The sequence below is a fragment of the Bacteroides sp. 11BF genome (genome assembly GCF_019633765.1).
Lineage (GTDB): Bacteria > Bacteroidota > Bacteroidia > Bacteroidales > Bacteroidaceae > Bacteroides > Bacteroides hominis.
This window is the reverse complement of the sequence record NZ_JAFKPJ010000007.1, coordinates 115,343-230,685: the sequence shown is the minus strand read 5'-3', so window position 1 is coordinate 230,685 and position 115,343 is coordinate 115,343. Positions and strand designations below refer to the sequence as shown.

At 42.1% G+C, this 115,343-nt stretch carries 88 protein-coding genes, 6 pseudogenes and 1 riboswitch (2 of these 95 running past the window's edge); of the genes and pseudogenes, 37 read left to right on the top strand and 57 right to left on the bottom strand.

What is annotated here, in order from left to right; translation table 11 throughout:
- Positions 1 to 808: pseudogene (locus JZY04_RS09695) on the top strand (TolC family protein); it begins 366 nt to the left of the window's first position.
- A gap of 489 nt (positions 809 to 1,297) precedes the next feature.
- On the opposite strand, the gene JZY04_RS09690 reads toward JZY04_RS09695, so the two are convergent.
- From JZY04_RS09690 to JZY04_RS09620, 15 genes are all read right to left on the bottom strand, one after another.
- On the bottom strand, positions 1,298 to 2,347 hold the full coding sequence (locus JZY04_RS09690) for a ribonucleotide-diphosphate reductase subunit beta (protein ID WP_005808712.1): 1,050 nt from the start codon (positions 2,345 to 2,347) through the stop codon (positions 1,298 to 1,300).
- A gap of 19 nt (positions 2,348 to 2,366) precedes the next feature.
- Positions 2,367 to 4,883 (bottom strand): ribonucleoside-diphosphate reductase subunit alpha, encoded by a 2,517-nt coding sequence (locus tag JZY04_RS09685; protein ID WP_122141982.1) that lies wholly within the window; start codon positions 4,881 to 4,883, stop codon positions 2,367 to 2,369.
- Positions 4,884 to 4,943: 60 nt separating this feature from the next.
- Positions 4,944 to 5,164, bottom strand: a riboswitch (cobalamin riboswitch).
- 340 nt (positions 5,165 to 5,504) lie between these two features.
- Entirely contained in the window at positions 5,505 to 7,781 is a 2,277-nt protein-coding gene (locus tag JZY04_RS09680) for an SLBB domain-containing protein (protein ID WP_122141981.1), read from the bottom strand.
- A gap of 80 nt (positions 7,782 to 7,861) precedes the next feature.
- Complete coding sequence (locus tag JZY04_RS09675; protein WP_122141980.1) at positions 7,862 to 8,785, bottom strand: hypothetical protein; 924 nt, start codon at positions 8,783 to 8,785, stop codon at positions 7,862 to 7,864.
- 27 nt (positions 8,786 to 8,812) lie between these two features.
- Positions 8,813 to 9,916 (bottom strand): chitinase, encoded by a 1,104-nt coding sequence (locus JZY04_RS09670; protein ID WP_044299400.1) that lies wholly within the window; start codon positions 9,914 to 9,916, stop codon positions 8,813 to 8,815.
- An 8-nt stretch (positions 9,917 to 9,924) separates the two neighbouring features.
- Positions 9,925 to 11,112, bottom strand: a complete 1,188-nt coding sequence (locus JZY04_RS09665; protein WP_122141979.1) for a DUF4856 domain-containing protein — start codon at positions 11,110 to 11,112, stop codon at positions 9,925 to 9,927.
- 17 nt (positions 11,113 to 11,129) lie between these two features.
- Positions 11,130 to 11,765: a hypothetical protein gene (locus tag JZY04_RS09660; RefSeq protein WP_122142022.1), complete on the bottom strand. Its 636-nt coding sequence runs from the start codon at positions 11,763 to 11,765 to the stop codon at positions 11,130 to 11,132.
- A 21-nt stretch (positions 11,766 to 11,786) separates the two neighbouring features.
- Positions 11,787 to 12,812, bottom strand: a complete 1,026-nt coding sequence (locus tag JZY04_RS09655) for a DUF4302 domain-containing protein (protein WP_122141978.1) — start codon at positions 12,810 to 12,812, stop codon at positions 11,787 to 11,789.
- A 5-nt stretch (positions 12,813 to 12,817) separates the two neighbouring features.
- Entirely contained in the window at positions 12,818 to 13,822 is a 1,005-nt protein-coding gene (locus tag JZY04_RS09650) for a putative zinc-binding metallopeptidase (protein ID WP_122141977.1), read from the bottom strand.
- A gap of 38 nt (positions 13,823 to 13,860) precedes the next feature.
- Complete coding sequence (locus JZY04_RS09645; protein ID WP_122142021.1) at positions 13,861 to 15,366, bottom strand: RagB/SusD family nutrient uptake outer membrane protein; 1,506 nt, start codon at positions 15,364 to 15,366, stop codon at positions 13,861 to 13,863.
- Positions 15,367 to 15,376: 10 nt separating this feature from the next.
- Complete coding sequence (locus tag JZY04_RS09640; RefSeq protein ID WP_122141976.1) at positions 15,377 to 18,754, bottom strand: SusC/RagA family TonB-linked outer membrane protein; 3,378 nt, start codon at positions 18,752 to 18,754, stop codon at positions 15,377 to 15,379.
- A 44-nt stretch (positions 18,755 to 18,798) separates the two neighbouring features.
- A complete protein-coding gene (locus JZY04_RS09635; RefSeq protein ID WP_122141975.1) occupies positions 18,799 to 21,030 on the bottom strand; it encodes a TonB-dependent receptor domain-containing protein in 2,232 nt (743 codons plus the stop codon).
- A gap of 816 nt (positions 21,031 to 21,846) precedes the next feature.
- Positions 21,847 to 22,716 carry an AraC family transcriptional regulator gene (locus JZY04_RS09630; RefSeq protein WP_005776728.1) on the bottom strand — a complete coding sequence of 290 codons (870 nt, stop codon included), beginning with the start codon at positions 22,714 to 22,716 and terminating at the stop codon, positions 21,847 to 21,849.
- Between the two features lie 298 nt (positions 22,717 to 23,014).
- Positions 23,015 to 24,211: an OmpA family protein gene (locus JZY04_RS09625; RefSeq protein ID WP_122141974.1), complete on the bottom strand. Its 1,197-nt coding sequence runs from the start codon at positions 24,209 to 24,211 to the stop codon at positions 23,015 to 23,017.
- 12 nt (positions 24,212 to 24,223) lie between these two features.
- Positions 24,224 to 26,506, bottom strand: coding sequence for a collagen-like protein (locus tag JZY04_RS09620; RefSeq protein WP_122141973.1), 2,283 nt, complete (start codon positions 26,504 to 26,506; stop codon positions 24,224 to 24,226).
- Positions 26,507 to 27,136: 630 nt separating this feature from the next.
- Between JZY04_RS09620 and JZY04_RS09615 the strand changes: the two genes are divergently transcribed.
- From JZY04_RS09615 to hemG, 4 genes are read left to right on the top strand one after another with little or no spacing between them, the layout of a single operon-like run.
- Entirely contained in the window at positions 27,137 to 29,206 is a 2,070-nt protein-coding gene (locus tag JZY04_RS09615) for a TonB-dependent receptor (RefSeq protein ID WP_122141972.1), read from the top strand.
- A gap of 17 nt (positions 29,207 to 29,223) precedes the next feature.
- The gene (locus tag JZY04_RS09610; protein ID WP_022012200.1) at positions 29,224 to 30,453 is read left to right on the top strand and encodes an MFS transporter; all 1,230 of its coding nucleotides are present in this window, start codon (positions 29,224 to 29,226) and stop codon (positions 30,451 to 30,453) included.
- 5 nt (positions 30,454 to 30,458) lie between these two features.
- On the top strand, positions 30,459 to 31,823 hold the full coding sequence (gene hemN, locus JZY04_RS09605) for an oxygen-independent coproporphyrinogen III oxidase (RefSeq protein ID WP_122141971.1): 1,365 nt from the start codon (positions 30,459 to 30,461) through the stop codon (positions 31,821 to 31,823).
- 2 nt (positions 31,824 to 31,825) lie between these two features.
- Positions 31,826 to 33,214 (top strand): protoporphyrinogen oxidase, encoded by a 1,389-nt coding sequence (hemG, locus tag JZY04_RS09600; protein WP_122141970.1) that lies wholly within the window; start codon positions 31,826 to 31,828, stop codon positions 33,212 to 33,214.
- A 180-nt stretch (positions 33,215 to 33,394) separates the two neighbouring features.
- Here the strand turns inward: hemG and JZY04_RS09595 are convergent, their stop codons facing one another.
- Positions 33,395 to 34,168 carry a class I SAM-dependent methyltransferase gene (locus JZY04_RS09595; RefSeq protein ID WP_122141969.1) on the bottom strand — a complete coding sequence of 258 codons (774 nt, stop codon included), beginning with the start codon at positions 34,166 to 34,168 and terminating at the stop codon, positions 33,395 to 33,397.
- A 404-nt stretch (positions 34,169 to 34,572) separates the two neighbouring features.
- On the opposite strand from JZY04_RS09595, the gene JZY04_RS09590 reads away from it, so the two are divergent.
- Positions 34,573 to 35,415, top strand: a complete 843-nt coding sequence (locus JZY04_RS09590) for an aldo/keto reductase (RefSeq protein WP_122141968.1) — start codon at positions 34,573 to 34,575, stop codon at positions 35,413 to 35,415.
- 600 nt (positions 35,416 to 36,015) lie between these two features.
- Here JZY04_RS09590 and JZY04_RS09585 read toward each other — a convergent pair.
- Positions 36,016 to 37,386 carry a S41 family peptidase gene (locus tag JZY04_RS09585; protein WP_122141967.1) on the bottom strand — a complete coding sequence of 457 codons (1,371 nt, stop codon included), beginning with the start codon at positions 37,384 to 37,386 and terminating at the stop codon, positions 36,016 to 36,018.
- Positions 37,387 to 37,515: 129 nt separating this feature from the next.
- Here JZY04_RS09585 and JZY04_RS09580 point away from each other — a divergent pair, with 129 nt between their 5' ends.
- The 5 genes from JZY04_RS09580 (at position 37,516) to JZY04_RS09560 (ending at position 42,489) form a co-directional block, all read left to right on the top strand.
- On the top strand, positions 37,516 to 38,058 hold the full coding sequence (locus JZY04_RS09580) for a hypothetical protein (protein WP_122141966.1): 543 nt from the start codon (positions 37,516 to 37,518) through the stop codon (positions 38,056 to 38,058).
- Positions 38,059 to 38,197: 139 nt separating this feature from the next.
- The gene (locus JZY04_RS09575; protein WP_122141965.1) at positions 38,198 to 39,460 is read left to right on the top strand and encodes a carboxypeptidase-like regulatory domain-containing protein; all 1,263 of its coding nucleotides are present in this window, start codon (positions 38,198 to 38,200) and stop codon (positions 39,458 to 39,460) included.
- 49 nt (positions 39,461 to 39,509) lie between these two features.
- Positions 39,510 to 40,061, top strand: coding sequence for an RNA polymerase sigma-70 factor (locus JZY04_RS09570; RefSeq protein ID WP_005808756.1), 552 nt, complete (start codon positions 39,510 to 39,512; stop codon positions 40,059 to 40,061).
- A complete protein-coding gene (locus JZY04_RS09565) occupies positions 40,058 to 40,903 on the top strand; it encodes a FecR family protein (RefSeq protein ID WP_122141964.1) in 846 nt (281 codons plus the stop codon). Before JZY04_RS09570 ends, JZY04_RS09565 begins: the two co-directional genes overlap by 4 nt.
- Before the next feature lie 26 nt (positions 40,904 to 40,929).
- The gene (locus JZY04_RS09560; protein WP_122141963.1) at positions 40,930 to 42,489 is read left to right on the top strand and encodes a carboxypeptidase-like regulatory domain-containing protein; all 1,560 of its coding nucleotides are present in this window, start codon (positions 40,930 to 40,932) and stop codon (positions 42,487 to 42,489) included.
- Positions 42,490 to 42,502: 13 nt separating this feature from the next.
- On the opposite strand, the gene JZY04_RS09555 is transcribed toward JZY04_RS09560, so the two are convergent.
- Complete coding sequence (locus JZY04_RS09555; RefSeq protein ID WP_005776710.1) at positions 42,503 to 43,402, bottom strand: DMT family transporter; 900 nt, start codon at positions 43,400 to 43,402, stop codon at positions 42,503 to 42,505.
- A gap of 98 nt (positions 43,403 to 43,500) precedes the next feature.
- Here JZY04_RS09555 and JZY04_RS09550 point away from each other — a divergent pair, with 98 nt between their 5' ends.
- The 3 genes from JZY04_RS09550 (at position 43,501) to mtgA (ending at position 46,548) form a co-directional block, all read left to right on the top strand.
- The gene (locus JZY04_RS09550) at positions 43,501 to 44,844 is read left to right on the top strand and encodes an MATE family efflux transporter (protein ID WP_005776709.1); all 1,344 of its coding nucleotides are present in this window, start codon (positions 43,501 to 43,503) and stop codon (positions 44,842 to 44,844) included.
- Positions 44,845 to 44,998: 154 nt separating this feature from the next.
- Positions 44,999 to 45,673, top strand: a complete 675-nt coding sequence (locus JZY04_RS09545) for an OmpA family protein (RefSeq protein ID WP_005776708.1) — start codon at positions 44,999 to 45,001, stop codon at positions 45,671 to 45,673.
- A gap of 128 nt (positions 45,674 to 45,801) precedes the next feature.
- Positions 45,802 to 46,548 (top strand): monofunctional biosynthetic peptidoglycan transglycosylase, encoded by a 747-nt coding sequence (gene mtgA, locus JZY04_RS09540; RefSeq protein WP_005776707.1) that lies wholly within the window; start codon positions 45,802 to 45,804, stop codon positions 46,546 to 46,548.
- 176 nt (positions 46,549 to 46,724) lie between these two features.
- Here the strand turns inward: mtgA and JZY04_RS09535 are convergent, their stop codons facing one another.
- From JZY04_RS09535 to JZY04_RS09520, 4 genes are all read right to left on the bottom strand, one after another.
- Positions 46,725 to 48,614, bottom strand: a complete 1,890-nt coding sequence (locus JZY04_RS09535) for a SusD/RagB family nutrient-binding outer membrane lipoprotein (RefSeq protein ID WP_181996294.1) — start codon at positions 48,612 to 48,614, stop codon at positions 46,725 to 46,727.
- A gap of 21 nt (positions 48,615 to 48,635) precedes the next feature.
- The gene (locus JZY04_RS09530; protein ID WP_022012210.1) at positions 48,636 to 52,013 is read right to left on the bottom strand and encodes a SusC/RagA family TonB-linked outer membrane protein; all 3,378 of its coding nucleotides are present in this window, start codon (positions 52,011 to 52,013) and stop codon (positions 48,636 to 48,638) included.
- 769 nt (positions 52,014 to 52,782) lie between these two features.
- Positions 52,783 to 54,558: a pyruvate carboxylase subunit B gene (locus JZY04_RS09525; protein ID WP_022012211.1), complete on the bottom strand. Its 1,776-nt coding sequence runs from the start codon at positions 54,556 to 54,558 to the stop codon at positions 52,783 to 52,785.
- Between the two features lie 251 nt (positions 54,559 to 54,809).
- Positions 54,810 to 55,313, bottom strand: coding sequence for an RNA polymerase sigma factor (locus JZY04_RS09520; RefSeq protein WP_005776700.1), 504 nt, complete (start codon positions 55,311 to 55,313; stop codon positions 54,810 to 54,812).
- 290 nt (positions 55,314 to 55,603) lie between these two features.
- Here JZY04_RS09520 and JZY04_RS09515 point away from each other — a divergent pair, with 290 nt between their 5' ends.
- The 3 genes from JZY04_RS09515 (at position 55,604) to JZY04_RS09505 (ending at position 57,910) form a co-directional block, all read left to right on the top strand.
- Positions 55,604 to 56,164, top strand: a complete 561-nt coding sequence (locus tag JZY04_RS09515; protein ID WP_005776699.1) for a LemA family protein — start codon at positions 55,604 to 55,606, stop codon at positions 56,162 to 56,164.
- Positions 56,165 to 56,185: 21 nt separating this feature from the next.
- The gene (locus JZY04_RS09510) at positions 56,186 to 57,154 is read left to right on the top strand and encodes a M48 family metallopeptidase (RefSeq protein WP_032531373.1); all 969 of its coding nucleotides are present in this window, start codon (positions 56,186 to 56,188) and stop codon (positions 57,152 to 57,154) included.
- Between the two features lie 261 nt (positions 57,155 to 57,415).
- Entirely contained in the window at positions 57,416 to 57,910 is a 495-nt protein-coding gene (locus JZY04_RS09505) for a DUF4251 domain-containing protein (RefSeq protein WP_122141961.1), read from the top strand.
- A 13-nt stretch (positions 57,911 to 57,923) separates the two neighbouring features.
- On the opposite strand, the gene JZY04_RS09500 is transcribed toward JZY04_RS09505, so the two are convergent.
- On the bottom strand, positions 57,924 to 58,550 hold the full coding sequence (locus JZY04_RS09500) for a trimeric intracellular cation channel family protein (RefSeq protein ID WP_005776695.1): 627 nt from the start codon (positions 58,548 to 58,550) through the stop codon (positions 57,924 to 57,926).
- Positions 58,551 to 58,634: 84 nt separating this feature from the next.
- Here JZY04_RS09500 and wecB point away from each other — a divergent pair, with 84 nt between their 5' ends.
- From wecB to JZY04_RS09475, 5 genes are all read left to right on the top strand, one after another.
- Positions 58,635 to 59,720 (top strand): non-hydrolyzing UDP-N-acetylglucosamine 2-epimerase, encoded by a 1,086-nt coding sequence (wecB, locus tag JZY04_RS09495; RefSeq protein WP_181996292.1) that lies wholly within the window; start codon positions 58,635 to 58,637, stop codon positions 59,718 to 59,720.
- A gap of 113 nt (positions 59,721 to 59,833) precedes the next feature.
- Positions 59,834 to 62,395, top strand: a complete 2,562-nt coding sequence (locus JZY04_RS09490; RefSeq protein WP_032541386.1) for a DUF5686 and carboxypeptidase-like regulatory domain-containing protein — start codon at positions 59,834 to 59,836, stop codon at positions 62,393 to 62,395.
- Between the two features lie 39 nt (positions 62,396 to 62,434).
- The gene (locus JZY04_RS09485; RefSeq protein ID WP_122141959.1) at positions 62,435 to 65,029 is read left to right on the top strand and encodes a glycoside hydrolase family 2 TIM barrel-domain containing protein; all 2,595 of its coding nucleotides are present in this window, start codon (positions 62,435 to 62,437) and stop codon (positions 65,027 to 65,029) included.
- 24 nt (positions 65,030 to 65,053) lie between these two features.
- The gene (locus JZY04_RS09480) at positions 65,054 to 66,325 is read left to right on the top strand and encodes a replication-associated recombination protein A (protein WP_005808784.1); all 1,272 of its coding nucleotides are present in this window, start codon (positions 65,054 to 65,056) and stop codon (positions 66,323 to 66,325) included.
- Positions 66,326 to 66,408: 83 nt separating this feature from the next.
- The gene (locus JZY04_RS09475; RefSeq protein ID WP_122141958.1) at positions 66,409 to 67,365 is read left to right on the top strand and encodes a D-2-hydroxyacid dehydrogenase; all 957 of its coding nucleotides are present in this window, start codon (positions 66,409 to 66,411) and stop codon (positions 67,363 to 67,365) included.
- Between the two features lie 2 nt (positions 67,366 to 67,367).
- Here the strand turns inward: JZY04_RS09475 and JZY04_RS09470 are convergent, their stop codons facing one another.
- The 10 genes and pseudogenes from JZY04_RS09470 to JZY04_RS09430 all read right to left on the bottom strand — a co-directional run bounded on the left by JZY04_RS09470 (position 67,368) and on the right by JZY04_RS09430 (position 76,967).
- Entirely contained in the window at positions 67,368 to 68,879 is a 1,512-nt protein-coding gene (locus JZY04_RS09470; RefSeq protein WP_122141957.1) for an STM4011 family radical SAM protein, read from the bottom strand.
- A gap of 13 nt (positions 68,880 to 68,892) precedes the next feature.
- Positions 68,893 to 70,173, bottom strand: a complete 1,281-nt coding sequence (locus JZY04_RS09465) for an STM4012 family radical SAM protein (RefSeq protein ID WP_122141956.1) — start codon at positions 70,171 to 70,173, stop codon at positions 68,893 to 68,895.
- A complete protein-coding gene (locus tag JZY04_RS09460; RefSeq protein WP_044299678.1) occupies positions 70,170 to 71,021 on the bottom strand; it encodes an STM4013/SEN3800 family hydrolase in 852 nt (283 codons plus the stop codon). The genes JZY04_RS09465 and JZY04_RS09460 overlap by 4 nt, the downstream gene beginning before the upstream one ends.
- Positions 71,008 to 72,018 (bottom strand): STM4014 family protein, encoded by a 1,011-nt coding sequence (locus tag JZY04_RS09455; protein ID WP_065739681.1) that lies wholly within the window; start codon positions 72,016 to 72,018, stop codon positions 71,008 to 71,010. The genes JZY04_RS09460 and JZY04_RS09455 overlap by 14 nt, the downstream gene beginning before the upstream one ends.
- Positions 72,019 to 72,022: 4 nt before the next feature.
- Positions 72,023 to 73,087, bottom strand: coding sequence for an STM4015 family protein (locus JZY04_RS09450; protein WP_065739680.1), 1,065 nt, complete (start codon positions 73,085 to 73,087; stop codon positions 72,023 to 72,025).
- Positions 73,088 to 73,209: 122 nt separating this feature from the next.
- Positions 73,210 to 74,358, bottom strand: coding sequence for a cytochrome d ubiquinol oxidase subunit II (cydB, locus tag JZY04_RS09445; protein WP_005776682.1), 1,149 nt, complete (start codon positions 74,356 to 74,358; stop codon positions 73,210 to 73,212).
- A gap of 25 nt (positions 74,359 to 74,383) precedes the next feature.
- Positions 74,384 to 75,937 carry a cytochrome ubiquinol oxidase subunit I gene (locus tag JZY04_RS09440; protein WP_122141955.1) on the bottom strand — a complete coding sequence of 518 codons (1,554 nt, stop codon included), beginning with the start codon at positions 75,935 to 75,937 and terminating at the stop codon, positions 74,384 to 74,386.
- A gap of 32 nt (positions 75,938 to 75,969) precedes the next feature.
- Positions 75,970 to 76,185, bottom strand: coding sequence for a DUF4492 domain-containing protein (locus JZY04_RS09435; RefSeq protein WP_122141954.1), 216 nt, complete (start codon positions 76,183 to 76,185; stop codon positions 75,970 to 75,972).
- Between the two features lie 162 nt (positions 76,186 to 76,347).
- Positions 76,348 to 76,527, bottom strand: a pseudogene (locus JZY04_RS21270) (AAA family ATPase); the annotation flags it as partial.
- A 191-nt stretch (positions 76,528 to 76,718) separates the two neighbouring features.
- Positions 76,719 to 76,967: a hypothetical protein gene (locus JZY04_RS09430; RefSeq protein ID WP_122141953.1), complete on the bottom strand. Its 249-nt coding sequence runs from the start codon at positions 76,965 to 76,967 to the stop codon at positions 76,719 to 76,721.
- Positions 76,968 to 77,427: 460 nt separating this feature from the next.
- Between JZY04_RS09430 and JZY04_RS09425 the strand changes: the two genes are divergently transcribed.
- From JZY04_RS09425 to JZY04_RS09395, 7 genes are all read left to right on the top strand, one after another.
- Positions 77,428 to 78,855, top strand: coding sequence for a TolC family protein (locus JZY04_RS09425; RefSeq protein ID WP_122141952.1), 1,428 nt, complete (start codon positions 77,428 to 77,430; stop codon positions 78,853 to 78,855).
- 14 nt (positions 78,856 to 78,869) lie between these two features.
- A complete protein-coding gene (locus JZY04_RS09420) occupies positions 78,870 to 80,093 on the top strand; it encodes an efflux RND transporter periplasmic adaptor subunit (RefSeq protein ID WP_005808799.1) in 1,224 nt (407 codons plus the stop codon).
- A gap of 2 nt (positions 80,094 to 80,095) precedes the next feature.
- On the top strand, positions 80,096 to 80,839 hold the full coding sequence (locus JZY04_RS09415; RefSeq protein WP_005776674.1) for an ABC transporter ATP-binding protein: 744 nt from the start codon (positions 80,096 to 80,098) through the stop codon (positions 80,837 to 80,839).
- A 136-nt stretch (positions 80,840 to 80,975) separates the two neighbouring features.
- Positions 80,976 to 82,196 (top strand): ABC transporter permease, encoded by a 1,221-nt coding sequence (locus tag JZY04_RS09410; protein WP_005776673.1) that lies wholly within the window; start codon positions 80,976 to 80,978, stop codon positions 82,194 to 82,196.
- Between the two features lie 227 nt (positions 82,197 to 82,423).
- Positions 82,424 to 83,482 carry a sensor histidine kinase gene (locus JZY04_RS09405; RefSeq protein ID WP_122141951.1) on the top strand — a complete coding sequence of 353 codons (1,059 nt, stop codon included), beginning with the start codon at positions 82,424 to 82,426 and terminating at the stop codon, positions 83,480 to 83,482.
- Positions 83,479 to 84,177 (top strand): LytTR family DNA-binding domain-containing protein, encoded by a 699-nt coding sequence (locus tag JZY04_RS09400; protein ID WP_122141950.1) that lies wholly within the window; start codon positions 83,479 to 83,481, stop codon positions 84,175 to 84,177. The genes JZY04_RS09405 and JZY04_RS09400 overlap by 4 nt, the downstream gene beginning before the upstream one ends.
- 370 nt (positions 84,178 to 84,547) lie before the next feature.
- Complete coding sequence (locus JZY04_RS09395) at positions 84,548 to 85,726, top strand: phage integrase SAM-like domain-containing protein (RefSeq protein WP_122141949.1); 1,179 nt, start codon at positions 84,548 to 84,550, stop codon at positions 85,724 to 85,726.
- A 359-nt stretch (positions 85,727 to 86,085) separates the two neighbouring features.
- Here the strand turns inward: JZY04_RS09395 and JZY04_RS09390 are convergent, their stop codons facing one another.
- From JZY04_RS09390 to JZY04_RS09370, 5 genes and pseudogenes are all read right to left on the bottom strand, one after another.
- On the bottom strand, positions 86,086 to 86,649 hold the full coding sequence (locus JZY04_RS09390; RefSeq protein ID WP_122141946.1) for a hypothetical protein: 564 nt from the start codon (positions 86,647 to 86,649) through the stop codon (positions 86,086 to 86,088).
- 2 nt (positions 86,650 to 86,651) lie between these two features.
- Positions 86,652 to 88,202, bottom strand: a complete 1,551-nt coding sequence (locus tag JZY04_RS09385; protein WP_122145979.1) for a hypothetical protein — start codon at positions 88,200 to 88,202, stop codon at positions 86,652 to 86,654.
- A 494-nt stretch (positions 88,203 to 88,696) separates the two neighbouring features.
- The gene (locus JZY04_RS09380; RefSeq protein ID WP_122141943.1) at positions 88,697 to 89,416 is read right to left on the bottom strand and encodes a hypothetical protein; all 720 of its coding nucleotides are present in this window, start codon (positions 89,414 to 89,416) and stop codon (positions 88,697 to 88,699) included.
- Between the two features lie 134 nt (positions 89,417 to 89,550).
- Positions 89,551 to 89,927, bottom strand: a pseudogene (locus JZY04_RS09375) (DUF6808 domain-containing protein).
- Positions 89,924 to 90,417: pseudogene (locus JZY04_RS09370) on the bottom strand (N-acetylmuramoyl-L-alanine amidase). The pseudogenes JZY04_RS09375 and JZY04_RS09370 overlap by 4 nt, the downstream one beginning before the upstream one ends.
- 47 nt (positions 90,418 to 90,464) lie before the next feature.
- Between JZY04_RS09370 and JZY04_RS09365 the strand changes: the two are divergent.
- Complete coding sequence (locus JZY04_RS09365; protein ID WP_122141942.1) at positions 90,465 to 90,899, top strand: hypothetical protein; 435 nt, start codon at positions 90,465 to 90,467, stop codon at positions 90,897 to 90,899.
- 137 nt (positions 90,900 to 91,036) lie between these two features.
- Positions 91,037 to 91,548, top strand: a pseudogene (locus JZY04_RS21490) (SOS mutagenesis and repair protein UmuC); the annotation flags it as partial.
- Between the two features lie 402 nt (positions 91,549 to 91,950).
- Here the strand turns inward: JZY04_RS21490 and JZY04_RS09360 are convergent.
- The 3 genes from JZY04_RS09360 to JZY04_RS09350 form a co-directional block, all read right to left on the bottom strand.
- A complete protein-coding gene (locus JZY04_RS09360) occupies positions 91,951 to 93,186 on the bottom strand; it encodes a hypothetical protein (RefSeq protein WP_005808809.1) in 1,236 nt (411 codons plus the stop codon).
- A gap of 1,202 nt (positions 93,187 to 94,388) precedes the next feature.
- Positions 94,389 to 94,718: a hypothetical protein gene (locus tag JZY04_RS09355; RefSeq protein WP_005808813.1), complete on the bottom strand. Its 330-nt coding sequence runs from the start codon at positions 94,716 to 94,718 to the stop codon at positions 94,389 to 94,391.
- A 403-nt stretch (positions 94,719 to 95,121) separates the two neighbouring features.
- On the bottom strand, positions 95,122 to 95,760 hold the full coding sequence (locus JZY04_RS09350) for a hypothetical protein (protein ID WP_122141940.1): 639 nt from the start codon (positions 95,758 to 95,760) through the stop codon (positions 95,122 to 95,124).
- 630 nt (positions 95,761 to 96,390) lie between these two features.
- Between JZY04_RS09350 and JZY04_RS09345 the strand changes: the two genes are divergently transcribed.
- The 4 genes from JZY04_RS09345 (at position 96,391) to uraH (ending at position 99,867) form a co-directional block, all read left to right on the top strand.
- Positions 96,391 to 97,125 (top strand): outer membrane beta-barrel protein, encoded by a 735-nt coding sequence (locus tag JZY04_RS09345; RefSeq protein WP_050503203.1) that lies wholly within the window; start codon positions 96,391 to 96,393, stop codon positions 97,123 to 97,125.
- Positions 97,126 to 97,136: 11 nt separating this feature from the next.
- The gene (locus tag JZY04_RS09340) at positions 97,137 to 98,810 is read left to right on the top strand and encodes a S41 family peptidase (protein WP_122141939.1); all 1,674 of its coding nucleotides are present in this window, start codon (positions 97,137 to 97,139) and stop codon (positions 98,808 to 98,810) included.
- A gap of 228 nt (positions 98,811 to 99,038) precedes the next feature.
- Entirely contained in the window at positions 99,039 to 99,368 is a 330-nt protein-coding gene (locus JZY04_RS09335; RefSeq protein WP_122141938.1) for a YnfA family protein, read from the top strand.
- Positions 99,369 to 99,444: 76 nt separating this feature from the next.
- On the top strand, positions 99,445 to 99,867 hold the full coding sequence (gene uraH, locus JZY04_RS09330) for a hydroxyisourate hydrolase (protein WP_122141937.1): 423 nt from the start codon (positions 99,445 to 99,447) through the stop codon (positions 99,865 to 99,867).
- A 105-nt stretch (positions 99,868 to 99,972) separates the two neighbouring features.
- Here the strand turns inward: uraH and JZY04_RS09325 are convergent, their stop codons facing one another.
- From JZY04_RS09325 to gnd, 10 genes are all read right to left on the bottom strand, one after another.
- Positions 99,973 to 100,782 carry an RNA methyltransferase gene (locus JZY04_RS09325; RefSeq protein WP_122141936.1) on the bottom strand — a complete coding sequence of 270 codons (810 nt, stop codon included), beginning with the start codon at positions 100,780 to 100,782 and terminating at the stop codon, positions 99,973 to 99,975.
- Positions 100,783 to 100,831: 49 nt separating this feature from the next.
- Positions 100,832 to 102,895 carry a sugar-binding protein gene (locus tag JZY04_RS09320; RefSeq protein WP_122141935.1) on the bottom strand — a complete coding sequence of 688 codons (2,064 nt, stop codon included), beginning with the start codon at positions 102,893 to 102,895 and terminating at the stop codon, positions 100,832 to 100,834.
- 203 nt (positions 102,896 to 103,098) lie between these two features.
- A complete protein-coding gene (locus JZY04_RS09315) occupies positions 103,099 to 103,590 on the bottom strand; it encodes a hypothetical protein (RefSeq protein WP_122141934.1) in 492 nt (163 codons plus the stop codon).
- A gap of 63 nt (positions 103,591 to 103,653) precedes the next feature.
- Positions 103,654 to 104,262, bottom strand: coding sequence for a hypothetical protein (locus JZY04_RS09310; protein ID WP_122141933.1), 609 nt, complete (start codon positions 104,260 to 104,262; stop codon positions 103,654 to 103,656).
- 2 nt (positions 104,263 to 104,264) lie between these two features.
- The gene (locus JZY04_RS09305) at positions 104,265 to 104,432 is read right to left on the bottom strand and encodes a hypothetical protein (RefSeq protein WP_181996290.1); all 168 of its coding nucleotides are present in this window, start codon (positions 104,430 to 104,432) and stop codon (positions 104,265 to 104,267) included.
- Positions 104,433 to 104,680: 248 nt separating this feature from the next.
- On the bottom strand, positions 104,681 to 104,995 hold the full coding sequence (locus JZY04_RS09300) for a hypothetical protein (RefSeq protein WP_005776657.1): 315 nt from the start codon (positions 104,993 to 104,995) through the stop codon (positions 104,681 to 104,683).
- 243 nt (positions 104,996 to 105,238) lie between these two features.
- Positions 105,239 to 105,463: a hypothetical protein gene (locus tag JZY04_RS09295; protein WP_005776656.1), complete on the bottom strand. Its 225-nt coding sequence runs from the start codon at positions 105,461 to 105,463 to the stop codon at positions 105,239 to 105,241.
- Between the two features lie 355 nt (positions 105,464 to 105,818).
- Positions 105,819 to 106,535, bottom strand: a complete 717-nt coding sequence (pgl, locus tag JZY04_RS09290; protein WP_005776655.1) for a 6-phosphogluconolactonase — start codon at positions 106,533 to 106,535, stop codon at positions 105,819 to 105,821.
- Entirely contained in the window at positions 106,532 to 108,028 is a 1,497-nt protein-coding gene (gene zwf, locus JZY04_RS09285; protein WP_122142019.1) for a glucose-6-phosphate dehydrogenase, read from the bottom strand. Before zwf ends, pgl begins: the two co-directional genes overlap by 4 nt.
- 13 nt (positions 108,029 to 108,041) lie before the next feature.
- Entirely contained in the window at positions 108,042 to 109,517 is a 1,476-nt protein-coding gene (gene gnd, locus JZY04_RS09280; protein ID WP_220575409.1) for a decarboxylating NADP(+)-dependent phosphogluconate dehydrogenase, read from the bottom strand.
- 132 nt (positions 109,518 to 109,649) lie between these two features.
- On the opposite strand from gnd, the gene JZY04_RS09275 reads away from it, so the two are divergent.
- Positions 109,650 to 110,828 carry a dicarboxylate/amino acid:cation symporter gene (locus JZY04_RS09275; protein ID WP_022012978.1) on the top strand — a complete coding sequence of 393 codons (1,179 nt, stop codon included), beginning with the start codon at positions 109,650 to 109,652 and terminating at the stop codon, positions 110,826 to 110,828.
- A gap of 41 nt (positions 110,829 to 110,869) precedes the next feature.
- Here the strand turns inward: JZY04_RS09275 and JZY04_RS09270 are convergent, their stop codons facing one another.
- The 4 genes and pseudogenes from JZY04_RS09270 to JZY04_RS21265 form a co-directional block, all read right to left on the bottom strand.
- Positions 110,870 to 110,965 (bottom strand): smalltalk protein, encoded by a 96-nt coding sequence (locus JZY04_RS09270; RefSeq protein WP_005786866.1) that lies wholly within the window; start codon positions 110,963 to 110,965, stop codon positions 110,870 to 110,872.
- Positions 110,966 to 111,019: 54 nt separating this feature from the next.
- The gene (locus tag JZY04_RS09265; RefSeq protein ID WP_005776650.1) at positions 111,020 to 111,499 is read right to left on the bottom strand and encodes an HU family DNA-binding protein; all 480 of its coding nucleotides are present in this window, start codon (positions 111,497 to 111,499) and stop codon (positions 111,020 to 111,022) included.
- 454 nt (positions 111,500 to 111,953) lie between these two features.
- The gene (locus tag JZY04_RS09260; RefSeq protein WP_250706894.1) at positions 111,954 to 112,625 is read right to left on the bottom strand and encodes a virulence RhuM family protein; all 672 of its coding nucleotides are present in this window, start codon (positions 112,623 to 112,625) and stop codon (positions 111,954 to 111,956) included.
- 120 nt (positions 112,626 to 112,745) lie between these two features.
- A pseudogene (locus JZY04_RS21265) lies at positions 112,746 to 112,945 on the bottom strand (site-specific integrase); the annotation flags it as partial.
- Positions 112,946 to 113,417: 472 nt separating this feature from the next.
- Between JZY04_RS21265 and JZY04_RS09250 the strand changes: the two are divergent.
- Positions 113,418 to 114,872: an SIR2 family protein gene (locus tag JZY04_RS09250; RefSeq protein WP_122141930.1), complete on the top strand. Its 1,455-nt coding sequence runs from the start codon at positions 113,418 to 113,420 to the stop codon at positions 114,870 to 114,872.
- Between the two features lie 94 nt (positions 114,873 to 114,966).
- Here the strand turns inward: JZY04_RS09250 and JZY04_RS09245 are convergent, their stop codons facing one another.
- Both JZY04_RS09245 and JZY04_RS09240 read right to left on the bottom strand, forming a co-directional pair.
- Positions 114,967 to 115,245, bottom strand: coding sequence for a DUF3876 domain-containing protein (locus JZY04_RS09245; RefSeq protein ID WP_022012984.1), 279 nt, complete (start codon positions 115,243 to 115,245; stop codon positions 114,967 to 114,969).
- A gap of 5 nt (positions 115,246 to 115,250) precedes the next feature.
- Positions 115,251 to 115,343, bottom strand: the 3' portion of a protein-coding gene (locus JZY04_RS09240) for a helix-turn-helix domain-containing protein (RefSeq protein ID WP_122141929.1). Its footprint extends 144 nt past the window's final position; 93 of the gene's 237 nt are visible here — the last part of the coding sequence; its start codon lies beyond the right edge, outside the window; it ends in the stop codon at positions 115,251 to 115,253.

Genomic DNA, 115,343 nt, shown 5'->3' with positions numbered 1-115,343 from the left:
CGCTATTGACCTGATTTACTACAATGGGCTGAAGAAAGAGCTGGAAATCCGCTTGCGTCATGCACAAACCATAGCAGATGCATACAAGCAGAGGTTGGACCGTGGAGATGCCAGCATATTGGAATACAATAAAGTACAATTGAACCTATCTACTGTACAAGGAGAAATGTCACGGGTAGAGGTGGAAAGAAATACCCTTCTGTCCGAACTCAAACGTCTGAATGGTGGTATAGAGATCCTTTTAGAAGAAAATAATTACAGCCCGGCTTCCCTTCCCGCTGATTTTGAAGAGTGGTATTTATCCGCCGAGCAAAAAAATCCATTGCTGCAGTACGTAAAACAACAGATTGAAGTAAGCAGAAAAGAAGTAAAATTGAATAAAGCTATGAGATTTCCGAAATTCTCCGCGGGGTATTCATTGGAGAAAACCCTTGGACAAAAGTACCAAGGCGCCAACATTGGCATTTCCATTCCTCTATGGGAAAACAAGAATCGTGTGAAACAGGCGAAAGCCGGTGTCATCGCAGCCCAGACCAGAGAGCAGGAAAGCAAACAACAGTTTTACAACAGGCTGCAAAACCTATACATGCGTGCCAACGGACTGCAACAAACGGCCGCCGGGTACAGAAAATCACTACAATCGCTTAATAACACCGATCTCCTGATGAAAGCGCTGGATGTTGGTGAAATAAACCTGTTGAATTATATAGTTGAAATAGGGTTGTATTATGATACCGTAAACCAGACATTGGCTGCCGAACGTGATTTTGAGAAAGCGTTGGCTGATTTGTCGGCAGTCGAACTATAAACATTGAGATATGAAACCTGCAAGAAAAAAATTCTGTATGAGTCAAAACACTTTCCCGCCCAGACAGATGTTTATCATTTTTGCATGTTTGGGAGTCATAGCCGGCGCATGTTACTGGTTTTTCGTTTCACAGTGTGGTGAACAGGATTGTTTTTACAATTACTATCCGTTGCCGGAAATGTTCATAGGAGGACTACTGGGGGCATTTCTATTTTTCATCTTGTGGTACGATAGATTCTGACCATACCCGTAGAACATATTATCCCATATGTTAATACTATAAATAGTAACATACAATTTAAATAAAGAACTTTCCGGGCTATGAATACCGGAAAATTCTTTATTTAAAAACTCTCACTCCCTATACGTCCCAAGAAAAAGAATCAGATATTCAGTACATAATAACAATGACCGATCAGCAATTCATTTACTTTTTCGCTGTAACGGGACAAATGAAATGAAAAATGCCGATTTATTCAAATACATCAATTACAAATCATCTTCCAATGCTGTACTTTTTGCATAAGCAGTACTCTTAGCCTCAAAGAAATCAGTCTTTACCATATTGGCATTGGAATATTGTGATACCCAACGCATGCTTTCGGGTTCTTTTAAATTGTCTTCATACAATGGAGTAAATCCAAGACTGGTCCAGCGGAGGTTTCCTAAATAACGAATGTAGTCTTCTATCATTTTCTTATTCAATCCCTGGATCTCGTCACCTATCACATATTGCCCCCATTCTATTTCCTGTTTCACTCCTTCACGCATCATCGCTTCGTATACTTTCACCCTATCAGAAGTAAACAATTCCGGTTCTTCCTTCTTCAATTCCAGAATGATATTACGAAACAGCCAAAGATGGGTATTTTCATCCCGATTGATATAACGGATTTCCTGAGCAGATCCAGACATCTTTCCGTTACGACTCAGGTTATAGAAAAACATGAAGCCACTGTAAAAATAAATACCCTCCAGTATATAATTGGCTATCAATGTTTTCATCAACGTAAAGCTGTCCTGGCTTTCCTGAAATTCATTATAGCAATTACCTATAAAAGTGTTTCTTTTTAATAGATGCTCATCTGTTTTCCATTGATACAGAATGTCATTGCGCTCCTCCGGACTACATATAGAGTCCAGCATATAACTGTAACTTTGGCTATGGACGCACTCTTGAAAGGCTTGAATATGCAGGCAGAGATTGACTTCATTTGCTGTAATGTATTCACTGATAGTAGGCAGATTGTTACTTTGCAGGGAGTCAAGGAAAACAAGGAAGCTCAATATCTTGTCATAAGCTGTCCGTTCTGCCTTATCCAGATGTGGATAATCCTTTGTATCCTGAGTAAGATTGATTTCTTCGGGTATCCAGAAATTATTCATGGCCTGACGATACCAGTCACTCACCCATTTGTAATGCATATTGTTGAAATCATTCAAATTAGTTGTATTCCCGCCAATCATTTTTCTGAGACGGAGTTCGGTATCACCCTCGGGATTGAAGAGGGCATTCTTCTTTAATTTCTTTATTTCCATATTTATTATTTAATGTTAGTCAGGATGCACAACTTTCACATTCTTCCACTTCCAGCGATTTACTGCGTACATAGTACACTGTCTTCACTCCGCATTCCCATGCCAACAGATAAAGGTTTAATACCTGTCTCATGGTAAAATCATTGGTGATATACAAATTCAAGCTTTGTGCCTGATCAATATGCAATTGCCGGATACCCGCAGCACGTATGCTCCATGTCTGGTCTATCCGGTAAGCTCCCTTATACAACCAATACGTCTTATCAGACAATGACGGAGCCACTCGTGGAAGCATGGCACCCTTCTTTTCTTCAAGAAAAAAACGTTTCATGACCGGATCTGTTCCGGCAGTTGTTCCGGCAATGATACTAGTGCTGCTGGTAGGAGCAATAGCCAGAAGATAAGCATTTCTCATGCCATCTGCCGCAACTTTGGCCGCCAAATCTTTCCATTGAGGAGAATCATAACCACGTTTCACAAAATAAGCTCCGGTTTGCCAGTCACTTCCTTCGAAATAAACATATCTTCCTTTTTCCTTAGCAAGCCCGGTACTTGCTTCGATGGCGGCATAATTGATACACTCAAATACTTTATCAATGAAATCAAGATGCTCCACGCTTTCCCAACGGATACCGCGCAATGCAAGTGCGTGATGGTAACCGCTCACCCCTAAACCGATGCTACGGTACCGATGGTTTGTTATCCGGGCAAAAGGGATAGGATAGAAATTCAAATCAATCACATTGTCGAGCGCACGTACTACAACAGCTATTTTTTCTTTCATCTGCCGTTCATCCTCCAATGGAAGATGTCCAAGCGACAAGCTGGCAAGGTTACAAACGACAAAGTCACCGGGACGGACGGTATTGACTACAACCGTATCACCACCTTCCGTACGGACCTCAGTGGAAACTGTTTCAATGGATGACATATTCTGAGCTATTTCCGTACATAGGTTAGAACAATAAATAATCCCCCGATGCGAATTAGGATTAGCCCTATTCACTGTATCCCGGTTGAATGTGAAAGGCGTCCCTGTCTCTACGGCAGAGCGTAGTATCAACCGAACAATATCTTTGATGTTCAGAACCCGCTTAGAGAGAAGGGGATCGTTTACACAATCCAAGTATTTTTGCTCCCACTCTTCTCCATAATAATCCTCCAGGCAATACCCTTTGACATTCATAATTTCGTTGGGGCAGAACAAGTACCATTGCTGATTCAGGTCTTCCTTTGCCATACGCCAGAACAAATCAGGATAGCATACGGCAGGAAAGATATCATGTGCCTTCATCCGGTCGTCTCCATTATTGGTGCGGAGTTGCAGGAATTCGGGCAAATCTTTGTGCCAGACATCCAGATATACTGCTACAGCTCCCTGACGCATACCCAGTTGGTCGACAGCTACGGCAGTGTCATTTACCAGTTTCATCCAGCGTATTACTCCGCCTGCCACTCCCTTAAACCCTCGTATATTTCCTCCTGCCGCACGCACCTTACCAAAATACATTCCCATTCCTCCGCCAAACTTACTGACCATGGCAAAATTATCGATACTGCGATAAATTCCCTCCAGGCTATCGGGCACTGTATCAATAAAGCAACTGGATAACTGGTGATAAGGCTTGCGGGCATTGGACAGTGTAGGGGTTGCCATGGTTACTTCTAACCGACTCAGCATATCATAGAACTTCTTTACCCACTGCAATCTATCACACTTTTCGGACATACCCAAATGAAGCGCAATCCCCAAATACATTTCTTGTACCGATTCCATTGGTTCATGTGAGTGCGTACGGATAAGATAACGTTTCGCGAGAAGATCCAATCCCGAATAATTGAAAAGTTTATCACGTTCGGGACACATAAACCCGGCAGCCACTTCTATTTCTCGTGGAGAATAAGCGCTCAGGATATAGTCACCATACAAACCTTCATCCGTCAAATAGCGCAGCTTGTCATAAAAAGAATAAATACCGGCAATTTCTGCCTGTACCTTTAACTTCTGCGTCAACTGAAAATTAAACAAACGGGCAGCAATAAATTCCCAGTCAGGCGCCTCTTGCGTAGTAAGCTCTACGGCAGCCTTAATAAGAGTCGTCAACCTCTCTTCAGCTGTCATATCGGTTTTGCAGAGGTTTACAAACTTCTCTGCCAGGATCACCAAACTATATTCATTGGCAACAAAATCCTTTTGAATATCTTTCAATGTGTCAGCCAACGCTTCAGAACCTATACTACTGACAATATGGTTAAAAGCTTTTCTCCGTTCCGTACGTTGCCAACGATAAAGTATATAGTTTTTAGCTTCGGCATAAAAGCCATGTTCCATCAAACTACGTTCTACCTCATCTTGAATCTGTTCCACGCTACGGTGTACTTCATCACACAAAAAAAGTTCTACTTCATCTACAATTGTGTAAACGGTTTCGTCCGGTACTTCTCTTCCGGTACTGGCAAAACTCTTCCGTATCGCAACGGCTATCTTTTCTCTATTATATGGTTCCGTAGCCCCATTCCTCTTGATTATTTGCATGAAATGTTCTTGAAATGAATTATTTTATCGTTTCGCACTGTTTCCCTACCCCCCGAGTAGAAACAGCCTTTGATGAATGGCAGGTCTTCTGACTGACTCCTCCTTTCCGATGCCTTCCCACACTTCTCCTCATCTACTTGGGCAATGCAGTGGCAATAAGTTTAGTATCGGTAAGTCTACCGGAGTTTCACAGCAGCGGGACTGTCCGGGATTTACACCCGATTCCCTTTTAATCACTGTATGCAGAAAAGCATAAGTGAACCAATTCGCCACAAAATAACGAAAGACTTCAGTAATATACAAATAATTCCGTAGTTAAAAAAAGTTGCCATAAGATGTATTATGCACAGATTATCCATCCTAACTGAGAAGGCAATTAAAGTTCATCTCAGTAGCCGAGATGTATATCTCAGCAGCCAAGATGCACATCTTAGCACGCGAGATATACATCTTAGTGCGCAAGATGGAAAAAATTACGTATACCGTTAATTTGTTTTAGGCTGATTGTCCCTTTTCTTTGTTACTGACTGACATTTTTTCCACTAACTCTGTTATAAGTTGCCTCCTTATTTAATCTTAAGGGTACAAAAAGCTGTCGGATTACTCTTTTTATTATGAACATTACTTTGTCATACCAACCATAGCAGCCACCATTGCGGCAATAGAGGCGATGGAAGTATTCATCCCTGTAACGTCCGCCGCCACAGTTTTTTTCCTGCCCTTTTTGCTTGGCACTATTATTTCACATCCGGGTTCAATTGCATTGCCCATTCTCCTTTTCAGACGAGAAACCATACCATTCATATATATTACATAAACACGCCGCTTCAGTGCCCGGTTTCCAAATCCACCTGCCTGCTCAATGTAATAACTAAGACTGCTCCCCTTCTGATAAAGTATCGTATTAGGATACATCACAGCTCCATTGATTGTTACCGTGCTGACATATTTAGGAACGAAAAGTACATCTCCTTCGCGCAAAACCATATCTTCGTCAGAGCCTGGATTTACCAATGCTTTCTCAAGTTCTATACCTACCGGATAAGTGGAAGAGGCTTCCAGAGTAACCGGAGATACAGAAGCCTTTTCACTTCCTCTGACCGACAAACGTAGCACATCCTTTTTCTGACGCATTTCATCCGCCGTCATTCTGCGTATCAGACGCGCTCCTTTTACATAAGCTTCTTTCGATAGTCCGCCGGCTCTTGCTATCAGACTACTCAGCCTCTCATTGCTTTGGATTAATGTATAATTACCGGTGAAGGCCACTTCGCCTTCAACTGTTACATTGGCCTGTTTACGATATCCCGGACTTCGGCGAATGAAAACGATATCATAGGGTTCCAGTTCAAATCCTTTATCCTCCCCCATCACCAGCCCGTTTTTAAGTTCAACCGCAAAGCTTTTTCCGATAACAGTGGAAGATGATATACTCTTAGGATCTCTAATCCGCCGCGAGACATCGATCCGGACCATAGAAGCAGATTCCAGCAATCCTCCCGCTTTTACAATCAAATCCTGTATGGACGTATTTTTAACATAAGGGAAATCTCCCGGATTCCTTATATCACCATAGATAGATAAAGTACCTTCTTTCTCAATGTCTTTCACACTCGAGATATAAAGAACATCATTTTTCTGTAAACGTAGGTCGGAGACTGCACCAGCCATCATTCTTTTCAAATCGACCGGGATCATTTCATGTGTTAGGTCTTCATGCTCACGTCTCAACAAAGCCCTGTTGAGAAAAGCATCTCCCCGAAGTCCTTCTGCTCTGCTGATCAACTGCCTGACAGTTCCCGTGATACTATCGTCCAATTGATATACGCCGGCACGGTACACAGCACCACGAACTTCAACTTTGTTTGAGAAACGTTGCAATACCGCCTCAACAGACAATTCATCACCGTCTGCCAAAATAAAAGATTGGTAATCATCCTGCCCTACATTGTATATCTGTTTCTCTTTCCCACTCAGACGAAACAGACGTATCGCGTCCCGGTAAGCATCTCCCGTGAAACCTCCCGCATAGCTGAGCAGAGTTGTTATGGTTTCTCCTTTTTTCATTTCATACGCCATCGGACGTTTGACTTTTCCGGAAATACTAACCAAATTCTCATAAGGAGGAATCAAAATGACATCGCCTTCCGATAAACGGATGTCGTCCGTCAACTTTCCTTTCATAATGTAATCATATACATCAATGCAAGTGACCTCTTTTCCACCTCTCACAACACGAATATCACGTAAACTTCCAATACCACTGACCCCACCGGCACGATACAAGGCATGAAATACCGATGCAAATGCCGACAAGCGGTAAGTACCCGGTACCTGTACTTCACCCATGACATTGATCATGATGGTACGGATTCCCCCTAATGATAACTTGATATGAACCGATTTTCCGGAAATAGCGGCATAAATCTTACTGAATTCACGTCTTAAGCTCCGTTCGGCATCCTGTATACTCATTCCATCCAGAAAGATGGGACCTATACCTGCCACGTGAATAGTACCTTCAGGAGAAATAATTTCTCTGACTGTATTTTCGGAAGTGCCCCACACATCGATAATCAATTCGTCTCCGGGTCCTAACACATAATTTTCAGGGGTAGGGATATCCAGGTTAGGTTCAAAAGATAAATTCCGGTCTGTAAATATATTGCGTCCAAAAACTGCAACCTGCTTACCACGGATTATAAAATCCTCTTTTCTATGTTGCTTTGCCCTGCTCCCACCCGCCAATAGAATGAACAGGGCAAATAACAATGCTCCCTTATCATTCACCCTACCGGATATCTTATCAATCAGACAGCCTACTTTTTTTGTGACGCAAAAAAGCGACTGACAAGAAAAACTCGCAGCAACGGTTTGCAACAATATTTCTATACTCATAAAACACAGTTATTAATTAATCATGTAGATTCTAACACAAATAATGAATCCCATAAATTAACACAATCCACATCCATATTTCACTTCTGATAAGGAAGCAGAAACTTGAAACCTCTCCCCCGCAACATGACTTCCGACTCACGCACTTCTTCTACAAACAACCGATGTATCCCTTCTGTTATTTGCGGTTTTTTGGATTCATAACGAAGAATATTCAGATCAACAGAATCACCCTGTATGGGGTTCACAATGGGAGCTAATTTTATATAAGAACTACTATAAGTCACTCCTCCCCCTCCATAAGGACGGGCGCTGTTTGCAATCCACGTACCTACTCCTTTTCTTTTGACCATCATTTTATTATTCAGAATCAAATAATATGAACTTGCATTGGTACTATACCAACCCAAAGTCTCCAGTTCTCCTTCCGGTCTCACTTTAATATGGATGATTTTCTTCTCTTTTGCATCTTCTGAAATAGCGATAACTTGGGCTTCTCCCTCATATTTAGGATTTATCTCAAGCATCCCGGTAGAGCCGTCCCATTTGATATCCATGATATCCGCCGGGTCGTTCTCTTCCAATTTGGTCAGTTCCCCTCCTCCGAAGATACTTACGTATTTACTTTTAAATCCGGGAAGGAACTGAACCGTTGAATGGCTCACTTCCAAGTCGGGAAAGACCACGCTGATTTTCAGCCTTGCACGCTTGTCATGCGAAATGATAGTGGCAAACGTTTCACCTTCCAACAGACCTTTTACCTTAAGCGTGTCCATACTTATATAGGCAGTAGCTATCTGTGCATTTTCTACGTTAACTATGTATTTCCCGTTTCCGCCTGAGAGAAGGAGTCTTTTTTCCGTTTGTTTATTCAACAACAATTCTTCGACCCCCTTCTCTTTTCCTATCCGGATATCGGGAAGTTCTTCTTTTTGTTTTTCACATGCAAAAAAGCAAATAAGGCAAAAAACGATACACAATTGGGTTATTACATTCTTTATCATTGGTTTGTTTCCTGTTTAATTGTATTTTTATTCTTGAATCTTTTCTACACCCAGTTGGGGATATAAAATCTCCCATTCACGACCTTCTCCCTCATCAATATAGATTTCCAGTCGAAACTGTTTGTAAAACCCTCCGAACTCCGGGAACTCTAAAGTATCATCTTTAGGGTTAACTGTTATTCCGTTCAATTTATAAGAGATTCTCGCATCAGGATTGGCCAGTTCATTATAATAGAGCTTTAGGAAACGCCCCTTACAACTCCCGTCAGGAGTGATGGTACGCAGGTAAGGAATCCGATCTTCAGAGTTTTCTGCTTTACTCATTCCTTCCGTCACTCCTTTTCGTTCGGCATATGGTGAAAACTCGTTACCCTTTACTGCTCTTACTTTAACGTGGTGCTCACTTCCCGGCTTAAGCTTTGTCTTCATATATGAATTTCCGGATGTGGTTGTTTCGGTTTTGCCATCAAACATAACTTCCCATCGCATTTCTTCATCCATGACTTTATTCCAAGAGATCTCCATTTCGCTCTGATACGCTTTTATACTCAGATTGCGGGGAGCTTTCGGGACGGAAGATATGTCCGGTCCGTTCCCTTTGAGCACCATCGACATATCGTCGAACAGCATATAGCCCTCCTCCTGATAAACCCGAAGTGTTTTTATGCCCATCCCCATACTATAAACATTCTCCGGAATTGTTACGACACCCTCCGCTTTTTTCCATTCATCTTGAACTGTTCTTACCGAAAGTATTTTCTCTCTACTTTTTATCCTTCCATCTTCATACCACAATAAAGTTACTGCTATTTCAGTGTTTTTTATATTCGTTTTGTACCAGAAAGAGAATGCATATTGTTTTCCCCCTTCTACCGGCGTAGGTTGAGCCAAATAGATAGTTCCTCCGTTAAGCCATATCTTAAGTGCATATGTACCCGGACTCTCGGGACGCCTCTCCTGTACTTGTTCCGGACTAAAGTCGCTTGCTATACGCCAGCCAATGGGTTGTCCCCCATCTCTCCACTCTTCATACCCTCCATTGGGAATGATATTTTCTTTTTGAGCTTTGACTTGGATTGTTGCCGACATGAATATAATTATCGGTAAAAGCAGTTTATGTATCTTTCTCATTTTTCTCCTTATTTTTTAATGTCTTCCAATGAAACTCCAAATATTTTTCCAATGCGAGTTGCCAAATTATGTAACGCCCCTTCGGTTTGCTCTCTTCCCAATAAGCGCTCTTTATCCCATAAACCATCGTTCTTCTCCAGTTCATGCAATAAGTTTCCGGTTTCTTCGTTTGTAATGAATGGCTTTCCTTGCGTATTACGTGCAAATTGTGCAGCATAGATCAACCCGTAAGCTTGGGAGAGAAGGCGGAATGCACGTCTGGGATTCTCTTTTAGATTGGCAAATGTATTAGGACCGACAAGCAGATTCATAGCTCTTGCGGCAACCACCCGCGAAAGCTCTTGTCTGATGGTATCGGCCTGTAGCCTCATTTCATCATATCGAGAAGTCTCCATAAAGGTCCGTCCTTTTACAAATGAGCGGAAGATGCGTAAGTGACAGTCTTTTAAGGCAGGTAAGCCATCGGACTGAGCCAATGTTTTCCAGAAGCTGTAATATCCATAAGCCAGATCCCAATGATGCTCTAACTCTGTATAGTTATGGCCGGGTAAGAGTTGTGTCAGGTCGTTTCGGACAAGTATTTCGTTATTTTCCAATATTTCCTCACCCAGGTGTATATTCAATATTTTGTCCAGATATATCGCCCCCATAACAGCATATTTGTAGACCTCGGCCACGGCAATCCCTTTCTCATCTACATAACAGATATCTGAATCGCCTATATTGTTGCCTACATATCCCGTCGAACCTTTCGCAGCTTCCCTATTCCTATGCTCGTAAGAGGGAATGTTCGCCCCTAAACCCGCAATGCGTGCGGAAGTTTCAAACCAATTGTCGATGTCTCGCAGAATCTTTTCTCTATCGTTCAGATGTGCAGGAGAAGTGGAAACTTCTTTCTGAGGTTTCAGTCCGAATGTCCCTTCATGATAGATACGGCGTGCTTCGTCATAATCTCTTTGAGTACTCATACGCGCTTCATTCATATATTCCGAAAAAATTCGGTCAATGGGAGATTTCAGAAATTCACATTCCAGCACATTTACAGAACTCTCCCCGTTTCTTGAGAATTTGTATGAAGGTTCAGGAAATACCGGAAGTTGGTACGCACTTTCCACTGTTTCATTTATCCCTTCGGTACAAGCTGCGACACTCGTCAGCAGACAGAAAGAGAGTATATATTTCAGTAAGTAATTCATCTTTTTGCTATTTTTTCTTAAGGTAAAATCAAATATTCACAATAAGGATACCTCAGTGGGTTGATCCCTTCCTCATTTTGATATTGCTCTGTTTCCAAACCGGGAATTTCAATCAGTCCGTCGATAGAAACGGCTTTGATACTTGCTTTTATGTTGGAAGACCTGGGTCCCTCCCCGGTAACACACAGATATAAAGGAAATCCCGAATAGACATTAAAAGAGATTTCCAATTTCTCGCCATTATACATTACGTTGGGGATTAACCGGCCTGTATCCTCCCGTGCCACTCCCGCACTCTTCTTTCCACAACTGATTGTCACCAGCTCTTTCTTCTCATTAATATATTTCACTTTGTACTGGGCAATGACATCATTTGTAAGGTTTCCATCCCAACCTTTTTCCTGAAACGAACATATCAGGGTTATCTTATATTGTTCAGCATCATCTGGTGTTTCCGTACCGGGGTATTGGTAACTTTCCAATGCCTGATTAGGATCGCACAATTGCACGAACAGCTCTCCACGCTTGTTTGCAGGTTTCTCTATCTCTTTGGGTGGAAATAGTTTTTCATAATCTTCATTCACTGCGAAATCTTCTTTTACTGTATTGCAACTGCATACGACCAGCAGGCAAATTATCCATATATGTTTCATATTCATTCTGGTTTTTAATATTTAAATTTCATCCCGGATTTCAGCTATTACTCCGGTCTTTTCTCCTTCGGGGGCAAGGTGTCTGCTTACCCAACGCATTGTTTTACTGTAAGGGTCAAATACTTTGACAAGTTCACAAACGAATCTCCCCCCCTCTCTGCGGAAATCATAAAAAGTGTATGTTTCACTATACCGTATACCGGGCCTGAAAGTCAAGCCGTCAGCTGTACCTACATATCCCGATCCCAAGCCTTTCACCTTATTCCCAAGCCATCCCTGAGGAGCAAAGTAATCTATGGCAAGAAACAGACGATAGCGTTGATATACTTCCAGTGGTTGTTTCGTATTTCCATCCGTGCTATAAGTGGCATTCATACGCATGTCGCTTCGAAAATAAACCCGGTCAGCCTTACGGATACTTAGTTGAGGATTTTTCATCTTCTCAAAGAACAGCTTATTGTCATATGACTTTCTGATATCCTCCTGCCAACTTTCATCACTCTTCAGTTTTGTAAATACAATATACTCCCGTGCAGGCTCTATATATGAGGATGTTTTAAATATCAGATTTCCATCAATATCTTTTCCTGTATAAAGAAAATCCGAAGAACCGGTGAACCGGTCGTTCACCAAAGAGTGCAGATAGTTATAAGTAGTGAAACTCAGTTGTGTGAATGTATTTTGGCTCACTTCAAACTCACTTTGCCGAACTTCCTGCAAACTCTGCTCGGTATAATCGGCCACAGCCTCTACAATTCCATTGTCAGAGAACCTCATCAGGAAGCAGTGTCCGCCATATCCATATTTATACTTTTCTTCGAATATCCCTTTGGGAAGAGTTATCAATTCGTTCACGTTCGTAAACAGCAGAGAGTCTGTTCGGGGGAAGTAGGTGACAGACCATCCGTAAGGGGCGTTTATAAGCTCCTTTCTCAGCTCGCTAATATGTTTCGCGTTCCGTTCAGAAGGAGATAAGTCGAAGATTTCTTCATCCTTACATGAAAAGAAAACCATTATCAGAATCAGTATTCGAAATCCTGTTTTCATGCTTTTTATTTTTGTTTAGTAAATGCTTTTAATTGCTTTATACTTCTCAGTTGAAGATAATTAAGCGAAATCTTAATTTCTTTATTGAAGTAATCTTCTACCAATTTTTGCTTTTCTGTCAACTCTTTGTATGCCTGGACAGCTTGTTCATTATATGCATTTTGGAGGTCCTGATCCGAGCCGGCTGTATAAGGAGTTTTTGCTTCAGTCAAGGCTTTAAGTATATCTTTGGGGGTATGTGTCAGCTTTGAACTGATAATTTCCGCAAAGTCCTTTTCGGGCGAGAGAAGAGAATGGTAGGTAAAAAAGCCTTTTCTATTGGCATATCTGGCCAAAACGAACACTCTACGTCCATGCGTCTCTCCTTTGAAGACCCATGCAATGGGGGTGGTCGATTCGATATATTTATTTCTACTTATGGATAGGAATCTGCTTCTGTCGTAAGGGAAAAGCTCCATAAGACGTCTGGCAAACTGGTGATGTACACTTCGCATTAAGACAAAAACTTTATCTTCATCTTTAGGATCGAACTCGTTGATGTTGTACAGAAACATCTCATTAGTTGTCGCCTCGGGATTGTCTAATAATTCCATCCCGTTTCCATCTACATTTCTTCCTCCGTACATATATATTTTAAGAGGATTCTTTCCCAATAAGAACTTTTCTCCTCCCAAATCGGGGCTTGTGTAGAGATCAATCCATAAGGCCTTGATAGCCTTGAGCACACTTTTTACATTAGCGACTTCGGGAGGATAGATATAGCTCCCGTTTTGCACTACATTTTTGTCCCACCGATATTCCACCTCGATGCCGTAAGGGAGGGTGAATGTATCCAATATCCATTTGTCCAACTCTGTTTTTTCATGCTCTACCGCACCCGCTTCCACTACACTCCGATCAGATAAGGGTGCTTCCTTCTCACAGCCTGCCAATAGGAAAGAGGTAACGAGAAAATACAGACTTCTCCGGATAAAGTATCTGAATTTCACTTTTTTGATTATTGTTTTCATACGCTCGGTTTTGTTGTTTAATTATCTTTTAGAATACTTTATCGGGGATTAGGAACCAATCCCCGGTTAACTGCTTCTGTCGGAATTTGCAGAAGCTTTCTGGAATCTTCTTTTTCCAGTTGTCTGTAAAACTTATACTTCGATGTACGTTTGACCGATATATAAAAACGGCGAATGTCAAACCACCTCAGACCTTCGTGCAGGAATTCCTGTCTTCTAAAACCTAAAAAGATTTTTATCAGCGCCAACTGATTGATACTCATTCCATAGAATGGAGTATAAGTCTGGTAATTGTCGCTACTTGTCTGCGTATAAGCCGAACGGTTGCAAGAAGGGTACACTCCATACTTGGCAGATAAGTAGACCAACAAATCATCTATTGCTTTATCATACTCTCCAAGCATGGCATACGCTTCCATCCGGTTGAGCATAACTTCGTCGGTAGAGAATAAAACATTGGTAACATACAGCCCTCTGGGACGTATACCTGTATAACCGGATAATGACAGTTCATCGAATTTTGCTATATATTGTCCGTCGTCTATACGTCCATCATTATAGTTGAACAGAAAGTACGGCTGCATCTTCATTTTCCGGAAATTAAAACATCCGTCTATTCCGTGTTGATTATACACCTTTTCGGCACTTTGGGTTGTTACTCCATATTTTTCTGAGGGGATATTACGTGCTACTCTTGATTCTGTGGTAGTTAACAATAAATTGGCTGGTTCATCAACACTTGCATACCGAATATAGAGATACTTATTATTGGAGTTAAATTCCTTTTTATACTTCTGCCAGTTTCTTAAGACAGGCTTTGGATCGACACCAAGTACATAATCAGAATATGAGACCACCCGGTCCCATTCTCCCTTAATCAGATAAAAGCGCGAAGCAAAAGCATAGGCCGCTTTCTTATTGAAATGAAATTTAGGCTTGATGTAATAAGCATCATCCACCAACGAAAGACCCAGTTTCATATCTTTTTCAATCTTTTCATACACCTCCTTCACCGTTCCGCGCTCATAGTCTACCAGTGCATTTTTTTCAGGTCGACTTAAATAAGGTATGCCCGGGGCTGTTGCCGATTTGGCGGTTCCGTAAGGCTCGGCCCAGATATTTATCAACATGAAATGCAGATAAGCACGCAAGAGAAACGCTTCTCCATACAACGCTTTTACCCGATCGGTTTTAGGGTATTTACCGAGTAACTCTAATGCCTGATTGGCTTGAGCGATTCCGGCATAACATGCATTCCAATAATTCAGCGGAGTATCTAAATCTTCCTGATCGTAGTCTTCCCAATAATACATCGCTTCGTTCAACCGCGAATGAATGCCGTTTACCCTTTCTTCCACATTATCCGTACGTGCTTCCAGGAAAGCAAAATAACTGGCTTCGGGATAGGCTCCGGTAAGGAGCTCGGCTATTTTGTCCTCGCTGTCTATTTGTACATCAAGGGTAGAATCCGGATTTGTTTCCAGATAGTCCTGACACGCCGTCAGCAGAAGGATCATGATACTTAAAAAGATTGTCTTCTTCATTTTTGTCCAATTAAAATTCAACATTCAATGTCATCGTATATTGTTTGGGAGTAGGTAGTGAAACTCCCCCTGATCTATAAAACTCAGGGTCTTGCCCGTTTAGTTTCTTATCCGAATAGATCAGGAATGGATTCGTCACGTTTACCTTTACATTCATCTGCTTGATTTTGAGAAAGGAAAGGACTCTTTGAGGCAGACGATATCCCAACGAGATGTTTTTCATACGCACGAAACTGCCATCGGCCACCCTATTTTGTGAATAGTTATAGGTGTTATAAGCTTTTTCGATATTTTCTTTTCCGATATTCCGTATCAGATCCTGTGAAGGAATAACGGGAATATTTGTTTTCCACTCATCACCGGGGTTCAACCAGCGGTTGTAGTACTCTTTGGAAAATACATTAAGGTCGGCAAATGCCGGATCAAACGACGGGTTCAGCCGAATCTTATTACCTGCTTGCATGGTAACGAAGCACGATAATTCCCAGTTTTTATACTTAAAGGTATTGGCAATACCTCCTATATAACTCGGTTCAATAGGTCCGTGGTAAATAAGGTACGACTTTGAATGCTGGGCATCCAGAAAGTCTGCTCCTGATATTTCACTGTTCACTCCCTTGTTGGAAGGATAAAGTCCGAAATCGAAAGTAGGCAGACCATCACTGTTAAGCCCCTGAAAATTGAAAGAAAACAGAGATCCACGTGGAAAACCGACAATGTTGCCACGTCCGGTTCCGGCCACCATATCGAAGGTGTTAGGGGTATTCAGCAACCGGGTAATCTTCTGTTTCATTCCGCTGATAGTAAATGTGGTAGACCAACTGAATTTCTCACTCAATATATTTTGGGTCTGTACCGCCAACTCCACTCCGCGCGTACGCATATCCCCGAAATTAGCATATTTGTAATACTGTCCTCCCACACCGGAAGTACGGATAAGATCTATCAGATCGAACGAATTGCGTTGGTACACATCAAATGTTGCACTAATGCGATTGTTGAACAGTCCAAGTTCAAGACCGAAGTTCAACTCATACATTTTTTCCCACGTCAGATCACGATTTTCCAAATGTAAAATACGCAACGCATTCTCCCTGTCTTTCAGAAGAGTACGGTTGACTATAAGATGGTTGAAAACCGCAGTAGAGTTAATAGCTTGTTCATTCATTTTGGCAGTTAGTCCATAACTTGCACGCAGGGCGAGTCTTGAAATGGTAGAGTATTTTTTCATATACTCCTCCTGATCCAGATTCCATTTGGCTCCGATATTCCAAGTCGGCAACCAGCGAGAACGACTATATTTACCCGCAGTGTTGGATCCTTCATAATTGAATACCCCATTGAAAATGTATTTTCCGGCATAACCGTAAGTAGCGCTGCCTGATAGCGTCATTCCCCTTTCATAACGTTCGGTTAGAGAAAAATAGGTATCTCCTTCATTGGTCAACTTTTCAAAAACCAAGGGGTTGGAAAAAACCTGATTCCCTCTATCATACTGTATCCCATAACCTTGAAAGGGATTGATGCTGCGATCGGCATATCGTATTTCAGTAAATCCGAAAGCGCGTATATTATGCTCGCCCAGTTGCTTATTATAATCCAAAGCCAGACGTCCCAAATAACTTCGCAAAGAAGTTTCCGTTTTATTGAATATACCTCCATGTGTCAATGCCACCCGGGGCAGTTGCATCGGATCATCTTTATTCTTCAACAGATAAATGTTTTCCCGGGCTACATAGGGAGTCTCGTTGGCACGAAAAGCCTGTATCACATTAGATCCTTCAGTTATAAAATGCGAACTTTTGGTAACCGCATGACGTATCGTAGCCAATCCTTTTACTTCAATGTTGTTATTAAGCCTGTATGAGAGTTCGCCCTGCAATTTGAGATCCAACACTTCGGTTTTAAGGTAATTGTTTTCAAATTCATTCAGGATGTTGAACGGAGCCCAGTTGTTCCGATAGTACTCTCGTTCGCCATCCGCATTATGAGGACGTAAAGTGCGGCTCGTACTTAAAGCATAGCTAAAAGGATTAATATCGAAATCACGTTCGAATGTTCCGATAACAGTATTTTTACGTTGCGAAATCGTTCCCGGCGAGTTTTGGTTGCGCAGATTTCCTTGTGCGGATATAGTAACCTTTATCTTGTCCTCGTTCCAGTAGAAAGAGTTCTTGATATTGGCAGTAATCCTTTTAACATTGTCAGCCAGTGTCCATCCCCTGTCATCATAAAAGCCGATAGAAGCATACATAGCAGAATTCTCTCCTCCTCCGGAAAAAGTCACCGTATGTGTATGGATAGGCTTATATGTAAACAACTCTTTAAACCAATCAGTGTTAGCATACTCTCTTGCGCGCATAAACGTCCGTTTAGCATCATCCGTATTCTCCAGATAATATCGCCCGGTAGTCGGATCAACTGTATTGAGTGCTTTATACATTTGATAATACACTCCACTGCGACGCCCATATAGTGTATTTTGCAAAGAGAAATATCCCTTTCTGTCCATCTCCTGATAAATAGACATACTCTCCTGAGAATTGAGCAGATCGAAATTCGTATAGGAAGGAATAGAGCGCATACTTAGTTCGTATGAATAAGAAAATCTGTTCGGCGAATTCCTTTGACCGGATCGAGTGGTGATTACGATCACTCCATTCAATGCTCTGGCACCATAGATCGAAGTTGCCGAAGCATCTTTCAATACCTGTATATCTTCAATATCAGATGCATTCAGCCCGGCAACAGCCGAACTGATGAGGGTTACAGCATCACCCGAAGCCAGCTGGTCAAGTGTAAGCGAGACAAGATCTTCGTATACTGCTCCGTCTATAACCCATAGAGGCTGTACATTCCCCATTATGGAAGCACCGCCCCGTATATTGATCCGGGGTGCCGCACCGAAACTTCCTGTTACATTCTGTATGGAAAGTCCCGCGATACGTCCTTCGAGCATGCGCGATACATCCGATATACCGTTTAGCTTGATTTCATCCAGTTTTACCGAAGCTGCCGCCCCTGTAAAAACCCTGTTTTTAATCTGTTGATAGCCGGTGACCACCACTCCCTCTATCTCTTGTACATCGTCTTGAAGTATTATATTCATTATACCGGACGTGATTTTGACTACCCGGGTTTTCATTCCCACGAAACTCACTTTCAGCATCTGCCCTTTCCGAACTTTAAGGGAGAACTTCCCTTCCACGTTTGTAATAACCCCTCGTGCTGTTCCTTCCACTACCACCGTAGCTCCCGGCAGAAATTCTCCAGTTGTAGAACGTACTGTACCTTTTATCTCTGCCGGCTCCTGTGCCAGACAAATCTGAGAAAAGATTGCCAGCAGCAAACTACTAATTACAATTTTTATAATCGATGTTGCATTCATTGTTATTTATTCTTTTTGTTGTTTATCACAATTGAATTTTAATATCAGAACTGTACATTAGCTCCTGCATAGATTCCAAAAGGATGTCCTGCTCTCAGACCCGCAGGATGGCGGGATGTAAGGTAAACCCTATTGGTCAGGTTGATCGCGTTTAACCTGAGCGTCAGATATTTATTTACAAGTACATTGACCGAAGCGTCGAGTATAAGGTTCGCCGGAACTTTCTCTCTCTCCGCAATTGTTCCCTGCCCGGGTGAGGTGCGCATGTCACTGTTATAGCGTGCACCTATATTTGCGTAGAACCATTTATATTCTATCCCCAATTGCATGTTCAGAGCGTGTTTGAAAATATAAGGTATTTCATCACCTCTAACTACATTACCCCATGAGTGGCTTTCGAACGAGTTCCTCATTTCCGTATCCGTATAAGTATATGATAACTGCAAAGGCAATCTTAGGCTACAAGTATGAGGCAGAGGCTGATATTGCACCAGAAACTCCGCACCTTTTACCCGGGCCTCTCCCACGTTGAACTGCTCAAGCGTTCCGGATCCGCCCGAAGCGGCCAGATCGCTTCCCAGCATATTACTGTAATTGTTGTAGAAGCCTATTAGCTCTGCTTTGAATTTCCCGATAGAAACACGTGTGCCCAATTCCATATTCACACTGCTTTCAGGCTTTTGATATAATTCCGCGCTTGGAGGAGCAAACCCTTTGTGGATCCCGAAGAAAACAGAAGCGGCCGGAAGCAATTGATAGTGTACGCCTATTCCTGGAATCAGTACACGTGCATGGTTCGGGGTCTCAATACGTACTTTACCCGAACGCGCCAAATCTTCTTTCGTATAGTCTTTTTTCAATAAATCTATGTCCTCGTATCGTAACCCGGCAGTAATAGTCCACACGTTATATCTTAATTTGGCAAGCAGGTAACTGGCTAAAGCGTTGGCAGAAGTAACACGGTTGGCATTTGTACCGTGAATACCTTCCATGAATAGTACCATCTTCTTATTTTTCATTGAGTAAGAGTCATCCCATTGAAAACGATCTTCCTCATCGGCATGATAACGAAGCCCGAACTCCAGGTCGAAGAAGAACTCTTTCACGTTGAAACGGTATTCAGCTCTGGTTTGTATACCTCTGGAACGATAAGTTCTGTTATTGGCTCTTACCAATAAGGCCTCACCCTCCCGGTCTGTTTTTCCTGTTAGAATATCAAAATAGCGGATATTAGTTTCCGGGTCTATAAGTACATCGGCGACGGATATTTTCTCTTTCGAGGTGATTCCTGCACGCACATCATTTAGTTTGTACCAATTCCGGTGAAAATAGTTATAGTATGCGTTGGTAGTTACTTTCAATTTGTTGGAAAAAGTCAGAAGATAAGTAGCAACCCACTGCTGATGATCAGTTTTAAGTTTATCCATTTGCGAACCTGCATACCGGAGAAAAGGAGTTTTCTTAAAATCATCTGCGGAAAGCCCCACATAAGTTTCATCCGAATTTTCGCCTGCATATCCGAATTTCAGTTCCAAAGCATGATTCACTCCCCTTACTTTATCCGTTTTTACCACCATTTTGGCTATAATGTCATTTCTTTTAAATCCTTCGGCTGCATAATCTTCGTATCTCTTGAAACCATCCGATTGATAACGCAGATATTCCACCATATATCCAAAATGTTTCCAGTTACTTCCGATAGCTGCATGCGATTTAAACGTATTCTTACTTCCATAAGAAATGTTTGCTTTGCCGGAAAAGTTGTTCGGAATAGGAGTCGATACCAGATTAATGGCTCCTCCCGTAGTGAACGGGCCGTATTGTACCTGACTACTCCCTTTCAGTACCTCAATAGCTTCCATTCGGGCAACATTTGGAAAATAATAAGCCGCCGGAGCAGAATAAGGAGCCGGTGCCGCCAGTACACCGTCCTCCATAATAGAGATACGCTCACTTCGCTCGGCCTTCGTTCCTCTCAAACTAATGTTCGGACGAAGCCCGAAACCGTCTTCTTCATACATATTAACTCCCGGAACGGCTTTCAGCATGCGGTTGATATCCGTATATCCAAGCTTGCGAATTTCCTCGGGCGAGATATAATATGCCGAGCCTGTACGGTTTCTTGCTTTAAACTTGCTTCCAAGTATTTGTTGGGATGATACTACTACCTCTTGTAACTGGTAGATGGAGTCACTCTTCACCTGCTGTTCCTGTGAGTATATAGCTGAATATCCCAAAGAAAAGAGGATGATAAATAAAGGTTTTCTATTTGTCATATTAATAAAATTGTAACACTGTCAGGGGGCTTCTATTAGATTTACCTCCACAAGAGATGCGCTTTGCAGAAATCAAGCTACGAATAGCGGTATAACCTGCTTACTTAACACCCATATCGACTCTTTTAGAAAAGCTGTAGTGCCTGCATGGATAGGAAAAAAAGGAAAGCAAAACTCTAATGTTTGTTAGGGTATAGAAACTGTATTCCTTAATCTAGTTTAGTTGTTTGTTTAATTACGGCGGCAAAGATAAAGACACTAAATTTAACCCACAATCACTATATTTAGGTATTTGCACCAAATCGAAATTTTTCCTAACATTACATAAAACAGATTGCTTACACACAGAGTATGAGCATGATATGGTATTAAACTTATAAAGTTACCAAAGGAGTAAGATAACAGTCCATTAAGTAATATTTATGTGTTCCACCGGATCCCAGCAAATTAAACTTGCAGTTAAAGCCGGCTTTTATCAGTCATCCCTCAAACAGGATGTCAGGAGTATGTCATGAGAACAAGTTTTGTATCATTTCTCACAGTATAGTTCTTAACTGCATTCTTATTTTCCAGTGACACTTTTCGACTTCAGAATTAATATGTCCGAATGGAGCAAAGCACTAAAAAAGACCAAAGACTTAAAGTGATCAAAAGTATTTAAATGAAACAGGAAATTGAAACCGAAGCCATCAAGAAACCCAAGCAAAGAAAGAGTTTACCCCCCAACTAACTGTATTACAAAATATCACTAAAATAAAAAGGCCGGAATAGAATAAGCATCTAATCCAGCCTTTATATGATTTTCCGGTATATATATCAGTAACCCAAATCGGAAGCATCGATCCGTTTACTTTCTGTTCTCAATTTACTGGGAGTCATTCCAAATAATCTCTTACAGTAAGAAGTGAAATGAGCTTGTGAATTGAAATCAAAATCCATTGCGATCTCTTGAAAAGGAGTATCAGACTCACTTATTTTTTCTCTGATCAACTCCGCTTTCTTTTTTTGCATCCATTGGTAAGGACTTTCTTTAAAACAATCCCGGAACTTACGATTAAAAGAGCGCTCAGAAGTACAGTACAAACCTGCAAATTCCTTCACACTCTTTACTTTCCTATAATTATCCATTACAAAATCTTCAAAATGTCCTGCATGACCTAAGATAGAAGAAAAAAAAGTAAATAATTCTTTCTTCGTATAATACCCTCTCAAAACCAACAAGACCTCTTGCTGTTTGATAAGATGCATATGTTTACATTGCATTTTGGCATATAAATATGCAACGATGGAATCCAAAACAGCCAGTAAAGGAGCTCTTATAGGAAGTACACACATCTCTTCTTTCTTTTTCTCATAAGAAGAGAGAGAATTTATATAAACTTTATCACACACTCTAATGTCTTTATTCCAAAACAACAAGAGACATTTTGCATCATATATGACTTCGATTTTATTATCCACATGCTGTGGGATAAGAAGCATTTCATCTTTCTCAACATGTACATTCTGATATTCACCACTATCGATAGACACCTCTCCATCAAGGAGGAAAAAAATACAAGGAGAAGCACTATTATCTATTTGACTTACATTATCTTTTTCTAAATTATAACAAACAAAACCTGTATTAACATCTACTTGATAGTTCATGCATGACAGATGTTCTTTAAAATAAAGTAATTTCATAATATTATTTTATTAAACATACAAAATTAAACTATTAGCGGTCATTTATCACAGAATAAAATTTTATACAAATCCGCCAACTATCTCTACATTTATTCATAAGATAATCTTTTTAAGCATTTCTTTTTATGAAGTTTAAAGAGTTACCAACTCTTAAGCCAGATGATGATTAATTCTTTAACATTCTATTATTTCTTCGAATCTTTTCATTCTACATCAAAACAACGGAACAAAAAAGGCAACAAAAACAAAATTGTTCTTGCCGCCTTTATGTTTTATGAAAAATTAATATAGCTCATTATTCTTCATTTGTTAACCAACCCCAGTAATCTGAATTCGTCACTCTCTCAATAGACACTTTTCTATCACCCATTCTGACTTTATCCGGACCTGAAGCCGGCACCGAACTGGCATGATACCCGACTCCCCGCCATTTCAACATATGCTGAGGCACTTGTCGTTTCAACAACGCACGATACACAGCTTTTGCACGACGTTTTGACAAATCCATATTATAATTATCACTTCCTCTTGCGTCTGTATATCCGGTTATCAAGAAATTGTTATCCGGATAGCTTTTCAACAGATCTGCAATTTTATCCAAAGTGAGTTCAGATTCGGAAGTAACCACATCCTTATCAAACGCAAAATGAATGTTATCGAACAGATCGCAGATATGACTTTCTACCACAGTCGGTACTTCAACTCTCTTTTCAACAATCCGTTCTACAATCCTATCAACCGGACGATCTATGTACTGTACAACCGGTATGGGACGTTTTGTACTTCCACCCCAACGGAACATAACACGCATCGAAGCCTGAACAAAGCGCGTTTGATTTTTATCGACAGGCATTATGTATTCTCCCTGTAATCCTATTCCCCAATGATCATTAAACCAAGCTTGTACCCCGGCTCCAAAGGATAAGGGGAAATAGGATTGTTTAGATCCTATTGTCTCTCTATTCCAAGGATTTGATGATGTCCACTTTGCTTCTCCTATAGGATCATTCCCAAACTTACCCGCATTAATTGCATGAAAATCATGATGAAGGTAGTTAACACCTATACGTAAATAAGGTTCTACATATTTTGATTTAAACAATGGAGTAAATCGAAATTGAAGTCCCGGACCGGCCATATACATGAAATCGTATTTACGCCCGCCTGTTTCAACTTGATTTCTTGCTAAACCCAATGTTCCCTGCAAATCAATGTAAAACCAGGGGTTCAGTTCACGAGCAGCATACAGTTGGATACCACCAAAAAGATGATCGATATTCATCCGATACAAATAGTCACCATCTATTTGGCGGAAATCGGAGAAGGTCACTCTATCCCAGTTGATAAGAGCCCCACCAGCCCCCACCTCCCAAGCTTTGGTTCTATATTCCGGTCTCTCCACTTTATCGTTTTGAGCATAAGTATAGAAGGGAAAGACAGTAAAAGCCAATGCTCCTATAAAAAGTCTATTTATTATTACACTGAAATTCATCTTGCTTATATTTTATTTATCTTTATAAGTTACACTAATTGCAGGCATATTTTTATATGTATTTTCAACATAATATGTACCATCATCTACTTTCTTCTTGAGAACTCCTAAAGATACACCACTGCTAGAGTTAGAGTAGATGAAAGCACTGTTCGCTCCCACTGAATAGATTGTAGCTCCCAGATACGGACTAAGGGCAGCATACTCAGGTTTCTTATAACTCGACTTATTATGTTCGCTTGTAGCTGTTTGCACTCCCAATGGAGAGGTATATGTAAACTTAACATAACAAAGTAAAAGTCCCTTCGCCTCTTCCGGAGTATAAAATACTGGTTCAATGTAATCTATTCCGTTCGGTTTCACTGTTTTTACCAATTCACGCTTAGATATGATATTGAAATCAATAGTCGAAAAGTCAAACTCCCCCTGAGCTCGATTTAAGAATACATTATCTCCACTTTCAGCAGATGCCTTAGTCAAAACTAATGTTTTAAGTGTAGGAGGTATCTGGTAAGGTGCCATTTTACATACTCCATTCCAATAAATCGTTTCTCCATAATAAGGGGTATCTTTTACTATTGAGAAATAGTTATCTTTTCCATCCCAAAAGTCAGTTATTCCATTTTTTATATCGGCAGGGTTCTCTTTAACATATCTATTAGGATTAATAGACATTGATGTACTGCTCATATTAGGTGTAGTACTTTCTATTTTTTTCGTTTTATCAAGAGATGTCGGATCTTCCGGATTTGTAACCTGGTATGCCGTAAATCCGGCATTTACATTAGGTAAATAGCTGGGAAGAGTTTTCCATTCTGCACCAGGATCTGTCTTTCTCTCTACTCTAAACTGCAGGTTATGTTCATAATCAAGAAATGGAGAGGTGGCAATATAAATCATTCTAATCTGCATTCTGTTAGGGACATAAGTGTTTTCTGCAGATTCCTTTGTCACATTATTAATAGTTACCTCCTTAACTTTTCCCCATCGAGCATCCACATCATCAATCTGAGGAAGATCTTCTTTCGGAATAATAAACTCCCCCTCCTCATTGGCTGTGTAGGTTTTAGTCGCATCCAAGCCGGGGATTCCCTTAACTACAGCCTTTGGAGCCTTATTACCAGATTCATCATACACACGATAAGCTACTCCTCCATCGGTTGTACGGACATACTCGCCAAATTCTTGCTGCGAATAAAGCGCAATTACGTTAGGTACTCCTTTAATAATAGTAACTTCAGCACCCGGTTTGCCTGGAATACCGGGTTTTCCATCCTTACCGTCCGCACCATCTTTGCCATCCGCACCTCTCAAAAACTCCCAAAAATCACTCAAAGAGGTTTTACCACAATCCCAATCCAAAGACGGATTATGGGGATCTTTCACTTTAGGCCCAGTATTATTACAACCGGCCTCAACACTCTCTACCCACAATTCATAAGCGCTCTTTCCGTTAGCACCATCCTTTCCATTGCTACCATCCTTTCCATCGGCACCATCTTTTCCATTAGTACCATCTTTGCCATTAGTACCGTCTTTGCCGTCAACACCATCTTTACCATATGCACGAATACCGGTATCTTTCCCATTAATATACCAGTTTCCATTAGTACCGATCATTACCTCTGGCGATCTTCCATCTTTACCTATCGCAGCCTTTCCGGTATCTTTCCCATTGATTACCCAGTTTCCATTTTCTCCAATTGTAATAGTAGGTGTTGTTCCCGCAACTCCTTCTTCACCTCTGGAGGGTCTTCCTGTATCTACCCCATCAATCAGCCAGTTACCATTATCCCCAATGGTAACAATCGGTGGAACAGCATCTTCACCATTTCGTCCGTCCCTGCCCTGTGCGCGTATTCCAGTGTCCTTATTACCAATCCACCAATTCATATTATCTCCGATATGAGGTGTCTGGCCATTCTCACCACTCGCTCCTGTCAGATAATACCAAAAATCTCTAAGATTATTTTGAGATACGGGCCATTTACTTCCCGGACGGTGAGGATTATCTAAAGTACCTGTAGCTACATCCTCTCTCCAAAGTTCAAAAGCATTTTTTCCATCCAGACCGTCTTTACCTTTTAAGTACTTAAAAAAATCAGTTATCTCAGTCTCTTGTTTAGGCCAGGATATCACTCCATTCTCTACATTCTCTTTCCAGAATTCGTAAGCCGACATTCCTCTATCACCTTTAGGACCTTTGGGCATCGTAATATCCACTTCTGTGCAAGCCCACCCTAAAATAATGGTTAAGATATAAACCATTAAATGTAATAATTTAGCATTGTTCATTTTGTTTATCAATAAAATATATAAAATAATTATATAAACGACAGTTGACAATACAGATATGGGGATAAAAAGTCATATTATCAGAACTGCGTTTAATAAGTACGTACTTTCTGATGCAAAAGTAATATCTTATAAACTCTTATATTTATATAAAAAAGAACACTATTTATATGTATCAGACAATTTCAGAATACCGGCACTATAATTGGCTAACTATTAAATAGCCGCAATGCATCCTGAGGAAAACAGAAGTAACATAAATCCCTATACAACAAATAAATACAATCTATAGGCAAACTATTACTTCCTATAAACCGACGAAAACAACATATGATTTCCATCCCCGAAAGTTATATCACAAAGCCCTTTTAGGGAAAATATAAAGGAGCTATCGTCGCCAACAGAAATCGGTCAAATGAAGCAATACCCCCTATTTATACTATTCTAATAGAATTGGGTGGTTTGTTATATACCAGAAGAAAACATGAAAAAGGCACACGACCAATAATGTCAGAATAAAAGATAAAAACGATTAATGCAAGGCAAACTGAAACTGGTAGATAAAATCCTAAGAAATGAGGATTGCCCGCTCTGGAAACATGGTCTACCTTTGCCGCAAATTCTAAAAATATGATAAGAAAACTATTTTTCCTCCTACCCTTTTCTACAATGGTTTCAGCTAATGAACCCGATACGGTATTGGTTAAGCCTATCAATCTGGATGAAGTAACGATAGTAGGTTTTAAACAGAACAGTCCCAATCGTGAACCACTTTCTATTTCTACCTTAGATAATCACTTCCTTAAAGAAAATGAAATATCGGGAGCTAAAGACTTAAGCTCCTTACTGCCTAATTTCTATATGCCCGATTATGGATCTAAACAAAACTCTCCGGTTTATATCCGAGGCATAGGAGCAAAAAAGGATGCTCCATCGGTGGGGTTTTATGTCGATGGAATTCCCCATTTTGAAACCTCAGCTTTCGATGTTGACTTGTCGGACATAAGTAGTATAGAGGTGTTTCGCGGGCCACAAGGCACCCTCTACGGACGTAACTCCATCGGTGGAATTATCAATATATACACCCATTCACCCCTTGATTATCAAGGTACACGTTTTCGCTTAGGATATGGCAGTTACAATGATATTCGATTGATGGCTTCAAACCATACAAAGGTAAACGAACAACTGGGCTTATCCATTAGCGGCAATTACCACCACAATGATGGCTTTTTTACAAACCTATATACCCATAAGAAAGCGGACAAGCTTGATAATGGAGCAGGACGAATCGGACTGATATGGAAACCTGCAGCCCATTGGACCACCCGTTTCATAACTTCCTACGAGTATTCGAATCAGGGAGGATATCCATACGGATTGTACAATGCCGATAACGGAACAACAGAAGCCGTAAACTACAATGATGAAGGACTGTATCGACGAAATCTGTTGACTTCCGGGGTTAATGTACGCTACGATGGTTCCCGCATTAGTTTCAACAGCCAAACCTCCTATCAATATATACAAGATAAAATGGGGATTGATCAAGATTTCTCGCCCCGCAATATATTCTACGGGCAAAACCGGATACGACAGCATATGTATTGCCAGGAGTTTACAGCAAAATCTGTCAATAACAGTCGTTATCACTGGATAACGGGGCTTTTTGCTTTCCGGCAAACGGTAGATAGGAAAGTTGACCTCAGTCGTTTTACAGATACCACCCGGCATCTTACTAATAGTGAGATCCCCACTCAAGGGATTGCTTTTTATCATCAATCCACACTCGATCTGTTCCAAGGTTTGTCCTGCTCTGTGGGTTTACGTTACGATTATGAACAGGCCCGATACGATTTTTCCAAAGTGCAACAGCCGTTGGATGGTAAGGGAGAAACAAAATCTCTCGGACAATTCGACAGATCCCTTCACTTCAGCCAGTTTACTCCCAAGTTCAGCTTGCAATATCTCTCATCCCACAATCAATTGCTTTACGCTTCCGTATCCAGAGGATATAAAACCGGAGGATTTAATGTTTCTTTCCTCAACGATGACGAGTATATCTATTCACCCGAATATAACTGGAACTACGAAATAGGCGCCAAGCTATCTTTCCTGAATGGTCGACTGACAACCGACTTAGGATTGTTCTATATAGATTGGCGCAACCAGCAGATAACCAATACTATTCCGGCTGTAGGTAATATAATCCGAAACGCCGGTCGCTCTCGCAATAAAGGCGTCGAAATAAGTTTGCAGGCTCGTCCGGTAAATTCATTGGTCGTACATATGAATTATGGATATACAGATGCCCGATTTGTTCACTATAAGAAAGAAGAACGTGGCACCCTAAAAGATTATGGTGGTAATTACCTGCCTATGGTCCCCTGTCACACCTTCTCTTTAACAGCCGGATATACATTCTACAACATCTGCTCCTGGATCGACCGCCTTACACTCAATGGTGGCGTATCGGCAACAGGCCCAATCTATTGGTACGAAGACAACCAAGCCAAACAAAACCTGTATGCACTGGTCAATCTGAAAATTGGTGCGAGTAAAGGAAACTTTACGTGGGAAGTCTGGAGCAAAAACCTCACCAATACCGACTATCTGAGCTACTACTTCGTGACAAGCAAAGCCTATGCGCAAAAAGGAAAACCCATCACCCTGGGGACATCTGTCAGCGTCCGTCTTTAATCAAGCAACATCAAAAAATGGAAATAAACAGATTTTTCCCACTATCCCAGAAGACACTGAACCTTGGTACGTTTTTCTGTCTATATATCGCACAGGCCATCCCGATGAGTTTCTTCTCTACTGCCATACAAGTATTGATGAGACAGGCTGATTACTCTCTTTCGTCCATCGCCTTATTACAGCTTATCAAACTTCCATGGATATTGAAGTTTCTTTGGGCACCACTCATCGACCGGCATTGCATCACCATGAAAGACTATAAACGCTGTATCATTTCATCCGAAATAGTATATGCTTTACTGATCCTTTTAGTAGGGCTACTCGACATCCAGACAGACCTTTACCTCATTATCGGATTGGTGTTTCTATCACTTGTAGCTTCAGCTACACAAGATATAGCCACAGACACACTTGCTGTACTTTCTTTTGACAAGCGGGATAAAAGTTTGGTCAACAGTATGCAATCAATGGGTAGCTTCGGAGGTACATTAATAGGAACGGGCGTCCTGCTTCTTGTTCTCCAACACTATGGCTGGCATGCAGTGATACCGTGCTTATGCATTTTCGTACTATTGGCAGTTATCCCGTTACTGAAGAATAAGCGCATGAAAATGACTGTCAAGGAATCTGCAAAGCGAGCACGACTTACCGATTTTATATGGTTCTTTGCCCGTCGCAGTATCTGGAAACAAATAGGATTTCTACTACTTTACTACGCCAGCATTATCGGCATTTTATCGGTACTGCGTTCTTACCTGGTTGATCTGGACTATTCGATGAAAGAGATAGGCATTATGATAGGCATCGTAGGTACCGGAGCCGCTTTCGCATCATCTTTTCTGGCCGGATTACTGGTTCGCAAAATCGGACGATATTATTCCAGAATACTATTCGCGATATTCATTCTGTTTACCACACTCTATTTTATGTGTATTTCGTGGACGCCTCCCTCACTCCCAATGCTCTGTTTGGGCATCGTACTATTGTGGAGTGCCTACGGTATGGCAACCATTGTGGTATATACCACTGCCATGGATTGTGTACGCAAAGGATGCGAAGGAACTGATTTTACCATTCAAACTGTACTCACACACCTAAGTGGTCTGCTTATGGCCTTTCTTAGCGGAGTGGTGGCCGACAGGGTTGGTTATCACGGTCTATTTATCTTCGAAGTCGTATTGGCTTCCATATCGCTGATCTATATCTTCTGTTTCTTCAGAAAAGAATCTCAAACTATTCATTCTTAACACATATGTATACTGAAATAATCAATAAATACAATGTACCGGTACCCCGATACACCAGTTATCCACCGGCCAATTATTTTGAACCGTTTACCAACAGCCGCTACCTGGAGGCTGTGCAGCAATCGAACAAGGTTTCAGAACGTGCGTTATCGTTTTATCTGCATATCCCGTTCTGTCGACACTTGTGTCACTATTGCGGATGCAACTCATATCCTATGGCACGTCCCGAAGTCATTGAATCCTATGTAAAGGCCTTGCATCAGGAGATGGATCAAATTCTTCCTTTGTTGGACAAGAGCCGCCCGATCGCACAAATACATTATGGAGGCGGAAGCCCCACAGCCATTCCTATAGCCTTGATCAAAGAGCTGAATGCTCACCTATTATCATCATTCCGGATGATCGATCGTCCGGAAATAGCCATTGAATGCCATCCCGGATATCTTTCTGAGAAAGATTGGCTACAGCTAACCGAATGTGGTTTCAACCGTGTCAGTATTGGCGTGCAAGACTTTAACATCGAAGTCCTGAAAACAGTGAATCGCCGCCCTTCCTTAGTAGCGATGGAAGATATCTTTGCTCTGCTACGTGAAAGGGGGGTAAGCATCAACCTTGACTTTCTTTATGGCTTACCCAAGCAAACAGTAGAGAGCTTTGCCCGTAGTATAGAGCAAGCCATTTCCTTATCACCCGACAGACTGGTCACATTCAGTTACGCCCACGTGCCTTGGATCAATAAACGACAGTTGATTCTGGAGAAATCAGGTCTACCCGATAATCGTGAAAAACGGAATATGTTTGACACTGCTGCCAAGCTATTGCTTGAATCCGGTTATCAATCTATCGGAATGGATCACTTTGTACGCCCAAACGATGAACTGAGTATCGCCATGCAAACCAAAAAATTACACCGCAACTTTCAGGGTTATTGTACCCGACGCACTACTGCACAGGTATATGGCTTGGGCGTAACTGCTATCAGCCAACTCGAATCGGCCTATGCTCAAAACACGAAAGATATTCTCCACTACATCGAGACTATCGGCAAAGGCGAACTATGTATTACCAAAGGCTACGCCCTTTCTCCAACCGAGCAATTAACCAGAGAAGTGATTGAAACCTTAATGTGCAATGGATGCATCGATTGGAAAGCTCTGTCAAACCGTTTGCACGTATCAGTACCGACTCTAAAAGCCGCTACAGCCTATGATGAACAGAAACTGTCGGTCTTTGCCAATGACGGGCTGATTTACTATACTGATGACTATCTTGAGATGACAACCGAAGGTTCGGCATTTGTACGCAACGTAGCCGCTTCACTTGACAAGCTTATGCTCCATACCCCACATTTATATTCAAAACCTTTGTAAAAATGAACCAAGCAGAAACAAAAAATTATCGTTTGCGAGACACGATTATCATTGGTGCAGGTCTCACCGGACTGACTATCGCCTATTACCTCACTCGCAAGGGATGTGATGTCGAAGTAATCGAACAACAATCCCGCACGGGCGGTCAGATATGTACCTACCACGAAAGTGGCTTCACCTTCGAAAGCGGACCGAATACCGGTATAATCGCTCACCCTGAAGTAGCCGAACTTCTCGAGGCACTCTCTCCAATCTGCCGTTTAGAAACAGCCCGCGAAGCTTCCAAACAACGTCTTATATGGAAAGGTAATCGTTTTCACCCTCTCCCCTCGGGACTGTTCAATGCAATTACCACGCCGTTGTTCAGTACAAAAGATAAATTAAATATCCTATGCGAACCTTTCCGCTCAAGAGGAAACAATCCTGACGAAACCATTGGCGAACTGGTACAACGTCGCTTGGGCACGTCTTATCTGCATTATGCGGTAGACCCGTTCATTTCGGGTGTCTATGCCGGTGACCCCATGCGGTTGGTCACCCGTCACGCCCTCCCTAAGCTTTATCAGCTTGAACAGACCTATGGCAGCTTCATTCGCGGTGGCATTGCAAAATCGTTTTCACCCCGAAACCAACGCGATCGACTGGCCACACGAAAAGTTTTCTCTACCCATGGAGGCCTCAGTAATCTGACAGGAGCATTGGAACAAGCCATTGGAAATAAACGATTCTCATTGGGAGCTACCTCAACATCCCTGATACCTTGTGAGCGTGGTTGGTTGGTTTGCTTTACAGATGCCAACGGAAAGGTCGATCAAATTCGTTGCCGGAAGGTGATAACCACCATACCTGCCTATGCCCTGCCTTCACTTCTTCCTTTTATCCCCACCGAACAAATGAACCGGATTAGCAATCTTACCTATGCTCCCGTTATGCAAGTCTGTGTGGGTCTGCGTAATACTTATGGAAAAGAGTTCCCTGCCTTTGGGGGATTGGTTCCTTCCTGTGAACAAAAATCTGTTTTAGGTATTTTGTTTCCATCGGCTTGCTTCAGCAACCGTTCTCCAAAGGATGGCGCCTTGTATTCATATTTCCTGGGCGGAACAAGGCATCCCGAACTCCTGACAAAAAGCAATGACGAAATTACCACGTTAATTGGCACTACCATGCACGAGATGCTGAATTATCCTGTTGGAATAGTACCCGATCTGATACGCATCTTCCGGCATGAAAAAGCCATTCCCCAATACGAAAGTAGCAGCGCCGACAGGTTTACCACAATTAACGAACTACAAAAGCAATATCCCGGATTGGTATTGGCAGGAAATCTCAAAGGAGGAATCGGTATGGCCGACCGCATCAAACAAGCTGTCGAGATTGCCCGCGAAAAATAAACCTTTCTTATCGCCTACCTATATTTACAAACAGTCTGAGAAAATACCTATCAATCCTTACGACACTACTTAAAAGAAAGGATTGGGAAAGATGAAATTCATTTTCCCAATCCTTTTAAAGGTATTTATCAATACCATAATAATAACCTTTAGAGCCTCTTTAACTTTTTGACAGGAACATCAGATTTTCTTTCCTATGTAGAACACATACCCATAATATTCCTTATACTTATAGTAAAGTTGGGTCTCATGACGCTGGTTGGCAATAAAATCCACAGCAGCTTTATTACCGGCATATTTTTTCAGAAAATTCTCCTGGGCTTCTACTTGTGGAGTATAAAAATGTTCTATCCAACAGTTTTCAGGTAAAATAAAACAGGCAACAGGGATATACCCGGCCCTTTGCATTTGGGCAACCTTATTGGGAATAGTATCTATCTCAGGATAAGCATCCATCCAGAAGTCATTAATCTCGGCAGGCCGTTTATCAGTAAACCAGGAAACTTCTGAGACAGCGATATAGCCCCCTATTTTCAAATATTGCCACCACTCTTTCAGCCCATGCTGAAAACCTATATTATAAATTGCTCCTTCCGACCAGATCAAGTCCAACTCTTCTCTACTGAATGGAAGATTGTCCATTGAACCTACAATTCCCTTTACCCGATCTTGTAAGCTCAACTGACTGGCATGGTAGTTGAAAATGTCTATAAAAGCAGGAAACAAATCTAAACCTATGATTTGTCCGGATGTATGCCCGGCTAATGTCATTGTCTGAGTGCCTGTACCACAACCAAGATCAGCTATACGAGAATTTTCGTTCAGGTCCTCAATAAAACTAAGAGCTTTAATGGTCACTTCAGGACTGCCAGGCCCCTGTCGTTCTATACTTGAGAAATATTCGCAGATTAAATCGAAATCGAAATCGTGAATTGATTTATTATCGTTATTCATGATGCTTTAATTTATTAATGTATATATATATGAAAATATCTCAGACAAAAAATATGCCTGAGCCAGAATTGCAGCATAACCTCAAACTTACGTTTAAAAGGTTATTTACTTCACGGAATCCTTCTTAAGTTTAAACATCCAAACTTTTTTAGTAGTTACAAAGATAACCACAATTTTTATTATGACAACAGTTGGAACAAGTTTATCTTATAAGTGTTTTCAAACCATCTGGTAAACATAATGCAATAATACTTTTTAATCCGTAATAAAGGTAATAAAAGCTGTAATCCATATCCTATATCAACGAACAAAACCGACTATTTTTGCATTTGAATCAAAAAGGCAAAAAACAACTGAATTATCAGTCTAATGCCGGTAAATGTGTAATCTAATAATATATGATTATGGAATATGTAAAACTGAACAATGGCATTGAAATGCCGATTTTAGGGTACGGAGTATATCAAGTAACTCCCGAAGAGTGTGAAAGATGCGTATCAGATGCTATCAGTGTAGGGTATCGGCTGATCGATACAGCCCAAGCCTATGGAAACGAAGAAGGCGTGGGAAATGCCATCCGAAAATCAAGCATTCCCCGCAAAGATCTATTTATCACTACGAAAGTTTGGATATCGAATGCAGGCTACGAAAAAGCAAAGGCATCTATTGAGGAATCCCTGCAAAAATTGCAAACCGACTATATCGATTTGCTTTTGATTCACCAACCTTTCAATGATTATTATGGCACTTATCGCGCCATGGAGGAAGCAAACAAAACAGGTAAAGTGCGAGCTATCGGAGTCAGCAATTTCTATCCCGACCGCTTTGTCGATCTGGCAGAATTCTGCGAGATAAAGCCAGCGGTGAATCAAATGGAAACCCATGTATTCAATCAACAAAGAAAACTACAGGAAGTCATGCAGGAATACGGCACAGAACTAATGGCTTGGGGACCGTTTGCCGAAGGTCGAAATGATTTTTTCACCAACGGGACTTTGGCCGCCATTGGTGTCAAATATGGAAAGTCGGTTGCACAAGTTGCTCTACGTTTCTTAATTCAGCGTGGCATAATAGTAATACCCAAGTCTACACATAAAGAACGTATGATTGAGAATTTCAATGTCTTTGACTTCAGTTTGACAGAAAGAGAAATGACGGTTATAGCCGCACTTGACAATGAAAAAAGTCTATTCTTCTCACATTATGATCCGGAAATGGTAAAATGGCTGATTAACTATGTGAAATAGCTGCAAAGTATATATCTGTATCTACACTTGACGATTGACATTATACAAGCAATATCCTGAGATCCTGATCAGAAAATCGTAGAAAGTCCATTTTGACTAACTATTCATTTTTCAAAAAACAGCGAAACAGGAATGAATCGGCAAGTAAGATGCAAATATTCCGCATATTTATAGGATGAAAGCCGGAAGTCGTTAACAAGAAGTTAACATCGTAAAAACAAAGAACGAACTTCTTATCAAGAGAAAATTAATATCCTGAAAACAGAAAGTTAACTTTCTGTTTTCAGGATATTAATTTCAGAAAGCAAAACAAGATCAAGTCGTGAGAAAAATGATAAACCGAACCCCAAAAAGGCAATTTTCTTCCAGAATTCAACTATAGATGAACATCTGGAGAATAGCATTTTGGAACCATTCCGCTATTTCAGCATTCAATTTAATTACAATATTCGTCAATTGCCCTTCATCGTGGGCACAATATTTCCCAAATGCAAAACGCATGAATTATGCTATCGCAAAATCCACGCGTTTTTATTCTATTTGTCATCGTCAGTCCGTAAAGAAACGTCTCTCCGCATTTCTAAAATACAAAATGACAGATTACTTTTCCGATATTCCCAAAGTCAATCCGCGGCGAGGATGGAATTTCATAAGTCTCTTCGTTACAACCATACGTGTTGTTCCCTCTCCTCCTCCGTTTTCCGATACACCACTCATTGTTTTCAATGCTACACTCAGCAATGTCTCATTCGTATTACCAAAAGGCAGATAAGTGCTTAAATAAGAATCCTCGTTATATTCATATGCAGGTTTGAAACCGTTGACATAATCCGATTTTTCTTGTACGTTGAATACATTACATACAGCTAAATTCAGGATGAACCGATCCGTAGGATGAACAAAAGGCTCTGTAGCAACATATTCTCCCGCAGTTTGAGTTCCTATCAATATCACCTTCATATAAGGGTTAAGGCAATTGATAACCATCTCCGCAGCTCCTCTCGTAGCATTGGTAGTCAATACATAAACAGTAGATAAGTTGAGATTTGCACCCGACTGGATAAGTTCCGGATTGAACGTCAGATCCTGATTCGATTCTACACGTTTATCATTATACCTCAATAAAGCAAGCAATTGATTCATTTTATCAGTCGGTGCAAGCATAGTGCAGAGCAGCTGTACACAATCTAAACTGCCACCGGTGTTATATCGGAGATCTAACACAAACTCATTTACACCATCTGTCTGGAATTTCCGGAAAACTTTCCGTAAATCGTCATTATAGGTCTGACTATCCGCTGTTGATCCCGCTTTAAACTCATTGTACATCAGGTACCCAACCGTTTTTCCATCCCAAGGGATAACATCGAAATAATGGACAGGCTTATCGGTCAAAGAACGTGAAGCAGATATCGTTGTGTCCCCTATTGGTACGACACTACCTGTTGTTTTACCATCTTCCCCAACTACCTCTTTATATACACCTATTTGAAGTGTCCGGACACCTCCTTGTTGCAATTCCGGCTCTACCTTTTTGGTGATATAATCTCCATCCAGCATCATAATCCAATGCCCACGCTTCAATCCGGCCTCTTCGGCCGGTGACCCTGGAACAACATAAGAAATCAGAGCATTATAAGCCGTATCGTTATCAAGCACTTTATATAAGCTATAGTCGAAGCCATAGCTTGGGATAGGCTCGTCAAGCAGAGAGTCGATATTACTGAAGCCCTTATCCATGGAAGCAACAGCCTTTTTTAGAAATTCTGCCGGCTCCTGGAAATAATCCGGAGCGGCAGGTGAAGGCATGTCTTTATACCATAAATACTCCTGACGCATCACACTATCTATCCAAATGTCACGTCCCGTCTCCGGATAATATTCCGGCCAGCGGTCTACACCACAGGAAAAAAGACTTGTCAGTATAAGGGTTCCCAATAAGGGAAGTATCAATAGTTTTCCTCTTTTCATAATCTATCGGCAATCATAATCTGCGCAAATGTAGTGAATACTTAGCTTTCATACCACTATTACGATATAAAAAAACTATCTTTGCTTTCATTCAATAACCGGATATAAAATACAAAACACCTTATTACTATGATTGTACAAAATTTAAATTTTGATCAAACGGTTACATTGGCAAAAGCCAAAGCTGAAAAAATGATAGAAAACGGACTTTATTCACGTTTTAGGTTATCCGATAAAGAAAGATTGGATAAAGCTCTGTTAGGCTGCATCGGAGAGTTAGCATTCCAACAACATTTAAGTAATCTGGGAATTCCATTCGAATTGGATCATACAGACTTCCAATCCCATCATACCGATGAATTTGACGTAAAAGTAAACGGTGCCAAAATAGATATCAAAGTGGCAAAGAAAACAACCGCCAATCCTCCATCCGACAACTGGACCTATGGTTATCCACAGGAACAGCACCCCGAAACAAAAGATTACGTCGTTGTAGGGTGGGTAGACTTCAACAGAAAAGAAGTTGGCTTTTATGGTTGGATCAGAGGAGAGCAAATAGTAAGATTTAAAGTTGTCACCCGCAATTCTTATGCCAAGTACCCTTATCTGACACCTAACCATGAATTCAAATGGGGATGCCTCACCAAAGATTTGAACGAGATTTTGAGGTAAAACGATTAGATTACCCCTGAAAAACACTCTTCATTGAAATTTTTTTCATTTTTCTCCAGAAACTCGTAGGGTATTCTCTGTTTGAACGATCTTATATATAGAAAGCAAACTATTATTCACCCTTTAAACTCTGAAAAAGATGAAAACGCAATGGATAAAATCAATCGGATGTGTACTGGCAGTTTTGATTCTGTCAGGTGTTATTCCACTGGCAGCACAGGACAATGTGGAAAAGTATACGATAGTCAGTGGTGTAATCAAGGATAAATCGAATAAAAAGAAGCTGGAGCATGTCAATGTCTCGATATCGGAAAGTAATATCGGTACCATCACCAATACTGACGGAGAATTCTCTTTAAAAATTCCCGAATCGATTCAAGCTAAAGACATAGAAGTTTCGCATATCGGTTATCTCAATGCCCGAATCCCCCTGAAAGGAGAAAGCCTCACGGAACAGACCATTTGGCTCTCTCCTTATGCCAACTTACTCAGCGAGATTCTGGTACGGGCCAGAGATCCACGAAGCATTGTGGAAGAAGCACTTCGCAAGATTCCAACCAACTACAGTCCGAAAAGCAATATGCTCAAGGGATTCTACAGGGAAATTGCCCAAAAAGGACGACGGTATATCAATATATCGGAAGCCGTAATAGACATTTATAAAACACCTTACAATGAAACAGCCGAACGAGACCGGGTTCAGATTTCCAAAGGACGCAGACTGCTAAGCCAAAAGCAAAGCGATACACTGGCTGTAAAATTACTTGGAGGTCCCAATATGGCCATTTATATTGATGTAGTAAAGAACCCTGATTGCCTGTTGGCTAAAGAAGATTTATTGTTTTACGAATTTCGTATGGAAGACCCGACCAGCATCGGTGACCGGTCACAGTATGTCATCAGTTTCCGCCCTAAAGTAAAGTTGTCTTATCCTCTGTGCTATGGTACACTCTATATTGACAAGGAACGCCTTTCGTTCACGCGGGCAGAGTTCAATCTCAGCATGGATGACAAAAACAAGGCGACTCAAGCTATTCTGAGGAAAAAACCTTTCGGACTGCATTTCAAGCCGGTAGAAGTATCCTACCTGGTATCGTACAAGAATCAGGGAGACGTTACTTATCTGAGTTATATCCGGAACAACATTCGTTTCAAATGTGACTGGAAACGCAAACTCTTTTCTACCAATTACACGATCTTATCGGAAATGGTAGTGACAGACAGGGAAGAAAACAACATAACAGCCATTCCCTATAAAGTCGCTTTCAAACAAAACCATGTATTTTCCGACAAAGTGGATAACTTTACCAATGACAACTTCTGGGGAACTTATAACATCATAGAACCCACCGAATCATTGGAACATGCGGTAAACAAACTGAAAAAGCAACAGAAACAGTAACCACTTTTTTAGTATCTTTGACGAATTCTAACTCCCAACACACCCCGATATGCTGAACGACGTATTCGTACTCACTCAAATAAAAGAAGGAAATATAAAGGCGTTTGAAACATTATTCCGCCAATATTATACTCCGCTTTGCCTGTACGCCGCCAGCATAACGGGAGAAACAGACGTAGCAGAAGAAATTGTTGAAGAATTGTTCTATGTACTCTGGAAAGACCGTGAGAAACTTGAAATCTTTCATTCTATCAAGAGTTATCTCTATCGGTCTGTACGCAACCGTTCCATCCAGTACTGCGAACACCAAGACGTAAGAAAACGCTATCAGGATGCGGTTCTATCTATTCCGGAAAATGTGGCTTCAGCCGATCCACAGGAACAGATTGAATACAAAGAACTGCAACAACTGATAGACAAAACCCTTAAAAAATTACCGGAGCGCCGTTTCCAGATCTTTCGCCTGCACCATACAGAAGGAAAAAAGTACTCTGAGATAGCTTCCCTCCTCTCACTATCGGTGAAGACTGTGGAGAAAGAAATGACCCGGGCACTCCAAACATTACGAAAAGAAATTGAGAACTATATTCAGACATCATGAATCGAATAGAAAAAAACAAGATCAAAACAGACCGGGCGTGGAACAAGTTATATAATCGCCTGGAGACAGATGGGCTGCTACCTGCCGAGGGGCACAGCTCTGCCATACGTCCGGTTGTATGGATCAGCACAATATCGATTGCAGCAATCATATTCCTATGTATCTATCTCCCCATAACATTACGAACCGACAGCCAATCATCTACCGGTGAGTTACTGGTCAAGGCCAATAAAGAAGAGAGCATACTGGTCACCACTCTTGAAGATGGTTCTGTAGTCTATCTTTCCGGACAAACCTCATTGCAATATCCTAAACACTTTTCTGGAAAAAGAAGAGAGGTAAGCCTAAAAGGGAATGCCCTTTTTGATGTAGCGGGCAATCGTGCACGTCCTTTCTTCATTGAAACCGGAAAAGTACAGATTGAGGTGATAGGTACAGCCTTCCATGTAAAAAACAGTGGTAATTCTCCATTTGAGTTATCCGTCCAGCGAGGCGAAGTAAAAGTCACTCAAAAACAGAACGGACAAGAAATACACGTCAAAGCAGGAGAAACTGCCACTTTACTACAGAATAAATGGCACCTGACTGCAACCAAAGATTCCAAACAGTTTGCCCGTTATATGCAAAAGATGTGCTTTAAAGACGAACGGCTGGACAATATCCTGCATGCCATTAATCTACGCCAGTCAGAGATCCATTTAGAGAGTTCCCCGGAATTGGACGAACATTTGCTAACAGTTTCTTTTTCGGATGACTCCCCTGAAAAAATGGCCGAATTAATTAGCATGGCACTGAACCTGAAGTGTACACGTAAGCATAATGTAATCACTCTTACTAAGTAGCTCCGGAACTTAAAGAAGAAAAAGAAATGAAAACTTTGAAAAGTCTCTCCCTGCAATATTTATTCACTTGTCTGCTATTGTTTATGGCAGTTCGGGTGAAAGCAGACGGCTCCGGTATCTTCGACCGCATCATCCGGCTTCCAAGAACTGAAGCAACAGTCTATCAATCTTTGGCCAAAATAACAGAAGAGACAGGATATCTGTTTATCTATGACAGCAAACTGATTGACAATGAACGTAAGATAAAATTAAAAGGCGGAAAACGAACCGTACGTCAGGCCATTTATGACATCATCGGCAGCGACAGTCTTCAACTCCGCTCTGTGGATAAGCACATTATTATCAACCAACCGGAAAGCATGGTAACAACTGAATGGAAAGCAAACTCTCACAAAGACAGCACATCCTTTTTCACCCTTGAGGGAATATTGATAGACCAACTCTCCAGAGAACCGATTCCCTATGCTACCGTAAGTGTGCAGGGAACCTCTATTGGCAGCGTTAGCAATCAAAATGGAAGTTTCAGACTTAATCTGCCCGACTCTCTCCAGAGCAGCCGGATTCACTTTTCGCATCTGGGCTATGTGCCACAAACGACGGACGCTTCCCTCCTTGCCGGACGAAGCGGTACTTTTGCATTAGAACCCAAAGTAATTCCTTTGCAGGAGGTTATTGTACGTATTGTCAACCCGGTACGCCTGTTGAGAGAAATGCTCAAATTGCGAAAAAAGAATTACTCACAAAATCCTGTCTACCTAACTTCTTTTTACAGAGAAGGAATCGAACAAAAGAATCGGTTTGTCAGTCTGACAGAGGGAATTTTCAAGATATACAAAGCTCCTTCGGACGATCCGGAGAAGGCTGATCAGGTGAAGTTACTGAAAATGCGACGCATCACCAACCAAGCCGTAAAAGACACTTTAATTGCTAAAATGAAATCGGGTATCCACGCCAGTATCGAATTGGATCTAATCAAGAGTCTGCCCGATTTCCTACTTCCGGACTCCAAAGAGTGTGTATACGTTTATACTTCCAGCGATCTTGCCGTAATCGATAACCGGCTTGCCAACGTGATCTACTTCAAACAACATCCGGGCATCAAGACCCCATACTATTGTGGAGAACTCTATATCGATACTGAAGATGGTGCCCTGCTACGCGCACGATTCGAATTGATTCCCCGGTATATACACAAAGCCGCCAACATGCTGGTAGAAAAAAGAAGCCGCAATATCCGGATCATTCCACAAAAGGTAGTCTATACGGTATCTTATAAGCCCTGGAATCAAACGTATTACATCCACCATGTCCGTGGAGACTTACACTTCAAGATAAAACAAAGGAACAAATGGCTCAGCAATACAAACCTGCATACTTGGTTTGAAATGGTCACTTGTAAGATAGAAACGGGCAATGTCAGCCGTTTCGCTTACAGTGACCGACTGGCTACACATACCATTTTTGCAGAAACTCCATTTGTATACGACAAAGATTTTTGGGAGGATTTCAATGTAATTCCTCCCGAAAAAGAGTTAAGTGAAGCCATCGAGAAAATTTCTTCAAAAATAGAAGAGACCGAAAACTGAAGACCATACAGATCTACTTTTTCTTGCCTACTCCTCGTTCGGCAATATAGACTCCACTCAAAATCAATGCCGATCCCAATAGAGCAACTATCGTGATTGTCTCGTCAATCACGATAGCAGAAGTCAGTAAGGTAATAAGCGGAACAACGTAAATATAACTGGTAGTGCAAACCACTCCCAATTGTTTCACTGCCGTATTCCACATAATATAGCACAGCATCGAAGCAATCACTCCCAGAAAAAGCAGGTTTAAAACAACGACCGGTTGGAAAAGAATATGTGTATCCATCTGCAAAGGAGAGACAAAAAAGAGAGGTAAAAGGGTCAGCAGACCATAAAAGAAAACCTTCCGTGTTATGAACAACGTTGGATAATGAGTATTCATCCGCCTGAGAAGTAAACAATAGAAAGCCCACATCAATGCTGCCGCCAGAGTCAGAATATCGCCAACCGGACTAAGCTGCAGAATGAAACTGCCATTGAACACAACCAGTCCCACTCCAATGAGTGCTATCAAAGAGCCACCTACCAAACGGGCCTTCAATTTGTCACCTTTATAAAAGAAAGGAGCCAGCAGCGCTGTTAAGACAGGAGTTGTACAGATAATGAGTGATACATTTGAAGCAAGCGTCATCCCCAACGCAGTGTTTTCGGCAACAAAATAGAGTGAGCCTCCACACAATCCAAGCCCCACAAACCGCAGTTCGTCCTGCCAACTTTTGGCCCGTAACACACGGGGAGAGAAAAACCAGATACAGATATATGCCAATAAAAAACGGTAGAACAGAATATCGACAGGCGACAGACCATATTTTATCAGGACCTTGGTAGAAACAAACGTAGTTCCCCATATCATTACCGTCACCGCCGCCATCACGTGATACCATCCGGCCGTTTTTAAAGTTGTTTTCATATTTGCCCGATTTGCTATAAAATTTTCTCCGCAAAGATAAGGATTGCAGACGGAAGAAAATCGTATCTTTGCCATTCATTTTTCACTAAAATACCATTATGCAAGGAATCAAGAATCTGACTCAAGGTCCTATCAACAGACAACTGTTCAACCTGGCCATGCCCATTATGGCAACCTCCTTTATCCAGATGGCATATAGCCTGACAGATATGGCCTGGGTAGGACGCCTCGGAAGTGAAGCCGTCGCTGCCGTAGGCTCAGTAGGCATTCTTACATGGATGTCCGGTTCCATTTCTCTATTGAATAAAGTAGGTTCTGAGGTTAGTGTCGGACAATCCATAGGTGCACAAAATTACGAAGATGCCCGTTGTTTTGCTTCGCACAACATTACCATTGCACTTGTTATTTCACTCTGCTGGGGCGGACTGCTCTTTCTATTCGCCCGTCCCATCATCGGCATTTACGAGCTGGAAGCACACATCACCGAAAATGCAATTGCTTATCTGCGCATCATTTCTACCGGACTGCCTTTCATATTTCTTTCGGCGGCCTTCACCGGTATTTATAATGCGGCTGGAAGAAGCAAAATCCCATTCTATATCAGTGGCACCGGATTATTACTTAATATTATCCTCGACCCACTTTTCATTTTCGGTTTCGGATTGGGTACCAACGGAGCGGCCTATGCTACCTGGATTTCACAGGCAGCAGTATTCGGCATTTTCATCTACCAATTACGTTGCAGAGATGCTTTGTTGGAACGGTTCCCGTTTTTCACGCGGCTAAAAAAGAAATACACCCATCGCATCCTGAAACTGGGGCTACCGGTAGCTACTCTCAATACTCTGTTTGCTTTCGTCAATATGTTCCTTTGCCGTACTGCATCCGAACAAGGAGGACACATCGGACTGATGACTTTTACGACCGGAGGACAAATAGAAGCCATTACCTGGAATACATCGCAGGGATTCTCTACAGCCCTGAGTGCTTTTATCGCCCAAAATTATGCAGCCGGACGAACGGACCGCGTAATAAAGTCATGGCATACGACTTTGTTGATGACTTCGGTTTTCGGTACCCTTTGTACCTTACTATTCGTCTTTTTCGGGAACGAAGTATTTGCCCTTTTTGTCCCCGAGCAGGCTGCCTATGAGGCCGGTGGTATCTTTCTCCGTATCGATGGCTATTCACAGCTCTTCATGATGCTTGAAATCACGACACAAGGAGTATTCTATGGCATCGGACGAACAATTCCGCCTGCCATCATCAGTATTACATGTAACTATATGCGTATTCCACTCGCTATTCTGTTTGTCCGTATGGGCATGGGTGTAGAAGGCATTTGGTGGGCCGTGTGCGTCACTACAGTTGCTAAAGGACTGATATTGGCAGGGTGGTTTGCTCTGATTAAACGAAAAGTACTGTCACGCCCCGTAGTCTGAAAAGAAATTGTTCAACTCAGGCAACAAAAGTATATACCTTCTTGTTTTTTTTACAAGGCAAATGACAGGCTAACCAAATAATCTGTATATTTGCCATGTTTTTATAAAATGGAGGTATCCATTTAATTATTAACTATATAAAAAGAGCTTAATTATGAAGAAGATTAAATTTATGGCTTTGTTTCTGAGCATGGCCCTCGTTTTCGGAAGTTGTGGAAGCATGAACAATACAGCTAAAGGCGGTGTCATCGGAGGTGGTTCGGGAGCTGCTTTGGGAGCTATCATCGGTGGTATTGCCGGTAAAGGAAAAGGTGCAGCCATAGGTGCGGCAGTAGGTACTGCCGTAGGTGCCGGAGCAGGTGTGTTGATTGGTCGTAAAATGGACAAAAAAGCTGCCGAAGCTGCAAAAATTAAAGATGCGCAAGTGGAACAGGTTACTGATAACAACGGACTGGCTGCTGTAAAAGTAACTTTCCCGTCAGGAATACTTTTTGCATTCAATTCTTCCGCACTGAGCGCAGCATCCAAACAATCTTTAGCTGAATTTGCCAATATTCTGAAAGAAGATCCAACAGTCGACGTAGCCATTATCGGTCATACAGACAAAGTAGGTACTTATGAAGCGAATCAAAAAGTATCTTCCAACCGTGCATATGCAGTAGAAAATTACCTTCAGTCTTGTGGTGTTAAACCTTATCAATTCAAAAAGGTAGAAGGTGTAGGCTATTCGCAGTACAACGAAGCTGAAACACCTGAACAAAACCGTCGTGTAGAAATATTCATGTACGCCAGTGAGCAAATGATTAAAAACGCTGAGGCTGGTAAATAATAATTTCATAACGCACCCATAGGTGTTTTATGCCATGTGCCAATATACTGATTAATCCTGAATGATGGAGGATATATAAAATCGGTACATTGGCACATTCGTATACCGAACCAACAATATCACACACAATGAAACTCCGGAAACCCTTTCGCATCCTGCGCAACCTGATCCTCTTCTTCTTTATCTCCTCGATCGGTGCAGTCATTTTCTATCGATTCGTACCGGTATATGTCACTCCGTTAATGATTATCCGTTCTGTTCAGCAACTCACTTCCGGAGAAAAAGTGATATGCAAACATACATGGGTACCATTTAATAAAATCTCTCCCAGCCTGCCAATGGCTGTGATTGCTTCCGAAGACAATCGCTTCGCTTCACACAACGGATTCGATATGATAGAAATCAAGAAAGCGATGAAAGAAAACGAAACCCGGAAAAAGAAACGGGGCGCCAGTACCATCAGCCAGCAAACTGCAAAAAACGTTTTTCTTTGGCCTCAATCTTCATGGATAAGAAAAGGATTCGAAGTATATTTTACGTTTCTGATCGAAAGATGCTGGTCGAAAGAACGGATTATGGAAGTCTACCTAAACTCCATCGAAATGGGTAAAGGCATTTATGGCGCACAGGCAACAGCTAAATATAAGTTCAAAACTACAGCAGCCAAACTCACCAGGGGACAATGTGCCCTAATTGCAGCTACTTTACCCAACCCAATACGATTTGATTCGGCACGCCCTTCACCTTATATCAAACGACGTCAGGGACAAATTCTGCGTCTGATGAATCTGGTTCCGAAATTCCCTTCTGCCGATAAGAAAAAAGAGCAAGGAAAAGATACGAAAAGCCCTCAAAATAAGAAAAAGAAAAAATAACAACTTTAAAATTAAAAGACGATTAATTTGATCACAGGAACATTGTTCAATAATAGCTCAAAAGTCTCAGATCATGTATACGGAGAAAAAACTCCTTAAAATAAAATAATATAAGAATAATAAAGAAGGCTGCCTCTGTGAATAGAAGCAGCCTCAGATTTATGTGAAACAGGAAATTACTGTTGAGGTCCCGTACCAAAAGCCGGTGCCTCTTTATCATACCAAACACGTTCTTTGCTCAACGTTACAGGCGAATTACTCATTTCGCCCTCATACGTATATCCCTGTGCTTGATAAGCTGCAATCGTAATGTCACGGAGCAAATCAGAATCAAGAGGTTTGCTTACCGGGAAGCGTCGTGGAATTACGTACTGGTCGCCCAATAACGGATCGAAATCCTGATATGGTAACAAGGTACTATTCTTCATCGGTACTCCCGAACGGCGAGCAGTAACAAACATATCCATCGGAAGCATCAGATAGTGAATATATTGCTGAATATAAACCTTCTCAAGATCTTTATTCAGATCACCGGTCAAGTGGTAAGCATCATGTGACAGCATTTCATCAATCATACCTTCCTTCAGACTGATTGTTTTATCATGTACATCGTTCGCATAGGTTTTATCATAGTAAGGAATATGATTCTTACCGGCAACAAAATCATAACCGCGGACAGACATTTCCACGCCTGCGTTCAAATACTGTTGTGCGGTCATCGGCAGATTGGCTCCTAACAATTTGAACTCCGCCAACAAAAGGTTTGTTTCACCCGCAGAGAAATACAAACCATACCATCCGTACTCTTCCTTATCCTGTACAGGAGCTACATCGGGCACATCGGGGAACGTGTAAATAAGCAAACCTTTAATATTTTCTGTATTCCGGTAAGCAATCGGAGTATAGGTCTTTTTCGCATCGTCTTTGCTCAGCAAATAGAACAACTCGTTGTTGGGATCGAAATAATCTTTATATTCATCCTTTTTATTGATATCCACCTGACAAGGAACTCCATAATAGCGTACCCAAGGCTCTCCGGGAGCCTTCCAGCTCTCAAAATGTTTCTTTCCGTCAGCATCGACCGTATAATTCACATTGGCCTCTACATAAAATGGTAAAGCTCTTTTCTGATCAAAGAAACCTTGAACTACATTAGAGTTATAATCATTCTTCTGGAAGAAATAGAACAGACGTGGGTCGCGATTGCTCACCATAAAATCGATCAACTGCTTGGTTCCTGCACCAACAGAAATATCATTGTTCCAGTTATTATCTCTCTTACCTTTATTGAAAACAAAATCATCATCAAGGGATAAAATAAGACCGGCCGGATTCTGGACAGCTTCATTCACAATGGCAATTGCACGGGCCTTGTCTTTATTAATCAGACGAGCAGCAATTCTAAGCTTCAATGAATTAGCCAGTTTGGCCCATTTGTCAAGCTTTCCTTTATAAATAAAATCCTGAGCACCAAGCACGTCCTGCGGATTTTTTTCTTTCAGATAGTTAATCGTTTCGTCAAGCTGTTTCAACCAAAGATCAAACAATTCTTCCTGCGTATCGTATTTCGGAGTCAGAGTCCCACCGTAGCGAGCCATTTCTGCTTCTGAGTACTGACGGGAACCATACATGTCCGAGTCTTCAAGTCCCAGATATACCAACATCGGGTTACATAGATAAGCAATATATTCATACTTTTCCTTCTCGTCATCCGGCATCAGACTGATCTGATACTTTATTTCATTGGTATAACGAAGCACTTCGTTGACCTGATAGCCACAGCCGGTTTGAGTTACCACATTCAACTTGCTGGAATTTCCACCTCCCGCTGCAGTTGCCTGCACCCAGGTAGACATTGCATCGAAGCCGGCAAACCACTGAAGATAATCGGCCGGTTGAAAACTCATGGCACATTGAGTAAATAAATAACGTACGTTAGGTTTAGAAACTGTAGAGGGATCGGTATTCTGCCCGGCAAACTCGTCTTTACAAGACGACATCAGGAACCCTGTACCTACAACAGTCATAGCTGCAAGATATAGATATTTTTTCATTATTTGTTTCATACTAAATATCACATTAAAGGTTTAGAAATCTAAATTAACAGTCATCATATAGTTAGCCGTATAAGGTTCATAACCACGGATACGGAACTCAGAAGCCGTATTACCACGGACACTCTCAGGATTCAGATGGTTAGGTAATGAATTATACAGATATCCCAGATTGCGTGCAGAGAAACTCAACCCCAATCCCTGAGCACCAAACTTACTTGCTACCGATTTCGGAAAGCGATACGACAATGTGATCTCACGCAACGCAATGTAATTCAACTCATGTACCCAAGTGTCGAATATTGTATTCTGTCCCCAAGCCGCACGATTCACATGATAAGTTCCGGCATGTGTGGGTTCCAGTTTTCCTTCTGCCACCAGCTGTTTATAGGACATACCACTTACATCCATTTTAGTTCCGTCTACAAGTGTTGCGAACGTACCGTTCTTAAATACTCCGTCAGGGATAACACCATCACCATAAGAGATACCTTTGCTATCGCCATACTGACTGGTCCAAGACAAGCCACCATGTTCAGGGTCACGCCATTTCAAAGAACTCTTGATCCATCCGGCCTGTGTGCCATACAAGTTAGAATAAGAAGCTACCAACCCGCCAAAACGCATATCAGTAGCAATATGCAAACTAAGGTTTTTCCAGGACAGCGTAGTAGATAAGGACCCTAAAAAGTCAGGAGTCATTTTACCCACTTCCTGTACTTTTCCGCTACGTGCTTCATAAGCCCCTCTCCAACTGTCGTCCCATTCCAACAGTGTTTCTCCTTTGTCATTTTTGGCAGGGAGAATGTCAGACATCAACAATCCGTAGTCACCACCTACTCTGGCAACCGAACCGATATGGTAATCGTAATCATTAGCATAACCGCTCAGCGCAATGTAATCGGCTACGTTTTCATGTAATGAGATAATAGTATTTTTATTCTTTGTATAAGTCATTGCGACATCCCACTGCCAGTCCTTGTTTTTATATGGGGTGGCGTTTACAGCAATCTCAATACCTTTATTCTGGATATTACCTGCATTTATCAACTGAGTGTTGACACCCGAAATAGCAGGAACTTCAATCGACATAATCTGATCCCTCGTATTTTCCTTATAATAGGTAACGTCAAAATTCAAACGGCTATCAAACAAACGCAAGTCCAAACCAATCTCCCAAGCATTCTTACGTTCCGGCTTCAACTTCAGACTCTTCATTGTTTTATCCAGAGTGTTCACATAGATATTGCCATCATACATTTCTTTGGTTCCAAAACCATATACCGAATTCACATAATAGGGATCAGTATCGTTACCGACCTGTGCCCACGACCCACGTACTTTGGCAAAAGTGATCCAACGCGGCAAATCAAATGTTTCATTAAGCAGCCATGAGCCGGATACTGATGGGTAGAAATAAGAATAAGTACCCATTCCGCTTTGATATACCAAAGAAGAAGACCAGTCATTACGCCCCGTTATATCTAAATAAACTTGATTTTTCCATCCCAGATTCAGGGCAAAAACAGCAGACATCATTCGCTTAGTATTCGAGATGCTGGCTTCCGACTTTTTAGGATTCTTTGAGTTATCGACAAACCACTGTCCCGGTACTACCATACCACCATCTGTATATACTTTGTATGCCTCCGAACGGCTCGTATAGTATTCGTACCGCGCAAAACCACCTACACTGAAATCTTTTATCTGCTTATTGACAGTAAATGTCCCGCCAAAAGTAGCTTGCTCTTTCGTAGTTTGCCCCATTGTGTACTTACCGCCTTCATTTGCATATCCACTACCCAACTGTTTTTCTTCAAATTTAGTATAATAGTAGTTCATATTAGCATCGGCCTTAAATCTCAACCAATCCAGAATCTGTACGTTCACTTCCATCTGGGGGCGAACCACGGTCTCTTTCTGAGAATAATCGTATTTGTCAATCATGAAAAACAGATCACGTCCAGGAACAGAACCATACTTATCACCATAGCTTGTAGATGCCAGTCCACCATGCTCACCCAGATATTTATCACGGAAATAATTCACATCCAGCATCGGAGTCATAATGGTGCCGTTCGGATTGACGAAACGTTCTCCCACCGTTCTCGGAGAGTTCTTCGGATTCGAATTAGTAAAACTCATAGCTGCCGAAACCTCCACCCGGTCACTGATCTTATGCGAACCTTTCAACAAAAACGAATAACGTTCGAATGTATTTTTTTCGCTGGTAGATCTTGCTTTTTTATAAGAAAGAGAGGTGTAATATGATGTTTTATCATTCCCACCGCGAATAGCCACATTCGTATTGGAGTTCAGTCCCAATTGATACAGGTCCAGCATATTGTCCTTATGAGGTGAATAGTTGGTCCAAGTACCGTCATAATTACGGATCGGCTGGCCATCATATTTAGGTCCCCACCCGTAACTACCCGCACCAATCAAGGTCCGGTCTCCTTTATCATCAAGTTTAAACTGAAAAGGATCCCATACAGAGCCATTGTTGTCCGTGTCTTTCCAACCAGGCATTACCCCTACTCCATATTCAGTCTGGATATCCGGTGTTCTGTAAGCATGATCGATACCAAATGTTTGAGATACGGAAACTCCGAAACCTTTAAATCCTTTACCCGATTTGGTAGTAATTACTACAGCTCCGTTCAGACCACGCGAACCATAAAGTGCAGTCGCAGCTGCACCTTTCAGTACCGAAACTGTTTCAAAGTCATCCGGATTTAAATTCTTCAATTCATTTCCATAATCATTTGCGTTATTGTTTCCGGCATCCCAGTCCATTGTTGTATTTCCGGAAGTCGAGTTATCAAGGATAACCCCATCAATGACATAAATAGGCTGGTTATTGCCTTTCAAGGTAGAGGCGCCACGAATCTGAATTTTTGTAGCTCCGAACATACCTCCATCCGACTGACGAATCTCGACACCGGCCACTTTTCCTTGTAAGGCAGCCACCGGAGAAATCGTATTGGCAGCTTTTAAATCGTCTCCTTTGACCTCGGTCACTGCATATCCCAAAGCTTTCTGTTCACGTTTCAAACCTAAAGCTGTCACTACAACCTCGTCCAATATCTGGGTATCTTCTTGAAGCACAACATTAATAACGGTTTTACCTTTTACGTTTACATCCTGTTTCTTCATACCGATATAAGAAAATTCCAAGACTCCTTCTACAGGAACATTAGATAAGGTGTAATTGCCATCAATATCTGTCACTGTACCATTTGATGAACCTTTAACAAGTACACTCCCTCCGATAATCGGTTCACCGGTTCCATCTTTTACAATTCCTTTCACTGTTATATTCTGCGCAAAAGCAGTAACAGATAAAAAAGACAGAACAAGCACGAACATTTTCTTCATCAATCTCACATTGATAATTTTCGAGTTATTCATTCATTTTTCTTTTTTAGTTAAACAATATGTGTTAATTTAGGTTATAATAAAGATTATAGTTCTCTTAGAACTTGGTTATTCTTGAAAAACGTAAATTATATACAATATTAACCTCTTTATTGCAGCGTAATTTTACATTTGTCAATGAGATTTAGTTGTATATTCTAAAATAAGGAGTTGCCAATCTTATTTTGCGGAGTAAATATAGATATAAAGTATCAAAATACAATAAATATACTATAATATTTTTAAATACTAATTTCTACTTTTTCCCCTTCGGCAATTAACAGCTACCAGAATCCCTATAGAAGTGCCTATAATGTATCCAAGAACTGAGTTCTAAGAGAACTTAGCTTATATGTTTTTCTACTCGCCCAAGATGGGTTTGAGATGTATATGTCATTTCTCAGATTAACTTCATCCATAAGGTTTGATCACTATTTACAAGTAAAAGTTCTATCCATACTTAAAAGCTTAGAAAAGATTCCTTATTTCTTTTTTGAATATAAAACCAATATTTATTTACTAACTACGAAAAACAATCAATAGATTTCTACCCAAACAGGATATTACAAATGTAATATCTAACCGAAATCAAATATTATAGCAAATATGACAGTCAAATATAGCTATCAGACTTTCTTTAATTGACCAGACAACCTACAGAAAATAGGCATCTAACTTGAGGAAAGGGCAAAAAAACAAGGACCGCCCCGGTTTACACTGGGAACGGTCCTTATCCATTCTATAACAATACAACTTTTAAACGTTATGCCGGTTCTTCACATCTTTCTACATAAGCCAATGCATCTCCCTTATTGACCAAAGCACCCTGTTTGGCACACACCTCAATGATACGTCCGCTAAAGTTGGCCAATACCCTGTCATAAGTATTCCACGGAGTGGCAATATAACAGAATACATCATCCGGCTCATACTTATGCCCTACTTCCGGAGGCATAGAAGGTGACTCCACATCAATTTCCCAAATGATTCTTCCTTTTTCCATCGCGGTTATTGGTTCCGCCTTGGCACGCTTCATTCTCTTCACGTCTTCTTCAGAAAAACCTTGTTTGACTAACGCCGCATCCTTAGCACGTTGCAAATCCTCTTCAAACCTTTTTTTAGCTACCCCCGACTTATAGTCACGATATTGCCTGTCATGCATAGCCAGTTCAAAAAGTTCTTCGTCGTCAGGTCCGAATTCCCATCCGTTCTCCAGCATTTCTTTCCGGTACTCTTCAAGCTGATCAGGGTAATTCTTCTGTGGATCTTCATCCGTAAACTCATATCCTTTTTCTTTTGCCAAAGCTATAATTTCGGGATCCAAAGGTCCGGGCAAACGTCCGCTTTTCCCCAGAATCATCCCCCAGGTATTATTATCTATCATACTCCAACGCTCCTCACCCTTCACATGTGCCATTACGTTCATCAATGCCACGTTCTTCACGTACTGGCTGAATGGAGTCACCAACGGAGGATAGCCCAACTTGGGCCACACATATTCTACTTCGTCGAATAGCATCACAAGCAGATCGTCAATGCTGAGCTCAGGTTGATTATTATTCCGAAGTATCATATTGATACCGGCATGTACTCCTTTCAGATCGGCCATCATAGACCCCATCATCCCACCCGGTAAACCACATTTTAACAATAATGAAGACATATGCTTGTTGGTCGGATCCATGAAATAGCCGAGGAAATCATCAATGAATTCCTGCGTCATGGCACGTGCTTTCATATATGCTTTCATGTTGATCTCAGGAACCCGGAAACCGGCATCTTTCAACATGGCCTGTACGGAGATCACATCCGGATGAACTTTACCCCAGGATATGGGTTCCATGGCTACGTCAATAATATCAGCACCATTCTCGCAAACTTCAAGAATGGAAGCCATTGATAATCCGGGACCACTATGCCCGTGATATTGAATCAAGACTTCAGGATGACGCTCTTTTATAGCTTTCGTCAATCGCCCCAACATGACAGGACGTCCTACTCCCGCCATATCTTTCAGGCAGATTTCAGGAGCACCGGCCTCAATCAGTTTGTCGGCAATGGCTGTGTAATACTCCACCGTATGTACCGGCGAGAAGGTAATACACAAAGTCGCTTGTGGAATCATTCCCCCCTCAAGCGCATAGTGTATAGAAGGAATAATATTCCTCACTTCATTCAATCCACAAAAAATACGGGTTATATCTACCCCTTGAGCATGCTTGACTTTATACATCAACCGACGGACATCGGCAGGAACAGGATACATCCGCAAACCGTTCAGTCCCCTGTCGAGCATGTGGGTTTGTATTCCGGCATCATTGAAAGGTTTAGTAAAAGCCCGTACTGCTTTGTTAGGATTTTCACCATAGAGCAGGTTGACTTGCTCAAAAGCTCCTCCATTGGTTTCCACACGGGCAAAACATCCCATTTCAATAATCAAAGGTGCAATTCGTACTAACTGGTCGACACGGGGTTGGTATTTACCGGACGACTGCCACATGTCCCGATATACGAGACTGAATTTAATTTCCTTTTTCATTGCCGTAAGTTATAAGTGATTTCACATTCATAGGTTAACTTGTCATTACAAATATACTGAGATATCTGACATAAAGACAAAAATTAGCCTTAAAAAGTTCCCATAAAAGATATGTTATATATCATATTGTCACAAAAACAAAGGAGCAAGGAGGGGGTCCCTCGCTTACTCCTTCTTTTGCACAACTAAAAATCTACACTAAATCAGTATCTAAAAATCAATCTTTCTAATTATAATCAGTATCACCTTAATTAAACGAAGTCCTTCAATTCCTGTTGCAGTCTCTGCCGGGTAAAAAAGATCCGGCTCTTAACCGTACCGAGTGGCAATTCTAATTTTTCAGCTATTTCACGATATTTAAATCCAGAAACATGCATTGAAAACGGTACTTTATATTCTTTAGGCAACGCATTTACTACACGGTGCATTTCTTTCAAGTCATAGGCTCCTTCGGTACTTTCAAATCCGGAGTCTTGCGGGAGATTCAGATGGAAGAGGTTGTCGGTTTGGTCTACATAAGTTTGGTCACGCACAACTTTGCGGTAATTATTAATAAAGATGTTGCGCATGATTGTATACATCCAGCCTTTAAAATTAGTATCCGGCATAAATTTATCTTCATTATCTAATGCTTTCAATGAAGTTTCTTGTAACAGGTCATTGGCTTCTTCGCGATTGGCTGTGAGTTTATAAGCAAAACGGAGTAACTCTTCTTGTACCCCTATCAGGTCTTTTCTAAAACTTAAACTTTTCATACGTTGCGGTTTTTAAGCGGTTAATATTTCGTTTCTTTCTCGATGATGCAAGTTTAAGGCTTATTTTAGATTTCAGTAGGGTAAATTTCACCAATCTTTGGGGTAAAAACTATCAAATGATAGTTTTTGGGTGCTATTTGACAGTTTTTGGGTGTTATTTCAGGAAAGTTTCAATACACTTTGAGAGGTTTGTTTGATAATTAATGTTTTTTATTATGCGCTTTTTGTAAATAGAGACTGAATCACATACCTTTGGATCAAGTTTAACAACGTTAAGAATCAAAAGAATTATGAACTTACTTATCATTTTGGGGATTGTAGTCATCCTCGCCATTATCATTGCTTCCATGTACAACTCGCTGGTAAAACTGAGAAACAACCGTGAAAATGCATTTGCCGACATTGATGTACAGTTAAAGCAACGTCACGACCTTATCCCACAATTGGTAGATACAGTAAAAGGATATGCAGCTCACGAAAAGGACACACTTGAACGCGTCATTCAGGCTCGCAACGGAGCTGTCAGTGCCCGAACAATCGATGAAAAGATTACAGCAGAGAATCAACTTAGTTCCGCCCTCGCGGGATTGAAAATCACCTTGGAAGCTTACCCCGATTTAAAGGCCAACCAAAACTTCCTCCAGTTGCAGGAAGAGATTTCGGACGTAGAAAACAAACTGGCTGCAGTACGCCGCTACTTTAACTCAGCTACCAAAGAACTGAACAATGCAGTACAGACATTCCCTTCCAACTTGATAGCCAACATGTTCGGCTTTCATAAAGAAATGATGTTCGATTTGGGTACTGAACAACGTGCCAATCTGGAAGAAGCCCCGAAAATCAAATTCTAATCCCCAGGAAAGTATATACACATGCAATACGTCGGAATACAGACACAACAGAGCCGGAATAACCTACGTTCCGGCATCTTACTGTTCCTTTTCCCTTGCCTGGTGGCAGTACTGACTTATTTGTTCAGCTACCTGCTCATCACTTTTACCGTGACAGATGATTACGGGCAATACGACACATTGGCAATGACCAATCAAATGTTTATTAATCTGATTCCTTATATTATAGGAGGCGTTCTGGTCTGGTTTATTATTGCCTACTTTGCCAATTCCAGTATTATCAAAGCCGCTACAGGGGCACGACCATTAGAACGTAAAGAGAATAAACGCATCTACAATTTAGTGGAGAATCTCTGTATGTCGCAAGGGATGAAAATGCCTAAAATCAACATAATCGATGACAATTCACTCAATGCGTATGCCAGCGGAATTAACGAACGTACTTATACGGTCACCTTATCAAAAGGAATCATCGAGAAACTCAATGACGAAGAACTTGAAGGGGTCATTGCACACGAGCTGACACATATCCGTAATCACGATGTCCGACTGCTGATTATCTCCATTGTATTCGTAGGCATCTTTTCGATGTTGGCACAAATAGCACTGCGCTCCGTTTATTACTCTTCGTGGACACGCAGCCGGAATGATAAAAACAATGGTGCCATCCTCATCTTGGTTTTAGCCATGATTGTAGCTGCCATCGGCTATTTCTTTGCCACGCTGATGCGCTTTGCCATCTCCCGCAAACGTGAATACATGGCCGATGCAGGAGCAGCAGAAATGACAAAGAACCCATTAGCTCTGGCCAGTGCTTTAAGAAAGATATCTGCAGATCCCGATATAGAAGCTGTGGAGCGCGAAGATGTAGCGCAGTTATTCATACAACATCCTGGCAAACAGGCTAAAAGCGCATTGAGCGGGCTAAGCGGGCTCTTCGCCACCCATCCGCCAATCGAAAAACGAATTGCCATTCTGGAACAGTTCTAACAGAAATATCCTCCCCATATAGACTCAAAAGTCTTCTTCGCCACAGGTTACACAGATTAAGCATTATGTAAACGACGATTTAAAATTCATTCTGTGTTAATCCGTGCAATCTGTGGTAAGTTTTGACATGCCCTCCTTTTTTATTCTTTGTGAAATCCCATCCGGTAAACACGAAATAATATTAAATCATTTGTCTGCTTTATACATTTTATCTTTTCCGACCGTTATCTTTATGTAAACATCCGAAAAACAACCATTGATATGAAAACAAGCAAATGTATCATCCTTCTGATGTTGCTCATCATCGGAACAGGAGTTTGCCCGCTTCAGGCCCAAAGCCGGAAAGAAAAGAAAGAGCAAAAAGAACAAACAGTAAAAGAGCTAATCGAATCGGAAAACTACCGGATTGACGTATCTACAGCATACCCACGCCGAGGGCATATGATTCCACTGACCTCAGTTTATTCTGTGATAGTTCGAAACGATTCGGTCTTTTCACAACTACCCTATTTCGGGCGTGCTTATTCTATTCCCTATGGAGGAGGGCAAGGACTGATGTTCAAGGCTTCGATTGACAAATATAATATGGTCATGGGCAAACGCGGAGCAGCAAAGATAAACTTCACCGCCAGAAACTCCGAAGATCAGTTCAAGTTTAGAATCACTATCTATTCCAATGGTTCGTCCAGCATAGATGTCGATATGCAGAATCGTGAATCGATCAGCTTCTCCGGTGATCTGATACTACCGGAATAAAATTAGTATAAGTCTACTCCCCTTTCAGGATAGGCAAACAGATCTGATATTTCACAGCCAATGCGCGTACCACAAAAATGCAACAGCCACTGATGACCTGTGTTAAAGCAGCATCAACACCCAGACGGTCGAGTCCCCAATAAATGACTCCGCCAATAACGCATGCCATGGCATAAATCTCTTTACGGAAAATCAACGGAATCTCGTTGATAAACACATCGCGGATTACGCCACCGGCTGCTCCGGTCATTGTGCCCATAATGATGGCCACCCAAAAGGCATAGCCCAAATCGATCGTTTTGCTGATACCAACTACCGTAAATAATGCAAGCCCAATGCTGTCGAAGATAAAAAACGTGTTGTGCATATGAATCAGATGCTTCCGGAAAAAGATAACCCACAGAAGGGCCAGCGCCGAACAGATAAGATAAATGGGATTCGTCATCCAGAACGGAGTAACGTCCAGCAATACGTCACGTATAGTACCACCGCCAATGGCAACAGCCACACCGGCTACATAAGCACCAAACCAGTCAAACTGTTTGGCAGATGCAAGACGAATGCCACTAATGGCAAAAGCAAATGTCCCGATAAACTCCAGAATCTGGATAAAGGTCGGAATCTGAAAGATTGTTGGCATATATCAAGTTTTTTGTGTGCAAAGAAACAAATAATTCCGCAAGAAAGTGTACATTTGTTCCTTGAAAATTGTAAGAATACGAAGATGAAGATAACGATTGTTGCCGGGGCTCGCCCTAACTTTATGAAAATCGCCCCTATCACCCGGGCTATCGATGCCGCTAAGGCACAAGGTAAACGCATTTCTTATCGCCTGGTTTACACAGGGATAGAGAATGACACCAGTCTGGATGCATCCTTATTTGCAGATCTGCATATGAAAGCTCCCAATGCCTATCTGGGCGTAAACGGCAATAACCCCACAGAACTTACTGCGGGAATAATGATCGCCTTCGAACGTGAACTGACAGAAAACCCTACGCATGTAGTTCTGGTAGTCGATGACCTCACTGCAACTATGAGTTGTGCGATCGTAGCCAAAAAACAAAATATAAAAGTGGCACATCTCGTAGCCGGCACCCGTTCGTTCGATATGTCCATGCCCAAAGAAGTCAATCGTATGATAACAGACGGACTTTCCGACTATCTGTTCACAGCCGGCATGGTGGCCAATCGTAACCTGAATCAGACAGGAACAGAAAATGAAACAGTCTACTATGTAGGCAACATCCTGATCGATACAATACGGTATAACCGCAACCGCCTGATAAAGCCAATATGGTTCTCTGTCCTGGGACTGAAAGAGCACGAGTACATCCTGCTGACCCTCAACCGCCATGTGCTGCTGAACAACAAAGAAAATCTGCGGAAATTGATAGAGACCTTACTTGAAAAGGCAAACGGCATGCCGATTGTGGCACCACTGCACACTTATGTACGCAATGCGATCAAAACTCTCGACATCACAGCTCCTAACCTGCACATCATGCCCACACAAAGCTACCTCTCTTTCGGGTATCTGATGAACCAGGCAAAAGCCATTATAACAGATTCAGGCAATGTGGCGGAAGAAGCGACCTTCCTGGGAATTCCCTGCATCACCCTCAACACCTATGCCGAGCATCCGGAAACCTGGCGCACAGGCACCAATGAACTGGTTGGTGAAGATCCGGCAGCATTGGCTGCCAGTATGGATAAACTGATGAACGGAGAATGGAAACAAGGCACTCTGCCCGAACGCTGGGACGGACGGACCGCAGAACGAATTGTACAAATATTATTGGGGGAATAATGCCGGATTCCCCCTCCTTACAGGACTCAAAAGATACACAAAAAAGGTTATATAGTCCGTTCAATCAAAAGGAATTTATTACCTTTGCAGTCTCACGATGAGATGAAGTGTGTATGAAACAACAATATTCTAAACTATTAATAGTAGTCTTCCTTATCCTCTCTGCACCACAGGCTTTTGCACAGTTGAAGGGAGTAATCACTGATTCTATTTCACATGAGCCGCTAATGTACATTTCCGTTTTCTATGAAGGAAAAGGCGTAGGCGGTATATCCAATGCTAACGGAGAATATCAGGTAGAAACCCGCAAAGGTTGGAACGAACTGACCTTCTCTGCAGTGGGGTATATCACCAAGAAAGTGAAAATTCCGGCAGGTGCCAAAGAACTGAATGTGGTGCTCTCACCAGATGATGTCACGCTGGACGAGGTGGTGATAAAACCTAAAAAAGAAAAGTATTCCCGGAAAAACAATCCCGCTGTGGAGTTCATGCGAAAGGTCATCGACCACAAGAAAGCTCAGAAGCTGGAAACCAACGACTATTATCAGTACAACAAGTATCAGAAGATGAAGATGTCACTCAATGACGTGACACCCGAAAGCCTTGAAAAAGGAATCTATAAAAAGTTTTCTTTCCTCAAAGACCAGGTTGAGGTTTCGCCTGAAACCAACAAACTGATTCTGCCTATCTCGGTGCAGGAAACGTCTTCCAAAACCATTTACCGGAAGGACCCGGAAAGCAAAAAGACCATAATCGAAGGTATGAACTCCAATGGCGTGGAAGAATTCTTCTCAACAGGTGATATGCTGGGTACTATCCTCAATGATGTATTTGCCGATATCAATATCTATGATGATGATATCCGCCTGTTGCAACGCCGTTTCGTAAGTCCAATCGGAAGCGGAGCCATCTCTTTCTATAAATTCTACCTGATGGATACTGTGATGGTGGATAAAGATAAATGCGTGCATCTCACCTTCGTCCCACAGAACTCTCAGGACTTCGGATTCACCGGACACCTGTATGTACTGGACGACTCTACCTATGCTGTGAAAAAGTGCACCATGAATCTGCCTAAAAAGACAGGAGTAAACTTTGTAGAAAATCTGGACGTCGTACAGCAATATGAACAGCTTCCCAATGGCAACTGGGTGCTGACAGACGACGATATGACTGTGGATCTTTTAGTCATGAAAGCTATTCAGGGCATCCAGGTAAAACGAACAACCAAATATAGCAATTATGTCTTCGACCCCATCGAGCCACGACTTTTCCGTTTGAAAGGAAGTGTGATCAAAGAGGCGGACATGCTGACCAAAAGTGACGAATATTGGGCCGGAGTACGCCAGGTGCCTCTAACAAAGACCGAGAGCAGCATGGATCTTTTCATGAACCGGCTGGAACAAATACCCGGATTCAAATATGTGATATTCGGAGCAAAAGCGTTGATAGAAAACTATGTGGAAACCGGAACCAAAGAACATCCGAGTAAGTTTGACTTCGGACCGATCAACACCATGATATCGAGCAATTATGTGGATGGTACCCGTTTCCGTCTCAGCGGCATGACTACCGCCAAGCTGAATCCCCACTGGTTCTTCAATGGATACGGAGCGTACGGACTCAAAGATAAAAAATGGAAATATGAAGGTAATGTGACCTACTCTTTCCGCAAATGCGAATTCTTCCCCTGGGAATTCCCGAAGCATTACATCTCGGCCTCCTACCGCTACGACGTCATGTCGCCAATGGATAAGTTCCTCGACACGGATAAGGATAACGTATTCGTAGCGTGGAAAACCACGACCGTCGACCAGATGTCATACGTACGGGACGCCACACTGAGATATGAAATGGAGACTTTGTCGGGTTTCTCGGTTGCGGCCATGGCGCGACACCGGGAAGATACTCCGGCAGGCAAGTTGCAATACATCCGCAATGATGCTGCCAAAACCATCGTACCCGATATAACTACCGCCGAATTGGGGCTGACCTTACGTTATGCGCCGGGCGAGACCTTCGTCAATACAAAGCAACGCCGTCGTCCGGTATCGCTGGATGCTCCCATCTTCACCCTCTCCCACACTACCGGATTTAAAGGTGTTTTAGGAGGAGAATATAATTTCAACCTGACGGAGGCAAGTATCTGGAAGCGCTTCTGGCTCTCGTCCTGGGGTAAAGTAGATGTTACCTTAAAAGGAGGTGCACAATGGAATACCGTTCCGTTCCCATTACTTATTTTGCCAGCCGCCAACCTATCGTATATCACACAGAAAGAAACGTTCAACCTGATCAATAATATGGAGTTCCTCAACGACCGTTATGCATCGCTGGCACTCACATATGACATGAATGGTAAACTTTTCAACCGCATCCCGCTGATTAAGAAACTGAAGTGGAGAGAGGTATTCCGTTTCCGCGCTCTATACGGCAACCTGACGGATAAGAATAACCCGTTTAAGAGCAATAATCCGGAACTGTTTGATTTCCCGCAACGGGACGGCAGCTACACCAGCTATGTGATGGATCCGAAAGTACCTTACCTGGAAGCCAGTGTGGGTATTTACAACATCTTTAAATTGTTGCATATCGAATACGTACGCCGTCTGACTTACCTGAACCACCCGGGAATCAACAAACAAGGTATCCGGTTTATGATTCAGGTAGTATTCTGATCCGCCTATCTATCATTCACACTATAAAACCTCAATACGATGAATTTCACAGTACACACCTGCAATGGCATGAAGCTATGGTTGGTTTTTCTTATGTTAAGCAGTGCAATCCATGTTTGCCGGGCGGATTCCCCACGACAAACCATCAACTTCAACCGGGAATGGAAATATTGCCGGGGAGACTTCAAGAGTGCTTCCCGACCGGATTTTGACGATTCCGACTGGGAAAGGACGGGACTTCCCCACTCTTTCAGTACTCCATACTTCATGTCGAAAGATTTTTATGTAGGTTACGGATGGTACCGCAAAGCCTTTCCGATAAAGAAAGAAGTGCTTGGCAAAAGGAGCTTTCTTGAATTCGACGGTGTATTTCAGGAAGCAGAAGTTTTTGTGAACGGACATCGGGCAGGAACCCACCAAGGAGGATATACCGGATTTTCCATTGATATATCGAGCTATCTGAAAGAAGGAAAAAACCAGATAGCGGTTCGGGTTAACAACTGCTGGCGACCTGACCTCGCTCCACGTGCAGGCGAACATGTATTCAGCGGAGGCATTTACAGGAACGTACGCTTAGTGATCAAAGAACCGACCTATATCGATTGGTATGGCACATTGGTCACCACACCGGACTTAGGAGAAAAAAAGGGAAAGTCAGGGAGCGTCCACATAAGGACAGATGTATGCAATCGTTCCGGAAAAACAGAAACTTACCGACTTCTGACCACTGTTATCGATCCCCGAGGCAAAGAAGCGGCTTCTGTTTCTACATCACAATCATTGCCGGACAACGCAACCTACACATTTGAGCAGCAAACCCGCGAGATTCAGGCACCGGAGCTGTGGCATCCCGATCATCCTGCACTTTACAAGGTGGTCAGCTCGCTTTACCACGGAGAAAAATTGATAGACCGCTATGAAACGTCTTTCGGATTCCGCTGGTTTGAATGGACACCGGACCGGGGATTCTTCCTGAACGGGGAACATTATTATTTTAAGGGAGCCAATGTTCATCAGGATCATGCCGGATGGGGAGATGCCGTGACCGAAACCGGTATGCGAAGAGATATCCGTCTGGTAAAAGAAGCCGGCTTCAACCTGATACGAGGTTCGCATTACCCCCATTCACCGGCTTTCTCACAAGCATGCGATGAAATAGGTATGCTATTCTGGGCAGAGAATGCATTTTGGGGAATCGGAGGTCACAAAGGAGATGGCTACTGGAACGCAAGTGCATATCCCGTAAATGAAGCAGACAGGGCAGGATTTGAGAGCAGTGTAAAAGCCCAACTGAAAGAATTGATCCGCATCCACCGCAACCATCCTTCTATTGTTGTATGGAGTATGAGTAACGAACCGTTCTTTACCGCACCCGAAACGATCGACCCGATGCGCAAGTTACTGTCAGAAACCGTCAAACTCTCCAAGCAACTCGATCCAACCCGTCCGGCGGCCATTGGCGGTGCTCAACGTCCGTTGGGAGAGAAACGAATCGACAAGTTGGGTGATATAGCCGGATATAACGGTGACGGTAGCTACATCCCCGAGTTTCAGCAACCGGGCATACCGACGGTAGTTTCAGAGTATGGTAGCACGACAGCCGACCGTCCGGGAGAGTACGATCCGGGCTGGGGAGACTTGGCAAAGAATAATGCGCAAAATGGCTTTGCCTGGCGTAGCGGACAAGCCATCTGGTGCGCATTCGACCACGGGAGTATAGCCGGAAGTGCTCTTGGGAAAATGGGAATTATCGATTATTTCCGGATTCCCAAACGTGCCTGGTATTGGTACCGCAATGCCTACAAAGGGATTGCTCCGCCGAAGTGGCCAGAGGCAGGAACACCTGCACGCATTGCCCTGACAGCCGATCAAACGAACCAGATAAAGACAGACGGGACAGATGACGTTATGTTGTCGGTAACCATTCTGGATGCAGACGGTAAACCGGTCAACAATTCTCCGGCAGTCAGCCTCAACATCATATCCGGTCCGGGAGAGTTTCCTACCGGTACCTCGGTCCTATTTGAAAAAGAGAGTGATATCCGTATTCTCGATGGAAAAGCCGCGATTGAATTCCGGTCATACTATGCCGGAGAAACCGTGATACGGGCTACCTCACCGGGGCTCGAGCCTGCCGAGATCACACTCCGGTTCATCGGAAGCACTCCCTATACCGAAGCCTGCAAAGTGAAAGACCGACCTTATACACGTTTTGAGGTTCAGGATAAAACAGATAACCTGCAAACCTTCGGGCCCAATAATCCGACCTTCTGCAGTTCATCGGCCGACGGACACTCGTCCGCATTTGCTGCCGATGGAGATGGAGCCACCTATTGGCAAGCTGCCGGCAACGACCCGGAACGCTCCTGGACATTGGACACAGAGAAAGGCTTGTCCATACGCCACATCCGAATCGCATTTCCGGATACGGACCATTACCAATACAAAGTGGAGGCATCGATGGACAGAGAACACTGGACACTTATTCCGGATCAGACCAACTATAAACAAAACGAGAACATTCGGATGATCCAGGTTGTTCCGGGTATACAGGGACGTTTCATACGTATCAGTTTCATCGGAGAAAAAGCCGCTATCACAGATGTACAGGTGATGGGGACGGTGATCGACTAATAAACAGATTCATTACAAATAGATATGCAACCATTAGCGGAAAGGCTACGGCCAAAAACATTAGATGATTATATCGGTCAGAAACACCTTGTGGGACCGGGTGCTATCTTGCGCAAGATGATTGATGCAGGACGTATCTCTTCATTTATCCTGTGGGGGCCTCCGGGAGTCGGTAAAACAACACTGGCCCAGATAATAGCCAACAAGCTGGAAACCCCTTTTTATACACTGAGTGCCGTAACATCGGGCGTGAAAGACGTACGCGAAGTGATAGATCGCGCCAAAAGCAACAAATTCTTCACTCAGTCCAGTCCCATCTTGTTTATCGACGAAATACACCGATTCAGCAAATCTCAGCAGGACTCGTTGCTGGGAGCTGTCGAGCACGGAACAGTTACTCTGATAGGTGCCACCACGGAGAACCCGTCTTTTGAGGTAATCCGTCCACTCCTCTCCCGTTGCCAGCTCTATACACTGAAGTCTCTGGAGAAAGAGGACCTGCTTGAATTGCTTCAACGTGCCATCACTACCGATACCGTACTGAAAGAACGTAAAATAGAACTGAAAGAAACCAGTGCCATGCTTCGTTTTTCGGGAGGCGATGCCCGCAAGCTGCTGAATATACTGGAACTCGTAGTAGAGTCGGAAACGGAAGAGACCGTAGTTATCACTGACGATCTGGTAACCGAACGCTTACAGCAAAATCCGCTGGCTTATGATAAAGACGGCGAGATGCATTACGATATTATTTCGGCATTTATCAAATCGATCCGGGGCAGCGATCCCGACGGTGCCATTTACTGGCTGGCACGTATGGTAGAAGGAGGAGAAGACCCGGCATTCATTGCCAGGCGTCTGGTCATCTCGGCTTCGGAAGACATTGGCCTGGCCAATCCGAATGCACTGCTATTGGCTAATGCCTGTTTTGACACGTTGATGAAAATAGGCTGGCCGGAAGGAAGAATCCCATTGGCGGAAACCACCATTTATCTGGCAACCAGCCCTAAAAGCAACTCAGCCTACAATGCTATCAACGATGCACTGGCATTGGTGCGTGAAACCGGTAACCTGCCTGTACCTCTGCACCTGCGCAATGCTCCCACCAAACTGATGAAGCAGTTAGGATATGGCCAGGAATATAAATATGCCCATAATTATGAAGGTAATTTCGTAAAACAGCAATTCCTGCCAGACGAAATCAAGAATAAGCAAATATGGCAGCCCCAACACAACCCGGCTGAACAGAAACATGCCGAACGAATGAAACAACTCTGGGGAAATGAAAAGAACTATTAAACATCTGTAATTGTTTTATTAGATAAAGAGTTATTAATTCAGTATTCAAGTACACAAACTTAATACTTAACACCTAATAATTTATGAAGATAGTAGTTTTAGACGGCTATGCCGCCAACCCCGGAGATCTGAACTGGGATGAATTGAGAACTTTAGGTGAGTGTGAAATCTATGATCGCACAGCCCCCGAAGAGGTGCTTACACATGCGAAGGACGCCGAGGCCATCCTTACCAACAAAGCCGTGATCACCGCAGAGCACATGGCCTCTTTGCCTAACCTGAAGTATATCGGCGTAATAGCCACCGGATATAACATTATTGATATTGCGGCAGCCAAAGAACGCGGTATTGTGGTTACCAACATCCCGGCTTACAGCACTCCATCCGTCGGACAGATGGTTTTTGCCCATATCCTGAATATCACTCAGCGAGTGCAACACTATGCAGACGAAGTGCGTGGAGGGCAGTGGACCCGGAATCAGGATTTTTGTTACTGGGATACCCCGCTTATAGAGCTGTTAGGAAAGAAAATCGGTCTTATCGGACTGGGACAGACCGGATATAATACAGCCCGTATCGCAATCGGGTTCGGAATGAAAGTGTGGGCCTATACCTCCAAGTCACGGCTTCAGTTGCCTCCCGAAATCAGAAAAGCGGAACTCGACCAGATTTTCCGTGAATGTGACATCGTCAGTCTGCATTGTCCGTTAACGGAATCAACCCGTGATCTGGTTAATGCCCGCCGCCTTGAACTGATGAAACCAAACGCCATCTTAATCAACACCAGTCGCGGCCCTTTGATCAACGAACAAGACCTGGCAGACACTCTGAATAATTATAAGATTTATGCCGCCGGATTGGATGTACTCTCCACCGAGCCTCCACGTGCGGACAACCCATTGTTGACTGCCAGAAATTGCTATATCACCCCGCATATAGCCTGGGCTACTTCCGCCGCCCGTGAACGTCTGATGACCATTCTGGTTGACAACTTGAAAGCATACATCGGTGGAAAACCCATAAACAACGTAGCCAAATAAAGTCAGATATCAAAAAAGACAGGAATACTATCGGGATTCAGAATATATCCCGATAGTTTCTTCAACTCTTCTTCCGCATCCATCACTGCACAAGAATAACCGGCAACAGACATCATCGGCCAATCGTGCATCGTATTACCTACCACCAGAATCTCCCGCAAAGAGATTCCCAATCTCGAACATAGAGTTATCAGTCCATTCTTCTTTCCCGCCCTGCTGTCCACCACTGTCAGCAACCGGCCTTCCTGATACAGTTGATATGCCTCCCCCTCCAATCCGGCCGACAACCGAGTAGCTTCCCGGACAGTAGGCGCAAGCACGGCATACTTAAAGATTTCTCCTTTCCAAGTATAACGAGTGATCCGGCAACCGGGGAAATCAAGAGTCACAGGATGTTCAACCGGAACACATTCAACGGTATCTTCATAACACAGAAAGCCCCCATCGGCAAAAACCCCTCCCGAAAACAAGTCGAACACATCACCAAGCCGCTTCTTGGCGTGTGCCATCGGCAAGGCAGTACTCAGGTACAGAGGTAAGCGGCCGGACATATATTTTAGTGCAGAAACGGTACGCCCGGGAATCCTCCCCTGCACATCTGTCAATGTACCGTCAATATCAAAGAATACAGCCCTGACCTTTTTCCTCTCCGGTATACGCCACAATGCTCCTTCTCCCATCATTCTTCTCAGAGGCGTATCCCGCAGATTGCTGAAAGCAATATAGCAATCGCATACTTTACGGAGACAAGAAGGCTGAAGGAAAGAAGTAGAATCATCGTAGAAATTCCCTGTCCGCACCCCACTTCTCGGGCAGGCATACATCCCCCCTTCCCGGTCAACAAACAGACTCTCTCTGCCTCCGGAACAATTATTCAAACATGCTTTTGCGTTCCGCCGATCATAATCGAACAGATTATCCATCTCGTTAAAAAAGCGGACATCTTCCTCCGAAAGCGGCTTCCGTAAACCTTGCATTGCGTTCACAAACAAGTAGACCGACGGATCCAGCAGCAGCCTCAACCTCCGGATCTGTTCCTTTGCCGAAGGATCACCAACCACTCCCGCACAGACCTCAATACCAGCCGCATGCAGTTTTTCTATTTTAGACGCAAAATCTGTGACATCCGCCATCTCAGGATGGTAGCTCGCCCAGAATTTGATTTTGGTGACATCTGCCCGAGCCTCTTCAACTTCATTCAGAAAACGGGAAACTGAAAAGGACAGGTTGGTCTGACAAGAAACCCCAGCCACATGGGGCATGGCAGCCAGACGAATGATACCTTCTCTGTAATACCGATGTATCATCGCTTCTCCATAAGGGATAATTAGAATACGCAACGCCCCATGCTTCCACTGACTGATACGTGAAATAAAACGGTGCAGCGCTTCCCGGTCACCGTCCGTATCGGCAGATGCGGATTTCCTGCCAAACGGACAATACGAACATGTATAGTTGCAATATTCCAGACTGCCCCTATAATAGATATTCCGGATAGTACTCAAAGCCCCCATCGTGCAAAGTTGATCAAGGATATATATACTCGGACATCAGTCTCCTTACGGCAGGTGAAACAAAAGACTGGCCGATGTAATCGGAGTAGGCCATTCCTTCCTCCGTAAGAAGCAGAACCCGGTTTTTCTCTTCAATCCACCCCCGGTCTGTAAATTCCCGGAAGAGCGTTCTGTCCGGCTCCTTACCAAAACGTTGTTCATACTCCGCCGTGTCCAGCCCCCGATAATACATCAGGTTCTTTATAATAAACCTTATTTGTACCTCTTCCGCAGAAAGCAAATAACCATTGGTTACCGTCAAAAAATCAGCAGTCCGGATATAACGGTCTATCTCTCCGGCTATGGCTTCCTGCCGCACAGCGTATGGAGTGGCATAATGTAAATCTCCCAGATAGCTCCGTCCCCCGGAACCACAGGACAGCATGGTTTCATCGCCACAGGAGAACTCCAGTTCCACTGTTTTCCGTTTAACAAAGCGACGCATGGAAGTCTGCACAAATCCCTGCTCCACCAACAGTTCACGAGCTGACCTGTAAATAGCATAACACATGTCATCCGTTGAACGTACATCGATACGTGTACCCGGCCGGACATAAAGAGGATAAATAAATAATTCGTCGGGGCGATAAGTAAGCGCAGTGGTAAGCGAGTGAATAAAGCTATCTACCGTCTGTCCCTCAATGCCATAAATCAGGTCGAGGTTCAACTGCGGGAAGTCCGCTTCCCGAATATTTTGAAGTGCATCGATCACGGTAGCAAGCACAGGCCTCCTTTTCAGTTTTTTCAACTCCGCATCATTGAAACTCTGTACACCCATGCTCAACCGTTCCACCCCCCTCGTCCGCAATTGCCGCAAAACTTTCTTGTCGGCATACTCCGGTGAAGTTTCGATGGAAGTGAATACCTCCGAAGGACGTACGCCGAACAGCTCGGCTATGCAAAACAGTTCATCCAACTGCTTTTCGTTCAGAATAAGCGGAGTACCTCCCCCAACTGCAAACGAAGTAAATTTCAAATTTTGTGCCGCCACGGACAACTGTTCTGCCTGACGGCGCATCGTACGGAGATATGCCGAGATACGCCCTCCATCACAGCTCTGCTGTGAAAACAGATTGCAATAACCGCACTTATGGGCACAGAAAGGGATATGAAAATATAGACTTGCCTGCCCCCCTGCCAACCGTTCAAAATAAGGGGCAAGAGAGACCGGAGGATTAAAAGTACGGTAAGCCGTCTTATGCGGATAACTGTACATATAGCTGATATATCGTGAAATCTGCTGCTGATCGTTCATTTTCTGAGAATAAAATGTTTATAAGGCACCGTATATACCTTCTCGTGGGAAATGCAGTGATACTCGTAACCGTCCTCACCATAACAGGTGCCATGATCGGACAAAGCAATGACCAATGTATCCGAACGTCTTCTGAAAGCCTCGAACAAGCGGGGCAACTGACTGTCAACGTATCGTAAAGCCGCAGCATGCGACTCTTTGTCGTCTTTCTTCTTACCCTCTACATAATGGCAGTTGGGATAATGGATGGCCGAGAAATTGATATACATGAATACTCTCCGGTCCGCCGGATACTTTTCCAGTTTACCGACAGCAAAGTCCACCTGATTGGCGGCACTGTTCTTATCCGTGCAGCCAAAAGCAGGCAGCCAGTAACTTTTATTGAAATAACCGGGAAATACCCTTCCGATGTCATTCCGTTTACTGAAAAAGCTGACTCCGCCGATACAGATGGTTTCATAACCGATATTGGACAGGCTCTGTACGAATGTAGCTTCTTTAAAAGCATAACTGCCCTCCGGAGGTATGCGCCCCGTGCCGGCCTGAAAAGGGAAAAAAAGCCACTTCCGGCTGCGCAACACATGGGGTTCGGCAGGTGAAGGCAAGAATCCGGCAAAAATGGCGAAATGCGAGGGATAGGTAAAATTGCCGGGAGCATGCCTCTTCTCCCAGCCACTGCCATAGCTATTCAGTACGGGAGTTCCCCCGGAAGCCTCTTCGGCCACACTGACGTCATAGCGCAAGGTGTCGAAACAGAGCATCAGTATGTCATGCGTGCCCACAATTCCATTCATATCTATATCCGGTTTCCGGTCTTGCTTACCGGATGGCAGTTCATCTATTTCCATTGAAAAGTGATTCTATCGTTCTTATCTGATTGGTGTATATCTTATTCTCCGTAAACATATCCTGATAGATATGATCTCCCTGTCCGTTCACCTCTATAATATAAGGTGTATCCGTGTTCCGTGCAATCAGCACATCTATGCCTGCATACCGCAGTCCCAGAGCCCGCGTGGCGGCAATGCTCCGGCAAAAAAGCTCCTCACGGACGGAAGGTGCAAGCGAAAGCTCTCCGAACAGCCTTGCTTTGTTGTTCAGGTGAAGATTGGTTATGGCACCTTTGCTACAACGTACCACGACATAGTCGACTTCATCTTCCCTACAAACAACACGCAAGTCATAATTCTCCCCTTCCAGTTTTTCTTTTACCATCCACTCTTCAAGGACAGCTCCGCATCGCATGACTTCTTCTGCCAGCACAGCAATCTCTTTCCGGTTTGTCAACCGGCAGATACGTTTTTCATTACAAGCATGATCTCCCGCCCAACGCATGGTCGTATAAGCCACCCATTCGTCCCGGCGATGATTGTATCTGACAGCCATTACCCCTCCGGCTCCGGAGCCATAGCGAGGTTTAAGAAACCCTCCCCTCTTCTGTCGGTAAAGCAGTTCGGCCAGTTCATCAAAAGTGCGTAGTGCCGCCGAGAGCAACGGGGTTGTTTTCAAGCCTGCCCCGGCCAGTTTCTGCTGAGTGCGGACCTTATCCAAAGCACAGAGAATTGCACTCGGCTCGTTCAGAAAATGCACGCCCTCCGGTCTATCTACAGCGGCTAAGCGCCTCAACATTTCCCTGTAATCCCGGCAAAGCGAATTGTATTTCCGGAAGTCCGTTTCCTGAAACACCGGAGGTTCCAGCTTCACAACCGTATCACGATACTCCGGAAGAGTAGCCATCAACTCATCGTATGTGACAAAGCAGGTATCCGCCCCAAGGCTTCTACCCGCTTTGATAAAGTAGTCCGTACGTTTTGAAGTCGAATTACTGACAACACATATCTTCATTCATTTACTCCGTAATCATTGGGAAACTGTAATCATCATCATACTCCTGTGAGTCGGAAACGTCGATCTTCACCGGCAGTGCCTTCTGCAACTCCTTTTTCATCTCGTCACTCAGGTAATTGTATTTCATATTGATAAACTTCAAGTGGCTGATCTTGTCCACATGATCCAGCAACAGTTGTGCTCCCTCGTCTGTCAATACTCCGGCAGAGATATCCATCGTCTCCAGTTGCGGAAGAATATCCGATTCGAGGAACATCTCCACAACAGCATCTTGTTCTTCCGCATCGACAATGCCCAGCCATTTCAGTTTAGGAAAACGGTCTTTGGAGAAGAGAGGCTTGAATACAGCCAGATCACCCTCAAATCCGTAGTCTTCCACTCCTACATAAAGGACCAGCTTTTCAAGGTTAGAGAGGTCGGATCCCAGAATGTCCTCCACCACCGAATCGGGCAGACCACCACTGATAATCTCAAGTGACTTCAGGTTGGGACGAGGTTTCTTGCCAATGCTCAGATTATTGGTGCCTTTAATCTTGAGATTGTTCAGCAAGGGCATCACGTCCAACACCGGACCTAAATCCACCTGCTCAATCCAGGAAATCTCTTGTTCTTCAGAATCCATGTCTCCCCAGAACAGGCCCTCAAGATGGGCAAACTTTTCCTTATTCGCCACAATGCCGTCGGCAATAGCCGAGCAGTCCTCTCCGTCATACCCCCAACAGCCGATCGTGATCTGCCTGAGCGACGGCAGCTTTTTATCCTTCAATATCCTATCCATCAAGTTCACGCCTTCTTCTGCCTCGTCATAGCTCAGCGCATACTTTTTAGCTTCGACCTTCATTTCCTTGGCAACCTCTTCCCGGGTTTCCACATATCCTTTCTTCGTCTTCTCCGCCACTAATTTGGCAGCGGCCTTTTCGGCCTCTTCGACCGACGAAAAATTCTTTACCTGTGTTTGTCCGTCTGTTCCCAACTTGCCATAGTTCACAACAACATCGGTTCCCCGAACATCGATGCTCCAGAACTTCTGAGACTTAAAGTCTTGAAATACAAATACTCGTTTCATAGTATGTCTGTTTAATTACTGATAAAAACAATGCTTATCCGCCTTCGTTTGTCAAGAGCAGATAAGCATCGCTACAAAAGTAATAAAATTCCGATACCCTGTACTTTTATCTGATAAAAATCTTAGTAGGCATGTCCGCCTTCGTCCATTTCCTTTGCATCGATCTTACGATTGTCGATGCTGCGCCAGGCGTAGAAGATGTAGGCGATGACAAACGGAACCAAGATAGAAACGTAAGCCATGGTTTTCAGCGTAAACTGGCTGGAACAACTGTTGGCAAGGGTGAGCGAGCTTTGTATATCCGTGTAAGATGGATAATAAGCTGTATTGTTATATCCGGCAGTAAGCAACAGTGCCAGGACGGTGAGTACCGTACCAATGCCGGCAAACCAGATCCCTTTATCGAATGTCTTCTTCAACATTGTTTTGCCAATGCCGAACAGCACCAGCACAACCCCTGCAAGGAATATAATCAGCACTACCGGCATTTCGATAAAGTTATTGAAATACTTATAAGGCTCCATATAGATCTCCTTTGTTTCCGGATTGACAGCATATCCGTCGGCCAGCAAAGTGCGGATCACAAAAGTTAGGAAGAACACCAGAAACAGGGCTGTATTGGCAATCAACGAACGACGACACTTGCCGACGAGTTCCTTATCGGCTATGTTATTGATGAAATAGAGAGCTCCCAGGATGCGTGCCAGAAAAAACACGGCCAGTCCCAAAATCACATTCCAGATATTGGTCAGCGCATCGAGCCCATGCCAGCCGTTGCCCCAATGGCTGATGACAGGCATAATCTCGTTCACCATATTTCCTTTATTGATATAAAAATCGGACCCTGTGAAGAAGGTAGCTACCGCACCTCCCAAGAGCAGAGGGCCGACCACACCGTTGATCACCAGAAAAGTCCGGTAAGTCTTCTTCCCGAGCAGGTTGCCCGCTTTGCTCTGAAATTCGTAGCTGACAGCCTGCAATACGAAGCTGAAAAGAATGATCATCCAAAGCCAATAGGCGCCACCGAAACTGGTACTGTAGAACAGAGGAAATGAAGCAAAAAACGCGCCACCGAAAGTGACCAGTGTGGTAAACGTAAATTCCCACTTACGTCCGGTGGAATTTACCATCATCTTGCGATGCTCCTCCGTTTTACCCAAACAAAACAGCAGAGAGTTGCCACCCTGCACAAACAGCAAGAATACGAGTATAGCCCCGAGCAGTGAGACTACCAGCCACCAATATTGTTGTAGAAAAATGTATGTACCCATAGTTTAAATGATTAATGGTTCGTGATTAATGATTAACCGCCGGTCCCTTCTTGATCTCCCGGACCATGATGCCGATTTCCGCAATCAGCATTACCGTAAACAGAATAAGGAATATGAAGAATGTGGCCTGTACAGAGCCTACATCCAACTTTGAGATGGCTGCCGACGTGGGCAGCATGTCTCGTATTGCCCAAGGCTGGCGACCACATTCGGCCACTACCCATCCTGCCTGTCCGGCAATGTAAGCAAACGGAATGGTCCATAGTCCGATGTATTGCATCCATCGCATTTGCGACAGGTCTTTCTTATAGACAAAGAAGAGAATCGCAATGAAGAACAAGATAAAGTATCCACCCAAGATCACCATCACGCGGAAGGCATAAAAGTTGAGCGGCACATTGGGAACCAATTGGTTCACATCCTTAATATAACCATAACCAAAATAGGCAACATTCTCTTTCAGCGTGGCGGATGCCTGCTGCATAGCAGCCTCGTCACCGTCTTTTTTAGCCTCACGATAAGTGCCCAATGCAGTAATCGCTTTTTTACCCCGTTCTATTTTCTCGGCAGCCGAAAGCGCTTTCGTGCCGTCTTTCAGTTCGTATCCCCCCTCAATGATATTTTTGATGCCCGGCACAAAAGCATCTGCTTTACGCTCGGCCAGGAAGGAGAGCATCTTTGGAATCTCTATACGGAACAAAAACGGATTCTGACCGTCGTCATAAGTCTTCTTATCAGGATTCAGCACCCCGACAGCTACCAGCCCGGCTCCGTTCTGTCCTTCGTAATATCCTTCTACCGCTGCCAGTTTCATCGGCTGTGTTTGCGCAACGGCATAACCGGAACCATCGCCGGTCCACACCGTCAGCACCGAAGCTACCAACCCGAAAATGGCACCAATCTTAATACTGGCTATGGCAAACTCCTTGTCTCTCTTCTTCAGCAAGAACCAGCAACTGATGCCTATCACGAAAACAGCTCCCAGCACCCAACTCGAGAGCACCGTGTGGCAAAATTTATTAACGGCGACAGGCGAAAAGGCAACTGCCATGAAATCGACCATCTCGTTGCGCACTGTATCGGGATTGAACTCCATACCTACCGGATGCTGCATCCAGGCATTGGCTACCAGAATCCACCAGGCGGAGATCGTAGCTCCCAGTCCTGTGAGCCAGGTAGAAGTCAGGTGGAAACCTTTGCTGACCTTATCCCACCCGAAAAACATGACGGCAATAAACGTGGCCTCCATAAAGAAAGCCAAAATGCCCTCGATGGCAAGCGGCGCGCCAAAAATATCACCTACAAACCAGGAATAGTTACTCCAGTTGGTTCCGAACTCAAACTCAAGGATCAGTCCCGTGGCTACACCTACGGCAAAGTTGATACCGAAAATCTTCATCCAAAACTTGGCTGTCCGTTTCCAGAACTCATTGCCTGTTTTATAATAAAGGGTTTCCATGATACCCATAACGACTGCCAAGCCGAGAGTGAGTGGCACAAAAATCCAATGGTACATGGCTGTCAGAGCAAATTGGGCTCTCGACCAGTCAATAAGTGAAGTGTCAATACTTTCAATCATATCATTAGTAGTTAGAGTTAAACTTCAGCCGTTTATTGCCCGCGTTGTATCAGTTCGCCTGCAACGTATTCTTCCTTGTCCTTGTCGGTAGGCTGGCTGCTCAGAAAGTTAGGAAAGAAAAAGAGGCGGAGAATGAAGAACATGATGAAGAGTTTCACCAGTATAATCAGCCACAGGGTGCGGCCCAGAGTCATGCTTCGAAAACCTTCGACATAGAAGTTCCAGATATGGAGCAGTGCATTCTTCATAATACAGGGTAATTTTATAACATATCAAAATTAGTGTCTATACAAATAATAACAAAGATAATCTTAAAAATGTTGATGAAACAAGCAAAATAAACGGTTCTTACTCACCACAGAGGATATAGAATGACACAGAATCGAATCTAAGTTTCTGATTATTACAAAGATAGCCAGGCAGCCACTCTGATAAATCATAGGAATGGGATTGTCCACATTGGCACGGTCATCGTTCAGCGAAGTGGAGGGCACCTCGATTCCTTCCATCTCCCGTAAATCGAAATTGGTCTTCTGCAGCATTTCCACCAGGAAAGTAGGGGTTCCGCTGGTGAACCAATAGTCGCCAAACGGGTTTATCGTACTCGTCGATAAGCAGTTTTTCGAAACTTTGTATCCCTATCGGGAGTTTCCGCAACGGAATGATTACGGGTGTAATTATGACTCTATTGTGTTTTTAGATACGTGCAAAGATAACATTTTACGACGGATACCCATCCGGGCAACCCCTCACCGACAGCCGGGCTACACCTCACTGACAGTCAGGGACCAGATCTCTGGCAGCCGGAGCCCCTTATTTTCCGATCGCCACTTCTTCCGGACACTCCAAGCAAGTGAGGTAGACAAGAGATAGGTCTGTAACACGTCGTATAGGCAGGCTGATGACGCAAGTAGATCAGAATTGCCATATAGGCTCCCACTCCTCCCGGTCCGAGAGCTTCTATCAAGTCTCCCACTTCCCGTGTGTTCAGGAAATCTTTCTCAAGAATAAAAAATTGTTTTCTTTCCATTTGTTTTTGAGTTTAATTCACCACGGAGGACACAGAGAACACAGAGAGTATCTTTCTCTTAAACATCTTAATAAACAAGAGATTAAAACTCTGTGTCCTCCGTGTACTCTGTGGTGAATCGTATTCATTTCTAAACAGTTCATCGTTCTAAACGTTCCGACTTACAAAAGTAAATATTTACCTTTGATAGAAGTGTGACCTGACAGGTTACACTTCTATCAAAGGTCCTGAAACACACCTCCTTTTTACCTGTGAGGGCAGTTACCGGTCACCGGAACATTTCCCACTCAGGAAATCTTAAAAAAGATTCTCTGTGGAACTCTGTGTCACTCCGTGGTAAACTTCATTCATCGATTATAGTTCATCTTTTATCGTTAAAACCTCCGCTCCCGTCTATCGCTTTTGCGCCTCTTTCTTATACGCTGTACCTTTGTTTCAGTAAAATCAAAGAACCAAGCGTATGACAAACGTAAAAAGAATCACCCTGATAGCCCTCTGCCTGGCAGCCACCCTGCCCGAAGGCGGATTGTGGGCGCAACAAACCGGAACCTCCGGGCAAATGCAGGTTGCCGACTCGGTGGCAATACCTGCCAGGTGGGACCTGCAAAGCTGCATCGATTATGCTTTGCAGCAAAACATCAGCATCCGTCGCAACAGAATCAACGCACAAAGCACACAGGTGGACGTGAAGACAGCCAAAGCGGCCCTCTTCCCCAGCCTTTCATTCTCCAGCAGCCAGAATCTGGTGAACCGTCCCTATCAAGAGTCGAGCAGCATCATCAGCGGATCGGAAGTACTGAAGAGCAGCAACAAGACAACCTACAACGGAAACTACGGGCTGAATGCACAATGGACCGTATACAACGGCCGCAAACGCCTGAAGACCATCGAGCAGGAAAAACTCAACAACCGAGTGGCGGACCTCGACGTGGCTACTTCGGAGAATGACATCCGGCAGTCCATCGCCCAGACCTACATACAAATACTGTATGCGGCCGAGTCGGTGAAGGTGAACGAAAACACCCTGCAAGTATCCGAAGCCCAGCGGGACCGTGGCAAACAACTGCTGGATGCGGGAAGCATCGCCCGGAGCGACTATGCCCAACTGGAAGCACAAGTCAGCACCGACCGCTATCAACTGGTCACGGCACAGGCCACGCTTCAGGATTATAAACTGCAACTGAAACAACTGCTCGAACTGGACGGCGAACAGGAGATGCAGATATATCTGCCTGTGCTGGGTGACGAAAATGTACTGTCGCCCCTGCCCACCAAAGCGGACGTGTTTCAGGCTGCCGTGGCCCTACGGCCGGAGATCGAGGCAAGCAAACTCAGTGTGGAGGCTTCGGAACTGGGCATCGGAATAGCCCGGTCGGGATATCTGCCCAGCGTCAGCCTGACAGCCGGAATAGGGACAAACCATACGAGCGGAAGCGACTTCACCTTCGGGGAACAGGTGAAAAACGGATGGAATAACTCCATCGGACTCAGCATCAGCGTACCTATCTTCAACAACCGGCAGACGAAAAGCGCCGTAGAAAAGGCCAAACTTCAGTATCAGACCAGCCAACTGACGCTGCTCGATGAACAGAAAACTCTGTATAAGACCATCGAAGGGTTGTGGCTCGATGCCAACAGCGCACAACAACGCTATGCGGCAGCTGTAGAAAAGTTGCGCAGCACGCAGACCAGCTATGAACTGATCAGCGAACAGTTTAATGCCGGCATGAAGAATACGGTAGAACTGCTTACGGAGAAGAACAATCTGCTGCAAGCACAGCAGGAGTTGCTACAGTCCAAATATATGGCCATTCTAAACACTCAACTGCTGAAGTTCTATCAGGGAGACGAGTTGACAGGACTCACCGCAGAGAACAAAAACATTTAATACGTATAAACGATATGAATAAGAAAAAGATCATCCTTATCGCCGCAGGCATCGTCGTACTGGCAGGCGGAGGGCTTTGGCTCTTCGGAAGCCCGACGGCCAAGCACAAAGTGACCTATACCACGGCGACCGTGAGCAAAGGCGAGATATCCGAATCGGTGACCGCCACAGGAACCATCGAACCGGTAACGGAAGTGGAAGTCGGTACACAGGTATCCGGAATCATCGACAAAATCTATGTGGACTATAATGCGGCAGTGACCAAAGGACAGCTGATTGCCGAGATGGACCGCGTGACGTTGCAGAGTGAACTCGCTTCACAACGCGCCACTTACAATGGAGCGAAAGCGGAATACGAATATCAGAAGAAGAACTATGAACGCAGCCGGGGACTGCACGAAAAGGCGCTGATCAGCGATACCGACTACGAGCAGTCGCTCTACAACTATGAAAAGGCAAAAAGCTCGTTCGAGAGCAGCCAGGCTTCGTTGGCCAAAGCGGAACGCAACCTGTCGTATGCCACCATCACTTCACCGATCGACGGCGTGGTCATCAGCCGCGATGTGGAAGAAGGACAGACCGTAGCTTCGGGATTTGAAACACCGACCCTATTCACCATTGCCGCCGACCTGACTCAGATGCAGGTTGTGGCCGATGTGGATGAAGCCGACATAGGCGGTGTGGAAGAAGGACAACGGGCTACATTCACCGTAGATGCCTACCCGAACGACGTATTCGAAGGAACGGTCACGCAAATCCGACTGGGAGACGCAAGCAGCACCAGCACGAGCAGTACGTCGACCACTGTAGTCACTTACGAAGTAGTGATCTCCGCCCACAATCCGGACTTGAAGTTGAAACCCCGCCTGACAGCCAATGTCACCATTTATACCCTGGACCGCAAAGACGTGCTCTCCGTGCCCGCACGCGCACTGCGCTTCACCCCGGAAAAGCCTCTGATAAGCGACAAGGATGTGGTAAAAGACTGTGAGGGCGAACATAAACTGTGGACACGTGAAGGAAATACATTCACGGCACATCCCGTACAGACAGGTATCACCAACGGTATCAATACCGAAATCACCGGAGGAGCCTCCGAAGGAATGGTAGTAGTGACCGAAGCAACCATCGGAAGCATGCCCGGTGGAAACGTAGCACCCGAAGCCGGACCGGACGGTGGCGGAGAGCAAAGCCCGTTCATGCCAAGCCACCCGGGCAGTAAGAAGAAAGGAAAATAAGTATGAGCAAAACAGTCATCGAACTTCAGAACATCAAACGCAACTTCCGGGTGGGAGACGAAACGGTACATGCGCTGCGCGGAGTTTCGTTCACCATCACCGAAGGGGAGTTTGTCACCATCATGGGTACTTCCGGTTCGGGAAAGTCGACGTTGCTAAACACGTTGGGTTGCCTCGACACACCCACCAGTGGAGAATATCTGCTGGACGGTATCTCGGTGCGTACCATGAGCAAGCCGCAACGCGCCGTATTGCGCAACCGCAAGATAGGCTTTGTCTTTCAGAGCTACAACCTGCTGCCGAAGACGACCGCCGTGGAGAATGTGGAGCTCCCGCTGATGTACAACTCGGGAGTCAGCGCCTCCGAACGGCGCCGGCGGGCCATCGAAGCCCTCCGCGCGGTAGGGTTGGGCGACCGGTTGGAACATAAATCCAACCAAATGTCCGGCGGACAAATGCAGCGTGTAGCCATCGCCCGCGCGTTGGTCAACAATCCGGCAGTCATCCTCGCGGATGAAGCGACGGGTAACCTCGATACACGCACCTCTTTTGAAATTCTGGTGCTGTTTCAGAAACTGCATGCCGAGGGGCGTACCATCATCTTTGTGACGCACAACCCGGAAATAGCCCAATACAGCAGCCGCAACATTGTGCTGCGCGATGGGCAGGTCAAGGATGATAGTGTCAACCCGAACATTCTTTCGGCAGCCGAGGCACTGGCCGCACTGCCTGTGCAGGAAGAATAATACTGTGTAGAAATGAATACAACTCACCACAGATTACACGGATTCTCACAGATTAGTAATTTATTTTACTGAGAGTTAAACTAAAATATCTGTGTTAATCTGTGTAATCTGTGGTGAACTCAAAACCATTACCATTATGAATGGAACCAATTTATTTAAAATAGCCCTGCGTGCCCTGAACAACAACAAGCTGCGCGCATTCCTTACGATGCTTGGAATCATTATCGGTGTGGCATCTGTCATCACCATGCTCGCCATCGGACAGGGATCAAAGAAAAGCATTCAGGCACAAATCTCCGAAATGGGCTCCAATATGATCATGATCCATCCGGGAGCAGATATGCGCGGAGGAGTCCGTCAGGACCCCAGTGCCATGCAGACACTGAAACTGACCGACTACGAATCATTGCGGGACGAAACCAGTTTTTTAGCTGCCGTCAGCCCGAATGTTTCCAGCTCCGGTCAACTGATAGCCGGTAACAATAACTATCCGTCATCCGTCAGTGGCGTGGGTACGGACTATCTGGAGATACGCCAGCTCTCGGTCGACAACGGCGAGATGTTCAGCGAAGCCGATATCCAGTCCAGCGCCAAGGTGTGCGTGATAGGAAAAACCATTGTAGACAATCTTTTCCCCGGTGGAGAAGACCCCGTGGGACGCATTGTCCGGTTCAATAAAATCCCGTTCCGCGTAGTGGGCGTACTGAAGTCCAAAGGCTACAACTCCATGGGTATGGACCAGGATGACATCGTACTGGCCCCCTACACCACCGTGATGAAGCGCCTGCTGGCACAGACCTATCTGCAAGGCATTTACGCTTCTGCCCTCACCGAGGATATGACGGACAATGCTACGGAAGAAATCACAGAACTCCTCCGCCGCAATCATAAACTCAAGGAAGGGGACGATGATGACTTCACCATCCGCAGCCAGCAGGAACTGAGCAGCATGCTCAACTCCACCACCGACCTGATGACCACCCTGCTTGCCTGCATCGCCGGCATCTCGCTTGTGGTAGGCGGAATCGGAATCATGAACATCATGTACGTCAGCGTCACCGAACGTACCCGGGAAATCGGCCTGCGCATGTCAGTCGGTGCACGGGGAATCGACATCCTGAGCCAATTCCTGATAGAAGCCATCCTGATCAGTATCACCGGCGGCCTTATCGGAGTAATCATTGGCTGTGGTGCCAGCTGGCTCGTGAAAAGCGTTGCCCATTGGCCCATCTTCATCCAGCCCTGGAGTGTATTCCTGTCGTTTGCTGTGTGCACCGTCACCGGGGTCTTCTTCGGATGGTATCCGGCCAAGAAAGCAGCCGACCTCGACCCGATCGAGGCAATCCGATACGAGTAATCTATCACAGAGGACACTGAGAACGTAAAGTAAAAAAAAGTATAAAGAACGACGAAAGCCCGATATTCTATCAGTAAAGCCTATGATGCTGATTGCTTTCATTGCCTATTATATATTCTTTATACATTATATATATAGTAAACTCTGTGTCCTCTGTGGTGATCCCCGTTTATCGTTCATTGTTCAAAACGTCCCAAACGTAAACTAAAATTAGTATCTTTGTCCCCATGAAACAGTCTCTGACATCAGCCCGCCGCCCTCTGGAAATACTGATACATATTATCAGCTGGGGGATCGTGTTCGGTTTCCCTTTCTTCTTTATCGATCGTGCGGGAAACAGCATCAATTGGAGTGCCTATCTGCGCCACTCCGTCGTACCCATCTCCTTTGTCACCGTATTCTATCTGAACTACTTCCTGCTGGTCCCCTCCCTCTTGTTCCGGGAACAGAAGAACAAGTACATCATCTATAACATCCTGCTGGTCTGCATAATCGGCCTCCTGCTGCACATCTGGCAAAGCCTGAATGCCCCGGTACCCCCCATAAAGAAACCTCACATGCCTCCCGGATGGATCTTCTTTGTACGGGACATCCTGAGCCTTATCTTCACCATCGGCCTGAGTGCCGCCATCCGCATGAGTGCCCGCTGGGGAGAAGCCGAAGCCGCCCGCCGCGAAGCGGAAAAAAGCCGCACCGAAGCCGAACTGAAAAACCTGCGCAATCAGCTCAACCCGCACTTCCTGCTCAATACGCTGAACAACATCTACGCACTGATTGCCTTCGACAGCGACAAAGCGCAGCAGGCTGTACAGGAACTCAGCAAGCTGCTCCGCTATGTGCTTTATGACAACCAGCAGAACTACGTCCCCCTCTGCAAAGAGGTCGACTTTATCCGCAACTACATCGAACTAATGCGTATCCGCCTCTCCGGAAACGTAGAGGTCATTACGCAACTCGACATACAACCGGACAGCCAGACGAAGATCGCCCCGCTGATCTTCATCTCCCTTATTGAGAACGCCTTTAAACACGGCATCTCCCCTACCGAACCGAGCTTCATCCACATCCTTATCTCTGAGAATAAAGAAGAGATCCGGTGTGAAATACGCAACAGCTGCCATCCCAAAACCAATATGGATAAAAGCGGATCGGGCATCGGCCTCGAACAGGTGAGCAAGCGCCTCGAACTGTCTTACCCCGGACGCTACCGATGGGACAAAGCCATCTCTGAAGATGGCAAAGAATATATATCGAAATTATTAATATTTAATCATCCACAGCCGTGAAACTACATTGCGCCATAGTAGACGACGAGCCTCTGGCACTCAGCCTGCTGGAGAGTTACGTCAACAAAACCCCTTTCCTTGAACTGGCAGGAAAGTATTCCAGCGCTGTACAAGCCATGAAAGAACTTCCGGGACATCAGATTGACCTGCTGTTTTTGGATATCCAGATGCCGGAGCTTAACGGCCTGGAATTCTCTAAAATGGTAGATGCCCGTACCCGTATTGTCTTTACCACCGCCTTCGGTCAATACGCCATCGACGGATACCGGGTCAACGCACTGGACTACCTGCTCAAGCCCATCTCGTATGTCGACTTCCTGCAGGCGGCCAACAAGGCATTGCAGTGGTTCGAACTCGTTCAGAAACCCGAGGAAATAGACAGTATTTTCGTGAAGAGCGACTACAAACTGGTACAGGTAGAGCTCAAAAAGGTATTGTACATAGAAGGCCTGAAGGACTATATCAAAATCTATACCGAAGATGCTCCCAAGCCCATCCTATCACTTATGAGTATGAAGTCCATGGAAGAGCTGCTTCCCCCCACCCGCTTTATGCGTGTACACCGCTCTTTCATTGTCCAAAAGGACAAAATACGCATCATCGACCGCGGCCGCATCGTATTCGATAAGACCTACATCCCCGTCAGCGATAGCTACAAACAAGCTTTCCAAGCTTTCCTTGACGAACGAAGTTGAAAGGATTTGCAGCTGATTTATCGGTAAAATGTGAGCATTTGTCGATTATTATTTATATATAAACAAAAAAATCTCTATCTTTGTAACAAACAGAACGGAAGTTGTGAAACTTCCAAGAATAGAATAGTTTAGTTAAGTCTAGTTTAGTTTTTGTGTTGAGTCGGAAGCCTGCAAGCGAGCATGAGCTTCCGGCTTTCTTTTTACTGTAATTCAGCAAGTTACATTCACAATCGAACTTTTTTTATATCTATTAGTAGCCCATATTAGAGAATTAAAACAAATCATAATGTCACTTTTGACGCTATATAATGGTCGAAAAATGGTCGGATTATGGTCGGAAAACATGATACGATCGAAAACAGAATAAAGTATGGCTACATTTTCATTGGTAATTGTCCCAGCTAAAAAACTATCAGACGGGACACATAAAATAAGAATCAGAGTAGCACATAACTCTGATACAAGATTCATCACAACAGAAATCGTCGTTCGTGAAAACGAATTTAAGAACGGAAAGATAGTCCAACGCCCAGACAAAGATTTCCTCAACATAAAATTACAGGAATGGTACAACACATATTTCAAACGCTATCTTGAATTAGAGCATGCTGATTCATTAACTTGCGTACAATTGGTTAAGATAATAACAAACCCTATCACTGGTGAACAGTATCGCAAATTTGAGGACATTGTTGAAGAGTTCTTATCACAAATTGACGAGGAAGACCGGACAAAAACATACAAGCTCTACAAGTTAGCAGCAAATCGTTTTCTACAGTTTACTGGACCAAACTCTCTAATGGAACATATTACTCCAGTCCGGATCAATAACTATCTCAATAGTTTGAAAAGAGAAAAACTGTCAGGAACAACTATCAATATCTACACAACTCTTTTAAAGGTCATGATCAACTACGCAATCAAAATGAGGTATGTAGAATACAAAGTAGATCCTTTCGTTACCGCTAAGATACCATCTTCCCGGAAGAGAGATACATATATCACGGTCAAACAGCTAAAAAAGATCAGAGACATGGAGCCAAGAAAATACAACGAATCGGTAGTACATGATATTTTTATGCTCACATACTATCTCGCAGGCATGAACCTCGTTGATATGCTCGCTTACGATTTCCGTACGGATGAAATAAACTATGTGAGAACTAAGACCAGAAACACAAAAGACGGGGATCATATTACATCATTCACAATCCCAGAAGAAGCCAAACCTATCATCAAAAAATACATGAATAAGAATACAGGTCGAATAGTGTTCGGAAAGTACAAAACCTATGTATCATGCTATAATACACTTACACGGAAACTGGATACGCTAAAAAAGATTGCCGATATCAAACATGACTTCACATTATATTCAGCACGAAAAAGTTTCGTCCAGCATGGATTTGATCTTGGTATCCCACTCAGTACTTTAGAGTACTGCATCGGACAATCAATGAAAGAAGACAGACCGATCTTCAATTACGTTACAATCATGAAAAAACACGCAGACAAAGCTATTCGGGAAATATTAGATAATCTAAAATAATACTGTATATTTGCAGAATCAAGATAATACGGACATAATTCGAATTATTTTGGTTTGACTTTAGTGAGGGGGTGGTTCCCCTCACTTTTTTTATGTCGGTACCGAACTTATTTCTAATTAGTCAGTAATACATTATATACAGCCTCTACAGTGTAGTTGAGTGTGTGTTGTTGAGCGTGGAGAGTTGTATAAGGCATCGCTTAAAAACGATGCCTTTATTCTCCGCACTAATTTGATAAAACCGATTAATTGCAGAGTGATATAACGCGGCTGTGATCATAGGCACACAAGAAATTGCCCCAACTCAAAAGAGTCAGGGCAATTGATCTAAAATAATCCTATGTTAGTCTTAAAGCACTTTAGTGCACCAACCCAAACCTAACCTTCAAAAGAACGCTTTTACATCCCTCCTGTGTGAGAAAGGTTTGGGTTGTCTCAAAACAGATAACTTGTTTATCCGTATTAACTATCATTTTTTCTGGATATTCAAATGTATACACGCTGGCATCATTAGCTATTTTTTGCCCTCTATTTAATACATACCTGTTTGGAGTATCTGATTTAATATCCACATAATACTGAATTGATACATTAACATAGTCGATTTTCATCCCTTCACTATAATGACAAGGTAACTCTTGAAGCAATTTTTGCTGATTGATTAAAGGCTCCGGCCATAAAAGATCAACAGAAGGATATTTATTGCCATAGAGGAATAAAGCACATGTGTTTAATGTACCGATCTCTTTTTTTAGATCAGTATGTTTAACCCCATCTAAATTAATATCGACAGGTTCGTTAGCTTCTATCTCCATCAATGTGTACTTACCCCAAGTAATAGACCTATCTTCAATCTCCTTTTTGTTACAAGAAAAGAAAGCAAACACAGAAAACAGTAGCAGTACTTTTAATATATTTATCATAATCAATAGATTTTCTTAGGAATTAAAGTCATTTCTACCATTGGATTTTTAGCACTATAATAATTCTCGATATCCCTCGATGAACGATTATTTTTAAGTATCGGATCATAAAAATTAACCTCGAGCGTTCCCAAATGGTCAGAACCCTTATTCATAACTTTTGTAAACGTATTCTCTTTTACTTTCTTGGCAGAACCTCCAAAGTTTAATCCAACTTTCTTTCCTATACCGACATTAAGTCCAACATTACCAGCAAATTCTGTTGAAACTTTCTCCTGCGTAGTAAATACTTCCTGTTCATCAACTTCATATATATCAAACTTCCACGAAACAGAATTACTTTCTAAATCCCATCCAATTAAATCTATATCAGGATTATAACTATACGGTACTGATCCCGTGACTTTAAAGACCCACATATCTAAAATACGGTCTTTAACACTCGGTCTTGGCATAGGAATACCATCCCATGTAAGATGAAATAATTTCCATGGCTCTACTGAGAAATATTTTGTAATAACACTGCCAAGCCCAGAAGTATTTCCAATCAAAACGTCTATTTTAAACTCAAACCTACCTTCTCCCCAAAATGACTTATCTTTGGGAGAGGACTTCTCAAATTTTCTACTCCAATGTAAATCTTGATAAAATTTAGGATCATTTGTTTGATCCGCAATCTTATACAATGCCTGCGTGCTAAAACGCAAACATGCGATATTTTCTATTATATTTCTTTTTATTTCCCCTTCAGTGTTATTCCTATTTAATCCATAATAAATATTATCCCGCTGCCATAACCCATCATTTACCCCCATTTCTTTATAAGCTAAACGGATATGTTCTGTGGAGTAATTATATTTCCATTGCATAGCCTTTTCATCCTCTGAAGCCCTTGTAACCGCAGCCTCACGCTTATTGATTCCATCAAAAGCGCTATCAACAAAAGAGTAATCTCCATTTATTATATTAGGATTATCGCTTCTTGTAGTATTTGTTGTTTTAACAATACGCTCATTACTCTTTAGTACTAAGACAGGAAATCCAGGCACTAAATCAGATTCTAATTTAAAATGAAGATCGCCCCCAAAATAGAAAGAAATAGAATCATTCTCTACTAAATTAGTACAAACATAAGGAGAATCACCGAAAGAATTCCAATTTTCAGCACTAAACCCAGAGGGAAGCTCCGGAATATATATGGTTAATAGAGGTAATCTTTCTTCTACAGCGTCTAAACTATTATTAAAATCATAATCTTTAAGAATTTCTTTAAATGTTTTATCAGCTGTAACCTTTTTATTCTTAACTAACGGATAAAAAACGTCATAGTCATTATCTGTCATTTTTAAAGCTTCTTCTTTAATAAAGGCTCTGAGATCACTGTTATTAGAAACAGCTTTAGATAAAATCTTAGAAAAAGTATCAAAATCACTGAGAACAGATCCAGATTGAGGATGAATGTTGGTACTTTCTATTCCATCCCAAACGTCATCATTTGTACAAGAATAAATTAAAGTAAGAAACAGCAATCCATAGAATAAATTAGTTTTCATAATTAATGTCATTTAATGGTTATTATACAAAAGAAAACAAGGTTAAATAAATTAATGTTTTCTACATTACAATACATTAACAAATTGCAAATACAAAGACCATAAAATCAAATTTTAAGCATACTCCCCTCACTTATATTAAAGTCTATAAATATAAAAGAATCAGGAGCGATCATAAATTTGCGAGATAATGGAATCAGTTTTTCGGGTACAGAAAGATTTCTTTTGAATGAAAAAGCCCCGACTCATAAGAATCGAGGCCAGCAACTTAATGATAAGATGCTTCTACATAGTGCGGAAATAGTATTTCTTTCTAAACCAGTAACTGCTATTATTAGAAAACAGATAGCCCACCATACACAAGCAACTGTAGTATTGAAGGAGGCTTATTCAGTTATCTTATTCATTTATTCGGTCATTAATCTAATCTGATATAAACTATAATAATACTTCTGCTTAAACCGCTACCATCATTCTCTAAAACAATATATATTTCATTCTTCTTTTTTTGCCGAATACTTTATTTTATAATGTTGATCATCATATTCTGATATTTGGACTATCAAACGACCATCCAAACTTTTCCATCCCCCTTTGCCTAATGCTAAATATCGTTCTTCGAAGAAAGTATATAAATCCTGCTCTGTTACTTTACTTTTATTCACAATTAAATATGAAGTAAAAAGTGAACCTGTCTGTTTATCAAAGAAATAATATTCTCCTACTGGCGATACTCCTCCCCACCTATAATAAAAGATATCTGGATCTACTTGCATATCATATCCATCTCCTTTTTGCTGAATAAGTTCTTTTTTAGTTAATGTAAAGTTGTATAAAGGCTCTAAAAAATTGGAAGGGCGAGGGATAACATTAACTTTTACCTTTATACTTTTCAGGTCTCCTTGAACAACAATATTTGTAGAACCAGCACGCATTCCAACAACCTCCCCGTCGGGAGACACCCTTGCGATTTTCTCATTTTCAGATTTAAAAGAAACCGCCCTTGTACCGTACACATTAATCTTATGAACACTCGGTGGCCAATCCACATCTACCCACAAGGTACTTAAAGTTATTTCATTAACATCCACAGACATTTCTGGCGGTGTTAATTCATTGTTACTGATGCAAGAAGTAAATGAAGCAAACATAAATAAAAATAATCCAATCAAAAACGCAACAAATGCTACTGTTGCATAAAATAATTTTCTCATAACTGTTTTAATAGGTTTTATTATTTTAACATAAAGACAGTATTATAAAGGAAACTCCCTATTCTAATAATAAAAAACACCATATTTTAACAACTTACTTCTGAGCCACGATAATATTCCTTGATTAATAAGGATTACCATTCCCACAAATTATAACTCACTCCGACTCCAATATAAGGACTTGCCTTATTCCCAGAAAAGCCGTATCCTGCCTGTACCCCCAGCCCGAACCGTTTCCGCTTTGCCCGCTCTCTGACAAACACAGTCCTTGTTTTACTGTACACCTCGATACTATCCAGCTTTGCCCGGTAGCCCGACACGTAGGCTGTATAAAGGCTGTCTTTATAGATTTTCTGCGTAATAGGCAATATACCGTATCCCGAACCGTATCAATACGATTTGTAATGATCGTATCTCTGATTACTTCACCCGATACATGTTCCACCCTTGCCGGACGGAACAGGAGCAATACAGAAAGAATGAGTATGATTATATAAGGCAAATTTTTCATGGCCGTACGATTACAGGTTTCATAAAATTAGAGAACTCCCTCTGGACATCGAAACAAGGACAAGCCTTGATATACTCAAACGGTTCTACCTCACCGTCATCATTCAGGTCAAGCGATGTATCCCGATATCCGAGCACTTCGATAATAGGATACTCTTTACAAAGCTTTGCAACCAGGTTACGAAGTGAAACTTTCTGCCAGTCAGTCCGGGTGTCGGCCGGTTTTCCATTGGCATCCAGACCACCAATATAGCAATACCAATGCTATGTTTGTTATACGAAGAATCTGAGAATCCTTTCGTATTACAGTGTGCTCCGTCGATGGAAAGCGGACATCCATTCTCGACAGTCCCATCGAGGTCTACTACAAAATTGTACCCGATCTGGTTGAAACCTCTCTGTTTGTGCATCCGGTCAATGTCCTTTGCACGCAGATCCTGCCCGGCTTTTGTGGCCGAACAATGAATAATAATTGAATCAATTGTTTTCATTTTTTGTTATTTGATTTTTTATTATTATATTTACACCCAAAAAAAATATGGATAATATTAAATCGTTATTAGAGTTATATGATGATGAAGAAAAGGATGTATTCAAATCAATTTTAATAAGCTTTTTCCCTATATATCTTACCGGTTATCTTTTCTTTCCAACATTTCAGGTTCTTGATATTTGGAAGAGCCTTTTTCTTATTGCCGGAGTTGATGTTATGTTAAATTTCACATTACTATTTATAGTAACTCCAATAGAAAAGGAAGACTCCAAATTTCGATGTCAAATGGTATTATATTCTATTCTACTTATGATTATAGTATCTGCTGTATCAGGATCCTTTATAGGTTTTTCAGTAAGCATTCTTGTTGTAGGAACTATGCCCATCTTACTAGGATTATTTTTATTAAGTTCATTTATTAGAAAAGCAGAAAAAGAGAAAGATAAGACTATGTCTTCAAAAGAGACCCCACCTCAATAATCACTTGGTGGAATCCGGTTTGGACACCCACGAACATCACACCGCTTCATTTCCGCCTCTTTTAATTTCAATTCGACTTCATGCCGTTTATGTATCTCTTCTAAATGGGCTGACTGTTCCACAAGTATCGGAAATGGAAAACATACAGTATAAACGAAACATTTCTTAACTTGGAAGGGATTCGGGACATTCAATCATTCAGAACAGATATCATAAACAAAGTAATTCGTGGAACCGGCATACCTGTTAGTTCAGGATCGCTCCGACTAAAACACTTGCAAAGGTCACCAATCAATTTGCAAAGAAATATCCTGCCTACAATCGCTTATGTATCATTGGCACAGAAGAAAAGCGCATCAAGGCCCTGCAGCTTACTGAAATTGGTGATATATGGGGGATCGGTCGCCGACAAGTTGCCAAGTTAGAAAAACAAGGGGTCAAAACAGCCTATGACTTTACCAAGTTGCCCGGATCTTAAGTGCGTAAAAGCATCACTGCAGTCGGAGAAAGAACTTGGAAAGAACTTTTAGGCATTTCCTGTATTGATATAGAAACTTAAGCACCGAACAAAAAACAGATATGCACAAGTCGGCCATTCGACAAGATGGTAGAGGATATTGATACAATATCGGAAGCAATCGCTACCCATATTAAAAACCGTACTCAACTCAAAATACAAAAAGAAATTAATCTCTTAATATACACGAAATAGGATTAACGCTGATTTATTATAAAGACAGATATATTACATCAGCGCCCCCATTGAACTAAAGCTATATTATCTAAACTGACGATAGTATCCCCTCTTAAACAGAAAAAGGGTCCAGATAAATATTCTCAACCGGTCAAATGTCAGAGAACATACAAATGGACAGACCTTATTCGAAAAACTTGTAGGATTATGAAAAAGATCGAAGGTAGCCTAAAAGAGAATAGAAAACTACGAGAAGAGTTCTGTAGTTTTCTATTTATCTATTAATAAAACCAATAAGGGTTAAATAAATGAATAATAATTGGAAACAGACCTTTAATTGTTATTCATGGTTATTACTTATTTAGTTAATGGATTAGCTAAAAAATACTTTGTAACTTTGCTTTTATTATAAAACTGCAAAATTTTATTATCATTTAGTTTATCAGGGTCTATTCCACCATCACGATATTTCGCATTTTCAGGTTTATGAAAGCCTAATAGATCTCGATCTGTATATGGCAGCAAATTATTACCTCTCAAATAGGTATGTAGTTGCCACATAAACTCAGTCCATCCTACTCCCCCTGAAGAATAAGTCATATTACTAGAATGCCCATATCCCATACAGTGCATGAATTCATGTGTAATTGACTCCCAGCCGCTAAAAGAGGCATAATGACCATAATAATTCCAGTGACTTACCCCCCATACACTTCCTCCGCCTAAACCTCCAACAGACGGTTTAGATCGTCCACAAACAAAGTTATGTGACTGTTTAAAACGTTTTTCTTCTGACAAATACTTTTCCGGTGTGAATTTAACACGATTATTATCATAAAGTTCACCCCCAAATACTTTACTAAAATTTCTCATTATAAAAGAATACTCGGGTGTAGTCATCATATAGGCATAGTTGGTGATGATAACAACCCACTCACGGGCATAGATGGCCCTTAACTCGCGCCACGAACCGTTTTCATAACCTGGCTTCCAATCATAATTTGAAAAGGAAACACCCCACTGTGCATCTATTTTAGAAAGCATTTTAAAATGCTTGTCATCACTGAGTAAACGAAATTTCATTTGTTTCTCGTTCAGGCTTGAAAGAGATAATGTATCTATACCGTCTCCATTTTTATATATGAAATTCCCATTTATTAACGAAGGCTTAAATTCAAACTGTGAAAATCCCGGTATAGAGTCTAAATAGGCAATAGGAATATACTGGGAGCCACCTTCCACATAGGCCTCAAGTGTGAGATTATAGACCGTCTTAGCGGAGTAACTAGTAATTGAAAGCAATTGATCGCTTGCTTTTCTAATTTGGAATAATTCATTAACTCTAAAAGAACGTTTACTCTTATCAGTTACAACTGAAGTAGACTCGTCAAGAGACAGTATTCTTCGAGCGTGTTCGGCCGGAATTTGACCATACGTAATTGTATCGATTTTGAAACTAATCATCAAATTACGGGTAGAAGAGATTGGAGGCCCTTGGTCAATGTCCATTTCATCACAAGAAAGAACAGTACATGTCAGACTAAGCAATGAAAGGATCATAATACACTTAGAGAAATTTAAAATAATTTTCATACTCAATTGTTTTTTAAATAAATAATTAAAGATCTGTTTCCGGGATCCGAATATTCTAAAAAATTCACGTCCTTTATACCATAAAAACATTTGAAATGAAGATCATACTAAACCAAAAGACGTTAAATAAAAAAGATAAAAAATAAACAATTTTATCTACAACCTTAAATAAGATACAATGAAACAATATAGTAGCGAGGTCAGATATACGTAAAGAAGCTATTTCCAAAGCATCAGGACATGAAATAGGCTCTTCTGTAACATCTATCATACTGATTTCAATAGCCAGAAGGGTTCTTCTTCAAATTAGGTGGTAAGTTTTCTTTTACTCATGGAATCTAATTCCGTTTTCGGAAGTGTAAGCCCTCGTTTATAGTTGACAAAAAAGCAAGTATCCCGGCTTTCCACCGAAGAGTCCATCCGCGAGGTGAAAAAGCGAATTTTAGGATAAACCATCTGAAAATCAATATCTTTAAAAAAGTATGATTTCTATCTTCAAAAGCTTTGTTTTAACACAGAGTTAAAGCTTGTTCTTTGGATGTGAATAACAAGTTCTTTAAATGCAAAAGACTCGTTATTTGCGCACAAGAATCTGACAACCTGCAAAAGGCGTTAACAATGTTAATTGAAGAAAGGTATAAGGATGAAGATACCGATTCAGACGGCGCAAATTCACTTCCAAAACTTGAGTTATCTTATTCAGCCGGTGTCTATTTTTCTTATTAAAGTAAGCAAAAAGGACAATTATCAACTTGAAAATAAAGAAATAAAGAATTTACCACCAAATTTGAAGAAGAACCGACAGAAGGTTGATATTTCTTCTGCCATTGCCATAATCCGATGCAAGTGGTTGATCGTCAGGGTATAGAACGGGCTGTCGGAAACTTAAATAGATACGATCATTAACAAAGTTGTCTATCAGACTGTAAGAATAGAACTCTTTGAAGAGTCCATCTGAAAAGAGAAAAATCAAGCATTTTTCTTATCTTCGTATATAAACATTACATATTCTTATTGACTAATAAAAACGAATCAAAGACTATTTTTATCTAAGAAAGATATATGAGAAGGAAACCGGGAACAATTATAAATCTTAAATAAGCAGATTAACCTTCTGGAAACGGGGAGATTTCTCTTAAATGAGAAAGCCCCGATTCCTAAGAACCAGGGCCATAAAAGTAGAAATTAAGTTGAAAAGCTCACTATTCCTTCACAATCTCACCTTTCTCATTCAAAAGAACAGTGATATCTTCTGTAGATTGATCTTCCTTGGTTACAGTCACAATCACTTTATATACCTTACCGGCTTCTCTTTCCGAAACGAAAGCCTCCTTTATAGAAGCACCTTCATAATCTTTGGCCAATGCATTGATGACAGGAGTAGGAAGTTCCTTTGCGGCAACTTTTGTAAATTCGTCCTGAGGAGTCTGCAGAGTTTGTTCTACTGCTAAAGTGTCACCCGATACGCCGGCAAATGCTACTGAAGTGCCTAATCCCATAATCATTGCTAATGCTACTAATACCTTTTTCATAATCGTAATTTTTTAGTATGAATAATTAAAACTAACTCTTATGCCAAATAAAAGACAAAGGACATGCCAGAATACTAACAGGCCGCAAAGCAACTATAAAACAGCAAGTTACATTCAATATAATAAAAAAAAGATTGGGAAATAAATGGGGAATAGACACACACTTTGGGGAATAAATACACAATAAGCTCCGAATCTTTCGATCCGGAGCCTTACACGGTTATAAAAAAACAACGAGGAGAATCGCGTAGTTTTCCGTTTACACAATATTGGAGATAGTTACTTTAGGTGCCAGGGTTACCGATTTACTACTCAAGCAATATATTTCCATACTACCTCGGATATTTCTTCCTACCCTGTGATCACTTTTCAGAACCCGCCCATAACATTTAAAGCACATCAACTAAAGTACCGGACAAATAAAGAACTCCTTGGTTTTGCTGCTTTGTGCAAGTATATAACATGCTTGATTCTCTTTGCACGAAGTAACCGTATCATAAAACGAATCAAGATTTCCATTATTTAAATCTTTGTCTGTTTTTCTATCTGTAGAAAGTTCCCACATAAACCAACGTCTATCTTTCTCGCTGTGGAAATATGCAATAGGTTTGCCCAAATGCACAAATGCAGTCACACTTGGGTAATAGCGTGCCCAATTGCCACATCTCAATTCTGATTGACCGTTCCATTTTGTAGATAACTCAGAAATAAACCACCGATTTCCTCTGTTACTATAACAGAATATGTAATTTTTTCCATTCTCAACAAACGGAACCTGAGAATTATAATACCAATGCCATTTATCATCGATAAAAACCTGACCTTCTCCCTCTGACGTCAGAGATGACAACTTAATCTTATTTCCATCAGCACTATGAGAAAAAAGAAAATTCTGACCATTCTCCTCAAATCTCACCATTGGTGAAAAGAAATAACTCCAATTTCCTCTCTTCATACCTTTCACATTAAGCAGGTTGCCCGCTTTTCCGTTACCCGCAATATTTCCTATGTTGAAACCTGCTGTATCTATCTTTTCATTCATAACCCTAAAAATATTATTCTACTCTATCAAAGGCTTTTCGAAACCCGCCTATACGTTTTAACTATTTCTGCAAGCTTACGATACAAAAATATGGGATAAAAAGAGCGGAAACAATTATGAATTTCTGATGAGCATATTGGCCTTCCGAAAACCGGGAGATTTCTTTTAAATCGAAGAGAAAAAGACGAAATAGCATCAGTCAGATGGATACCGAAAAAGTAATATTACCAATATCATCTAACATATTTGTGGTATTTTTCATATAAATTTTAAAAAAAAGCAATGAAATGTGTTTGTTTTTCAGCATAGAATAATAGTTTTGTAAAATATAGAAGTACCTATTTTAATCAAAACCTGAATATATATGAAGAAATTTAAAGTTTATAGAGATAATCAGATGTAGGCGAATTCTTTCCACAAGGAGAATTCGCCAAGTGATATTTCAATCATAAGATACCTGAATATGATTGAGCATGCTATGGATCTGAGTAGCATAAAATCCCATTGATGATACAGTTCCGTTGCACGTTTCTCGTGACAACATTAATACACAGTCGATACCTGTTCGTATTATACCTAATTTAATCCACCATAATTTACTTATTCGAACCACAACATCCGTTTGGTTCTTTGTTTAATTTAAACATTAATTTTATGAAAAAACAAGTAGCAATTTTCATTCTGTTAGGAATTATAACAATTCCTTCATCTGTAAAAGCACAGAAATTAAAAGTTAGTTTGGATGTCGGTATCTCCAAGAGTATTTTAAGTAGCGACGTTTCCAATCTGGTCAATACACGTTACAATACCCAAACAGGGGTTGCAACCGGTGTAAATCTTGAATATAACTTCTTTAAAGACTTTATTGTGGGAACAGGTCTGGGATTCATACAAAGAAACTATGAATATAAAAAGACGGATAATATTACGGGAACGCATACACTGTATAAAAACAACTTTATGAATGTACCGCTGAATGTAGGGTTATATATTTTCAATAACCCTTATAAAGAGAATGGTGTATGGCTCAAAATTCAAGGCGGTGTTTACTATGAATACTTTACAAGAATGCACCGGAAAGGAGAATACCCGATCTTTGCACAATTACAGAAAGACGGTTCCTATATCAGAGCTCAAGTGAATGAAACGTATGATTTCAAGCGAAATGAAAATAACTTGAAAAGAAACCTGTTCGGGATAGAGGGCACAGGAGAAATCGGTTATTCTTTTAAGAAGATCGATGTTTTTGCTTCATATACCTATCAGTATGGTCTAACCGACATATACAAAGCAAAAACTTCTTCGAATCGTAAATCGAGAAGAATCTCAAACATAATATCATTGGGCGTCGCCTATAAATTCTAAAACTATAGATTATGAAAACTAAAAAATATAATTGGACATTACGTCACTTCTTTCTTTTATTTCTTGTGCTCTTTATTTCTGGAAGTTGCGTTGAAGACGTTACAGAATCAACCAAAGAACCAACACGGTATACAGCAAGTGATATAAAATCATATTCTGACCTGTTCGATGTGTTTTGGAATACAATGAACCAGAAATACAATTATTTTTACGAGCAGAGTAGTTTGAACTGGGAAGCAATATATAAAGAATATACTCCAAAGTTCAAAGAATTAAAAACGTTTAACAGGGATAAACAGTATACCAAAGCTGAAATATCAGATGATTGTAACAAAGCAATAGAATACTTTACAGAAATCATTGATCCTATCATAGACCGGCATTTCTATGTAAAAATAGCACTTCCCGTGTCACATAGTTATTTCAAAAGCACCATTTTTTATGGTGGAATGAAGAGTAAAGACAAGATATATGCTTATCCTTTTGATCTAAAGTATGAATATATGAAATCTAAGATACAACCTGACACAGGAGTATTTGGACATAAAAATGATATGTTAGGTGGCTTCTTATCAGACAATCCCGACATATACTATTTCGGTTTTAAGTCGTTTACAATAAGTAATGATTATATAGTTTCTTTTGGTGATGAATACTTGGTTATAGATGATAAAAGTCCGTATTATTTAACAGGAAAAGAGATAAGAGATACCATTGAAGCGAAAATAAAAGACCCTGCTGTAAAAAGTGTCCTGATTGAGAAGTCTATAGAGTATATAGATAAGTTTAACTCTTTTATGATGTCCGAGATCGCGCAAGATGCAATAAAAAAAATAGAGAACTTTAAGCAATCTGAAACTATAGACGAGAGTTTTGTCGAGGCATTACTCAAAGCCCAAAAGAATGCACCCAATATAAATTTAGAGCTATTACAGCTAAGCGGCCTGGAAGAGTTTAAACTAAATCCGAATTATACCAAGTGGTTTAAACAACGCTCGACCGAGCATTTACAATTGGCATGTGAGTATACAATTTTTCTCTCGGATATAGATAATGTTATCAACAATCAATATAAGATAGATTTCTATAAGAATTTCCTGGTACCCCTCAAAAACGGGGATATAAAAAAGATAATACTGGATCTTAGAGGAAACGGTGGTGGTATGGTTCTTGATGCAAGAACATTTACAGATCGCTTTATCACCAAAGACGCCATCTTTGGCTACCAAAGGTTCAAAGAAGACAATAATCCATTCAGTTATACCCCATGGACACCCTGCATGACAAAGCCAACAGACATTGGGATAAAAAAAGAAATACCGGTAGTTATTCTCTTAGACAAGAACAGTGCAAGTATGTCTGAAATCAGTACCCTAATGCTAAAAAGCCAGGGGAAACATGTCACTGTCGTAGGACATTATAGTGCCGGTGCAACTGCCGGATTAGGAGATTCGGATCAGTTTAACGGAGGGCTGAGAGGTAAAGTCGGTGATTACTTAGAGTTTTATATGCCTTTACTTGCAATGCAGGATGCAACTCATACTGTAATAGAAGGGATCGGGATTAAACCGGACTTCCTAATGGAACCACTAACCGAAGAAGAAATTTATGAAATGGCCCTTTCACCTTATACCCATATTGATCGCACGTTAAAACAGGCTGTAGAAATATTAACCAACAATTAACAGCCCTTTTACGATTAAGACCGGAGAGAGCCGGGAATCGACTAAAAATTAATTGCCGCATTGATGTTCCGGTCATGATGTACCCTGTATTCAGTGTACAATCATTGACGGGATATCAAGCGGCATCCCTCCCGGCATAGCAAATTTGAGAATGTAAATCGAAGCCAGTTGATTTCATCCTTCTCTTTTTAAACTATATTTGTGACCCAATAATAAAAAAATGAATATATGCTTATATTAAGAACTATTTTAGTCTTCATACTTGCCGGCATTTGTGAAATTGGTGGCGGATATCTGGTATGGTTGTCAGTTAAAGAGGGTAAGTCGGTATGGTATGGTATATCAGGTGGGATAATTCTCGTTTTATATGGTATTATAGCCACCTTACAAACCGCTAATTTCGCAAAAGTATATGCAACCTATGGGGGATTCTTTATTGCTTTATCTCTTATATGGGCTTTCATTTTCGACAAATATACTCCGACTAAGTATGATATTATTGGTGCCTTGGTAGCAATACTCGGGGGCTGTATAATCTACTACTCACCAAGATCATAAAGATCCATCTTTGATCCAAACCAAACATAAATTCAATTTATTTGTTAATTATATAATCATAATAACGAAAACAGATATGACGCAACTAATCAAGAAATTCTCGGTAATTATTATTTTATCCCTCCTGCCCTTCTCTATCTATGCCCAAACAGAAAGCCATCAGCTAAGTACACACATACTTGATATTAGTAAAGGAGAACCGGCACAAGGAGTTGACATCACCCTCTATAAATTAAATCCTTCCACTCCAAGCCAATGGAAACAGATTGCAACCGGCAAGACTGATGTAAATGGAAGAATCTCCAATTTTTTACCAGACATAGAGGATAATACAGGTATATATATGCTTAAATTTTATACAGAGCCTTATTTCCTGAAACAAGGCTTAAAATCAATCTATCCGTTTGTCGAAGTTATATTTAGAATTGAAGGCAAAAAGCATTATCATATTCCCATTACTATGTCAGCCAACGGGTATTCTACATACAGAGGGAATTAATATATTCCTTATTACAATTTATAAAGTAAGGCAGCCTTATGAGGCTGCCTTACTCGTTATCTTTCATTTCTGTTCTTCTACATTATACATTACTCTTTGTATTCACTAATACTCTTTCTCAGCACGAAGTTGCCAGAAAGCGATGGCAGACGCAGCAGCCACATTGAGCGAATCGACCCCATGTGACATAGGGATGCGAACGATATAGTCCGCTTCGGCAATCCTCTCATGCGAGAGCCCGTTTCCCTCGGTACCCATCACAATAGCCAACTTGGGTTCGGTTGTCAGCACAGGATCATCGATGGAAATAGAATTATCCGTAAGCGCCATGGCAACCGTACGGAAGCCCCACCGAGCCAGATCACTGAGAGGACCATCCAGCCAAGTCCATGGTACAAGGAAGACCGCCCCCATAGACACCCGGATCGCACGTCGGTTTAATGGACTACAAGAGTTGCGCGTAAGCAATACCGCATCTATTCCGAGAGCGGCCGCCGAACGGAAGATGGCACCGATATTGGTAGTATCCACCACCCCGTCTATGATCACGATGCGCCTGGCTCTCCGGCATACTTCCTCCATACTTCGCAGAACCGGAAGACGCATGGCACAAAGTACACCACGTGTCAAAACGTATCCGGTCAGCGTAGCAAGCAGTTCTCTGTCACCTGTATAGACGGGTATATCACCACAGCGTTCAATGATATTCGCAGCATCCCCCGTGATATGTTTTTGCTCACACAAAATCGCTAAAGGTTCATAGCCTGCATCCAAAGCCACTTTAATGACTTTGGGACTTTCCGCTATAAACAACCCCTTTTCAGGCTCGAGGCGATTACGCAACTGAGCTTCGGTAAGGGTACTGAATATCTCTACTCCGGGATGGGACAAGGATGATATTTCGATAATAGGCATATTGTTATCCTTTATAACATTTGATTAAAGCATTCATATTTCACAGGCTTTATTCCGTTTTTAATCCCTTCTTATCCAGATAGGCTTTAAATTTATGAAGATATTCGTCCGATGGTCCGTCAAAGAAAGAGACACCGGACGCGCCATTATCAAACGCCTCATCCAATGCTTTCTCAAAATCATTTTTTATATCAGGAAACATCAATCCTGCATACACTTTCGCACGTCCGTCAACCGTCTTCACACTCTCTTGAACCGAACGTCCGATCCACTCCGGCCCTTCGTAATAAAAGCCGTTATAGATCATCGGGAAATAAGCATCCAGTGTCCAATTTCCCCAATCCTGACGTACCATCTTCTTGGCCATAGAAGGTCCCGGGAATACTGCGGCAGAAATTGCTTTTCCGTCAGCTTTCACCGCTTCAGTAATCCGGTCTACAACACGGGTAATGGCATCCAAACGAAAATTGATCCATGACTGATCTTCCATCGGATACTTCAATTCCAACGGATCACGTCCCGTCTGCGCCTTAAACTTGGCACGACAAACCTCACAATAGCAATAATCATATTCAGGATGTTCACTCGTCTGCTCTATGCCATAATTTTTCCACAAACTGACAGGCAGAACCACATCCGGAAAACGAACATAATCCAGATGTACCCCATCTACATAAGGCAAATGAGCTATTTTCACATAATCATCCGCCAGGTATTGCGCCACTCCTTCATGGTTAGGACAGAGAAAACGGTAATAATCCACATAAGCAGGTTTATCATGCGTAGATTCCCCCTTGCGGTTCACCGCAAACCAATCGGGATGCACGTTCAGCAGTTCCGCACGATTCATTGTCCATTTCCAGAAATGGGCCTCAAGACCGGCTTCTTTACACATGCGATATAGATTTTCATCATACCCTTCAAACATCACCCCACTGATTCCGCACTCCTTAAGCAAAGCAAACCACTGACGGTAATCTGCTTCACTTTTATTCTTATTTATACGTGTCCATACCCAGTTCTTCACCTGACGCGGAGCAATCTTCTCTGTCCAGAAACGTCCTTCATTATTAATAACGTAACGCTTGTTTTCACCCGGAACAGTAATAGCTATCTGGTATGTATTCCGGGTAGCCTCAACTGAGATTTGCGCACCCTGCGGGAGTCCTTTCAACTCCGCATCCGTCAGGAAAAAATCTTTTTCCGTACGTAAATAGTTTTTCTCTTTTGCATATCTCTCCTGCTGTGCATAGAACATAGCCCAAAGCAGTTTATACACAGCAGTATTATACGGTAGCGCAACAGTACGTTCGGGCGCTCCTACTGCCTCGTCAGCGAAAAACAAATATCCCCAACGATCCGGCATGTGCATATCCACCTTTCCCGTAGGTGTCCAAACCCAATTTTCTTCAGGCCCTCCGGCTTTCAACCACTGTACCCGTGAGAAGTTAATTCGCCAGCAATTGCCTGCTTTCAACGGGTTGTTAAAATTCATAGTCAATGCCTTATGAGGAATAGCCATCTCCACACTCCAATATTTATCTTTGTCTTTCGATTTATTCAACGTACCTTCACGATGAATAGCCAACTTTAATCCCGGACAATCCCATTGCACCATAAAGTTGCCTCCCGACCGATAAGGCTTGTCCAGCATCAAATCGAATATAACACCCCGGGCATTGGTCTCTATTTCAAAATAGTTGTGTCCATCCCAATCAGGATCTATAAAAACCTCAAAATCATTATCATAGTAAATAATGGTATCCCGCTGAGTAAGACGTGCCTTGATGTCGTCTTCCTGTAAAATTGCCCCGACATACAAATATTCATCATCCCACAACATCTTAGCTGTAGTTTCATATTTGGGCGTAGGGAATCCTTCGCCACTGATATCTACAAACGGAGCTGTCGATTTTGCCTTCTGCCATGAAACTTCATCCAGTTTACCATCTATTTTCAGTTTACCGTCCACACGATAACACATGTATGAACGAGGTTCCGTCAGGAAACGATCGTATTTCTGAAAAATGTTCTGTGCCCCGGACGGCAAACTAAAAAGAGAAAAAAAGAGAAACAGCTTCACTGCCAGGCAATCTAAATGTATTTGCTTCATTATTGATTAGTTTTAGTTACAGCTTCAAAGATATGAATTATTCTGAAACCCGTAAATAATACCACCCATAATTATAACTTCCATAAAGTAGATATGACTTTTTTATTTACTTTTTTGATAAATCCGACAAAACGGGCAGTGAACAAATGCCGCCATTAATTCACTGCCCGTATAATCCATGACTTATCGTTGTCCGCCTTATTTCAGACCTGAATTTTAGATAAATTCTTAGTCATTTCTTCTAATTTTGAATTAACTACATTCCAGTCATTCACTAACACAGTAAGTATTGATTCTGAGAATTCTCCTATGCAGCAAGCTCTGCCGGAAGTTCCCTCACAATTACACCACATAGCCCTGATCGTAATATCTTCTTCCAACGAAGTGACATCAACCATTGCCTGTAAAGTAATGGGAACACGTTGTCCATCCATTGCCACGGAATACAATCCCCGTGCTACAATTTTATTATTAACTTTAATAGCAAACCATGCTCCGTCACCGGCTTTCTCACACCAAGTATCCAAAACGGTAAGCGTAATAAGCAACTGATTCCCCTTACAAGCTTTAATAGAAATTGGGGCCATTTCCTTTATTTCCTGAAAACAAGAGTCATCATTATTATTGTAGTAATGACCTTGAATTTTAGCAACAGAACCATTGTTTCTCTTTTTAGACGACATACATACTTTCATATTATAATACCCTTAAGCTTTTCCTACTCTATTCAAGGCTTTTCGGAACCCGCCTATAAAAAATCACTGAAAATGATTCAATACAATGTTTAAGCCAGAATATTCATAAGGAGGTTTCCCCACTGATTCAGGATCGTAATACATATTTTCTCCACTCGTGACTTTTATATCGCCAATAGCAATCCAATGCATTCCCCCTTCCACCAATGCCAGAGAGTTCATGATAGAAAAATTAGTAACATTTTCAACAACTGGTATTCCCGAAGAGACTATCAGAGATATCTCTTCCCCTATCAAATCATCAACATTAAATTGTTCTAAACCTATATTATTTATTACGGATACCAGATTCTCTTTCAACTTTGACTCATTATAACAGACTCTCGGATTCAATCCCATATTTTTTGCATACATAGAGACCGAGGAAGGCAGAGAGTATGTACCTTCAATATTCCGATCATGCAAATATCGAGTCATCCTATCAATAAAACATTTCCTGTTATTATTGAGAGTTGCACGCTGTATGGCCTGAATCTGATCATAAATACTTTTACCATACGGTTTATCCGGAGTCAGTGACGAATCGAACAGATTAATCATGGCTGCCAAAGCATACCCGCCGCAATAAGCATTTTCTAAACGATCCTGATAGTTTATATATCGAATTCCCATATTCAACCCCAATATGCATTCAATTCATCATCTATTGAAAGCGCTCCTACCATTCTTTGATTTTTTCCATTGCTACCATATGAACCTAATACAACAAACCAATCAGGTAGCGCCTTAATCATGCCTTTCATAAAAAAATCCCCTGCCAATTTACCATTGATTCTCGCCATAAAACTCTTTTTTTGTTCTTACTCTTTCTATCAGGCTTTTCAGAATCCGCCTATAAATCTCCTGTCTCTTGTAAGCTTACAGTACAAAAGTATGAAAGAGAAAAGGCGGAAACAATTATAAATTTCAAACCATTCTATTTACCTCTCAAATACAGAATCATTTCTCTTGAACAAAAAAATAGCCCCGGTTCTTTCGAACCGAGGCTTAACATAAATTCAGTTGTGTGCTTTCTTCAAAGATTGGGAAACTATCTATTCAGTATATTCCCTCTTTCATTCAAGAACACTGCCTGTTCATGAAAATCGCTCGATAATATAATCACTTTGTAAAGTTTACCTTCCGAACGACTATAGGCTATAAAAGCCTCTTTAATCAGTGCTCCCTCACAGGATAACTCATCAATCACTGCCTCAGGAAGATTATTAACCTCGATTGGCGTAAAATCTTCCCGTGAGTCCCTCTGTTCCACTTTCGCAGATTTTTTCTTTAGAGGTTCATCTGCTTTTACTACTGAAAATCCCAATCCCATTACTATTACCAATGCTACTAATACCTTTTTCATAATTCTTGAAAACTTAATTGTTCTAGATCTACTAACTATAACTAAACATCTGAATATTATAATGCAATACACATGCCAGACATATGCCAATCCAGATCGACAACTCATTTTCAAGTAATTATATAAAAACAGCTTTCATTGGAATAGTGGAATATAAAGGAGTATTCCACATTTATTGTGGAAAAATTCCACAGAATCGCAAATTGATTACATACTTTTAAGTCACTTACTCATATCCGGAAGTCACTTCTCCTCCAGCTTCTCCTTGATACGATACAGGCGAGTAATAGCAGGATTGTAAAAAGCATCCGGATAGTGAGCTCTGATACAGGATAAATCAGATTCCACACAAAGCTTCACATCAAAAATACGCTCTGCCTTACTCAGTTCCAGCTCTTGAGGCAGCTGTGCAGCTTGCGCCCATTCCATTAATTCTTTCACACTCTGTTCGTCAAACTTATATTCCATATTACTCTTGTTTTTCCGCAAATTTACAACTTAAAGAGCATAAAACAAAACACACTCCTCCTTTCCGGCCGGCTCAATCCCTACTTATAGTGATAACCCTCTTCACAATACCTAAATCGAGTGATTGCCCCAAAGCAAAAAACCACCTATCTTTGCCATACATTAATTAGTCATAATTATTACGTAAGTCACATTTAAGTGAGATAAGCCAATCCGGCCGAAGTGATTCTCCCGGATTCCATTTTGTTGAGTTGTTATTTTAATTATCATACTGTTTAATTGTTGTATGTAAATAACGTATTCAAAAATAGAACAAAAACCGTCCGGCCTGTGAAGGTCGGACGGTTTTTGTTTTTTATCTGCGGATAATCTTTTCCGCCGCCGCGTTATCCATGAACAGCTCCACATTGTCAGCATGATGGGCTATGTAAGCAGCCGGACCCGTATCTCCCGAATAAAAGATGTCTTCTACAACCGGTCCCTTCACTCTTCCCGTTATCAGGAAGATGATTCTACGCGCATTCAAAATCGGCATTCCTGTCAGAGCTATCCTCTTTTGCCCGTTATTCGGATTAAAATTCGCCTCATATATATGATCTGTCGAAAGCAGTTCTTCCTGCCCCGGAAAAATAGACGATGTATGCCCGTCATTACCTGCTCCCAACAATACTACATCGAACACCGGAAAACCGTTCTTCACCGGCACCTCCTTCATTACCAGTTTCGAATAGCGGGCAGCCTCTTTCTTTGGATTATTCTCTCCCTGGATACGAAACACATTCTCGTACGGAATAGGTACGATACTCAGCAGCAACGACCTCATCATCCCATAATTACTATCCGAATTCTCAGGAGGCACACAACGCTCGTCGACCCAAAACACTTTCAATCGTTCCCAAGGAGTGATATCCGTATATTCATTCGCCCATAAATCAAACATCAGTGCCGGAGTGCTTCCGCCACTGAATGCAATGCAGAAGGTTCTGTCCGGTTCATCTAACATCAGTTTCACCAAATGTAATATCAGTGCGCGTGCCGTCTCTATGGACGAAGGGAAAATATAGGGTTTCATAATTCGCAGTATTGATCTGTGTTTGTTAAATTCTTACATGGATTGGTCCAGTCGGCACCATGTTCATGCATCATAGCTTCACTTTCCAAAGGTCCCCAAGTTCCTGCCGGATAGCCGTATAGCGGTGCCTCGGGATGTTCATTCCAATAACGCAAAATAGGGTCAAAGAAATGCCAGGATGCTTCTACGGCATCACTTCGTGTAAAGAGGGTCTGATCACCCAGAATACAGTCTTCTATCAGGCGGGCATAAGCATCTCCTCCGGGCACCCCTCCCAACTGATCATAACTGAAATCCATTGTAACCTGTTTGACCTCAAATCCCGGTCCCGGCACTTTCATACCAAATTTCAATACAATACCTTCATTGGGCTGCAAGCGAAGAATCAGTTTATTTGCCCTCGGACAATTACCACCCGCACAATGGAACATCTGATGCGGAGTTTCACGGAAGTGTACGACAATCTCCGTCACTTTCGTCGGCATTTGTTTGCCTGTCCGGATATAGAAAGACACTCCGCTCCACCTCCAGTTACTGATCCCCAGTTTCATGGCGATATAAGTTTCGGTGCGCGAGTCCGATGCTATATTCTTCTCTTCCCGGTACCCTCTTTTGTTTCCTCCGGCTGTATATTGTCCCCGGACAATGTGTTCGTTCAGATCCGTTTCAGTCAAAGGAGTCAGAGACTCGTATACTTTCACCACTTCATTACGGAAGTTATCTGCATTGAACACAGCGGGAGGCTCCATAGCAGTAAGTGCCACCAACTGGATCAGATGATTCTGCACCATATCCCGAAGAGCACCCGTAGTATCATAAAAACCGCCGCGTTGCTCGATTCCGAGATTTTCCACGGCGGTTACTTCCACATAATCTATATAGTTACGGTTCCATAAAGGTTCGAAAATACCATTTGCAAAACGAAAAGCCAACAAATTCTGAGCAGTTTCTTTACCTAAGAAATGATCGATTCGGTAAATCTGATGTTCATCAAATACGGAAGCATAAATTCGATTCAGTTTCTCGGCCGACTCCAGATCATACCCAAAAGGCTTTTCAACAATAATCCGCGCACGACCTTCATTCAGATGTACTGATTTCAGATGTAACGGAATCACGCCATACAATGATGGAGGTGTAGCCAGATAAAACAACAAATCATCCGGCCGACTGTCCCCGCTTAGTTCTTCAATTCGCAGCCGAAGTTGTCCGTATCCGCTTTCCAGTGCCGGGTCTATTGCCAGATAGTGAAGATGTGCAACAAAAGCCTTCATCTTCTCCTTGTCCTGCTCTTCAGACTTCACAAATTTCTCCATCTCATTATAAATGTAAGTCCGATAGTCCGCATCCTCATAAACCGTACGTCCCACCCCGAGAATTTCAAATTCCTCCGGAAGACGCTTGCCTATGTACAACGAATACAACGCCGGCATCAACTTACGCTTCGTCAAGTCACCCGAAGCACCAAAGATAGTCATTACAAATTTACTCATATTTCTTTTTTGCTTATACATTATACGTACCCGACTTTGTATCTCCTCCATATCCAGTCCAGTTTTCATGGAAAAAGACTCCTCGTAGCTCATCTTTCCGCTCAAATGTATGAGCACCGAAATAATCGCGCTGTGCCTGTATCAGATTGGCCGGAAGGTCAGCCGACACTAACGAATAGAAATAATTCAAAGCTGAGGAGAAAGCCGGAACAGGTAGTTCTTCACGCATAGCCTGCGCCACCAGATTCTTCCATCCGGACAACAATCCTTTGATTTCTTGCTCAAAATATGGAGCCAGCAGCAAATGTTCCGGTTTTTCTTTTGCCTCAAATGCAGCAGCAATATCATTCAGGAAAATACTACGAATAATGCATCCACCTCTCCACATCCGTGCAATCGAAGCCAAATCAAGATTCCATCCAAATGCATCGGAAGCACGCTGCAATACCGCAAATCCTTGTGCATACGAAACCAGTTTCGAAGCATACAACGCCGCAAATATTTCTTTTTCCGTATCCTGTTTATTATATACAGCCATCGAATGCTCACATTGGTACTGACGGGCAGCCGTCTCACGGAGTTCCTTCTGTGCCGACAGGCTACGTTCAAAAACAGCCGTAGCAATCAATCCCAATGGCATACCTAATTCCATGGCGTTGATCACCGACCATTTGCCTGTCCCCTTCTGTCCGGCAGCATCCAGAATTTTATCGATCAGATAGGCTCCTGTATTATCTTTATGACGGAGTATATTGCCTGTGATTTCTATCAGATAACTCCGCAACTTACCTTCATTCCAACGGGCAAACACAGACGCCATTTCTTCATTAGGCATATCCAATAATTTCTTCATCACCCAATAAGCTTCAGCAATCAACTGCATATCACCATACTCTATTCCGTTATGGATCATCTTCACAAAGTGTCCCGACCCGGCAGGTCCCACCCACTGGCAGCACGGACTTCCATCGGGAGCTTTGGCAGCAATACTCTGCAAAATAGGTTTTACCTCCTCCCATGCCTTTTCCGAACCGCCCGGCATAATAGAAGCTCCATTCAAAGCCCCCTCTTCTCCGCCCGACACACCGGCACCGACGAACAGAAATCCCTTCGACTCTGCCAGTTTCACTCTGCGGTTCGTATCTTCATAATTTGAGTTACCTCCGTCAATCAATATATCACCCGGAGAAAGGTATGGGAAAAGTTGCTCCATCAATTCGTCCACCGGACTACCGGCACGCACCATCATCATAATCTTACGAGGTACAGCAATTGAATTCACAAAATCTTTTATGTCCGTAAACCCCTCTATATGCTTATCTTTAGCCCTTCCATTCATAAAACGTTCCACCACGCCTTCTTCCACACCGGGCACCGTACGATTATACACCGATACGCTCCATCCTCTACTTTCCATGTTCAAGGCTAAATTTTCTCCCATTACAGCTAAACCAATCAGGCCTATATCTGTTTTATTCTGAGTTGCCATAATTGTAATATTTATCTAAATCAGTTGATATTTTGTTCTATTTCTTATTATCTATAACACATATCGAAAATATTTGTTCGGATAGTTTCAGAATAAAATATTACTTTTGTAACAAACTTCTAAAAACTCGTAATGAAGAAAATACACATCGGACTTTTACCACGTATCATCATAGCTATTATACTTGGTATCGCTATCGGAAATTTCCTGCCGACGCCTTTGGTACGGCTGTTCGTGACCTTCAACTCCATCTTTGGAGAGTTCCTCAATTTCTCCATTCCTCTGATCATCCTCGGCCTGGTCACCATTGCCATTGCCGATATTGGTAAAGGAGCCGGACGAATGCTACTTGTCACCGCACTCATTGCCTACGGTGCCACTCTTTTCTCCGGCTTCCTCTCCTATTTCACCGGAGCTGCCGTTTTTCCCTCACTTATTACGCCGGGAGCACCTCTCGACGAGGTAAGTGAGGCCCAAGGTATTCTACCTTATTTCTCGGTCGCCATCCCACCGTTGATGAATGTCATGACCGCACTTGTCCTTGCCTTTACCCTCGGCTTAGGACTTGCCAGTCTGCACAGTGACGCTTTGAAAAACGTAGCACGCGACTTCCAGGAGATCATCGTACGCATGATCAGTGCAGTTATCCTCCCATTACTGCCCATTTATATCTTTGGCATCTTCCTCAACATGACACATTCCGGACAAGTATTCTCCATCCTGATGGTATTTATTAAGATCATTGGCGTCATTTTTGTACTGCACATCTTTCTGTTGGTCTTCCAGTATTCTGTTGCAGCATTGTTTGTCCGCAAAAACCCGTTCCGCTTGTTGGGACGGATGCTGCCGGCTTATTTCACCGCTTTAGGCACTCAGTCATCAGCTGCCACCATCCCTGTTACACTCGAACAGACCAAGAAGAACGGTGTATCAGCCGATATAGCCGGATTCGTTATCCCGCTTTGTGCCACTATCCATTTATCCGGAAGTACCCTGAAGATTGTGGCCTGCGCTTTAGCCTTAATGATGATGCAAGGCATGCCTTTCGATTTTTCCTTGTTTGCAGGTTTCATTTTCATGCTTGGCATCACGATGGTTGCTGCTCCCGGTGTCCCCGGAGGTGCTATTATGGCTTCTTTAGGCATCCTCCAGTCCATGCTCGGTTTCGATGAATCGGCTCAGGCATTGATGATCGCCCTTTATATCGCTATGGACAGTTTCGGTACAGCTTGTAACGTAACCGGTGATGGAGCCATCGCTCTGATTATAGACAAGATCATGGGGAAAAGAAAAACTCCCGAAAGCCTTTAATGGCTATCGGGAGTTCACCCTGTTTGGTTATTAATTCCGCTTTATAATGTCATAGCCTGCCCACCGATTACACCGGCTACAGCACTTGCCACAGCAATAATCAACTTCAATATAATATTCCATCCCGTTTTCTTCATATTCTTCATACCTCCTTTCATTTGCAATCATTATTATATCTGCAATAAACTTTATCAAGCTGTCGGATCATCTACAATATCTCCATCTCCACTACCCGATCCACCATTAATTGCTCCCCCTATCGCACTGACTTTCTGGAATTCCACTCCCTGAAGCAAAGCACGGGTAGTGCCGATAGCTGCGGGACGAGTATATTCCGGAGTAAACAGACAACGAAGAGCCGCCACCTGATTCGGATTCACCTCCTCCTCTTGATCCACTCCATGCCCTTGTGTACAAGCTTTCATCGTGAAAGTGCCTAATCCCTCCAGACGTACCGAACGGCTATTCAACAATTCTTTACGCATGGCAGTCATCAGGTTACGAATCACATTATGAACATCACCCGGTGTCAACGATGATTTTTCAGCTATTACTTCGGCCAACTGTTGTGAGGTTACCATTTTTCCAACTTTCACCAGAGTGAGGTGCCACTGTTTCTTTCCCTCTTTAGTTTTCAACTGCGATTGTCTCGCTCTATAAAATAAAGGCATAATTTTTCTCCTTCTTTACTAATGTTACTACTACGTTTCATTCATGTTTCGTTGATCAACACTGCAAAGATGAAGATTTACAAATTATCGGCAAAGGAAAAAACGGTCCAGAAAGCAGTTTTCTCAGAAAAACTTATAACACGCTTATTATCTGTATCATAATTCTAAGCTCTTCGTTCAATTGAATTTGCAAACTCACTTTTTAATATGATGGCAGTCGGGTAAATGTTACGCATATAAACGATGCTATGTAACCATGATGCAAAAAATGTAAACCTGAAAAGTGGAAATTAGAAATTGAGCGTAATTCACATTAGTACAATTATTTGTGTCATTTTTAGTAACTTTAACTGTCTAACTCCTTAAATGCAATAAAAAGCAGATTTTGGAAAACGTTCGGTTACTTATCCGTTCCCTGTTTTTCAAATAGAAAAATGAGGTAGAATACTGAATTTTAGACGGATTTAGTTATATGTGCTGCTTTTCTTTGATGAGTGTCGTTAGTTAGCCGATGATAGCGTACTGTGGGAGCGTAAGCATAATCAGTAACCACTCGTAACAATCCGGTTGCTTCAGAGTATTCCAACGTCTTGTGGTCGAGAACATTTGCCAATACCTTGATGGTCTGCTTCAAATCCTCGTACTGCTCCAGCTTGATATTCTCCTTAACGGCATATCCTTTAATCAGATATTCTTTCAGCACTTTGTTCGCCCAAATACGGAATCGGGTTGCATTTTTAGAGTTTACTCTATATCCTACAGATAGAATAACATCGAGATTATAGTATTTCACCTCTGTTGTTTGCATTTTATCTGCCATAGCACCGTGTGGAGTGGTATGTTCCAAAATGGAACATACCCTATTTTCTTCCAATTCTCCCGATAGAAATATATTTTTCAGATACTTGGTAATGGCTGGTCGCTTCGTCCCGAACAATTCGGCTATCTGCTTTTGATTTAGCCAGATAGTTTCCTGTTCCAACTTAATATCAAGCGAGGTGCTGCCATCGGCTGTTTGGTATATAATTATTTCTCCTTTGCTCATGCCTTCCCAGCCCGTTATAATTCGACAAAAAGTTACAACAAACCAACGTTGCGCCATGGGTGTAATCACCTGTTGCGACACCTGTTTTTAGAATCGCACGTACATGGGAACGTATTGTCGGGATCATCACCCCGAACAGTTCCGCTATCTCAAAGTCTTGCATCTGAATATTGCCCGATATAGATACCACACCGCGAGTTAAAAAACAGGCTTTTCATTATCAGTCGTATTATAAAACATTAGTATTTGCTCGGCAATTGGATGCAACGCCACAAATGCTTCCCCTTTGGTTTTGCCTCTCTTCTGCCGAATATAAAGCCTGCCATCTGCCGAACATCCGATATGATGCGAAAAAGCCTATATACATCTACATAAGCCAATCCACAAAACGAAGAGAAGAGTTACCTATTCGTTTGTGGTAACTAACCTGCTAACGGTTTAGTAACTGAAAACCTGCCTGAATCCGCTTTATTCTGAGCTTTCATTTCTTAGCAAATTAGAGTAAATTGGTTCATTTCAAATTAGTTACATACTAACCGGCTTCATCATTCTTATGCCTGCTTTGCTGCTGATTATGCATATGGGAAGACACACGTATGCCACACAAGTATGTATATCACAAGGCGTTCCGATTGAAACACACTGTAAAATGACGGGACATCACTCAGTTCAAACCACTCAAATTTATGCCAAAATCACTAACCAAAAGGAGAATGAGGATATGAAAATCCTCTCCAGCCGCATTGAAAATCGTTATGAGTAGCCGAAAGATGATGTGCCAGAGGATTTTGGTAAAAATCAGTATTATAAATAAAAAGAATGCTATATCTTTGTATTTGAGGACCACGAATTTTAAATACATCCAATAAAAATATGTATATAGAAAATATTATTAACAAAATAAATAATGCTAATAAATCCAGATCTGGGTTTTACTTTGAGCTGTTGATTCAAAACTTGCTCAAATTACATTTTAGTAAGCAAGGGAAAAACTTTATTACTGACTTCCAGATTGGTAAGATTAGATTAGATGGCTATATTGAAACGGGTATAGATATCTATGATGGTCCGATTGGCTTTGAGATAAAGTATGTTCATCATATGAACTATGAGATGATGAGCTCTATGTTAAAGCGATTTACAGAGTTATTGCATACTTCTCCTATTAAATATATTATTATTATTTGCCCTAGCCCTCCAATAGGAATACGTTATAAAGGGATAACAAACGAATCCCCCAAAATTATTTTCTGGGATAATAAGAAAATAGAGGAATTAATAGAAGAAAATGCTGACGCTATAGAGTCTATTGTGAATAGCTTGTTTAAGTTAGATATAGAAAATGAAATAAGAAAAAGTAGTGATGATTGGAAAAAGTCAAGATTAGATATCCTCAATGAGATAAAGAAAGCATATAAAAAAGGTAATATATCATTGCTTTTAGGTGCTGGCGTATCTTGTAGTGCAGGTTTCCCAAACTGGGGGACTTTATTAAACTCTTTATATGCTAATTTTGTTAATAAAGTTTTCAACAATGATGTTGTATCGGATGATACTCTTCAATCTATTACAAAGAAATTTATTGAAATTAATAACAGTTCAACCTTAGCAGCAGCTCGCTATCTGAAAGCAGGATTATCTCAAAAAGACAATGATGTACATTTTATAACAGCTGTAAAAAAAGCTCTCTATGATTCACCAAGAAAACCGTCACCATTGATGGATGCGATTATAAATTTATGCACTCCAAAAAGAAGTGGTGCAAAAATTAAATCTGTAATTACATATAATTTTGATGATTTAGTCGAAGAATATTTAGACAAAGTAAAGCTGGAATATAAAACGATATATAAGGATGAAGAGCAACATGATTCAGACGAGCTGCCTATATATCATGTACATGGTTTTATTTCAAGTAGAGGAGATATTGAAAAAGATGTTTCTTTAATCTTTTCAGAGGAAGCATATCATAAGGTTTATTCAGAACCTTACCATTGGTCTAATCTTGTCCAATTAGCAACGTTACGTGAAAATAACTGTTTAATGATTGGATTGTCACTAAGTGACCCTAATTTACGTCGTTTATTAGAAATTGCAGCTCAAAAGCATTCCAAAAATAACCGACATTATGTTTTTATGCAACGGTTAAGTAATGATAATCTTATAGATGATGGAGATAAAGAGAGAATAGATATAATATCTGCCAATAAAATAATACAAACTCATCATGTTGTTCAAGAGATGATGATGTCAAGTTTAGGGACAAACATTATTTGGTTTGAAGATTATGATGAAATTCCTAAGTTATTAGATTCTATAAAAAAGTAAATACATTTGATTCCTTATATAGAATCTTCCCTTTCAGTCTGATAAATGGTATTTTCTCCGTGTCCCCCTAGTTTTGGAAGGTACGAGATGAATCTTAGTTTCTCATATAATCGCCCATCATGGCAATAGTTAGTATATCTAATATTGGATTATGGGTAATCGAAGTTCGTTTTCCATTGAGATACATAAAATATCCGTCCTCGTCCTCCTGGATCTCATAAGTTGATGGACTTGCTTGTTTGGTAGTTTCGTTCATATAGATGATGCTTAACCAGTGGCTTTCACCATTCCGATGAATCATCACGGTGGGATTTAGGTTAATACTCTCCCTATTCCCGACCAGCATTTCCAAATCAAAAAGTTCTCTTTCCATAGCCGTTATTTCTTGATTTGTTGCTGATTGATAAACTGTTCAATGTCGGTAGCTTTATAATAACACTTACGCCCGATTTGCGTATAGGGTAAAACTCC

Bases quoted from the DNA above. Each gene is read 5' to 3' on its own strand.
- JZY04_RS09690 (WP_005808712.1), bottom strand. From the start codon at position 2,347: ATGGAAATAAAGAAATTAAAGAAGAATGCCCTCTTCAATCCCGAGGGT.
- JZY04_RS09685 (WP_122141982.1), bottom strand. From the start codon at position 4,883: ATGCAAATAATCAAGAGGAATGGGGCTACGGAACCATATAATAGAGAA.
- JZY04_RS09680 (WP_122141981.1), bottom strand. From the start codon at position 7,781: ATGAGTATAGAAATATTGTTGCAAACCGTTGCTGCGAGTTTTTCTTGT.
- JZY04_RS09675 (WP_122141980.1), bottom strand. From the start codon at position 8,785: ATGATAAAGAATGTAATAACCCAATTGTGTATCGTTTTTTGCCTTATT.
- JZY04_RS09670 (WP_044299400.1), bottom strand. From the start codon at position 9,916: ATGAGAAAGATACATAAACTGCTTTTACCGATAATTATATTCATGTCG.
- JZY04_RS09665 (WP_122141979.1), bottom strand. From the start codon at position 11,112: ATGAATTACTTACTGAAATATATACTCTCTTTCTGTCTGCTGACGAGT.
- JZY04_RS09660 (WP_122142022.1), bottom strand. From the start codon at position 11,765: ATGAAACATATATGGATAATTTGCCTGCTGGTCGTATGCAGTTGCAAT.
- JZY04_RS09655 (WP_122141978.1), bottom strand. From the start codon at position 12,812: ATGAAAACAGGATTTCGAATACTGATTCTGATAATGGTTTTCTTTTCA.
- JZY04_RS09650 (WP_122141977.1), bottom strand. From the start codon at position 13,822: ATGAAAACAATAATCAAAAAAGTGAAATTCAGATACTTTATCCGGAGA.
- JZY04_RS09645 (WP_122142021.1), bottom strand. From the start codon at position 15,366: ATGAAGAAGACAATCTTTTTAAGTATCATGATCCTTCTGCTGACGGCG.
- JZY04_RS09640 (WP_122141976.1), bottom strand. From the start codon at position 18,754: ATGAATGCAACATCGATTATAAAAATTGTAATTAGTAGTTTGCTGCTG.
- JZY04_RS09635 (WP_122141975.1), bottom strand. From the start codon at position 21,030: ATGACAAATAGAAAACCTTTATTTATCATCCTCTTTTCTTTGGGATAT.
- JZY04_RS09630 (WP_005776728.1), bottom strand. From the start codon at position 22,716: ATGAAATTACTTTATTTTAAAGAACATCTGTCATGCATGAACTATCAA.
- JZY04_RS09625 (WP_122141974.1), bottom strand. From the start codon at position 24,211: ATGAATTTCAGTGTAATAATAAATAGACTTTTTATAGGAGCATTGGCT.
- JZY04_RS09620 (WP_122141973.1), bottom strand. From the start codon at position 26,506: ATGAACAATGCTAAATTATTACATTTAATGGTTTATATCTTAACCATT.
- JZY04_RS09615 (WP_122141972.1), top strand. From the start codon at position 27,137: ATGATAAGAAAACTATTTTTCCTCCTACCCTTTTCTACAATGGTTTCA.
- JZY04_RS09610 (WP_022012200.1), top strand. From the start codon at position 29,224: ATGGAAATAAACAGATTTTTCCCACTATCCCAGAAGACACTGAACCTT.
- hemN (WP_122141971.1), top strand. From the start codon at position 30,459: ATGTATACTGAAATAATCAATAAATACAATGTACCGGTACCCCGATAC.
- hemG (WP_122141970.1), top strand. From the start codon at position 31,826: ATGAACCAAGCAGAAACAAAAAATTATCGTTTGCGAGACACGATTATC.
- JZY04_RS09595 (WP_122141969.1), bottom strand. From the start codon at position 34,168: ATGAATAACGATAATAAATCAATTCACGATTTCGATTTCGATTTAATC.
- JZY04_RS09590 (WP_122141968.1), top strand. From the start codon at position 34,573: ATGGAATATGTAAAACTGAACAATGGCATTGAAATGCCGATTTTAGGG.
- JZY04_RS09585 (WP_122141967.1), bottom strand. From the start codon at position 37,386: ATGAAAAGAGGAAAACTATTGATACTTCCCTTATTGGGAACCCTTATA.
- JZY04_RS09580 (WP_122141966.1), top strand. From the start codon at position 37,516: ATGATTGTACAAAATTTAAATTTTGATCAAACGGTTACATTGGCAAAA.
- JZY04_RS09575 (WP_122141965.1), top strand. From the start codon at position 38,198: ATGAAAACGCAATGGATAAAATCAATCGGATGTGTACTGGCAGTTTTG.
- JZY04_RS09570 (WP_005808756.1), top strand. From the start codon at position 39,510: ATGCTGAACGACGTATTCGTACTCACTCAAATAAAAGAAGGAAATATA.
- JZY04_RS09565 (WP_122141964.1), top strand. From the start codon at position 40,058: ATGAATCGAATAGAAAAAAACAAGATCAAAACAGACCGGGCGTGGAAC.
- JZY04_RS09560 (WP_122141963.1), top strand. From the start codon at position 40,930: ATGAAAACTTTGAAAAGTCTCTCCCTGCAATATTTATTCACTTGTCTG.
- JZY04_RS09555 (WP_005776710.1), bottom strand. From the start codon at position 43,402: ATGAAAACAACTTTAAAAACGGCCGGATGGTATCACGTGATGGCGGCG.
- JZY04_RS09550 (WP_005776709.1), top strand. From the start codon at position 43,501: ATGCAAGGAATCAAGAATCTGACTCAAGGTCCTATCAACAGACAACTG.
- JZY04_RS09545 (WP_005776708.1), top strand. From the start codon at position 44,999: ATGAAGAAGATTAAATTTATGGCTTTGTTTCTGAGCATGGCCCTCGTT.
- mtgA (WP_005776707.1), top strand. From the start codon at position 45,802: ATGAAACTCCGGAAACCCTTTCGCATCCTGCGCAACCTGATCCTCTTC.
- JZY04_RS09535 (WP_181996294.1), bottom strand. From the start codon at position 48,614: ATGAAACAAATAATGAAAAAATATCTATATCTTGCAGCTATGACTGTT.
- JZY04_RS09530 (WP_022012210.1), bottom strand. From the start codon at position 52,013: ATGAATAACTCGAAAATTATCAATGTGAGATTGATGAAGAAAATGTTC.
- JZY04_RS09525 (WP_022012211.1), bottom strand. From the start codon at position 54,558: ATGAAAAAGGAAATTAAATTCAGTCTCGTATATCGGGACATGTGGCAG.
- JZY04_RS09520 (WP_005776700.1), bottom strand. From the start codon at position 55,313: ATGAAAAGTTTAAGTTTTAGAAAAGACCTGATAGGGGTACAAGAAGAG.
- JZY04_RS09515 (WP_005776699.1), top strand. From the start codon at position 55,604: ATGAACTTACTTATCATTTTGGGGATTGTAGTCATCCTCGCCATTATC.
- JZY04_RS09510 (WP_032531373.1), top strand. From the start codon at position 56,186: ATGCAATACGTCGGAATACAGACACAACAGAGCCGGAATAACCTACGT.
- JZY04_RS09505 (WP_122141961.1), top strand. From the start codon at position 57,416: ATGAAAACAAGCAAATGTATCATCCTTCTGATGTTGCTCATCATCGGA.
- JZY04_RS09500 (WP_005776695.1), bottom strand. From the start codon at position 58,550: ATGCCAACAATCTTTCAGATTCCGACCTTTATCCAGATTCTGGAGTTT.
- wecB (WP_181996292.1), top strand. From the start codon at position 58,635: ATGAAGATAACGATTGTTGCCGGGGCTCGCCCTAACTTTATGAAAATC.
- JZY04_RS09490 (WP_032541386.1), top strand. From the start codon at position 59,834: ATGAAACAACAATATTCTAAACTATTAATAGTAGTCTTCCTTATCCTC.
- JZY04_RS09485 (WP_122141959.1), top strand. From the start codon at position 62,435: ATGAATTTCACAGTACACACCTGCAATGGCATGAAGCTATGGTTGGTT.
- JZY04_RS09480 (WP_005808784.1), top strand. From the start codon at position 65,054: ATGCAACCATTAGCGGAAAGGCTACGGCCAAAAACATTAGATGATTAT.
- JZY04_RS09475 (WP_122141958.1), top strand. From the start codon at position 66,409: ATGAAGATAGTAGTTTTAGACGGCTATGCCGCCAACCCCGGAGATCTG.
- JZY04_RS09470 (WP_122141957.1), bottom strand. From the start codon at position 68,879: ATGGGGGCTTTGAGTACTATCCGGAATATCTATTATAGGGGCAGTCTG.
- JZY04_RS09465 (WP_122141956.1), bottom strand. From the start codon at position 70,173: ATGAACGATCAGCAGCAGATTTCACGATATATCAGCTATATGTACAGT.
- JZY04_RS09460 (WP_044299678.1), bottom strand. From the start codon at position 71,021: ATGGAAATAGATGAACTGCCATCCGGTAAGCAAGACCGGAAACCGGAT.
- JZY04_RS09455 (WP_065739681.1), bottom strand. From the start codon at position 72,018: ATGAAGATATGTGTTGTCAGTAATTCGACTTCAAAACGTACGGACTAC.
- JZY04_RS09450 (WP_065739680.1), bottom strand. From the start codon at position 73,087: ATGAAACGAGTATTTGTATTTCAAGACTTTAAGTCTCAGAAGTTCTGG.
- cydB (WP_005776682.1), bottom strand. From the start codon at position 74,358: ATGGGTACATACATTTTTCTACAACAATATTGGTGGCTGGTAGTCTCA.
- JZY04_RS09440 (WP_122141955.1), bottom strand. From the start codon at position 75,937: ATGATTGAAAGTATTGACACTTCACTTATTGACTGGTCGAGAGCCCAA.
- JZY04_RS09435 (WP_122141954.1), bottom strand. From the start codon at position 76,185: ATGAAGAATGCACTGCTCCATATCTGGAACTTCTATGTCGAAGGTTTT.
- JZY04_RS09430 (WP_122141953.1), bottom strand. From the start codon at position 76,967: ATGGAAAGAAAACAATTTTTTATTCTTGAGAAAGATTTCCTGAACACA.
- JZY04_RS09425 (WP_122141952.1), top strand. From the start codon at position 77,428: ATGACAAACGTAAAAAGAATCACCCTGATAGCCCTCTGCCTGGCAGCC.
- JZY04_RS09420 (WP_005808799.1), top strand. From the start codon at position 78,870: ATGAATAAGAAAAAGATCATCCTTATCGCCGCAGGCATCGTCGTACTG.
- JZY04_RS09415 (WP_005776674.1), top strand. From the start codon at position 80,096: ATGAGCAAAACAGTCATCGAACTTCAGAACATCAAACGCAACTTCCGG.
- JZY04_RS09410 (WP_005776673.1), top strand. From the start codon at position 80,976: ATGAATGGAACCAATTTATTTAAAATAGCCCTGCGTGCCCTGAACAAC.
- JZY04_RS09405 (WP_122141951.1), top strand. From the start codon at position 82,424: ATGAAACAGTCTCTGACATCAGCCCGCCGCCCTCTGGAAATACTGATA.
- JZY04_RS09395 (WP_122141949.1), top strand. From the start codon at position 84,548: ATGGCTACATTTTCATTGGTAATTGTCCCAGCTAAAAAACTATCAGAC.
- JZY04_RS09390 (WP_122141946.1), bottom strand. From the start codon at position 86,649: ATGATAAATATATTAAAAGTACTGCTACTGTTTTCTGTGTTTGCTTTC.
- JZY04_RS09385 (WP_122145979.1), bottom strand. From the start codon at position 88,202: ATGAAAACTAATTTATTCTATGGATTGCTGTTTCTTACTTTAATTTAT.
- JZY04_RS09380 (WP_122141943.1), bottom strand. From the start codon at position 89,416: ATGAGAAAATTATTTTATGCAACAGTAGCATTTGTTGCGTTTTTGATT.
- JZY04_RS09365 (WP_122141942.1), top strand. From the start codon at position 90,465: ATGGATAATATTAAATCGTTATTAGAGTTATATGATGATGAAGAAAAG.
- JZY04_RS09360 (WP_005808809.1), bottom strand. From the start codon at position 93,186: ATGAAAATTATTTTAAATTTCTCTAAGTGTATTATGATCCTTTCATTG.
- JZY04_RS09355 (WP_005808813.1), bottom strand. From the start codon at position 94,718: ATGAAAAAGGTATTAGTAGCATTAGCAATGATTATGGGATTAGGCACT.
- JZY04_RS09350 (WP_122141940.1), bottom strand. From the start codon at position 95,760: ATGAATGAAAAGATAGATACAGCAGGTTTCAACATAGGAAATATTGCG.
- JZY04_RS09340 (WP_122141939.1), top strand. From the start codon at position 97,137: ATGAAAACTAAAAAATATAATTGGACATTACGTCACTTCTTTCTTTTA.
- JZY04_RS09335 (WP_122141938.1), top strand. From the start codon at position 99,039: ATGCTTATATTAAGAACTATTTTAGTCTTCATACTTGCCGGCATTTGT.
- uraH (WP_122141937.1), top strand. From the start codon at position 99,445: ATGACGCAACTAATCAAGAAATTCTCGGTAATTATTATTTTATCCCTC.
- JZY04_RS09325 (WP_122141936.1), bottom strand. From the start codon at position 100,782: ATGCCTATTATCGAAATATCATCCTTGTCCCATCCCGGAGTAGAGATA.
- JZY04_RS09320 (WP_122141935.1), bottom strand. From the start codon at position 102,895: ATGAAGCAAATACATTTAGATTGCCTGGCAGTGAAGCTGTTTCTCTTT.
- JZY04_RS09315 (WP_122141934.1), bottom strand. From the start codon at position 103,590: ATGAAAGTATGTATGTCGTCTAAAAAGAGAAACAATGGTTCTGTTGCT.
- JZY04_RS09310 (WP_122141933.1), bottom strand. From the start codon at position 104,262: ATGGGAATTCGATATATAAACTATCAGGATCGTTTAGAAAATGCTTAT.
- JZY04_RS09305 (WP_181996290.1), bottom strand. From the start codon at position 104,432: ATGGCGAGAATCAATGGTAAATTGGCAGGGGATTTTTTTATGAAAGGC.
- JZY04_RS09300 (WP_005776657.1), bottom strand. From the start codon at position 104,995: ATGAAAAAGGTATTAGTAGCATTGGTAATAGTAATGGGATTGGGATTT.
- JZY04_RS09295 (WP_005776656.1), bottom strand. From the start codon at position 105,463: ATGGAATATAAGTTTGACGAACAGAGTGTGAAAGAATTAATGGAATGG.
- pgl (WP_005776655.1), bottom strand. From the start codon at position 106,535: ATGAAACCCTATATTTTCCCTTCGTCCATAGAGACGGCACGCGCACTG.
- zwf (WP_122142019.1), bottom strand. From the start codon at position 108,028: ATGAGTAAATTTGTAATGACTATCTTTGGTGCTTCGGGTGACTTGACG.
- gnd (WP_220575409.1), bottom strand. From the start codon at position 109,517: ATGGCAACTCAGAATAAAACAGATATAGGCCTGATTGGTTTAGCTGTA.
- JZY04_RS09275 (WP_022012978.1), top strand. From the start codon at position 109,650: ATGAAGAAAATACACATCGGACTTTTACCACGTATCATCATAGCTATT.
- JZY04_RS09270 (WP_005786866.1), bottom strand. From the start codon at position 110,965: ATGAAGAAAACGGGATGGAATATTATATTGAAGTTGATTATTGCTGTG.
- JZY04_RS09265 (WP_005776650.1), bottom strand. From the start codon at position 111,499: ATGCCTTTATTTTATAGAGCGAGACAATCGCAGTTGAAAACTAAAGAG.
- JZY04_RS09250 (WP_122141930.1), top strand. From the start codon at position 113,418: ATGTATATAGAAAATATTATTAACAAAATAAATAATGCTAATAAATCC.
- JZY04_RS09245 (WP_022012984.1), bottom strand. From the start codon at position 115,245: ATGGAAAGAGAACTTTTTGATTTGGAAATGCTGGTCGGGAATAGGGAG.